General features: G+C 53.6%; 113 protein-coding genes, 3 tRNA genes and 5 pseudogenes (1 of these 121 only partly in view). 49 read left to right on the top strand and 72 right to left on the bottom strand.

Annotated elements, in window-relative coordinates; all coding sequences use genetic code 11:
• Positions 1 to 3: 3 nt before the first annotated feature.
• Together mepM and znuA are read right to left on the bottom strand one after the other, a co-directional pair.
• Positions 4 to 1323, bottom strand: a complete 1320-nt coding sequence (gene mepM, locus ACMVME_RS09125) for a murein DD-endopeptidase MepM (protein ID WP_014170636.1) — start codon at positions 1321 to 1323, stop codon at positions 4 to 6.
• A 15-nt stretch (positions 1324 to 1338) separates the two neighbouring features.
• Positions 1339 to 2283, bottom strand: coding sequence for a zinc ABC transporter substrate-binding protein ZnuA (gene znuA / locus ACMVME_RS09120; RefSeq protein ID WP_025203849.1), 945 nt, complete (start codon positions 2281 to 2283; stop codon positions 1339 to 1341).
• A gap of 77 nt (positions 2284 to 2360) precedes the next feature.
• Here znuA and znuC point away from each other — a divergent pair, with 77 nt between their 5' ends.
• Positions 2361 to 3116: a zinc ABC transporter ATP-binding protein ZnuC gene (gene znuC, locus ACMVME_RS09115; RefSeq protein ID WP_014170638.1), complete on the top strand. Its 756-nt coding sequence runs from the start codon at positions 2361 to 2363 to the stop codon at positions 3114 to 3116.
• The gene (gene znuB / locus ACMVME_RS09110; RefSeq protein ID WP_014170639.1) at positions 3113 to 3898 is read left to right on the top strand and encodes a zinc ABC transporter permease subunit ZnuB; all 786 of its coding nucleotides are present in this window, start codon (positions 3113 to 3115) and stop codon (positions 3896 to 3898) included. Before znuC ends, znuB begins: the two co-directional genes overlap by 4 nt.
• Before the next feature lie 46 nt (positions 3899 to 3944).
• Here znuB and ruvB read toward each other — a convergent pair whose 3' ends face one another.
• The 6 genes from ruvB to aspS all read right to left on the bottom strand — a co-directional run bounded on the left by ruvB (position 3945) and on the right by aspS (position 9212).
• Complete coding sequence (gene ruvB, locus ACMVME_RS09105) at positions 3945 to 4955, bottom strand: Holliday junction branch migration DNA helicase RuvB (protein WP_014170640.1); 1011 nt, start codon at positions 4953 to 4955, stop codon at positions 3945 to 3947.
• 8 nt (positions 4956 to 4963) lie between these two features.
• Positions 4964 to 5575: a Holliday junction branch migration protein RuvA gene (gene ruvA / locus ACMVME_RS09100; protein ID WP_068794740.1), complete on the bottom strand. Its 612-nt coding sequence runs from the start codon at positions 5573 to 5575 to the stop codon at positions 4964 to 4966.
• 80 nt (positions 5576 to 5655) lie between these two features.
• Entirely contained in the window at positions 5656 to 6177 is a 522-nt protein-coding gene (gene ruvC, locus ACMVME_RS09095) for a crossover junction endodeoxyribonuclease RuvC (protein ID WP_025203848.1), read from the bottom strand.
• Between the two features lie 34 nt (positions 6178 to 6211).
• Positions 6212 to 6952, bottom strand: a complete 741-nt coding sequence (locus tag ACMVME_RS09090; RefSeq protein ID WP_014170643.1) for a YebC/PmpR family DNA-binding transcriptional regulator — start codon at positions 6950 to 6952, stop codon at positions 6212 to 6214.
• A 27-nt stretch (positions 6953 to 6979) separates the two neighbouring features.
• Complete coding sequence (gene nudB / locus ACMVME_RS09085; RefSeq protein ID WP_068794741.1) at positions 6980 to 7423, bottom strand: dihydroneopterin triphosphate diphosphatase; 444 nt, start codon at positions 7421 to 7423, stop codon at positions 6980 to 6982.
• Between the two features lies 1 nt (position 7424).
• Positions 7425 to 9212, bottom strand: coding sequence for an aspartate--tRNA ligase (aspS, locus tag ACMVME_RS09080; RefSeq protein ID WP_032678430.1), 1788 nt, complete (start codon positions 9210 to 9212; stop codon positions 7425 to 7427).
• 263 nt (positions 9213 to 9475) lie between these two features.
• On the opposite strand from aspS, the gene ACMVME_RS09075 reads away from it, so the two are divergent.
• From ACMVME_RS09075 to cmoB, 5 genes are read left to right on the top strand one after another with little or no spacing between them, the layout of a single operon-like run.
• Positions 9476 to 10042, top strand: coding sequence for a hydrolase (locus ACMVME_RS09075; RefSeq protein WP_032678431.1), 567 nt, complete (start codon positions 9476 to 9478; stop codon positions 10040 to 10042).
• Positions 10039 to 10857, top strand: a complete 819-nt coding sequence (locus tag ACMVME_RS09070; RefSeq protein ID WP_068794742.1) for a DUF72 domain-containing protein — start codon at positions 10039 to 10041, stop codon at positions 10855 to 10857. Before ACMVME_RS09075 ends, ACMVME_RS09070 begins: the two co-directional genes overlap by 4 nt.
• A 51-nt stretch (positions 10858 to 10908) precedes the next feature.
• Positions 10909 to 11304 (top strand): MAPEG family protein, encoded by a 396-nt coding sequence (locus tag ACMVME_RS09065; protein ID WP_020883391.1) that lies wholly within the window; start codon positions 10909 to 10911, stop codon positions 11302 to 11304.
• A gap of 40 nt (positions 11305 to 11344) precedes the next feature.
• Complete coding sequence (gene cmoA, locus ACMVME_RS09060) at positions 11345 to 12088, top strand: carboxy-S-adenosyl-L-methionine synthase CmoA (protein WP_068794743.1); 744 nt, start codon at positions 11345 to 11347, stop codon at positions 12086 to 12088.
• Positions 12085 to 13056 (top strand): tRNA 5-methoxyuridine(34)/uridine 5-oxyacetic acid(34) synthase CmoB, encoded by a 972-nt coding sequence (cmoB, locus tag ACMVME_RS09055; protein ID WP_020883389.1) that lies wholly within the window; start codon positions 12085 to 12087, stop codon positions 13054 to 13056. The genes cmoA and cmoB overlap by 4 nt, the downstream gene beginning before the upstream one ends.
• Before the next feature lie 183 nt (positions 13057 to 13239).
• On the opposite strand, the gene cutC is transcribed toward cmoB, so the two are convergent.
• Positions 13240 to 13983 (bottom strand): copper homeostasis protein CutC, encoded by a 744-nt coding sequence (gene cutC, locus ACMVME_RS09050; protein WP_068794744.1) that lies wholly within the window; start codon positions 13981 to 13983, stop codon positions 13240 to 13242.
• Between the two features lie 76 nt (positions 13984 to 14059).
• Positions 14060 to 14620 (bottom strand): VOC family protein, encoded by a 561-nt coding sequence (locus tag ACMVME_RS09045; RefSeq protein WP_068794745.1) that lies wholly within the window; start codon positions 14618 to 14620, stop codon positions 14060 to 14062.
• 239 nt (positions 14621 to 14859) lie between these two features.
• Here ACMVME_RS09045 and argS point away from each other — a divergent pair, with 239 nt between their 5' ends.
• Positions 14860 to 16593, top strand: a complete 1734-nt coding sequence (argS, locus tag ACMVME_RS09040; protein ID WP_014170653.1) for an arginine--tRNA ligase — start codon at positions 14860 to 14862, stop codon at positions 16591 to 16593.
• A 33-nt stretch (positions 16594 to 16626) separates the two neighbouring features.
• Here the strand turns inward: argS and ACMVME_RS09035 are convergent, their stop codons facing one another.
• The 16 genes from ACMVME_RS09035 to ACMVME_RS08960 form a co-directional block, all read right to left on the bottom strand.
• Positions 16627 to 17766 (bottom strand): glycoside hydrolase family 105 protein, encoded by a 1140-nt coding sequence (locus ACMVME_RS09035; protein ID WP_068794746.1) that lies wholly within the window; start codon positions 17764 to 17766, stop codon positions 16627 to 16629.
• 4 nt (positions 17767 to 17770) lie between these two features.
• Positions 17771 to 19354, bottom strand: a complete 1584-nt coding sequence (locus tag ACMVME_RS09030; RefSeq protein WP_025203842.1) for an MFS transporter — start codon at positions 19352 to 19354, stop codon at positions 17771 to 17773.
• A gap of 264 nt (positions 19355 to 19618) precedes the next feature.
• Positions 19619 to 20014, bottom strand: a complete 396-nt coding sequence (flhE, locus tag ACMVME_RS09025) for a flagellar protein FlhE (RefSeq protein WP_123266835.1) — start codon at positions 20012 to 20014, stop codon at positions 19619 to 19621.
• Complete coding sequence (gene flhA, locus ACMVME_RS09020) at positions 20011 to 22089, bottom strand: flagellar biosynthesis protein FlhA (protein ID WP_014170658.1); 2079 nt, start codon at positions 22087 to 22089, stop codon at positions 20011 to 20013. Before flhA ends, flhE begins: the two co-directional genes overlap by 4 nt.
• Complete coding sequence (flhB, locus tag ACMVME_RS09015) at positions 22082 to 23230, bottom strand: flagellar biosynthesis protein FlhB (protein WP_014170659.1); 1149 nt, start codon at positions 23228 to 23230, stop codon at positions 22082 to 22084. The genes flhA and flhB overlap by 8 nt, the downstream gene beginning before the upstream one ends.
• Positions 23231 to 23507: 277 nt before the next feature.
• Positions 23508 to 24152, bottom strand: coding sequence for a protein phosphatase CheZ (gene cheZ, locus ACMVME_RS09010; RefSeq protein WP_013096065.1), 645 nt, complete (start codon positions 24150 to 24152; stop codon positions 23508 to 23510).
• A 13-nt stretch (positions 24153 to 24165) separates the two neighbouring features.
• Complete coding sequence (gene cheY / locus ACMVME_RS09005; RefSeq protein WP_000763862.1) at positions 24166 to 24555, bottom strand: chemotaxis response regulator CheY; 390 nt, start codon at positions 24553 to 24555, stop codon at positions 24166 to 24168.
• A 17-nt stretch (positions 24556 to 24572) separates the two neighbouring features.
• A complete protein-coding gene (locus tag ACMVME_RS09000) occupies positions 24573 to 25622 on the bottom strand; it encodes a protein-glutamate methylesterase/protein-glutamine glutaminase (RefSeq protein WP_014170663.1) in 1050 nt (349 codons plus the stop codon).
• Positions 25619 to 26485, bottom strand: coding sequence for a protein-glutamate O-methyltransferase CheR (gene cheR / locus ACMVME_RS08995; protein WP_014170664.1), 867 nt, complete (start codon positions 26483 to 26485; stop codon positions 25619 to 25621). Before cheR ends, ACMVME_RS09000 begins: the two co-directional genes overlap by 4 nt.
• A gap of 19 nt (positions 26486 to 26504) precedes the next feature.
• On the bottom strand, positions 26505 to 28106 hold the full coding sequence (gene tap / locus ACMVME_RS08990) for a methyl-accepting chemotaxis protein IV (protein WP_032680769.1): 1602 nt from the start codon (positions 28104 to 28106) through the stop codon (positions 26505 to 26507).
• A 44-nt stretch (positions 28107 to 28150) separates the two neighbouring features.
• Entirely contained in the window at positions 28151 to 29815 is a 1665-nt protein-coding gene (gene tar, locus ACMVME_RS08985; protein WP_020883382.1) for a methyl-accepting chemotaxis protein II, read from the bottom strand.
• An 84-nt stretch (positions 29816 to 29899) separates the two neighbouring features.
• Positions 29900 to 30862, bottom strand: a complete 963-nt coding sequence (locus tag ACMVME_RS08980) for a spore coat protein U domain-containing protein (RefSeq protein WP_032680768.1) — start codon at positions 30860 to 30862, stop codon at positions 29900 to 29902.
• Positions 30859 to 33243: a fimbria/pilus outer membrane usher protein gene (locus ACMVME_RS08975; RefSeq protein ID WP_032680767.1), complete on the bottom strand. Its 2385-nt coding sequence runs from the start codon at positions 33241 to 33243 to the stop codon at positions 30859 to 30861. The genes ACMVME_RS08980 and ACMVME_RS08975 overlap by 4 nt, the downstream gene beginning before the upstream one ends.
• The gene (locus ACMVME_RS08970) at positions 33219 to 33980 is read right to left on the bottom strand and encodes a molecular chaperone (RefSeq protein WP_032680765.1); all 762 of its coding nucleotides are present in this window, start codon (positions 33978 to 33980) and stop codon (positions 33219 to 33221) included. Before ACMVME_RS08970 ends, ACMVME_RS08975 begins: the two co-directional genes overlap by 25 nt.
• Before the next feature lie 16 nt (positions 33981 to 33996).
• Positions 33997 to 34545 (bottom strand): spore coat U domain-containing protein, encoded by a 549-nt coding sequence (locus tag ACMVME_RS08965; protein ID WP_032680764.1) that lies wholly within the window; start codon positions 34543 to 34545, stop codon positions 33997 to 33999.
• A 12-nt stretch (positions 34546 to 34557) separates the two neighbouring features.
• Positions 34558 to 35130: a spore coat protein U domain-containing protein gene (locus tag ACMVME_RS08960; protein ID WP_020883378.1), complete on the bottom strand. Its 573-nt coding sequence runs from the start codon at positions 35128 to 35130 to the stop codon at positions 34558 to 34560.
• Positions 35131 to 35560: 430 nt separating this feature from the next.
• Between ACMVME_RS08960 and ACMVME_RS08955 the strand changes: the two genes are divergently transcribed.
• Positions 35561 to 36820 carry a dicarboxylate/amino acid:cation symporter gene (locus ACMVME_RS08955; RefSeq protein ID WP_025203835.1) on the top strand — a complete coding sequence of 420 codons (1260 nt, stop codon included), beginning with the start codon at positions 35561 to 35563 and terminating at the stop codon, positions 36818 to 36820.
• Positions 36821 to 37009: 189 nt separating this feature from the next.
• On the opposite strand, the gene cheW is transcribed toward ACMVME_RS08955, so the two are convergent.
• The 6 genes from cheW to flhD all read right to left on the bottom strand — a co-directional run bounded on the left by cheW (position 37010) and on the right by flhD (position 42439).
• Positions 37010 to 37513: a chemotaxis protein CheW gene (gene cheW / locus ACMVME_RS08950; protein WP_014170674.1), complete on the bottom strand. Its 504-nt coding sequence runs from the start codon at positions 37511 to 37513 to the stop codon at positions 37010 to 37012.
• A 19-nt stretch (positions 37514 to 37532) separates the two neighbouring features.
• Positions 37533 to 39566, bottom strand: coding sequence for a chemotaxis protein CheA (cheA, locus tag ACMVME_RS08945; protein ID WP_068794747.1), 2034 nt, complete (start codon positions 39564 to 39566; stop codon positions 37533 to 37535).
• A 4-nt stretch (positions 39567 to 39570) separates the two neighbouring features.
• A complete protein-coding gene (gene motB, locus ACMVME_RS08940) occupies positions 39571 to 40500 on the bottom strand; it encodes a flagellar motor protein MotB (protein ID WP_014170676.1) in 930 nt (309 codons plus the stop codon).
• Positions 40497 to 41384, bottom strand: coding sequence for a flagellar motor stator protein MotA (motA, locus tag ACMVME_RS08935; RefSeq protein WP_008500417.1), 888 nt, complete (start codon positions 41382 to 41384; stop codon positions 40497 to 40499). Before motA ends, motB begins: the two co-directional genes overlap by 4 nt.
• Before the next feature lie 123 nt (positions 41385 to 41507).
• The gene (flhC, locus tag ACMVME_RS08930; RefSeq protein WP_014170677.1) at positions 41508 to 42086 is read right to left on the bottom strand and encodes a flagellar transcriptional regulator FlhC; all 579 of its coding nucleotides are present in this window, start codon (positions 42084 to 42086) and stop codon (positions 41508 to 41510) included.
• 2 nt (positions 42087 to 42088) lie between these two features.
• Positions 42089 to 42439 carry a flagellar transcriptional regulator FlhD gene (gene flhD, locus ACMVME_RS08925; RefSeq protein WP_020883374.1) on the bottom strand — a complete coding sequence of 117 codons (351 nt, stop codon included), beginning with the start codon at positions 42437 to 42439 and terminating at the stop codon, positions 42089 to 42091.
• Between the two features lie 796 nt (positions 42440 to 43235).
• Here flhD and uspC point away from each other — a divergent pair.
• Positions 43236 to 43664 (top strand): universal stress protein UspC, encoded by a 429-nt coding sequence (gene uspC, locus ACMVME_RS08920; protein WP_014170679.1) that lies wholly within the window; start codon positions 43236 to 43238, stop codon positions 43662 to 43664.
• 15 nt (positions 43665 to 43679) lie between these two features.
• Here the strand turns inward: uspC and otsA are convergent, their stop codons facing one another.
• The 6 genes from otsA to ACMVME_RS08890 all read right to left on the bottom strand — a co-directional run bounded on the left by otsA (position 43680) and on the right by ACMVME_RS08890 (position 50503).
• Positions 43680 to 45104, bottom strand: a complete 1425-nt coding sequence (otsA, locus tag ACMVME_RS08915; RefSeq protein ID WP_068794748.1) for an alpha,alpha-trehalose-phosphate synthase — start codon at positions 45102 to 45104, stop codon at positions 43680 to 43682.
• Positions 45079 to 45882 carry a trehalose-phosphatase gene (otsB, locus tag ACMVME_RS08910; RefSeq protein WP_068794749.1) on the bottom strand — a complete coding sequence of 268 codons (804 nt, stop codon included), beginning with the start codon at positions 45880 to 45882 and terminating at the stop codon, positions 45079 to 45081. The genes otsA and otsB overlap by 26 nt, the downstream gene beginning before the upstream one ends.
• A gap of 176 nt (positions 45883 to 46058) precedes the next feature.
• Positions 46059 to 47039, bottom strand: a complete 981-nt coding sequence (gene araH, locus ACMVME_RS08905) for an arabinose ABC transporter permease AraH (RefSeq protein WP_014884358.1) — start codon at positions 47037 to 47039, stop codon at positions 46059 to 46061.
• A 14-nt stretch (positions 47040 to 47053) separates the two neighbouring features.
• Positions 47054 to 48568: an L-arabinose ABC transporter ATP-binding protein AraG gene (gene araG, locus ACMVME_RS08900; RefSeq protein WP_068794750.1), complete on the bottom strand. Its 1515-nt coding sequence runs from the start codon at positions 48566 to 48568 to the stop codon at positions 47054 to 47056.
• Positions 48569 to 48639: 71 nt separating this feature from the next.
• The gene (gene araF, locus ACMVME_RS08895; RefSeq protein WP_020883371.1) at positions 48640 to 49629 is read right to left on the bottom strand and encodes an arabinose ABC transporter substrate-binding protein AraF; all 990 of its coding nucleotides are present in this window, start codon (positions 49627 to 49629) and stop codon (positions 48640 to 48642) included.
• A gap of 316 nt (positions 49630 to 49945) precedes the next feature.
• Complete coding sequence (locus ACMVME_RS08890) at positions 49946 to 50503, bottom strand: DJ-1 family glyoxalase III (protein WP_032679709.1); 558 nt, start codon at positions 50501 to 50503, stop codon at positions 49946 to 49948.
• 507 nt (positions 50504 to 51010) lie between these two features.
• On the opposite strand from ACMVME_RS08890, the gene ACMVME_RS08885 reads away from it, so the two are divergent.
• A complete protein-coding gene (locus ACMVME_RS08885; protein ID WP_020883369.1) occupies positions 51011 to 51514 on the top strand; it encodes a non-heme ferritin-like protein in 504 nt (167 codons plus the stop codon).
• 176 nt (positions 51515 to 51690) lie between these two features.
• The gene (locus ACMVME_RS08880; protein ID WP_020883368.1) at positions 51691 to 53034 is read left to right on the top strand and encodes an anaerobic C4-dicarboxylate transporter; all 1344 of its coding nucleotides are present in this window, start codon (positions 51691 to 51693) and stop codon (positions 53032 to 53034) included.
• A 49-nt stretch (positions 53035 to 53083) separates the two neighbouring features.
• On the opposite strand, the gene ACMVME_RS08875 is transcribed toward ACMVME_RS08880, so the two are convergent.
• From ACMVME_RS08875 to ACMVME_RS08865, 3 genes are all read right to left on the bottom strand, one after another.
• The gene (locus tag ACMVME_RS08875; protein WP_014170688.1) at positions 53084 to 53335 is read right to left on the bottom strand and encodes a DUF2766 family protein; all 252 of its coding nucleotides are present in this window, start codon (positions 53333 to 53335) and stop codon (positions 53084 to 53086) included.
• 109 nt (positions 53336 to 53444) lie between these two features.
• On the bottom strand, positions 53445 to 53528 hold the full coding sequence (azuC, locus tag ACMVME_RS08870; RefSeq protein ID WP_014832437.1) for a stress response protein AzuC: 84 nt from the start codon (positions 53526 to 53528) through the stop codon (positions 53445 to 53447).
• A gap of 150 nt (positions 53529 to 53678) precedes the next feature.
• The gene (locus ACMVME_RS08865) at positions 53679 to 54317 is read right to left on the bottom strand and encodes an RpiB/LacA/LacB family sugar-phosphate isomerase (protein ID WP_020883367.1); all 639 of its coding nucleotides are present in this window, start codon (positions 54315 to 54317) and stop codon (positions 53679 to 53681) included.
• A gap of 247 nt (positions 54318 to 54564) precedes the next feature.
• Here ACMVME_RS08865 and ACMVME_RS08860 point away from each other — a divergent pair, with 247 nt between their 5' ends.
• From ACMVME_RS08860 to ftnA, 3 genes are all read left to right on the top strand, one after another.
• Positions 54565 to 56718, top strand: coding sequence for an HD domain-containing phosphohydrolase (locus tag ACMVME_RS08860; RefSeq protein ID WP_251858752.1), 2154 nt, complete (start codon positions 54565 to 54567; stop codon positions 56716 to 56718).
• Positions 56719 to 56821: 103 nt separating this feature from the next.
• Positions 56822 to 57160, top strand: a complete 339-nt coding sequence (gene yecR, locus ACMVME_RS08855; protein WP_068794752.1) for a YecR family lipoprotein — start codon at positions 56822 to 56824, stop codon at positions 57158 to 57160.
• A 201-nt stretch (positions 57161 to 57361) separates the two neighbouring features.
• Positions 57362 to 57859, top strand: a complete 498-nt coding sequence (ftnA, locus tag ACMVME_RS08850; protein WP_014170693.1) for a non-heme ferritin — start codon at positions 57362 to 57364, stop codon at positions 57857 to 57859.
• Between the two features lie 53 nt (positions 57860 to 57912).
• On the opposite strand, the gene ACMVME_RS08845 is transcribed toward ftnA, so the two are convergent.
• The gene (locus ACMVME_RS08845; RefSeq protein ID WP_068794753.1) at positions 57913 to 58254 is read right to left on the bottom strand and encodes a hypothetical protein; all 342 of its coding nucleotides are present in this window, start codon (positions 58252 to 58254) and stop codon (positions 57913 to 57915) included.
• Between the two features lie 247 nt (positions 58255 to 58501).
• Between ACMVME_RS08845 and tyrP the strand changes: the two genes are divergently transcribed.
• Positions 58502 to 59713: a tyrosine transporter TyrP gene (tyrP, locus tag ACMVME_RS08840; RefSeq protein ID WP_032678446.1), complete on the top strand. Its 1212-nt coding sequence runs from the start codon at positions 58502 to 58504 to the stop codon at positions 59711 to 59713.
• Positions 59714 to 59745: 32 nt separating this feature from the next.
• On the opposite strand, the gene ACMVME_RS08835 is transcribed toward tyrP, so the two are convergent.
• The gene (locus ACMVME_RS08835) at positions 59746 to 60414 is read right to left on the bottom strand and encodes a YecA family protein (protein ID WP_032678447.1); all 669 of its coding nucleotides are present in this window, start codon (positions 60412 to 60414) and stop codon (positions 59746 to 59748) included.
• Between the two features lie 425 nt (positions 60415 to 60839).
• Between ACMVME_RS08835 and ACMVME_RS08830 the strand changes: the two genes are divergently transcribed.
• From ACMVME_RS08830 to ACMVME_RS08810, 5 genes are all read left to right on the top strand, one after another.
• Complete coding sequence (locus tag ACMVME_RS08830) at positions 60840 to 61961, top strand: branched-chain amino acid ABC transporter substrate-binding protein (RefSeq protein WP_020883361.1); 1122 nt, start codon at positions 60840 to 60842, stop codon at positions 61959 to 61961.
• Between the two features lie 100 nt (positions 61962 to 62061).
• Entirely contained in the window at positions 62062 to 62976 is a 915-nt protein-coding gene (locus ACMVME_RS08825) for an ABC transporter permease subunit (RefSeq protein WP_025203827.1), read from the top strand.
• Positions 62977 to 62987: 11 nt separating this feature from the next.
• Positions 62988 to 64262, top strand: a complete 1275-nt coding sequence (gene livM, locus ACMVME_RS08820) for a high-affinity branched-chain amino acid ABC transporter permease LivM (RefSeq protein ID WP_020883360.1) — start codon at positions 62988 to 62990, stop codon at positions 64260 to 64262.
• On the top strand, positions 64259 to 65134 hold the full coding sequence (locus ACMVME_RS08815; RefSeq protein WP_014170700.1) for an ABC transporter ATP-binding protein: 876 nt from the start codon (positions 64259 to 64261) through the stop codon (positions 65132 to 65134). The genes livM and ACMVME_RS08815 overlap by 4 nt, the downstream gene beginning before the upstream one ends.
• Positions 65131 to 65847 carry an ABC transporter ATP-binding protein gene (locus tag ACMVME_RS08810; protein WP_014170701.1) on the top strand — a complete coding sequence of 239 codons (717 nt, stop codon included), beginning with the start codon at positions 65131 to 65133 and terminating at the stop codon, positions 65845 to 65847. Before ACMVME_RS08815 ends, ACMVME_RS08810 begins: the two co-directional genes overlap by 4 nt.
• A 103-nt stretch (positions 65848 to 65950) precedes the next feature.
• On the opposite strand, the gene cspF is transcribed toward ACMVME_RS08810, so the two are convergent.
• A complete protein-coding gene (cspF, locus tag ACMVME_RS08805; protein WP_068794754.1) occupies positions 65951 to 66163 on the bottom strand; it encodes a cold shock-like protein CspF in 213 nt (70 codons plus the stop codon).
• 285 nt (positions 66164 to 66448) lie between these two features.
• On the opposite strand from cspF, the gene ACMVME_RS08800 reads away from it, so the two are divergent.
• Complete coding sequence (locus ACMVME_RS08800) at positions 66449 to 66667, top strand: cold shock domain-containing protein (protein ID WP_014170702.1); 219 nt, start codon at positions 66449 to 66451, stop codon at positions 66665 to 66667.
• Between the two features lie 296 nt (positions 66668 to 66963).
• Here ACMVME_RS08800 and ACMVME_RS08795 read toward each other — a convergent pair whose 3' ends face one another.
• Positions 66964 to 67128 (bottom strand): YnfU family zinc-binding protein, encoded by a 165-nt coding sequence (locus tag ACMVME_RS08795; protein ID WP_214579409.1) that lies wholly within the window; start codon positions 67126 to 67128, stop codon positions 66964 to 66966.
• Between the two features lie 131 nt (positions 67129 to 67259).
• Here ACMVME_RS08795 and ACMVME_RS08790 point away from each other — a divergent pair, with 131 nt between their 5' ends.
• Positions 67260 to 67454, top strand: coding sequence for a hypothetical protein (locus ACMVME_RS08790; RefSeq protein WP_032669962.1), 195 nt, complete (start codon positions 67260 to 67262; stop codon positions 67452 to 67454).
• Between the two features lie 57 nt (positions 67455 to 67511).
• Complete coding sequence (locus tag ACMVME_RS08785; protein ID WP_014170703.1) at positions 67512 to 67739, top strand: hypothetical protein; 228 nt, start codon at positions 67512 to 67514, stop codon at positions 67737 to 67739.
• Positions 67740 to 67931: 192 nt separating this feature from the next.
• Here ACMVME_RS08785 and fucR read toward each other — a convergent pair whose 3' ends face one another.
• From fucR to fucP, 5 genes are all read right to left on the bottom strand, one after another.
• Complete coding sequence (gene fucR, locus ACMVME_RS08780; protein WP_068794755.1) at positions 67932 to 68660, bottom strand: L-fucose operon activator; 729 nt, start codon at positions 68658 to 68660, stop codon at positions 67932 to 67934.
• A gap of 55 nt (positions 68661 to 68715) precedes the next feature.
• A complete protein-coding gene (gene fucU, locus ACMVME_RS08775; protein ID WP_068794756.1) occupies positions 68716 to 69138 on the bottom strand; it encodes an L-fucose mutarotase in 423 nt (140 codons plus the stop codon).
• Position 69139: 1 nt separating this feature from the next.
• Positions 69140 to 70558 carry an L-fuculokinase gene (gene fucK / locus ACMVME_RS08770; protein ID WP_047955783.1) on the bottom strand — a complete coding sequence of 473 codons (1419 nt, stop codon included), beginning with the start codon at positions 70556 to 70558 and terminating at the stop codon, positions 69140 to 69142.
• A 101-nt stretch (positions 70559 to 70659) separates the two neighbouring features.
• On the bottom strand, positions 70660 to 72435 hold the full coding sequence (gene fucI, locus ACMVME_RS08765; RefSeq protein WP_068794757.1) for an L-fucose isomerase: 1776 nt from the start codon (positions 72433 to 72435) through the stop codon (positions 70660 to 70662).
• A gap of 30 nt (positions 72436 to 72465) precedes the next feature.
• Positions 72466 to 73776 carry an L-fucose:H+ symporter permease gene (gene fucP / locus ACMVME_RS08760; protein ID WP_047356879.1) on the bottom strand — a complete coding sequence of 437 codons (1311 nt, stop codon included), beginning with the start codon at positions 73774 to 73776 and terminating at the stop codon, positions 72466 to 72468.
• Positions 73777 to 74319: 543 nt separating this feature from the next.
• On the opposite strand from fucP, the gene fucA reads away from it, so the two are divergent.
• The gene (fucA, locus tag ACMVME_RS08755; RefSeq protein WP_020883353.1) at positions 74320 to 74967 is read left to right on the top strand and encodes an L-fuculose-phosphate aldolase; all 648 of its coding nucleotides are present in this window, start codon (positions 74320 to 74322) and stop codon (positions 74965 to 74967) included.
• 27 nt (positions 74968 to 74994) lie between these two features.
• Positions 74995 to 76143 carry a lactaldehyde reductase gene (gene fucO / locus ACMVME_RS08750; protein ID WP_068794758.1) on the top strand — a complete coding sequence of 383 codons (1149 nt, stop codon included), beginning with the start codon at positions 74995 to 74997 and terminating at the stop codon, positions 76141 to 76143.
• Positions 76144 to 77065: 922 nt separating this feature from the next.
• Here the strand turns inward: fucO and ACMVME_RS08745 are convergent.
• Positions 77066 to 77605: pseudogene (locus tag ACMVME_RS08745) on the bottom strand (lysozyme).
• Positions 77598 to 77747 (bottom strand): annotated as a pseudogene (locus tag ACMVME_RS08740) (class II holin family protein); the annotation flags it as partial. The pseudogenes ACMVME_RS08740 and ACMVME_RS08745, both read right to left, overlap by 8 nt.
• A gap of 235 nt (positions 77748 to 77982) precedes the next feature.
• Between ACMVME_RS08740 and ACMVME_RS08735 the strand changes: the two are divergent.
• The gene (locus tag ACMVME_RS08735; RefSeq protein ID WP_068794759.1) at positions 77983 to 78990 is read left to right on the top strand and encodes an acyltransferase family protein; all 1008 of its coding nucleotides are present in this window, start codon (positions 77983 to 77985) and stop codon (positions 78988 to 78990) included.
• Positions 78991 to 79680: 690 nt separating this feature from the next.
• Here the strand turns inward: ACMVME_RS08735 and ACMVME_RS08730 are convergent.
• Positions 79681 to 80788 (bottom strand): annotated as a pseudogene (locus tag ACMVME_RS08730) (IS3 family transposase).
• A gap of 201 nt (positions 80789 to 80989) precedes the next feature.
• Here ACMVME_RS08730 and ACMVME_RS08725 point away from each other — a divergent pair.
• A pseudogene (locus tag ACMVME_RS08725) lies at positions 80990 to 82001 on the top strand (integrase).
• A 97-nt stretch (positions 82002 to 82098) separates the two neighbouring features.
• On the opposite strand, the gene ACMVME_RS08720 reads toward ACMVME_RS08725, so the two are convergent.
• From ACMVME_RS08720 to uvrY, 6 genes are all read right to left on the bottom strand, one after another.
• Positions 82099 to 82185, bottom strand: a tRNA-Leu gene (locus tag ACMVME_RS08720).
• A gap of 11 nt (positions 82186 to 82196) precedes the next feature.
• A tRNA-Cys gene (locus tag ACMVME_RS08715) sits at positions 82197 to 82270 on the bottom strand.
• Positions 82271 to 82316: 46 nt separating this feature from the next.
• A tRNA-Gly gene (locus ACMVME_RS08710) sits at positions 82317 to 82392 on the bottom strand.
• Positions 82393 to 82544: 152 nt separating this feature from the next.
• The gene (gene pgsA / locus ACMVME_RS08705) at positions 82545 to 83093 is read right to left on the bottom strand and encodes a CDP-diacylglycerol--glycerol-3-phosphate 3-phosphatidyltransferase (RefSeq protein WP_014170706.1); all 549 of its coding nucleotides are present in this window, start codon (positions 83091 to 83093) and stop codon (positions 82545 to 82547) included.
• A gap of 56 nt (positions 83094 to 83149) precedes the next feature.
• Positions 83150 to 84982 (bottom strand): excinuclease ABC subunit UvrC, encoded by a 1833-nt coding sequence (uvrC, locus tag ACMVME_RS08700; RefSeq protein WP_047355474.1) that lies wholly within the window; start codon positions 84980 to 84982, stop codon positions 83150 to 83152.
• A complete protein-coding gene (gene uvrY, locus ACMVME_RS08695; RefSeq protein ID WP_013096026.1) occupies positions 84979 to 85635 on the bottom strand; it encodes a UvrY/SirA/GacA family response regulator transcription factor in 657 nt (218 codons plus the stop codon). Before uvrY ends, uvrC begins: the two co-directional genes overlap by 4 nt.
• Before the next feature lie 466 nt (positions 85636 to 86101).
• On the opposite strand from uvrY, the gene ACMVME_RS08690 reads away from it, so the two are divergent.
• Positions 86102 to 86326, top strand: a complete 225-nt coding sequence (locus tag ACMVME_RS08690) for a DUF2594 family protein (RefSeq protein ID WP_003859644.1) — start codon at positions 86102 to 86104, stop codon at positions 86324 to 86326.
• A gap of 66 nt (positions 86327 to 86392) precedes the next feature.
• Here ACMVME_RS08690 and sdiA read toward each other — a convergent pair whose 3' ends face one another.
• The 9 genes from sdiA to ACMVME_RS08645 form a co-directional block, all read right to left on the bottom strand.
• Positions 86393 to 87115 (bottom strand): transcriptional regulator SdiA, encoded by a 723-nt coding sequence (gene sdiA / locus ACMVME_RS08685; protein WP_050737002.1) that lies wholly within the window; start codon positions 87113 to 87115, stop codon positions 86393 to 86395.
• A 221-nt stretch (positions 87116 to 87336) separates the two neighbouring features.
• Positions 87337 to 88089 carry an L-cystine ABC transporter ATP-binding protein TcyN gene (tcyN, locus tag ACMVME_RS08680; protein ID WP_014170709.1) on the bottom strand — a complete coding sequence of 251 codons (753 nt, stop codon included), beginning with the start codon at positions 88087 to 88089 and terminating at the stop codon, positions 87337 to 87339.
• Entirely contained in the window at positions 88086 to 88754 is a 669-nt protein-coding gene (gene tcyL / locus ACMVME_RS08675; RefSeq protein WP_014170710.1) for a cystine ABC transporter permease, read from the bottom strand. The genes tcyN and tcyL overlap by 4 nt, the downstream gene beginning before the upstream one ends.
• Before the next feature lie 20 nt (positions 88755 to 88774).
• Positions 88775 to 89761 (bottom strand): D-cysteine desulfhydrase, encoded by a 987-nt coding sequence (gene dcyD / locus ACMVME_RS08670; RefSeq protein ID WP_068794761.1) that lies wholly within the window; start codon positions 89759 to 89761, stop codon positions 88775 to 88777.
• Positions 89762 to 89868: 107 nt separating this feature from the next.
• Positions 89869 to 90669: a cystine ABC transporter substrate-binding protein gene (tcyJ, locus tag ACMVME_RS08665; RefSeq protein WP_020883350.1), complete on the bottom strand. Its 801-nt coding sequence runs from the start codon at positions 90667 to 90669 to the stop codon at positions 89869 to 89871.
• 86 nt (positions 90670 to 90755) lie between these two features.
• Positions 90756 to 91307, bottom strand: coding sequence for a flagella biosynthesis regulatory protein FliZ (fliZ, locus tag ACMVME_RS08660; RefSeq protein WP_014170713.1), 552 nt, complete (start codon positions 91305 to 91307; stop codon positions 90756 to 90758).
• A 54-nt stretch (positions 91308 to 91361) separates the two neighbouring features.
• Positions 91362 to 92081 carry an RNA polymerase sigma factor FliA gene (locus ACMVME_RS08655; RefSeq protein WP_014170714.1) on the bottom strand — a complete coding sequence of 240 codons (720 nt, stop codon included), beginning with the start codon at positions 92079 to 92081 and terminating at the stop codon, positions 91362 to 91364.
• A 129-nt stretch (positions 92082 to 92210) separates the two neighbouring features.
• Entirely contained in the window at positions 92211 to 93416 is a 1206-nt protein-coding gene (gene fliB, locus ACMVME_RS08650; RefSeq protein WP_068794762.1) for a flagellin lysine-N-methylase, read from the bottom strand.
• A gap of 62 nt (positions 93417 to 93478) precedes the next feature.
• On the bottom strand, positions 93479 to 94303 hold the full coding sequence (locus tag ACMVME_RS08645; protein WP_068794763.1) for a flagellin: 825 nt from the start codon (positions 94301 to 94303) through the stop codon (positions 93479 to 93481).
• 401 nt (positions 94304 to 94704) lie between these two features.
• Here ACMVME_RS08645 and fliD point away from each other — a divergent pair, with 401 nt between their 5' ends.
• From fliD to amyA, 4 genes are read left to right on the top strand one after another with little or no spacing between them, the layout of a single operon-like run.
• The gene (gene fliD, locus ACMVME_RS08640; RefSeq protein ID WP_068794764.1) at positions 94705 to 96129 is read left to right on the top strand and encodes a flagellar filament capping protein FliD; all 1425 of its coding nucleotides are present in this window, start codon (positions 94705 to 94707) and stop codon (positions 96127 to 96129) included.
• A 21-nt stretch (positions 96130 to 96150) separates the two neighbouring features.
• Positions 96151 to 96555 carry a flagellar export chaperone FliS gene (gene fliS, locus ACMVME_RS08635; RefSeq protein WP_033145898.1) on the top strand — a complete coding sequence of 135 codons (405 nt, stop codon included), beginning with the start codon at positions 96151 to 96153 and terminating at the stop codon, positions 96553 to 96555.
• A 5-nt stretch (positions 96556 to 96560) separates the two neighbouring features.
• Positions 96561 to 96935 (top strand): flagella biosynthesis regulatory protein FliT, encoded by a 375-nt coding sequence (gene fliT / locus ACMVME_RS08630; protein WP_068794765.1) that lies wholly within the window; start codon positions 96561 to 96563, stop codon positions 96933 to 96935.
• Between the two features lie 52 nt (positions 96936 to 96987).
• Positions 96988 to 98475: an alpha-amylase gene (gene amyA / locus ACMVME_RS08625; protein WP_020883341.1), complete on the top strand. Its 1488-nt coding sequence runs from the start codon at positions 96988 to 96990 to the stop codon at positions 98473 to 98475.
• A 64-nt stretch (positions 98476 to 98539) separates the two neighbouring features.
• On the opposite strand, the gene yedD is transcribed toward amyA, so the two are convergent.
• Positions 98540 to 98953 carry a lipoprotein YedD gene (gene yedD / locus ACMVME_RS08620; protein ID WP_020883340.1) on the bottom strand — a complete coding sequence of 138 codons (414 nt, stop codon included), beginning with the start codon at positions 98951 to 98953 and terminating at the stop codon, positions 98540 to 98542.
• 74 nt (positions 98954 to 99027) lie between these two features.
• On the bottom strand, positions 99028 to 99339 hold the full coding sequence (gene fliE / locus ACMVME_RS08615; RefSeq protein WP_014170728.1) for a flagellar hook-basal body complex protein FliE: 312 nt from the start codon (positions 99337 to 99339) through the stop codon (positions 99028 to 99030).
• A gap of 228 nt (positions 99340 to 99567) precedes the next feature.
• Here fliE and fliF point away from each other — a divergent pair, with 228 nt between their 5' ends.
• The 14 genes and pseudogenes from fliF (at position 99568) to rcsA (ending at position 111108) form a co-directional block, all read left to right on the top strand.
• Complete coding sequence (gene fliF / locus ACMVME_RS08610; protein ID WP_014170729.1) at positions 99568 to 101247, top strand: flagellar basal-body MS-ring/collar protein FliF; 1680 nt, start codon at positions 99568 to 99570, stop codon at positions 101245 to 101247.
• On the top strand, positions 101240 to 102238 hold the full coding sequence (fliG, locus tag ACMVME_RS08605; protein ID WP_014170730.1) for a flagellar motor switch protein FliG: 999 nt from the start codon (positions 101240 to 101242) through the stop codon (positions 102236 to 102238). Before fliF ends, fliG begins: the two co-directional genes overlap by 8 nt.
• A complete protein-coding gene (gene fliH, locus ACMVME_RS08600) occupies positions 102231 to 102938 on the top strand; it encodes a flagellar assembly protein FliH (protein WP_032678466.1) in 708 nt (235 codons plus the stop codon). The genes fliG and fliH overlap by 8 nt, the downstream gene beginning before the upstream one ends.
• The gene (gene fliI, locus ACMVME_RS08595) at positions 102938 to 104308 is read left to right on the top strand and encodes a flagellar protein export ATPase FliI (protein ID WP_032680683.1); all 1371 of its coding nucleotides are present in this window, start codon (positions 102938 to 102940) and stop codon (positions 104306 to 104308) included. Before fliH ends, fliI begins: the two co-directional genes overlap by 1 nt.
• Before the next feature lie 21 nt (positions 104309 to 104329).
• Positions 104330 to 104773 (top strand): flagellar export protein FliJ, encoded by a 444-nt coding sequence (fliJ, locus tag ACMVME_RS08590; protein WP_014170734.1) that lies wholly within the window; start codon positions 104330 to 104332, stop codon positions 104771 to 104773.
• Positions 104770 to 106008: a flagellar hook length control protein FliK gene (gene fliK / locus ACMVME_RS08585; RefSeq protein WP_414743410.1), complete on the top strand. Its 1239-nt coding sequence runs from the start codon at positions 104770 to 104772 to the stop codon at positions 106006 to 106008. The genes fliJ and fliK overlap by 4 nt, the downstream gene beginning before the upstream one ends.
• A 106-nt stretch (positions 106009 to 106114) precedes the next feature.
• Entirely contained in the window at positions 106115 to 106585 is a 471-nt protein-coding gene (gene fliL, locus ACMVME_RS08580) for a flagellar basal body-associated protein FliL (protein ID WP_020883336.1), read from the top strand.
• Between the two features lie 4 nt (positions 106586 to 106589).
• Entirely contained in the window at positions 106590 to 107594 is a 1005-nt protein-coding gene (fliM, locus tag ACMVME_RS08575) for a flagellar motor switch protein FliM (RefSeq protein WP_014170737.1), read from the top strand.
• Complete coding sequence (gene fliN, locus ACMVME_RS08570; protein WP_014170738.1) at positions 107591 to 108004, top strand: flagellar motor switch protein FliN; 414 nt, start codon at positions 107591 to 107593, stop codon at positions 108002 to 108004. The genes fliM and fliN overlap by 4 nt, the downstream gene beginning before the upstream one ends.
• Before the next feature lie 2 nt (positions 108005 to 108006).
• A complete protein-coding gene (gene fliO / locus ACMVME_RS08565) occupies positions 108007 to 108381 on the top strand; it encodes a flagellar biosynthetic protein FliO (protein ID WP_025203802.1) in 375 nt (124 codons plus the stop codon).
• Positions 108381 to 109118: a flagellar type III secretion system pore protein FliP gene (fliP, locus tag ACMVME_RS08560; protein ID WP_008500316.1), complete on the top strand. Its 738-nt coding sequence runs from the start codon at positions 108381 to 108383 to the stop codon at positions 109116 to 109118. Before fliO ends, fliP begins: the two co-directional genes overlap by 1 nt.
• A 9-nt stretch (positions 109119 to 109127) precedes the next feature.
• Positions 109128 to 109397 (top strand): flagellar biosynthesis protein FliQ, encoded by a 270-nt coding sequence (gene fliQ / locus ACMVME_RS08555; RefSeq protein WP_008500315.1) that lies wholly within the window; start codon positions 109128 to 109130, stop codon positions 109395 to 109397.
• A gap of 7 nt (positions 109398 to 109404) precedes the next feature.
• Positions 109405 to 110206: pseudogene (gene fliR, locus ACMVME_RS08550) on the top strand (flagellar biosynthetic protein FliR).
• Between the two features lie 278 nt (positions 110207 to 110484).
• Positions 110485 to 111108, top strand: a complete 624-nt coding sequence (gene rcsA / locus ACMVME_RS08545; RefSeq protein ID WP_008500313.1) for a transcriptional regulator RcsA — start codon at positions 110485 to 110487, stop codon at positions 111106 to 111108.
• A 104-nt stretch (positions 111109 to 111212) separates the two neighbouring features.
• Here the strand turns inward: rcsA and dsrB are convergent, their stop codons facing one another.
• Complete coding sequence (dsrB, locus tag ACMVME_RS08540; protein ID WP_020883333.1) at positions 111213 to 111401, bottom strand: protein DsrB; 189 nt, start codon at positions 111399 to 111401, stop codon at positions 111213 to 111215.
• 129 nt (positions 111402 to 111530) lie between these two features.
• Between dsrB and yodD the strand changes: the two genes are divergently transcribed.
• Both yodD and ACMVME_RS08530 read left to right on the top strand, forming a co-directional pair.
• On the top strand, positions 111531 to 111758 hold the full coding sequence (yodD, locus tag ACMVME_RS08535) for a YodD family peroxide/acid resistance protein (protein WP_008500310.1): 228 nt from the start codon (positions 111531 to 111533) through the stop codon (positions 111756 to 111758).
• Between the two features lie 302 nt (positions 111759 to 112060).
• The gene (locus ACMVME_RS08530; protein WP_068794767.1) at positions 112061 to 112861 is read left to right on the top strand and encodes a mannosyl-3-phosphoglycerate phosphatase-related protein; all 801 of its coding nucleotides are present in this window, start codon (positions 112061 to 112063) and stop codon (positions 112859 to 112861) included.
• Here the strand turns inward: ACMVME_RS08530 and dgcQ are convergent.
• On the bottom strand, positions 112846 to 113625 hold the end of the coding sequence (dgcQ, locus tag ACMVME_RS08525; RefSeq protein WP_044867762.1) for a cellulose biosynthesis regulator diguanylate cyclase DgcQ. 921 nt of this gene lie beyond the right edge of the window; the window shows 780 of its 1701 coding nt (coding positions 922-1701); the start codon falls outside the window, past its right edge; it ends in the stop codon at positions 112846 to 112848. The genes ACMVME_RS08530 and dgcQ overlap by 16 nt on opposite strands.

Raw genomic sequence — 113625 nt, 5'->3', positions numbered from 1 at the left:
GGCTTAATCAAAGCGCAGCTGTGGAATCACCTCTTTCACCTGCGCCAGGTAATCGGAACGATCTTTACCTGTCAGGCCTTCGGTACGCGGCAGTTTCGCCGTAAGCGGGTTCACTGCCTGTTGGTTAATCCACACCTCATAGTGCAAATGCGGCCCGGTAGAGCGCCCGGTATTCCCGGAGAGCGCGATACGGTCGCCACGTTTCACTTTCTGTCCCGGCTTAACCAGCAGCTTACGCAGGTGCATATAGCGGGTGGTGTAGGTACGACCATGACGCACCGCGACATAATACCCGGCTGCACCGCTGCGTTTTGCAATCACCACTTCGCCATCACCTACAGCCAGCACAGGTGTCCCCTGCGGCATGGCAAAGTCAACGCCACGGTGCGGCGCAACACGCCCGGTGACCGGGTTAAGACGGCGCGGGTTAAAGTTGGATGAAACACGGAATTGTTTAGCCGTCGGGAAGCGCAGGAAACCCTTCGCAAGCCCGGTACCGCTGCGGTCGTAGAACTTACCGTCTTCAGCACGAATGGCGTAATAATCTTTGCCATCAGAGCGCAAACGCACGCCCACCAGTTGGCTCTGCTCACGCTTGCCGTCAAGCATTTCACGGGACATGAGAACGGAGAATTCATCGCCTTTCTTCAGTTTGCGGAAGTCCATTTGCCACTGCATAGCTTTGATTACCGAGCTGATCTCGGCGCTGGTCAGCCCCGCATCGCGCGCGCTGGAGACGAAGCTTGCGCCTACGGTCCCTTTCATCACGCTGTTCACCCAGTCGCCTTTCTGCATTTCACTGGTCATTTTGAAACCGTTTGCAGTGCGATCGTAGGTGCGCGTTTCGCGACGGGACATTTCCCAGGTCAGGCGTTGCAGATCGCCATCAGCGGTTAACGTCCAGGAGAGCTGTTGACCAATTTTCAGGTTACGAAGATCTTTATCAGCCGCCGCCAGTTGGCTGATGTTTCCCATGTCGATACCGTACTGGTTCAGAACGCTGCTTAACGTATCACCCGTCGAAACGACATATTCATGGATCCCCGCTTCATTCTCGGTTTTATCGTCCAGCTCATCCTGCGGGATGGCTTCATCTTCCTGAGCCGCCTGGTCGATAGGTTCACTGGCCTCAGGGAGGAGAGAGCGGATCTCGCTCTTCTCAAGCTCAATGGTTTTGATGATTGGGGCAGAACTCGGATGGTAAACATAGGGCCGCCAGACGGCGACCGCTAACGTGAGAACTGTAAGAGACCCCAGCATAACGCGATGGGGTCGAGGCAGATTGTTAAATGCCAGGGCGACAGAGCGGGCTATCTGTTGCACGTATTCACTTCCTCGTTAATCTCCTTTCAGGCAGCTCGCATACTGGTTCGCCAGTTGGCTGAGAAACTGCGAATAGCTCGCTTTGCTCAACTGGATATTCGTTCCTAGCGGGTCAAGGGTTCCCATGCGCACGGATGTTCCCCTGGCCACGGCTTCTACGACCGCTGGCCTGAACTGTGGCTCAGCAAAAACGCATGTCGCTTTCTGCTCAACCAACTGTGTTCTGATTTCATGTAAACGCTGCGCACCAGGTTGAATTTCAGGGTTGACGGTAAAGTGCCCCAGCGGGGTCAGGCCGTAGTGTTTCTCGTAATAGCCATAGGCGTCATGAAAAACGAAATACCCTTTTCCTTTCAACGGTGCGAGCTCATTACCCACCTGCTTATCAGTTGCGGCTAATTGTGCCTCAAAATCCTTCAGGTTGGCGTCTAGTTTGGCTCGACTTTGCGGCATAAGTTCCACTAATTTGTCATGGATTGCAACCGCCGAAAGCCGCGCTATCTCTGGGGATAGCCAAAGGTGCATGTTGTACTCGCCGTGATGGTGATCCCCATCACCTTTTTCGCCGTCGGCGTGTCCGGCATCATGTTCATCACCGTCGTCGTCAGCCCCTTTCATGAGCAACGGTTTCACGCCCGGGAGTTCGGCAATGGCGACCTGTTTTTCGCCCGGCACCTGTTTTGCCGACTTCTGCATAAACGCTTCCATCTCTGGACCAATCCATACAACTAAGTCCGCGTTTTGTAAGCGTTTTACATCAGATGGACGCAGGGAATAATCATGCTCGGAAGCCCCATCAGGGAGCAGAACCTGGGTGTCAGTAACCCCATCTGCAATCGCGGAAGCAATGAAACCGAGCGGTTTAAGCGAAGCGACAACAGCAGCGTTAACATCTTGTGCTGTTGAACCCCAAAGGGCAGCGGATAATGCTGCGAAAAGAAGCGTATTTTTATGTAACATAATGCGACTAATCATCGTAATGAATGCGTGGGATGTGATATTATAACATTCGTTGACTTCTGCAAGCTTAAATTGACATGACGACTTTGGTTTCTCTCGACAATATTTCGGTCTCATTTGGCCAACGCCGCGTCCTCTCTGACGTGTCGCTGGATCTGAAACCCGGCAAAATTCTGACGCTGCTCGGCCCCAATGGCGCAGGGAAATCCACCCTGGTGCGCGTGGTGCTGGGTCTGGTAACACCTGACGAAGGGGTTATCCGCCGTGAGGAAAAATTACGCATCGGCTATGTGCCGCAAAAACTCCACCTCGACGCTACACTGCCGCTGACGGTTAGCCGTTTCCTGCGTCTGCGCCCCGGGACACATAAAGCCGATATTCTTCCGGCGCTGAAACGCGTGCAGGCAGGCCATCTGATCGATGCCCCGCTGCAGAAACTGTCCGGGGGTGAAACCCAGCGCGTATTGCTCGCCCGCGCCCTATTGAGCAGCCCACAGCTTCTGGTGCTGGATGAGCCGACGCAGGGTGTGGACGTCAATGGTCAGGTCGCACTTTACGATTTAATTGACCAGCTACGCCGCGAACTCAACTGTGCGGTGCTGATGGTATCCCACGATCTCCATCTGGTGATGGCCAAGACCGACGAAGTGCTGTGCCTTAACCATCACATCTGCTGTTCCGGCACGCCGGAAGTGGTGTCAATGCACCCTGAATTCATCTCCATGTTCGGCCCTCGCGGCGCTGAGCAGCTGGGAATTTATCGCCATCATCACAATCACCGCCATGATTTACAGGGACGAATTGTCCTGCGCCGGGGAAATGGACACTCATGATTGAACTGTTACTGCCCGGCTGGCTGGCCGGGATTATGCTTGCCTGCGCCGCGGGCCCGCTGGGCTCGTTTGTGGTGTGGCGCAGAATGTCCTATTTTGGCGATACGCTGGCACACGCGTCTCTGCTGGGCGTTGCCTTTGGCCTGTTACTGGACGTGAATCCCTTCTACGCGGTGATTGTGGTCACGCTGCTGCTGGCCGCAGGGCTGGTATGGCTGGAAAAGCGCCCTCACCTCGCCATCGATACGCTGCTTGGTATTATGGCCCACAGCGCCCTGTCGCTGGGTCTGGTGGTCGTGAGCCTGATGTCGAACATTCGTGTTGATCTGATGGCCTACCTGTTCGGTGACCTGCTGGCCGTGACGCCTGAAGATCTGATCTCCATCGCCGCTGGTGTGGTGGTCGTGCTGGGTATTCTGCTCTGGCAGTGGCGTAATTTGCTGGCAATGACCGTCAGCCCGGATCTGGCGTTTGTCGACGGCGTGAAGCTGCAGCGCGTGAAGCTGTTGCTGATGCTGGTGACGGCGTTAACGATTGGTGTGGCGATGAAATTCGTCGGCGCGCTGATCATCACTTCCCTGCTGATTATCCCCGCGGCCACTGCGCGTCGTTTTGCCCGTACGCCGGAGCAAATGGCCGGTGTCGCGGTTATCATCGGGATGATTGCGGTAACGGGAGGGTTAACCTTCTCGGCGTTCTACGATACCCCTGCCGGCCCGTCTGTGGTGCTGTGTGCGGCGCTGCTGTTTATCTTCAGTATGATGAAGAAGCCCGCAAGCTGATCGCCTCTCGCCTCTCCCCTCTCCCACCCGGGAGAGGGAACCTCTGCTACGGCATCGCTGGCGGGGTAATACCAAAATGGTTCCACGCCCGCACCGTTGCCATACGACCGCGCGGGGTACGTTGCAAGAAACCCTGCTGGATCAGATACGGCTCAAGCACATCTTCAATTGTCTCGCGCTCTTCACCAATCGCTGCCGCCAGGTTATCCAGTCCGACCGGACCGCCAAAGAACTTATCCAGTACCGCCAGCAACAGCTTACGGTCCATGTAGTCAAAGCCTTCGGCATCCACATTCAGCATATCCAGCGCCTGCGCTGCAATCTCAGCCGAGATCGTGCCATCGTGCTTTACTTCGGAAAAGTCACGTACGCGACGCAACAGGCGGTTCGCAATACGCGGCGTCCCCCGGGAGCGCTTCGCTACCTCAAACGCCCCTTCCTCGCTCATCTCCAGCCCCATATAGCGGGCACTGCGGCCAACGATATGCTGAAGATCCGCAACCTGATAGAACTCCAGACGCTGAACGATACCAAAACGATCGCGAAGCGGAGAGGTCAATGACCCGGCGCGCGTCGTCGCGCCAATCAGGGTAAACGGAGGCAGATCGATTTTGATGGAACGTGCTGCCGGACCTTCACCGATCATGATGTCCAGCTGGTAATCTTCCATCGCCGGATAGAGCACCTCTTCCACAACCGGCGACAGACGGTGGATCTCATCGATAAACAGCACGTCATGCGGTTCAAGGTTGGTCAACATTGCCGCCAGATCGCCCGCTTTTTCCAGCACCGGGCCAGAGGTTGTGCGCAGGTTAACGCCCATTTCATTGGCGACAATGTTCGCCAGCGTGGTTTTCCCCAGACCGGGAGGGCCAAAAATCAGCAGGTGATCGAGTGCATCGCCGCGCAGTTTTGCCGCCTGGATGAAGATCTCCATCTGAGAACGAACCTGCGGCTGGCCAATATACTCATCAAGCAGTTTCGGGCGGATAGCGCGATCCACCACGTCTTCTGCCTGAAGGGTGCCTGCCGATACCAGGCGATCTGCTTCAATCATCCTTTACCTCACAATGCCGCGCGTAGCGCTTCACGAATCAGGGTTTCACTGCTGGCATCCGGTTTGGTAATTTTGCTCACCATCCGGCTGGCCTCCTGAGGTTTATATCCCAGTGCCACCAGCGCAGCAACCGCTTCCTGTTCAGCATCGTCAGAGGCTTGTGCGCCCGGCGAGGTAAGCACCAGATCAGCGGCTGGCGTAAACAGATCGCCATGCAGACCTTTAAAGCGGTCTTTCATCTCAACAATCAAACGCTCCGCGGTTTTCTTGCCGATACCCGGGAGTTTAATCAGTGCAGCAGGATCTTCGCGTTCAACGGCATTGACGAACTGTGGAGCGGACATGCCGGACAAAATAGCCAGCGCCAGCTTCGGCCCTACGCCGTTGGTTTTGATCAGCTCGCGAAACAGCATCCGTTCCTGTTTGTTGTTGAAGCCATACAGCAACTGGGCATCTTCACGCACCACAAACTGGGTAAAGACAATTGCCTCTTTGCCCGCGTCCGGCAACTCATAGAAGCAGGTCATCGGCATATGGACTTCATAGCCCACGCCACCGACTTCCAGCAGCACTAACGGGGGTTGTTTTTCAATGATGATGCCTCTGAGTCTGCCTATCACGTGACGCTCCTGCGTTCTGGAAGAAATTAACTGCCGACATAATAAAAAAAGGCTGGATAAACATCCAGCCTGATTTGTCATTATCGTAACCTGCCTCGCGCCAGATTAAGCCGCGATTCGCTCATCTGAACCGCGTTCTGGCTTATATGACAGTGGGTAATGGCTATCGCCAGCGCATCGGCGGCGTCTGCCTGCGGGTTCGCGGGAAGCTTCAGGAGCGTGCGCACCATATGCTGCACCTGACTTTTCTCCGCGCTACCAATCCCCACGACGGTCTGTTTGACCTGTCTGGCTGCGTATTCGAACACCGGAAGATCCTGATTCACCGCCGCAACAATGGCGACGCCCCGTGCCTGACCCAGTTTTAACGCTGAATCAGCGTTTTTCGCCATAAAGACCTGCTCGATGGCAAAAAAGTCGGGCTGAAACTGGGTGATGATCTCCGACACGCCAGCATAGATTAGCTTCAGGCGCGACGGCAGATCGTCCACTTTGGTCCGAATACAGCCGCTGCCAAGGTAGGTTAACTGGCGCCCTACCTGCCGGATGACGCCATAACCGGTGACGCGCGAGCCGGGGTCAATCCCGAGGATAATCGACATCACGCGTCTCCCGTAAACGGTTTATACGCTCTCATCAGAGAGTCGCTGCAACCTCATCAGAGATTTCACCGTTATGATACACTTCCTGCACGTCGTCGCAGTCTTCGAGCATGTCGATCAGACGCAGCAGTTTAGGTGCCGTTTCTGCATCCATGTCCGCTTTGGTTGACGGGATCATGGAAACTTCAGCGTTGTCTGCTTTCAGACCCGCCGCTTCCAGCGCGTCACGTACCGCGCCCATCTCTTCCCACGCGGTGTAGACGTCGATTGCGCCATCATCATAGGTCACAACGTCTTCTGCACCGGCTTCCAGCGCCGCTTCCATGATTACGTCTTCGTCGCCTTTCTCGAAGGAGATGACGCCTTTTTTGCTGAACAGATAGGCCACGGAGCCGTCAGTGCCCAGGTTACCACCGCATTTGCTGAAGGCATGACGCACTTCCGCTACGGTACGGTTACGGTTGTCGGACAGACATTCAACCATCACCGCCGTACCGCCAGGACCGTAACCTTCATAAATGATGGTTTCCATGTTCGCGTCTTCATCACCGCCTACGCCACGTGCGATAGCACGGTTCAGGGTGTCACGCGTCATGTTGTTGGACAGGGCTTTATCCACTGCCGCGCGCAGACGCGGGTTAGACGCCGCATCGCCGCCGCCCAGACGTGCCGCTGTAACCAGCTCACGAATAATTTTGGTGAAGATCTTACCGCGCTTGGCATCCTGTGCCGCTTTGCGGTGTTTGGTGTTGGCCCACTTACTATGACCTGCCATAAAAATTTCCTCAAAGAGCGCGCCTTTTCAGGCTACGTTAATTACAAATTCTTCAATCGCCTGCCGGTTGCTCCACGATTTGGTCAGTGCAGCGGCATCCACCGCATCCACCCAGCGGTAGGTCAGGTGTTCGGTAAACACGATCTCCCGTTCATGGGGGAGCGCGAGACAGAACCACGATTCCGTATTGCGCTCAATACCCGGCGCATAGCGATGACGTAAATGGCTAAAAATTTCAAACTCCACCGTGCGCTGACAGTCCTTCAGGGTCAGTTGCTCGCAAGCAACGTCAATGGTGACCTCTTCCTTTACTTCGCGCGCGGCGGCCTGCGACGCGGTCTCCCCCTCTTCCAGGCTGCCGGTAACCGACTGCCAGAAATCAGGGTCATCGCGCCGCTGCAACATCAGCACCCGTTTCGTATCTTCTGCATAAATGACAACCAGAACCGAAACGGGACGCTTATACTGCATATTATTCGTTCTCCGAAATCTCTTTTGAAGCTTTCGGAAGCACCTGAATGCCCAGCTCAGCCAGCGCGGCCGGGTTGGCAAAGCTTGGGGCTTCCGTCATCAGACAGGCCGCAGCCGTGGTTTTCGGGAAGGCGATAACATCACGAATGTTGTCGGTGCCGGTCAGCAGCATGGTCAAACGGTCAAGACCGAATGCCAGACCCGCGTGTGGCGGCGTACCGTATTTCAGGGCGTCCAGCAGGAAGCCGAATTTCTCGCGCTGTTCGTGCTCGTTGATTCCCAGAATACCAAACACGGTTTGCTGCATTTCGCCGCTGTGAATACGCACGGAACCGCCACCCACTTCGTAGCCGTTGATAACCATGTCATACGCGTTTGCTACCGCATCTTCCGGTGCCGCTTTCAGCTCTGCCGCCGTCATGTCTTTTGGCGAGGTGAACGGGTGGTGCATTGCGGTCAGGCCGCCTTCACCGTCGTCTTCGAACATTGGGAAGTCGATTACCCACAGCGGAGCCCATTTGCTCTCGTCCGTCAGGCTCAGGTCTTTACCCAGCTTCAGACGCAGCGCGCCCATCGCGTCAGCAACGATTTTCTTGTTGTCTGCGCCAAAGAAGATCATGTCGCCATCCTGTGCGCCGGTGCGCTCGAGGATCGCTTCCACGATTTCCGCGTTCAGGAATTTCGCCACCGGGCTGGTAATGCCTTCCAGACCTTTCGCACGTTCGGTCACTTTAATATAGGCCAGACCTTTCGCGCCGTAGATCTTGATGAAGTTGCCGTAATCGTCAATCTGCTTACGGCTCAGCGCCGCACCGCCCGGTACACGCAGGGCAGCCACGCGACCTTTTGGATCGTTAGCCGGGCCGGCAAATACCGCGAACTCAACGGATTTCACCAGGTCTGCAACGTCCACCAGCTCCATCGGATTACGCAGGTCTGGTTTGTCAGAACCGTAGCGACGTTCAGCTTCAGCGAAGGTCATGATGGGGAAATCACCCAGTTCCACGCCTTTCACGTCATTCCACAGACTGCGCACCAGGGCTTCCATCACCTCACGCACCTGCTCGGCCGTCATGAAGGAGGTTTCCACATCGATCTGGGTAAATTCTGGCTGACGGTCAGCACGCAGGTCTTCGTCGCGGAAGCATTTTACAATCTGATAGTAGCGATCGAAGCCGGACATCATCAGCAGCTGTTTGAACAGCTGAGGAGACTGTGGCAGCGCGTAGAATTTGCCTTTGTGTACACGGGATGGAACCAGGTAATCGCGCGCGCCTTCCGGCGTGGCTTTGGTCAGCATCGGGGTTTCGATGTCGAGGAAACCGTGGTCATCCATAAAGCGACGCACCAGGCTGGTGATTTTCGCACGGGTTTTCAGGCGCTGAGCCATTTCCGGACGACGCAGGTCCAGATAGCGGTATTTCAGACGCGCTTCTTCAGTGTTGACGTGGTTGGAGTCCAGCGGCAGCGCTTCAGCACGGTTGATGATAACCAGATCCGACGCCAGCACTTCAATTGCGCCGGTCGCCATGTCTGCGTTAACGTTTTTCTCGTCACGCGCACGTACGGTGCCGGTGACCTGAATGCAGAACTCATTACGCAGCTCAGAAGCCAGCTTCAACGCATCTGCGCGATCTGGGTCGAAGAACACCTGAACGATACCTTCGCGGTCGCGCATATCGATGAAGATAAGGCTCCCAAGATCACGACGACGATTGACCCAACCACACAGGGTTACCTGCTGTCCAACGTGGGACTGACGCAGCTGCCCGCAATATTCTGTACGCATGAGATATCCCTTAATTAGCCGCAGGCTAAATGTCGCCTGGAATGCAGGCTACTATGTCGCAGCTTTCTGTATGTCACAACTGGATGAAAAAAGGCGGCTATTATACTGGAAATTCCGCCAGACGATAAGAGCGAACCACGGCCAGACGGTCGTTTGCTGCGCGCTTATTGCGTATTCTCACAAAAATTAACAAAATTATCCGACCGATAACAGGTCATTACGTCGTAAGGTGTAGCGAAGCGACTCATTTCACTGGAGTTACCATGTTAACACTTAATGCCCGCAAAACCGCGCTTGTGGTGATTGATTTACAGGAAGGGATCCTGCCGTTTGCCGGAGGCCCGCACAGCGCCGAAGATGTTGTCAGCCGCGCCGCGCGTCTGGCAGAAAAATGCCGTGCCAGCGGCGCCCCTGTGATCATGGTGCGCGTTGGCTGGTCAGCGGATTTCGCTGAGGCCTTAAAACAGCCTGTCGATGCTCAGGTTGCAGCACATTCACTACCTGAAAACTGGTGGACCTATCCGGTTTCGCTCGGCAAACGGGACAGCGATATCGAAGTGACCAAACGCCAGTGGGGCGCATTCTACGGCACCGATCTTGAGCTGCAGCTGCGTCGGCGCGGTATCGACACCCTGATTCTCTGTGGGATCTCCACCAACATTGGCGTGGAATCCACCGCCCGAAACGCCTGGGAACTGGGCTTTAACCTGGTGATTGCTGAAGATGCATGCAGCGCAGCGTCTGCGGAGCAGCACCAGGGCAGTATGACCCACATCTTCCCGCGCATTGGCCGCGTGCGTAGCACGGACGACATTATAAGCGCCCTATGATCTACCTTGGCCTGCCCCAGTGGTCGCACCCGAAATGGGTGCGCCTGTGTATTACCAGCCTTGAAGAATATGCCCGTCATTTCAACTGTGTCGAGGGCAATACCACCCTCTACGCGTTGCCCAGAGCAGAGATTGTTGAGCGCTGGCGCGACCAGACGACCGATGATTTCCGCTTCTGCTTCAAGTTTCCGGCGACGATCTCCCACACCGCTGCGCTGCGAAACTGCGGTGATTTGACCGACGAGTTCTTTGGCCGGATGTCGCCGCTGGCGAACCGCATCGGTCAGTACTGGTTGCAGCTTCCGGCCACCTTTAGCCCACGCGACCTGCCTGCGCTATGGCAGTTTCTTGATACCCTGCCCAAGGACTTTACCTACGGCGTTGAGGTGAGACATGCGGCGTTTTTTGCCAAGGGAGAGGCTGAAACGGCCCTTAACCGTGGCTTACATGCCCGCGGGGTGAACCGGGTGATTCTCGACAGCCGTCCCGTGCACAGCGCCATCCCGCATAACGAGGCCATCATTGATGCCCAGCGTAAAAAGCCCAAAGTGCCTGTTCACGCCGTGGTCACCGCGCAAAACCCGATGGTCAGGTTTATCGGCAGCGATAACATGCAGCAAAACCAGGAGATGTTCGCCGTCTGGCTGCAAAAATTAGCGAAATGGGAGCAAACCACCACGCCCTATCTCTTTCTCCATACGCCGGATATCGCTCATGCCCCCGAACTGGTCGATGTTCTCTGGCAGGCCTTGCAGGCTGCGGTTCCGTCCGTTGGCAGCGCCCCTTCTATCCCACAACAATCTTCTCTTTTCTGATATCAGCCCCTATCATAGGAAGGTGCCATCTGCCAAAAACAGGGAGTTAGTATGGTCAGCGCGCTGTATGCGGTGTTAGGTGCATTACTGCTGATTAAGTTTTCATTTGATGTTGTGCGCCTGCGAATGCAGTACCGTGTTTCTTACGGTGACGGCGGTTTTTCGGAGTTACAGAGCGCTATCCGCATTCACGGTAACGCGGTTGAGTACATCCCCGTTGCGTTAATTTTGCTGCTGTTTATGGAAATGAACGGCGCGGAAACCTGGATGGTGCACGTCTGCGGCCTGCTTCTGATTGCCGGCCGGTTAATGCATTATTACGGCTTTCACCACCGCTTATTCCGCTGGCGTCGTTCCGGCATGAGCGCGACCTGGTGTTCGCTTTTGCTGATGGTGCTGGCTAACCTTTGGTATATGCCGTGGGAGTTGGTTTTCTCCTTCCATTAGCGCACAATACGCCACTTTATTTTTCCCGGATTTTTACGTTATGTCAGATCGCGACACGCTTTTTTCCGCGCCTATCGCCAGCCTGGGCGACTGGACCTTTGATGAACGGGTAGCCGAAGTCTTCCCGGATATGATCCAGCGCTCTGTTCCCGGTTATTCCAATATCATCTCTATGATCGGCATGCTGGCTGAGCGTTTCGTTCAACCCGGCACGCAGGTATATGATCTGGGCTGCTCGCTCGGCGCGGCAACGCTGTCTGTTCGTCGTAACGTTCACCATGAAGGCTGCAAAATCATTGCCGTCGATAACTCCCCGGCCATGGTGGAACGCTGCCGTCGCCACATCAACGCGTATAAAGCCCCGACGCCAGTCGAGGTTGTGGAAGGTGATATCCGTGATATCGACATCAATAACGCGTCGCTGGTGGTTCTGAATTTTACTCTGCAGTTCCTGGTGCCTGAAGACCGTCAGCTGTTGCTGGACAAAATTTATAAAGGCCTGAAACCCGGTGGCGCGCTGGTGCTGTCCGAGAAATTCAGCTTTGAAGATGCCGAAGTGGGTGAGCTGCTGTTCAATATGCATCACGACTTCAAACGGGCCAACGGCTATAGCGAGCTGGAAATTAGCCAGAAACGTAGCATGCTCGAAAACGTGATGCTGACGGACTCCGTCGAAACCCATAAAGCACGCCTGCGTCAGGCAGGCTTCGAGCACAGCGAACTGTGGTTCCAGTGCTTCAACTTCGGCTCGCTGGTGGCGCTGAAAGGTGGGGACATCGCATGATCGAGTTCAGTAATTTCTATCAGCTGATTGCCAAAAACCACCTCTCCCACTGGCTGGAGACGCTGCCTGCACAAATTGCTGCCTGGCAGCGGGATCAGCAGCATGGTCTGTTAAAGCAGTGGTCCAACGCGGTGGAGTTTCTGCCGGAACTGACTCCGCACCGTCTGGATCTGCTCCACAGCGTTACCGCGCAAAGCGAAACGCCGCTTCCGCCCGGGCAGATAAACCGCATTGAAACGCTGATGCGTAACCTGATGCCGTGGCGCAAAGGTCCGTTCTCACTCTACGGCGTTAACATTAATACTGAATGGCGTTCTGACTGGAAATGGGATCGCGTGCTGCCTCACCTTTCCGACCTCACCGGGCGAACCATTCTGGATGTTGGCTGCGGCAGCGGGTACCACATGTGGCGCATGATTGGCGCAGGGGCACATCTGGCGGTGGGGATTGACCCTATGCAGCTGTTCCTGTGCCAGTTTGAAGCGGTGCGTAAATTGCTGGGTAACGACCAGCGCGCGCACCTGCTGCCGTTGGGTATTGAACAGCTCCCTGCCCTGAAGGCGTTTGACACCGTGTTTTCGATGGGGGTCCTGTACCACCGCCGCTCCCCACTCGAACATCTGTGGCAGCTGAAAGATCAGCTGGTCAGCGGCGGCGAACTGGTGCTGGAAACGCTGGTGGTAGAGGGTGATGAAAATACCGTTCTGGTGCCGGGCGATCGCTATGCGCAGATGCGGAACGTTTACTTTATTCCTTCCGCGCCGGCGCTGAAAAACTGGCTGGAGAAGTGCGGTTTTGTGGATGTCCGTATTGCCGATGTTTGCGTAACGTCAACTGAAGAACAGCGTCGCACCGACTGGATGATCACCGAATCGCTGGCGGAATTCCTCGACCCGGCAGACCACAGCAAGACTGTCGAAGGGTATCCTGCGCCAATGCGCGCGGTGTTGATCGCGACGAAACCGTAGATTCCCCCGGTCCTCTTCCCAAAGGGGCGAGGGAGAAAAGACCGCACCGTACTGTCCCTCTCCTCTTTGGGGAGAGGGTTAGGGTGAGGGGCATAAAAAAAGGCCCCTGTTGAAATTGCAGGGGCCTGGTACAAGCAAGCATCATATTGGGCGACATGATGCGCGGTAAAAATCGGTACGTTGCTACACGTGATGACGTTCAATCATCGATTTCATTACCGCAACCGACTCTCCCTCTACACCGTAGCGTGAATACTCATCCGCTTCAGCATCCGTCGACATTGACAACCCTGTGTTGCGATAACGCATGGGCGATGGCATCCATTTGCCTGCAGAGCTGTGAAGCTCCTCTACCCCGGCGTTTAAAAACAGTTCCATATTGCTGGCACGTACTCCCGCACCCGCCATTATTATTGGAACACCGGAATGTGCTTTTAGTTCCGTAATTAATTGCAGTCCTTTTTCAGCAGAGGACTGCTGACCCGATGTCAGGACCCGCGCCACGCCAAGTTCAGCAAGAATATCAAAGGATTGCAGGGGATCTTTACACATATCAAACGCGCGATGAAAAGTGACCGCCATCCCTTTTGCCGCGTTCATGACCTGACGCATGCGCGGCAGATCGACATTGCCGTCTTCATCAAGCAACCCAATAACCAGGCCGGGGAATCCCAGATCGCGAACGAGAGTAATATCTTCAAGCATGGCACTGAACTCGCCCGGCGTGTAACAGAAATCGCCGCCGCGAGGACGAATAATCGGGTGTACCGGAAGGGTGACAGCCTGACGGGCAGACTTCAGCATCCCGTATGAAGGCGTTAACCCACCCTCTTTGGGTGCGGCACACAGTTCAATGCGGTCAGCCCCGTGCTGTTGCGCGGTGACGGCACACTCCACGCTGTAACAACAAATCTCCAGCAGCGCCATTACATCCTCCTTAATATCCACTTAACGCACCATCATGACACGCAGGCTACGCCCGGTCTCAGCGTACGGTCACATCTTATGCTTCGCTGGCAACAATCTGTTCAATCGTCCAGGGATGGAACTTCACGGTAACCTGTCCGTCAGTGACGGCCAGAGTAGGATTAGGCAGACGCTCACCTTCGCCTTTCGGGGAACTTGTTTTCACAAAAATGCCAGGCTTGCTCAGACCCTCGTCAGACAGCAGCGCCAGTGCACGAGCATTCAGCGTTTCGGGCTCACCCGGCAGGACAATTTCGATATGCTCCCAGCCTTCATGCGGGTAGCGTTTCTCGCCCGGCCAGGGCAATTCGACCACACTGAACCGCCAGTGAGCCACGCACACCGGTTCATGCAGTTTGAACAGGCAGATGGGGCGACCGTTGATGATGTTCTCTGAGAGTAACTCGCCACACTGTTCAAACCCGCGACGCCAGCGCTCGGCGGTTGCGTTCTGATGGCAGCGCAAGGAGATGTGATCGGCCTCAAGCGGCGCAATATCCAGACCAAGGCGGGTGGCAAGTTCTGTGAACGCCTGGGTGAAGCGCGGTAAATCTGCGGAAATATCATGCAGTTCGTCAATGGAGTGCCAGTTCGCCATACGTCAGTCTCTTATCGTGTCGCAAAGCCGCTAATTTACTCTGTTGCCCTCTTTCGACCAACCTCTGAATAGCGGTTTTTACGACTGCATGTTTATGCATGCTTTCTTAGCCTGGATTCTGCGCAATCTTCGGCCCCCGCAATGCTGACGCCAGAAGGCATTTGCAGTATACTCCCGCCCTAAATTCTTTAACTGGCGCGGGCGGTTATTTGCCCGCATCAAAAATGTAAGGTATCCAGGTGAATATTCAGGCTCTTCTCTCCGAAAAAGTCAGTCAGGCACTGATTGCCGCAGGTGCGCCTGCGGATTGCGAACCGCAGGTTCGTCAGTCAGCAAAAGTACAGTTTGGCGACTATCAGGCTAATGGCGTGATGGCAGTGGCTAAAAAACTGGGTATGCCGCCGCGACAACTCGCTGAGCAGGTGCTGACTCATCTGGATCTCACCGGTATTGCCAGCAAAACTGAAATCGCCGGCCCTGGATTTATCAACATCTTCCTTGAGCCTGCTTTCCTGGCACGCCACGTTGACGCGGCGCTGAAATCTGACCGTCTGGGTGTCTCCCAGCCAGAAGCGCAGACCGTGGTGATTGACTACTCAGCGCCAAACGTGGCGAAAGAGATGCACGTCGGGCACCTGCGTTCCACCATTATCGGTGACGCGGCCGTGCGTACCCTGGAGTTCCTCGGTCACAAAGTGATCCGCGCGAACCACGTGGGCGACTGGGGTACCCAGTTCGGGATGCTGATTGCTTACCTGGAAAAACAGCAGCAGGAAAATGCAGGTGAGATGGCCCTGGCAGACCTGGAAGGGTTCTACCGCGAAGCTAAAAAACACTACGACGAAGACGACGCTTTTGCCGAGCGCGCGCGCAGTTACGTGGTAAAACTGCAGGGCGGCGACCCGTACTTCCTCGAGATGTGGCGTAAACTGGTTGACATCACCATGTCCCAGAACCAGCTCACCTATAACCGTCTGAACGTTACCCTGACCCGTGACGATGTGATGGGTGAAAGCCTCTATAACCCGATGCTGCCTGGCATTGTGGCTGACCTGAAGGCCAAAAACCTGGCGGTTGAGAGCGAAGGCGCGACGGTCGTGTTCCTTGATGAGTATAAAAACAAGGAAGGTGAACCGATGGGCGTGATCATCCAGAAAAAGGATGGCGGCTATCTCTACACCACCACCGATATCGCCTGTGCGAAATACCGTTACGAAACGCTGCATGCGGACCGCGTGCTGTACTACATCGACTCCCGTCAGCACCAGCACCTGATGCAAGCATGGACTATTGTGCGCAAAGCAGGCTACGTGCCGGATTCCGTGCCGCTTGAACACCATATGTTCGGCATGATGCTGGGTAAAGACGGTAAGCCGTTCAAAACCCGTGCGGGCGGTACCGTGAAGCTGTCCGACCTGCTGGACGAAGCGCTGGAACGCGCCCGCCGTCTGGTGGCCGAGAAGAATCCGGATATGCCTGCCGATGAGCTGGAAAAACTCGCCAACGCCGTGGGAATCGGTGCAGTGAAGTATGCGGATCTCTCCAAGAACCGTACCACCGACTATATCTTCGACTGGGATAACATGCTGGCCTTTGAAGGTAATACTGCGCCGTATATGCAGTACGCCTACACCCGCGTGCTCTCCGTGTTCCGTAAAGCCAGTATCGATGAAAGCGCGCTGGCCAATGCTGAGGTGATCATTTCCGAAGATCGCGAAGCCCAGCTGGCGGCGCGTCTGTTGCAGTTTGAAGAGACGCTGGCCGTTGTCGCACGTGACGGTACCCCGCACGTGATGTGCTCTTACCTGTACGATCTGGCGGGTCTGTTCTCCGGTTTCTACGAACACTGCCCTATCCTGTCTGCGGAAAGCGAAGCGGTCCGCAACAGCCGCCTGAAGCTGGCTCAGCTGACGGCGAAGACCCTGAAGCTGGGTCTGGATACCCTGGGTATCGAAACCGTAGAGCGCATGTAATAAAAAACCCGGCCATCGCCGGGTTTTTTATGTTCAAAAATATTTGCGCAGGTATTCCGTTAAACACAGGATTGCCATGGCCTGTCCATAGGGCATCGACGTGAGTGGGATCTGGCGATAGAACGCCAGATCGCTGCCCATCCCCGTACCGAACGACGTCTGCAGTAACTCCCCTTCCGGCGAGATATTTTCCACAATGCCGCGAATTGCTTTCTCCGCCACCGCAGCATATTCCGCGCCGACATAGCGTTTACGCACCGCTTTCAGAATACCGTAGGCAAAGCCTGCCGTGGCTGACGCCTCAAGGTAGGCGTGCGGATCGTCGAGCAGCGTATGCCACAGGCCGCTATCGTCCTGACATTTGGCGAGGGCCGCAATCTGCGCGTTCAGCACCTGCACAAGGTAGCGGCGAACGGCGTTATGTTCAGGCAAATCCACCAGTTCAAGGAAATCCGGGATCACGATGGTCAACCAGCTGTTGCCTCGTGCCCAGCGTGCCTTCGCAAAGTTATGGTGGCCTTCGTAATTCCAGCCGTGGAACCACAGGCCGGTTTCGCGATCCATCAGGTTCTGCACGTGCAGCAGAAACTGATACACCGCCTCTTCAACGTACTCCGGTTTATTAAGGAGCTTGCCGATTTTCGCCAGCGGCAGAACCGTCATCATCAGCGTGTCATCCCACATCTGCTGAGAATTCTCTTCCGCCAGGGTGATGTGCTGCATGCCGCCATGGTCGGTGCGCGGCATCTCATTCATGGCCCACTCCGCCCAGCTTTCCAGCCACGGCAGCCAGGCCGGGTTTCTGGTCTCTTCATAACGATATGCCAGCGTCAGGAACGGTGACATGGTATTCACGTTTTTGGTGGTCGCCCCTTCCCTGAAACGATCGGCAAACCAGCGGTCAATGATGTCACGCATCGCTTCGTCGCCCGTCTGGCAGTAATACTGCCAGATACCGTATAACCCCACGCCGTGGGTCCACTCCCAGCCTGCCCATCCTTTGGTGTCAATGACCCGCCCGTCGTCCAGGCGCAGTAAAAACTCACCTGTTGTGTCGTGGATATTAACGAGGTTATGCGTCACCTTTTCAATCAGCGATTTCAGCTCGTCCCGGGCGATGAAATGCGCAGGCTGACGCAGGAGTGGACTGTGTTTGACCGGCCAAACTTTCATTATCTTAACCTCTGTTGTATGTCGAATTCAGTACCGCGCGCCCCTTCAGCGAAGGTGCCGCAGGCTTATTACGATTCAGATAGCCGATGTTGTTATTGCCCCACAGCGACGCATAAGGCATACCGGCCAGCATCTCCACGGTGGCGCGGGCTTCTGGTGTCGCACTCTCAGGAATGGCGCGACCAGACGCGCGCATTTTGGCGGTCTCTTCACGCAGCGTGGTGTGGGTGTGCAAATTGAGTTTGAAACGCAGCGAGACCAGGAAGCCGCAGAACAGAACCAGAAGCGTTCCCACGCTCAGGATCAGCAGAATGGTGTGGCTCACTTCCGCGGGCTGGGTCTTCTGTCCGCTAACAAAGCCGGACATCTGCATCACAATGCCCACCAGCATTACCGCCCCTGCCTGCGAGGCTTTACGGGTCAGCGTCATGATGCCGGCGAAAATCCCTTCGCGGCGCTGGCCGGTGATCACTTCATCGACATCAGCAATGTAGGTGTAGGTATTCCACGGCACATAGTTGATCCCACCGCGTCCCAGACCGGCAACTGCAGAGACCAGCAATAACAGAGAGTAGATATCACTCAGGCCCGCGTAATACAGCACGGCGTAGGAAAGCGATGCCAGGCCAAACAGCACCACGACCATCCGATAGGACGGCGCGGGTCCGAAGCGAATGCACAGCGGGATCATGGCGATAACCGCAATAAACTGGAAGATGGCCATCGTGCCCAGCAGGCTGGAGGCCATGGATGCTTCCTGCATCAGCACGAAAACCACGTAGTAGGTAAACACGGCATTAAAGACGTCCTGGGCGATATACCCGCCAAGGTACATCCCCAGATGCTGACGGAAAATTCTCACGCGCAGCGTAGAGCTCAACTCCACAAACAGGCGGTTGAGGCTCTGCCCGAGCGACAGTTTCTTCTTCTCTTCTTCAGCACGCAGGGCGGCTTCGCTCCACTCTTCCCGCGGTCGCTCCCAGGTGAAGAACCAGACGAGCATCAGCATCAGCGCGCACAGCACGGAGAAGACCAGGCTTGCATAGAAAAAGGAGACCGCGTTATCTTTGCCGAAATGCGTGAGCAGGATCCCCGGCAGGAATGAGGCCAGGATGGCAGACATTTGCGCCATCGAGATACGGGCACCTGAGAAGCGGGTTTTCTGTTTAAAGTCATCGGTCATTTCCGGCACCAGCGTTTCGTACGGCACCAGAATCATGGTGTAGACGATATCGAACACCAGATAGGTCAGCAGGTAATACCAGAAACTCATCTCCCCCACCCACATCAGGGAGTAGCTGAACACGCACGGGATCCCCAGCAGAATAAAGAACTTACGCCGACCGAAGCGCTTGCCGAGCCATGTCGTGCCAAAGTTATCGGTCAAAAAGCCCATCAAAGGGCTGACGACGGCATCCAGTACCCTTGCGGCGGCAAAGATGAAGGTTGCTTCAATCGGGGAGAGTCCACAGAACGTTGTATAAAAATACAAAAGCCAGGCCGCCGTCAGGGCGGTGGTTCCCGCCCCGAGGAAATCGCCTGACCCGTAAGCAAGATAATTTGCGAGTCCAATTTTTCGTGTTTTCATTGCCGTCAACCCTACTCAGTTTTGGGAGACTCCCTGTAAGCAAAATCTGATCCGGGAGTTATTACACGGCTACAGTAAGAGTATCGACCTGGTGATACCTTTCTGTTTTTGCCATCACCGGCAAGCGGCTGGCAAAAATGCAAAGAGTGTCGTTACGCGTGTCACTGATTTATAAAACAGCGTTTCTTTTACATCAAAAGAGGAGGTCATTTTTTGCGAGCCAGCCATCAGAAATGGCTGATGGCTGTCGTAGAAAGCGGGGTATTAGCGGTAGTTGACGATGACGGAATTACGCTGAACTTTCAGCGCAGGGATCAGGCGTCCGCCGCCCGGCACTTCCCAGATAAAGCGCAAAGGTTCGACAGCAGGCACGCCGTTGAAGGCCTGAGTGGTGCCATTCTCTCCGTCAATTTCCGTACAGCGTGTCTGGGAGCACAGCCGTACCCGAAGCCCGGCAGGCGTTGGGCCAATAAGCGTGTAGTTCCAGACCACCAGGGTCATCAGACCGGACACCGGCTCAGTCGGTGATAGCGGTCGCGAAGACATGGCGACACCGCGGTTGCTGAGGGTCACGCCAATGCTGCTGGCCTGCCAGGTCCCTTCCCCGGCGGCCTGGGCCACCAGCGGAAAAAGTAAAATCCATAACCACTTACGCATTATTTTCCTCCGATCGTCGCCGTCATACGGATATGACGGTTATCCGACAACTCCATATTCGACAGCACGACCAGCTGGTTCAGGCTACGGCGCAGGAAGCGCGACAGCAGCGGACGCAGCGCATGGTTCACCAGCAGAACCGGTGGCGCACCCAGCATCTCCTGACGCGCCAGCGCCTCTTGTGTTTGCTCCAGCAGACGGTCGGCCAGGCCAGGTTCCAGCCCTCCACCGCCCTGCAGAGCCTGCAGCAGCAGACGTTCAAGCGGCGTATCGAGGCCGATAACCTGCACTTCCCCGGTGCCCGGGAACCACTGCTGCGTGATCGCCCGTCCCAGTGCCACACGCACCACCGCCGTCAGTTCGTGCGGATCGCTTTGCAACGGTGCATGCTCGGCGAGGGTTTCCAGAATGGTACGCATATCGCGGATCGGCACTTTTTCCTCGAGCAGGTTTTGCAGCACCTTGTGCAGCGTGGTCAGCGTCACGACGCCTGGCACGAGATCTTCTGTCAGCTTCGGCATCTCCTGCGTGACGCGATCGAGCAGTTGCTGGGCTTCCTGACGACCAAACAGCTCTGCCGAGAATTGTCCAATCAGATGGTTCAGGTGGGTCGCCACCACGGTACTCGCCTCCACCACGGTGTAGCCCTGAATTTGCGCCTGCTCTTTCAGCGCACTTTCAATCCAGATGGCAGCCAGGCCAAAGGCCGGGTCGATGGTTTGCTCGCCCGGCAGCGTACCCGCCGCGGTGCCTGGATTAATGGCCAGCCAGCGGCCTGGATAAGCATCACCGCTGCCAATCTCTACGCCTTTCATCAGAATACGATAGCGCGCTGGCGGCAGATCCATATTGTCGCGGATGTGAACCACCGGCGGCAGGAAGCCCATGTCCTGGGCGAATTTTTTACGGATGCTGCGGATTCGGCCCAACAGTTCGCCATCCTGCTGGAAATCGACCATCGGGATGAGGCGATACCCTACTTCCATTCCCAGCGAGTCTTCCAGTTGAACGTCGTTCCAGGTCGCTTCCACGGCCTGCGTGTTCTCCGGCATTTTTACCGGAGCAGGTTCCGCTGCCGGGGTCATCTCACGGCCACGCATCCACCAGGCAAGGCCCAGCAATGCCGCAGTGAACAGCAGGAACACCAGGTTTGGCATTCCCGGCACCAGACCGAGCAGGCCCAGCACCGCGGCGGCCAGCAGCATCACGCGCGGGTTGCTGAAGAGTTGCCCGACCATCTGCTCGCCAACATCCTGATCGGTACTGACGCGGGTCACGATAACCCCCGCCGCCGTTGAGATGACCAGCGCCGGGATCTGAGCCACCAGACCGTCACCAATGGTCAGCAGCGTATAGCTTTCCGCCGCGTGGCCCATGTCCATACCGTGCTGCAGCACGCCCACCAGCAGGCCGCCGACCACGTTAATCACCATGATCAGGATGCCCGCAATGGCATCACCGCGAACAAACTTACTCGCACCGTCCATTGAGCCGTAGAAGTCAGCCTCCTGCGTCACTTCCGAGCGGCGCTTTTTGGCTTCATCTTCGGCAATAAGCCCGGCGTTCAGATCCGCGTCGATGGCCATCTGCTTGCCCGGCATCCCGTCAAGCACAAAACGCGCGCCCACTTCCGCGATACGTCCGGCCCCTTTGGTGATAACCATAAAGTTGATGATGACAAGAATGACGAACACCACGATACCGATGGCAAAGTTACCGCCGACCAGGAAGTGGCCGAATGCCTCAACCACTTTACCCGCCGCGGCTGCACCGGTGTGGCCTTCCATCAGAATGATACGGGTTGACGCCACATTCAGCGCCAGCCTTAACAAGGTGGTAAACAGCAGAATGGTCGGGAATGCGGCGAACTCAAGGGTGCGCTGGGTGAACATCGCCACCAGCAAAACCATAATGGACAACGCAATGTTGAATGTGAAAAGCAGGTCGAGGATGAACGCCGGAAGCGGCAAGACCATCATCGACAGAATTAGCAGGATGAGAATCGGTCCGGCAAGGATCTGCCATTGCGTCGATTTCAGGTTGCCGGGCAGGCGCAACATTGCCACCAGATTAGCCATCAGTGTCCTTCTCGTTCATAAAATCCAGCGCGTCAGGCACCGGAAGGTTCTCAGGTTTCACAGGCCGTTGACCGCCAGCCAGACGCCAGCGTTTCAACTGCCATACCCAGGCCAGCACTTCCGCCACCGCGGCGTAGAGTTGTCCTGGGATCTGTTGTCCAATTTCCGCATGGCGATACAGCGCGCGCGCCAGCGGAGGCGCTTCGAGTATGGGCACCCGGTTTTCGGTACCAATTTCACGAATACGCAGGGCGATGAGCCCCGCCCCTTTCGCCACCACTTTCGGCGCGCTCATTTTGTTTTCGTCGTACTGCAGCGCAACGGAATAGTGTGTCGGGTTAGTCACAATGACGTCGGCTTTTGGCACATCTTCCATCATCCGCCGACGGGCGGCAGCACGCTGCATCTGGCGGATACGCCCTTTCACGTGCGGGTCACCTTCCATCTGCTTATATTCATCCCGAATATCCTGACGAGACATGCGCAGTTTCTTGAAGTGGCTGTAAAGCTGGAAGATAACGTCAAAACCCACCATGGGAATAATGCTGAGCACCACCAGCAGGGCACAGAGCCCGGCCAGGTTCAGCGCATTGCTCATCGCGGTTAACGGCGATTCGCTAATAAGGCGCATCATTTCCGGCCAGTGGTGCCACAGAAAAAAACCGCCGGTACTGCCCATCAGGACCGATTTCAGAATCGCTTTAAGCAACTCCGCACCGGTTTGCGCCGAGAACATTTTCGCAATCCCCGGCAGCGGGTTCAGTTTCGAAAACTTGGGTTGCAGCGATTTCCCGCTAAACACCAGACCGCCCAGCATCACGGGCGAGACCAGCGCCACCAGCACGACGCCGGTAATCAGGGGCAACAGCGCAAGCATGGCATCTTTAACGAGCAGGATTATCTGGCTGAGGATCAGGTTAGGGTCGTTGACCATACTGTGGTCAAAACGCAGGCCAGCCGAGAGCATTCCCGCCAGTTTGCGGGCGAGCGCCTCCCCACCCCACCAGATAATGCACACGCCTACGATGAGGATCAGCAGGGATGTCAGTTCTCGGGATCGGGGGACCTGCCCTTCCTCACGCGCTTTTTCTAGTCGGTGGGGTGTGGGGGCTTCCGTTTTGTCGTCGTTCTCTTCTGCCACAGTGCCTGCTCGCAGCCCATTTAGTCACGGGTATCATGCCAGCCTGACCTTTCATCAATGGGTTGAAAAAACCCAATAACCGGGTTCTTTTAGCCAGTTCAGCGTCGGAGCAATCGGGTGATGAGTAAAAAACGGCAAAAAAAAAATTTGAGATAGCGTTTGGCAACACTGTCAGCAAGCAGTGCGTGAGCAAGGGCCAGCCACCCCAGCGTTATGCACTCAAAATTAAGCGGCATACCCTCAGGTTGCGCGCGCAACCTGAGGGTCATCACCTCAATCAGAAACCAAGGCTGTCCAGCAGGTCGTCTACCTGATCCTGGCTTGCCACAACGCCCGCTTTGGTGGCGTCGAGCTGTGGACCGTTGAGCAGGCTTTCGTTCTCGCGTTTTGGACGAGCGGCCGGTTCCGGAATGTTCTCCAGCAGCACCATCAGCAGCTGACGTTCAATTTCCTGAATCACATCCATCATGCGTTTGATAACCTGGCCCGTGAGGTCCTGGAAATCCTGCGCCATCATGATGTCCAGCAGCTGCGCGTTGGTAAAGCTGGTGTGGCCCGGCACATCGCCCAGGAACTGACGGGTATCCGTGACCAGCTCGCGGGCATCCGCCAGCTCGATTGGATTCTCAAACCACTCATCCCAGCGTTTGGTCAGCGCTTTCGCGCCTTTCTCCATCGCATCCTGATGCGGTTGTGACGCTTCAACGCTGTTCAGCGCACGTTCAGCCGCCTGAGCGGTCATCTGCACAACGTAGTCCAGACGATCGCGGGCATCCGGAATGGCTTCCGCCGCTTCAGCAATTGCCTGGTCCAGCCCCAGTTCACGCAGGCTGTCACGCAGCATGCGTGTCAGGCTGCCGATGCGGGCAATGATATCGCTGGGCGAGTGTTCTTCAACGGGTTTCATAGCAGGTTGCATCATCATAACCAACACCTCACATGCCGAGTTTCTCGAAGATCTTACCGAGCTTCTCTTCCAGGGTGGCCGCAGTGAACGGCTTCACAACATAGCCACTAGCGCCCGCCTGTGCTGCGGCAATAATGTTCTCTTTTTTCGCTTCTGCGGTCACCATCAGAACCGGCAATGACGCCATTCCCGCGTCCGCACGGATGGTTTTCAGCAGTTCCAGACCGTCCATGTTTGGCATGTTCCAGTCGGAGATAACAAAACCAAACCCGCCCGCCTGCAGTTTGTTCAGCGCATCAACGCCGTCTTCTGCTTCTTCAACGTTGTTGAAGCCCAGCTCTTTCAGCAGGTTGCGTACGATACGACGCATGGTGGAAAAGTCATCCACAACCAAAAACTTAAGCTCTTTATCCGCCATAAAATAATACTCCTGAGTCAAATACGTATTGCCTGTCCGGCACTGATTTTCGCCAGCATCTGCTGGCTTACCTGGCTAAGATCGACCACTTCGCTCACGCCACCCATATTGATGGCCTCGCGCGGCATGCCGAACACCACACAACTTGCTTCATTCTGCGCAATCGTCCAGGCGCCAGCCTGGTGCATTGCAAGCATTCCGGCGGCACCGTCGTTACCCATCCCCGTCAGGATCACCCCAACGGCGTTGCGCCCCGCATGTTTCGCCACCGAATGAAACAGCACATCCACCGACGGACGGTGCCGGTTTACCGGCGGCCCGTCATGAATTTTGATTTGATAGTTAGCGCCACTGCGCGCCAGCTCCATATGCTTGTCACCCGGTGCGATATACGCATGGCCGGGGAGTACGCGCTCACCGTCTTCCGCCTCTTTCACGCTGATCTGACACAGCTTGTTCAGACGCTCGGCGAACGAGCGGGTAAAGCCTGGCGGCATATGCTGCGTGATCAGAATACCCGGACTTGAAAGCGGCAATGGCTGGAGTACATGACGAATTGCCTCTGTTCCCCCGGTTGACGCCCCAATCACCAGCAGTTTTTCCGAACTGAGTAAAGGACCGGCCTTCAGCGTTACCGGTGCATCCATCGGTTTGTGCGCGGCAAGCTTCGCACGTGACGCGGTGCGGATCTTCTCGGCGATCATTTCGCTGTACGCCAGCATCCCTTCACGAATGCCAAGCTGAGGTTTGGTGACAAAATCCACCGCCCCTAACTCCAGCGCACGCAGGGTAATTTCAGATCCTTTTCCGGTCAGGGATGAGACCATCACCACCGGCATGGGCCGCAGGCGCATCAATTTTTCCAGGAAATCAATGCCATCCATGCGCGGCATTTCGACATCCAGCGTTAACACATCGGGGTTATATTTTTTAATTAAATCCCGCGCTACCAGCGGATCAGGCGCTGTCGCCACCATCTCCATGTCGCTGTGGCTATTGATAATTTCAGTCATGATCTGGCGCATCAGCGCAGAATCGTCGACAGACAACACCCTGATTTTACTCATGCTTTTTCCTTACTCAGCGCATATACCGTTTGCCCACGCAGGCTAAACTCACGCACGAGGTTGCTGAAGTTTTCCGAGTGCCCGGCAAACAGTAAACCGTCAGGCTTGAGCAACGGAACAAACCGACGCAGAATGTCCTGTTGCGTCGTTTTATCAAAATAGATCATGACGTTACGGCAAAAAATAGCGTCGAATGGCCCCGGCACGTTGTACTGCTTATCCAGCAGGTTAACGGGCGCGAATTCGACACAGTTCGCCAGCTCCTGGCGCACGCGCACCAGGCCTTCATGCGGGCCGGTTCCGCGCATGAAGTAACGCTGCAACTGCTGAGGTGACAGCGTTTTCAGTTCATCCTGGCGATACACGCCGTTGCGTGCCTTTTCCAGCACTTCGGTATCAATATCACTGGCGTAGACTTTCCAGCGTCCAGGCGCCATGCCCAGCGTGTCGGCAAGGGTGATCGCCAGCGAGTACGGCTCTTCCCCGGTTGAGGCGGCCGCACTCCAGACGCGATACTCCCCGCTGCGGCGACGCGCGTGCTCCGCCAGGACCGGGAAGTGGTGAGCTTCACGGAAAAATGCGGTCAGGTTGGTGGTTAACGAGTTAATAAAAGCCTGCCACTCTGCGCTATTCTGGTTCGCTTCGAGCATGCTCAGATAGCGACCAAAATCGTCCAGCCCCAGCGTACGCAAGCGCCGCACCAGACGGTTGTAGACCATGTCTCGCTTATGATCGGCAAGCACAATCCCCGCACGCTGGTAGATTAACTGACATATCCGACGAAAATGCGCGTCGGACAGCGCGAGGCGCTGTGTCATCTGCAACAGTAATGACGTTTGCCCTGGGGGCATTGGTGATGTCATAGCGCCTTCTTAATTACATTCAGGATACAACTGGCACGGCCTGCGACCGCCCGACTTCTGTTACTGCTTCAACGTGCTCTTTCACATTAAATACCGCGACCAGCCCGGTCAGATGATCCGCCTGGCTGGCCAGCTGATCGGTTGCCGCTGCCGCTTCCTCCACTAACGAGGCGTTTTGTTGCGTGACCTGATCCATCTGGCTTACCGCCTGGGCCACCTGCTCAATTCCGCGACGCTGTTCATCGGACGCAGAAGCAATCTCGCCCATGATGTCGTTAACCCGCGTAACGGAGGTGACGATTTCGTGCATGGTTTTCGCCGCCGTGTCCACCAGGGCAGAGCCTTGCTGGACGCGTGAGACGGACTCTTCAATCAGTCCTTTAATTTCTTTCGCGGCGTTGGCGCTGCGGCTCGCCAGATTACGGACTTCACCGGCCACAACCGCAAAACCACGCCCCTGCTCACCGGCTCGTGCCGCTTCAACGGCCGCGTTCAGCGCCAGAATGTTGGTCTGGAACGCAATACCGTCAATCACGCTGATGATGTCGCCAATTTTCTGTGAACTGGCGGCAATGTCCTGCATGGTACTGGCCACGTGAGAGGCCTGATCGCCCCCTTTCTTCGCCGTCATCGCCGCCTGTCTGGACAGGTCAGACGCCTGACGCGCGTTATCCGCGTTCTGGCTTACCGTCGCGGTGAGCTGCTCCATGCTGGCAGCCGTTTGCGCCAGCGAAGCTGCCTGCTGCTCGGTGCGCGATGAGAGATCGTTATTGCCTGCCGCAATCTCCGAGATCCCGGTGTGCATGGCATAACTGCCCTGTCGCACATCGGAGACCGTTTCCCGCAGGGCGCCCTGCATCGCCTTCAGGCTGGCAAAAATCGCCGAAATTTCGTTCTTGCCGTACACCGCCACCGGACGCGCCAGGTTACCCTTCGCAATACTGTCGAAGTGGCTGCTGACGATCGCCAGCGGTTGCACAATCATTCTGCGCGACCAGTACAGGGCACCGCCGGTCAGCAGCACCGCCAGAATCACCACCACGGCAAAAATCACGCCTGACATATGGTAGTTTTTACGGCTGTCATTCCCGGCGCGTTGGACAAACTGGTTAATGTTCTGCTGCCAGGCATTAAAGCTCGCATCAAACGCCGCCTGGGACGCCTGGACCGGCGCGGTCATAAAGTCCGAGAGCTGGTTGTTCTCAAGCCAGGTCGCCTGGTGATCCAGGTCGCTGTGCCACTGATCAAAACGCTTCTTCATCGCGACTTTCAGCGCTTTCACTTCCGCGCTGCCGGCGTCCTGTGCCGCGAAGGCGTTAAACTGCGCGTCAGCCAGCTTCAGGCTGTCGCGCGCGGTCACCATCAACGCCTTGATGTCATCCGGCGGATAACTCAGGGCGGTTAAGGTTCCCGCTTTGTTCAGCGCCGTGCTTGCCTGCAACAGTACGGCGCGCGTCTGTGCCACGGCGGCGCGCTGCTGGTTACTCGCCTCAACTTCCTGCAAATTCTGATAGCCATCGCGAAACGCCCAAAAAGACAACCCGTTACTGCCAACCTGCAACACACCGCAAAGGATCAGAATCAAAAACAGTGTGGTCGAGATACGAATACGATTTAACATCCACGCTCCCATCATGCGGCAAGCAGCCGCGGTTTAAATGTCAGTCAAAATGTTTCCCAGTTTTCATGTCCGGTCGTCGCTGCAGGTTTACGGGTCGCTGCCGCTGCTGCGGCAGGCGCGAGATACGTTGCTTGCGGGGTGACCGTGTTTCCAGCGAGTGAAGCGAGACGAAACGCCGAGACGGCCATCTTCAGACGGCTTGCCTGGTCTTCCAGCGCAGCGGCCGCCGCAGCGGACTCCTGCACCAGCGCGGCGTTTTGTTGTGTCACGCGATCCATTTCCGATACCGCCAGAGCGACCTGATCGATACCACGACTCTGCTCATCAGACGCAGAGGCGATTTCACCCATGATGTCCGTTACGCGGGTAACGGCATTCACGATGTCATTCATGGTTTCCCCTGCGCTTTCTACCAGCACGGAGCCGGTATCGACGCGGGAAACGGAGTCTTCAATCAGGGCCTTGATCTCTTTCGCCGCGTTGGCACTGCGGCTGGCAAGGTTGCGCACTTCCCCGGCCACCACGGCAAACCCGCGCCCCTGCTCGCCCGCACGTGCGGCTTCAACGGCGGCGTTGAGGGCGAGGATATTGGTCTGGAAAGCGATGCCGTCGATAACGCTAATGATGTCGGCGATTTTCTTCGAACTGTCGGCGATTTCGTGCATGGTTTTCACCACGCCGTCCACCACACGACCGCCTCGCTGCGCCGTTTCGGACGCGCTTTCCGCCAGCTGTGAGGCCTGACGGGCGTTGTCCGCGTTCTGCTTCACGGTCGCGGTAAGCTGCTCCATGCTGGCGGCGGTCTCTTCGAGCGCCGACGCCTGCTGTTCGGTGCGCGACGACAGATCGTTGTTGCCCATCGCAATTTCGCTGGTACCGGTATAAATGGCTTCCGATCCGTTACGCACGTTGGCGACGGTCTCAATTAGCGAGCGCTGCATATGATCAACGCTGTTTGCCAGCTCGGTAATTTCATTGCGCCCGGAGACGGTCAGCGTTTTGGTCAGGTCACCACCGGCAATCTCGCGAATGTGGGCAATGACGCGACCGAGAGGATTAAGCAGGATGTGGCGAATGCCGTACCACACGCCCACCAGCACGATGACCAGCGCCAGCGCCATGACGGCCATCTGCCATTTGGCAAAGCGGTAATCATTCTGGCTTTGCGTAAAGGCCGAGTGATACAGGTCGCCACTGGCTTTGGCATATTCCCCGAGTGCCGCACCGAGGGCGTTTTGCATCCCCTGGGTAGGCTGCGCGAAATACGCGTCCATGTTGCCGCTTTCCAGGAACTGAATAAGCTCTGTCAGACCGGCATAGTAGGCGTTGTACTTTTCATCGATATTCTGGCTCACCTGCGCCATGGCAGGCTGTGGTGTGATTTTCTTAAAGGCGTCGTAGTGTTTCGCGGCGTCAGCAAGGGTCGCCCGCGCATTTTTCAGCAGTTCCGTTTTCGCACTGCTCTGCTGATTATTTGGATCCATCATCATGCGGGCGGAAGAGCGGCTCAGGTTGATACGCGTTTGCAGCATCAGATCCCACGTCGACGTCAGTTCACTCTGCTGTACGCGGAGATCGTTCGAGGCGGCGAAACTGTCCTGGTTTTGTTTAAGTGACGAGAAAAAAAGCCCGCCGGAGGTAAGCTGAAGAAGTGCGAAAATGACCAGCACCATCATAAGCATTGTGACAACGCGGATACGGTTCAACATACAACACCTTCTCATAGATTTATTAACGGTGTTATCGGCACTGACTACAGGAACTTTACATTTGAGAAAGGGAAAAGCGCGGGGTTAAAACGCAACGTCAACGATCAGCGTATCGGTGTAGGTGCCGGCAGGCGGCGTAGACTGGCTGGTAAGGACTTTGGCAGTGTAGTTGTAGGTTCGCAATAAACCGTCGGTACTGACCTGCGAGGAGGTTGCGCTGGTCCAGCGCTCGGTACCGCTGCCACCCCAGCGGTTGGTCGTGGCTTCTTTATAAATGTCGTAACTCATGTAGTTACTGCCGCTCACCATGCGGCGAACGTTATTCAGCGCGTTGGCTCCATTATTAATTCCGATAGTGTAAGTGCTTCCTTTAGTACAGGTGACGGCAATCGCCTGCGAGACAGTGGGGAAACTTTGCACCAGCGGCGCACTGTTGAAGTTGACGTCCGGCGTGGTCATGGCGCTGCAGTCGTTGGTAACGGTCATGTTGAGAAGAATACTGGTGGTCGCCGTGCCTGTCTGGGGAACGGTGCAAAGGCCCAGCACGCCCACGGAACAGACGCTGTAGTTGATGCTGAAGGTGAGCAGCACCTGATAAGGCCCGGCCGTGACGTTTTGTCCGGCAACGGTGCGGAAATAAAGCGGAATGCTGTACTGTTTTGACCCCAGTAATCCCAGCAGGGTGTTGCCGCTCCAGGTATAAGCTTTGCTGATTTGCACTTCGCTGTTCCCCGAACACCCCGTTAACCCGCACAACCGGGTGGGGATCACATCCGTGATGGCCGCATTATCGGTGCGTTTCATCGTGGCACGGCTGTTGCCTGAAACCGACGCAGCGGTGTAGTTCAGCGTCACCGAGTCGTTGGTCAGAAGATTGAGCACGGCGTCGCATGCCACGATCAGCCTGCCGGTGGTTTCGACCTCCCCGGTTCCGCTGAGCGCGAACGAGGTGACGCTACCAAATGACGCATTTACCGTACTGACGGTACACGCCGCCCAGCCGCCGCCGGAAAACAGCAGCAGCATCAACAGCAGTAAGCGCTTCACCGTTCCTCCCGGCAAATCAGCGGTCCGTATGTCTGCAGTTTATGTTCCGGATTGGCCCCCACGGTCAGCGTGGCCGAGCAGTGTTTTCCGTCTGGCGTAATCACCTCAAGCGGGTTCACATCGTTGAGATTTTCCAGCCAGGCGATGCCGTCATACCCCACCACCGCATTGTTGCGCGAGGCGCGTCGAACCTGGCTTCCCACCGGGATAGCCTGCCCCTGCTTGTCATGCAGAATGACGCTTGCCACCCGCTCCTGCTCCATCGGGAAATCGACCAGATAACCGCTGTGGCGGCGAATAGCGAGCCGCCGCTCTGTCTCTTTCAGCCGGGTATCCGCGGGCAGATTCAGGGTGTCAATGCGATAACTGGCCGGGTAATAAGCCGATACACCGCTGACCAGCAGGTAGCCGTTATTGTTCGTTTTGCCGACCGGCTGGTTCTCATAGCTGACGGGAACGTCCGGGTGACCGTCGGTGCTGATCACCACAAACGCATCGTTGATTTTGTTTGCCGCAAACAGCTCGCCGTCCATCAGCACAATCGCGCCCATCGCCTCTCCCCACCAGGTCATCATGCCCCTTTCGCCATAACCACCGCCCTGAAGTTCGATGTTGTTATTGCGCCAGCCCAGCGTTCCCTGCTGATAATCATTGGCTTTCGACTGGTTGGCCCATGCCATGTTCCAGCTAAAGCCACCGTCGGAAGGCATGGAGTGGTTGTAGTTGATACGCTGCGTGCTGCCGGCATCTGGCGTGTTTTCATAGGTTACGGCGGCACTGTCACGCTCTCCCAGCGGCACCTGAAGCGACATGGCCACCGTCCAGTCTCCCCGCTGCTGATCGCGGCTTGCAGCCAGATAAATACTGCTCGCCCCCCACAAATTGCGGCTCCAGGAGAGATTCAGCAGTTCGGTTTTTTGGTTGTCAAAGCTCTCCACGCCGATCCACGCAGCACCGAGACTGCCATACTCGCCCAGGTTAAAGGTGAGAGAGTACTGGTCGGTGTTGCGACTAAAACTGGCGATGGGCCGGTCATTTTCGTCATAGACCGTCGGTTGGTCGTAGAGGGCGAGGTTGCCAAAGTCGCGATCGCGCCGCGTATGCTGTGTCGCTACACTAAATTCACTGGTACTGTACTGATAGCCCCAGTTGATTTGCCCGCCATTATCTCCGCGCATGCGGCTTTGAGAATACGCGGTATTCACGACGCCAAACCGACCCAATTTAACCACCGTCCCCATCCCACCCAGGGCCAGCGTTTCTGCCCCTTCGGCATGGCCCTCCAGCGTCAGCCAGTCCGTAACGCCATAGCGATACGACCCACTACCCGCCGCCGGGCCGTAGTCAAAATTCTTGATGCCGTAATTACGCCGCAGGCTGCCGAGCGTCACCGCCCCGTCGCTCAGGCCTTGTTTCAGCAATTCGCTGGTGACGTAAAACGGCAGCGTGGTACTCACCTGGCGCCCCAGCGCATCGGTGGTGACCAGTACCGCGTCCCCTGCTCCGTTGATATAGGGCAGATTGGTCAGGGTGAACGGTCCCGGCTGAAGCTGGGTCGAGCCGGAACGATAGCCATTGATAAAGAGATCCACCGAGGTGGGAACCGCCGCTTCGCCCGAGAACTCTGGGAGTGGCCAGGTCACGAGGTCAGGACGCAGGGAGAAATCCCGCCCGTAGCTGATCCCGCCCATGCGCACGCTGGTGCTCCAGCTCAGGGCATCGCTGATCACATCCCCGGCGGTCCAGGTCGTTGCCTCGTCCTCGTTCGTCATCAGAAGCGTCGTGTCATAGCGCACATACCCTTCCTGCTGACCGTCGTTTCCGGTGAAATTTTCCCGGGCATAGCCGGTTGAAGAAAAGGAGCCGTTCTCATTGAAGTAGCGGAATTCATGCCAGAGCGAGGCCTGTCCGCCGACATGTTCCGTATGGTTGGTGTAGAGATCGTAATTGAGCAGCGCTCCACGCCCGAAGTGTGGTTTGCTTTGCGACATTTGTCCGCTGAAAGGGGTCACGCGTGAGGCGACCCAGTCGGCCGGAACGCCCAGCAGCAGACGCTGCGCGGCGCTGTCGTACTCTACGCGCACCTGCGGCAGGGTAGAAAGGTTCACGTCTCCGGCAGGCACATGCTCCGGCGGAAGCCCTGCCCGCAGCAGGTCGGCGCTGGAAATAAAGAATGCCCCCTCGCGTTGCGTCACGGGCACCACCATACCGGTGTCGTAGTGATTCAACACAATCGAGAGCTGAAAGACCGCTTCGCCGTTCAACGCCTGAGCCTGCGGCGGCGGCGGTAAACTGTCATCGCCGGGCTCAGCCCAGGTGCTGGTACTGACGCAGAGCAGGATCATCATCGCCGGTTTCAGTTGACGGGCGTCGACTGCCATTGCGTATCCCTGGCATTAATCTGCGCGCTCAGCCGGTCTGGCTGACCTATTCCGGCCGGGATTGACCAGGTGCGGGTGCTGCCCGCAAGAACATACCCGAGTAATCCGTCTGCAACCGTCCGCTTCTGCCCGCCCTGCTCCAGCGCCACCTGGCTGAGTTTGACGTGCACATCCCCCTGATTACGGACCTCCAGGGCAGGATGTCCCTTCTCCTGCGTCACCCGCCAGCTCAGATTTTTGGTCTCCACCAGCGCATGATGCGCCCCCTCTTTGAGGGTCGGGATCCCCTGCCCATAAACGAACAAAGGAATGGAGTAGCGCATTTGCAATTTCAGGCCAATGGCCGGCTCGGCTTTGGCATCCGGCTGGGGGATTTCATCCACAATAATGCGGTAGGCCTGTTCAACGCCGAGCGGCACCGAACCCTGCTTAATCAGACGAATAAGCTGCTTACTGCCTTTGCCAATGGTGACGATGGGCGGGCTGGCCACCACATCCTGCTGTGCGGAGTAGCGTTCATAACCGCCCTCCTGCTTCCAGCGCACAATGCGGACCTGCATTGTCGTTGCGCTGTTCCCCTGATTCTGGATCCATAATTCAGTGGCTTTGGCATCCGCTGACAGCCACGGATCGATGGGCCACAACAGAATGGTTGCCGCCGCCTGCGCCTGGCCTGTCGCCGCAGCCATTCCCCCCAACAAACTCACCAGACAAAGGTGTCTGAAAAATGGCTTCATCGACTGTCTCCCTTTATCACCATGACAAGGTCACGGTGAGCTGATCAGAATACGTTCCTGCCGGGCTAAACCCGGTCAGCAGCGCCACGCCAAAAAGCGGCAGCGCAATGTTATTACTGTTGGTATAGGTCACCGGTATTGCCTGATTGACGCCAATTTCACTGTTCGCCGCCAGCGAACTGCTGCTGTAAAGGCGATATCCCACCACTTCCGTTCCCCCTGAGCGCTTCATACGCCGAACGGAGGAGTAATTCTGTCCGCCGTTAATGCTCATACTCAGCGCTACGCCGGGCGTGCAGGAGATGGACAAGGCCCCGTTAGGCACAAAACTGGTGCTCACCGGGGCACTCTCCACCCCGTTATGGGTACCGAAATCGAGCGTTCCGAAAACTCCTCCGCTGCCCGTGGATACCGCGCACCCGGGCACAATGGTCGCGCTGACCTTAAATGACTGTGACGTCACAGCACCCGCCGCAGGCACCAGCATCAGGCAGACGATCAGCGCGTACAAAGGGTGCACGATCCCCTCCGCGCTGTTGCGCAGACGCAAAATGGATGCCTTCATGGCTGCGTGAAACTAGTAGGTGACGCTGACGTTAATCGTGTCGGTGTAGGTGCCCGGAACGACCGTAACGCTGTTACCGCCCCCGGTAATGCGCCCGTAAAGTGTGTAACTGTCGATGCCCCCGGCGGTTGACGCTATTGGCAGTGCCGCGTTGTTGGCAACGACGTTGTTAAATCCACTGTCGCTATACAGGCTGTAAGCCACACCCTGTGCAGCATTGGTGGTGTTGACCAGATAGCGCGCAGGCGTGCCTGGCGTTCCCACGACGGTACCCGGCGCGGTGGAGTTGGTATTCCCGGTGATCGCCACCGTATAGCTGGCGGTCGTACATTGAATGGTGAACGTGTTACCGCCGCTGGCACCGGTCAACTGCGTCGTCAGGGTGGAAAACGTTGCGGGATGGGTGCCGAAATCCAGGGTCCCGAAATTAATGCCATTTTGCGTGGGCGAGCCGTTTATCAGACAACCGTTCGTCAGGGTTAACGTCGCGCCAATAGTACCGCTGCTGGTCACCGCCAGCGCCTGTTGGGCTGTTGTCGCCGTCAGCAACGTGCCTGCACAGATCAAAAGGAGTTTTCTTTTCATTTACCACCCTCCAGAAGACATTTCCGTTCGCTTGCCACATTTTATTTTTGCTGTTCAAGATGTTAGCCCCACTTAACGTTCCTCTTCCGGGGGTTATTGAGAATTTAGTTTATGGATACCGCTTCGACCACCCGCGCCGTGGAGGGCAAGACTAATGGCTTATTGACTGAATATTTATTTATAAAACAGGATGTTAATACTTTGTAAATGCCTTATTTCTCGTATACGCAGAGGATATATCCATTGAAATGTGATCTGCATCACAATATATCGTCGAGGCGTTAACAACAAAATTAATAAAAATTAAAAACTAGTTGTATCTCCCTCCGCTTTACTTCAATTTATGTGCCGAATAATTTCCTGCGTCGTAATAAAAAATCTATATACATCGGCGCAGACGGCAACCAAAGCGCATAGAGGGTCTTTTTTCGTGGCAAGTGCAAACAAACTCACACTCTTCATCGTGATATTCATGCTGGCGGGTATTCTTTCAGGGGCGGCGATTCATGAGTATGCCTCTGCGGATGCCATCAAAGCATGGTCGGATAACATCACGCTGCTGACCGATATTTTCCTGCGTCTGATTAAAATGGTTATTGCACCACTGGTCTTCAGCACGCTGACCGTGGGCATTATGAAACTGGGTGAAACCTCCACCATTGGTCGCGTGGGCGGCAAAGCGATGGTGTGGTTTATTAGCTCATCCGTGCTTTCCATTCTGGTGGGACTGTTTATCGTCACGCTGGAGCGTCCGGGCAGCGGCCTGAACCTGGCTATCCCGAAAGAGGCGGTAGACACCGGCCTTGCGGTGGGAGGGATGACGCTGAAAGCGTTCTTGTCCCATACCATTCCGACCAGTATCGCCGGTGCGATGGCGAACAATGAAATCCTGCAGATTGTGGTCTTCTCTATGTTCTTCGGCATCGCCGGCGCGTCGCTGGGGCAAAAATTCAATGCCCCGCTGGTGGCCGCGCTGGATGTGGTCTCCCATATCATGCTGAAGGTGACGGGTTACGTGATGTACGTCGCCCCGCTGGCCATTTTCGCCGCCATCTCATCTGTGATTGCCACTCAGGGTCTGGGCATTCTGCTGAACTATGCCTCCTTTATTGGCGGCTACTACGTGGCAATCCTTCTCACCTGCATGGTGCTGCTGGCCGTCGGCTATATGGTGCTGAAGAAAGAGGTGTTCCGCCTGGTCAGCATGCTGAAGGACCCGGTGCTGGTGGCGTTTACCACCAGCAGTTCAGAAGCGGCGTATCCAAAAACGCTGGAGCAGCTTGAGCGTTTTGGTTGCTCGCGCAATATCGCCTCTTTCGTTCTGCCGATCGGTTACTCCTTTAACCTGGTGGGCTCTATGGTGTATTGCTCTTTCGCCTCGATGTTTATCGCCCAGGCGTACAATATTCACCTGAGCTTCACCGAAGTGACCGTGCTGATGCTGACGCTGATGCTGGCTTCAAAAGGGATTGCGGGGGTGCCTCGTTCGTCGCTGGTGGTGCTGGCGGCAACCATCCCGAGTTTCAATATTCCGGTGGCGGGTATTTTGCTGCTGATGGGGATCGATCATTTCCTGGATATGGGACGTTCAGCGATTAACGTGCTGGGTAACGGTATTGCGACTGCGATGCTGTCGCAAAATGAAGGGGCGCGTGAAGCGGAGACTGAGCTGGTAGAGCAGGAAGCGTAACGGGTTGGCGGAATGGTTTCGTTCACCTTAAGACCAGCAGAAAATACCATGTCTGCAGTAGTCGAATAAGATAAGGGGGCTGCAATAGCCCCCTTAATACGTTCACCGCAGCGGGCGAATCAGATAACCGAAATGCCCGACTGAACGAAACGGTTCCACGAAAGCCTCACAGAACCGTTTAGAGAAACATTACGCCACGTGATTCGCCGCGATATCCAGCAGCGCCATCTCATCACTGTTCAGCAGCTTCTCAATATTCACCAGAATCAGCATACGCTCACCCAGCGCTCCCAGCCCCGTCAGATACTCGGTAGACAGCGTGACCGCAAACTCCGGCGCCGGACGGATTTGATCGGACGTCAGAGACAGCACATCAGATACGCCATCCACCACGATCCCAACCACGCGCTGCCCCAGATTCAGGACAATCACCACGGTGTTCTCGTTATAGTCTACGTCGCCCTGGCTGAACTTCACGCGCAGGTCAACGATAGGCACAATCACGCCGCGCAGGTTGGTGACACCTTTAATAAAGGCAGGCGTATTCGCGATGCGGGTAACCTGGTCGTAACCACGAATTTCCTGCACTTTCAGGATATCGATGCCGTACTCCTCATCGCCTAAAGTGAATACCAGGAATTCCTGCCCTGATGGCTCGCCCGCCAGTTTCGTTACATTACTCATACCGGTCATGTTATTACCTTCTACTTAATCAGGCGGCTGTGTACGCCACACGTTGTTCACGATTTAATCCCTGAAGCGCCGACACATCAACGATCAGCGCCACGCTACCGTCACCCAGAATAGTGGCGGCAGAAATACCTGGCACTTTGCGGTAGTTGCTTTCGAGGTTCTTCACGACCACCTGGTGCTGGCCAATCAGCTGATCAACCAGCAGCGCGTAGCGGCGACCCGCACTTTGCAGGATCACCACGATCCCCTGCGTGGCCTCGGTTTTCGCGCCATCCACTTCGAACACTTTCCACAATTCGACCAGCGGCAGGTACTCACCGCGCACTTCAAGAACGCGCTCGCCACCCGCCAGCGGATGCAGATCTTCTTCACGCGGCTGCAGCGATTCCATCACTGCGTTCAGCGGCAGAATAAAGACTTCGTCCGCCACTTTCACCGACATGCCGTCGAGGATTGCCAGCGTCAGCGGCAGCAGGATACGAATGGTGGTGCCGGAACCTTGCTTAGACTTGATCTCAACGTGGCCGCCCATCTCCTGAATGTTACGCTTCACCACGTCCATTCCCACGCCGCGTCCGGAAACGTCCGTCACCTGCTCTGCGGTCGAGAAGCCTGGCGCGAAGATCAGCATGCCCACTTCTTCGTCAGTCATGTTTTCGTTGACCGCCATTCCCTGCGAAATGGCTTTCGCCAGAATGCGCTCACGGTTCAGGCCCGCACCGTCATCGGTCACTTCGATGCAGATGTTCCCGCCCTGGTGTTCGGCGGAGAGGATCAGATTCCCGACCGGGGATTTTCCGGCGGCAATGCGGTTTTCCGGCAGTTCGATACCGTGGTCGAGGCTGTTACGCACCAGGTGCGTTAACGGGTCGATAATGCGTTCGATCAGGCTTTTATCCAGTTCGGTGGAGCTGCCCATCAGCGTCAGTTCAATCTGTTTATTCAGTTTGCTGGCCAGGTCACGCACCAGACGCGGGAAGCGGCTGAAGACATATTCCATCGGCATCATACGAATGGACATCACCGATTCCTGCAGGTCGCGGGCATTACGTTGCAACTGCCCCATGCTGGTAATCAGATCGCCGTGGGTCACCGGATCCAGTTCGTTAGACCGCTGTGCCAGCATCGACTGGGTAATCACCAGTTCACCCACCAGGTTAATCAGCTGGTCAACTTTCTCGACGGCGACGCGGATGCTGGTGGATTCACTGGAGCGCGCGGCCGGTTTTTCACCACGGCCTGGCGCGGCAACATCTTTTGGCACCGCTTTCAATACCGGCGCCGCAGGCGCAACGGCAGGCGCGGCCGCCTGAGGAACAACCGCCACCTCTTCCACTGCCGCTGGCACGTCAACCGCCGCCGTTTCGGTTTCAAACGCGATCTGGTCGGCTTCGATAACAAAGCACAGGACCGCCACGATATCGTCCTGGCTGATCCCCTCTTCCAGCGTCGCACTCAGGCTGTCTTTGCCTTTCACCACGTTGCTTAATTTCGCCAGGTTACTCAGCTCTTCTTCAAGAAGGTCAACTTCGTTCTCTTTGAGGCGAGACAGCACCACGCGCACTTTACTCGCAGCGGCGGCCGGGGCCGCCTCTTGTGCGGTAACGGCATCGACAACGCTCAGTTTGGCTGCCGGAACAACAGCTGCGGCTGCGTCACCTTTGGCTTCCAGCGCGAGCTGGCGCAGCGCATTGCAGATGTATTCAAAGCTGGCGGCATCAGGCTCTGCCGAGCTTTTATAGGCGTCGAGCTGTTCCTGCATAATATCTTTGGTTTCCAAAAACAGGTTGATAATGTCGGTATTGAGCTGCATCTCACCGCGTCGTGCTTCATCCAGCAGGTTTTCCATTAAATGGGTCGTTTCCTGCAGGATGGTAAATCCAAACGTTCCGGCTCCGCCTTTAATCGAGTGCGCTGCACGGAAGATGGCATTGAGCTGCTCGGAGTCCGGTGCTTCAGGCACCAAATCCAGCAAGTGTTGCTCCATATCGGCCAACAATTCGTCGGCTTCATCAAAGAATGTCTGGTAAAAATCGCTAATATCCATGCTCACGCTATCACCTCGGATTGGCTGGTGGCGATGTTGGAACGGCAGCCGAAGGAACGGCCCCAGGCTGTTTTAAATCGTCCAGTGACTCATTCTGACTTTCGGCGTTTTCGTGCAGGATGGCCTGCTCCGCCTGCTGGTTCAGCACTAAAAGACTGATACGACGGTTGATGGCGTCATCCGGCCCGCGGTCAGTGACACGCATGGTTGATGCCATGCCGACCACGCGCAGTACCTTGCCATCATCAAGCCCACCTGCCACCAGCTCGCGACGCGAGGCGTTGGCACGATCGGCAGAAAGCTCCCAGTTGCTGTATCCCTTCTCACCCGTGGCGTATGGGAAGTCATCCGTGTGTCCAGACAGGCTGATACGGTTAGGAATACCGTTCAGCACTGGCGCAATGCCGCGCAAAATGTCGCGCATGTATGGCTCAACTTCCGCGCTGCCCGTTTTGAACATCGGGCGATTCTGGCTATCAATAATCTGTATACGTAAACCTTCCTGCACCAGATCGATCTTCAGGTGTGGTCGCAGGGCACGCAGTTTAGGATCCGCCTCAATCAGCTGATCGAGATCGCCGCGCAGTTTCTTCAGGCGCGCTTGCTCCATACGTTTTTTCAGCTCGTCGATGTTCGGCTCTTTCTTCACCTCACCCTTCTGCTGGGTGTAATCATCGCCGCCGCCAGGGATCGGGCTGTCGCTGTTAGAGATTCGCTGCCCACCGGTCACGGCGGTCGCCAGCGGCGTTCGGAAATACTCGGCAATCTGGATCAACTCTTTCGGGCTGGAGATGGAGATGAGCCACATCACCAGAAAGAATGCCATCATTGCGGTCATAAAATCGGCGTACGCGATTTTCCAGGAACCATGCGCGCCGTGCCCATGCCCCTTGTGCTTGCGTTTTTTTACGATGACGATCGGATGGGACTGATTTTTCATGCGTCCTCAGTTGTCGTCTGTTGGTTTGGGTTTTTCACCGCACGCACGTGTTCTTCAAGCTCGATAAACGACGGGCGCTCGCTGGAATAAAGCGTTTTACGGCCGAATTCAACTGCGATAGGTGGCGCATAACCGTTAAGGTTAGAGAGCAGCGTGATCTTCACGCACTGCATCATTTTGGTCGTTTCCGCGCTTTTCTGACGCAGAACGCTGGCCAGCGGAGAGATAAAACCATACGCCAGCAAAATACCGAGGAAGGTGCCCACCATCGCATGCGCAATCAGCGCGCCCAGCTCTGCCGCAGGACGATCCGCCGAGGCCAGCGCGTGTACCACGCCCATCACCGCCGCGACGATACCGAACGCAGGGAGGGAATCGCCCACCAGCGCCAGGCTGTTTGCCGGCACTTCGGATTCGCTTTCATGCGTTTCAATCTCTTCGTCCATCAGCGCTTCGATTTCGAAGGTGTTCATGTTGCCGCTGATGATCAGTCGCAGGTAATCGACGATGAAATCCAGCATCATTGCGTCCGCGAGAATACGCGGGTAGCTGGCAAAAATTTCGCTCTCTTTCGGGTTTTCAATATCCCGCTCAAGCGAGAACATGCCCTGCTGACGCGACTTCGCCATCAGACGATAGAGCAGCGCAAGCAGATCCATATACATGCTTTTGGTGTATTTAGAGCGACGGAACAGCAGTGGAATAGCTTTCAGCGTGCCCTTGATCGATTTACCGTTATTACCAACGATAAAAGCCCCTACCCCTGCGCCGCCGATGATAATAAGTTCAGCCGGTTGATAGAGTGCTCCAAGGTGCCCGCCGGTCATCATGTAACCGCCGAAAACTGTACCGAGAACTACCAGGTAACCTAATAAGATAAGCACGACATCATCCTTCCGCTAGTGACTATGGCAAGGATGTTCAGCTCGCAGCGTTTACCGTTTGCGGGGTAAAAAAAAGCAGCGGTAATTGCTTACCGCTGCTGGAATCTTGCCCACACGTTCGGGTTAAACAGCTTGTTCGATCTGTTCATCCAGCAGTTGTGGAATAATATCGGCAGCTTCCCGGGAAAGTTTACGTCTTTTTACTGCTCGGGATGGAGGCTGGCATAAACTACAGGCGAAGCTGCCTGCAGGCTGATGCGCATGGGTAATAAAATTGCCATCGCAGCAGTTACAGCGCGACAGCTCAAGCATTCCGCTTTCAACAAAACGCACCAGCGTCCATGCGCGGGTGAGCGCCAGCAAAGGACCCTCGTCCTGCTGCGGGCATTGTTCAAGGTAAAGTTTATACGCTTTGATCACGGCATCAACGCCGCTACACAAACCGGTTTTGAGAAGATACTGCCAGGCATTACAGAACATGGAGGCATGAATGTTCTGTTCCCAGGTCATAAACCAGTCCGTTGAAAACGGCAGCATTCCTTTCGGCGGGGGACTACCACGTAACTCTTTATACAATTTGATGAGGCGACCACGACTCAGCTGAGTCTCGCTTTCCAGCATTTGTAAACGAGCACCGAGCGTAATCAGCTCCATTGCTAACTGTATGTCACGCGCTTCCTGAACAATGCTTTTCTCGCTCATTGCTAGGCCCTTTTCTTACGGGCTGCGTCATCAGGCTGGCTGATTTCGGTAAGCAAGCGAGTGGAAAGAAGAATACCGGTATGGATCTGTTGAAGATCGTCAACACGGGAATCCTGCGTCAGACGCGTGATAGTCTGAGGATTGTCAAAACGGAACTGGCAAACCAGTTGGTTTGTTTCCGCCAGTTTAACCATTTGAGGAAGGGTTAACCCACCCAGCATGGTTGCCATTTCTTCATTAATACCCAGACGAAACATCGCGGACGCCTTGTCCTGACTAATCAAACGCTGCGCGAGCAGTAAATACGACAAATTGATGTCATAGATATGTTTTAGCAACTCGGATGTATGCATTGTTCCCATCCCGAATAACCAACTATTATTTTTATGCGGAAAGACCGCACCCCGTGATGTCGCCGGGAAATCACCCGGTATAAAAAAGAAAAGGCTAAATGCATAGTCGAATTTAGGTTTGTATTCATTGAAACGCGCAACAGCTGAAACGCGGTTACGTCTCTTACACGTTTTATCATTTCTTACAAATAACTAAGATTTTTCCTAATTCGACGCAAACTCTACTCGTCAGTTTTGACACATACAATGCAGCCACCCCCAAATTTAAAAAAAATGTGATCTACGTCACACAATTTAAGTGAATATCTCCCATAAATCCATCAGTATGACTTGTAAATTGGTTATTTTTTGAACGATCGACACTGTTTTCTATTCTTTATGGGCGAATACTCATGCAGGAGTATGAGCAGAAGTGGCATGACATGTGCTGTTCGAAACGTGTCAGCGACCGGATGCGCGTCACAGCGAATCCATCGTAAGGTCACATTTTCATTACCTATAAAAAACATGTAGTTATGCAAAACGCCCATAACAATTGTTTCACATGGTAATCATTAGAAATGTGTTTATAACGCGTTAAAACGATTTAACACCGGAAACGTAAAAAAGTGTGATTCAGGTTAAGTTGTTAATTTTTTTCATTTAGGCACGTTTTCCCGTTATTCTTCTTATAAGAATAATTAATGAATAATTATGATTAGCTTCACACTTATGTCGTATTCACCTCTTGCAGATCCGGTGAAATCGCGGTAATGGTGACTAAGACGCTGTCTTTCAGACACCTAAGGAGTGCGTTATGAGTTACTCCCATCTTCTTGTTTCTGTTGCGGTTTCGCCCGAAAGCCATGAACTCATCGCCCGGGCGGTTTCCATTGCCAGACCGCATAATGCCCGTATCAGCCTGATCACCCTCGCGGCCGAGCCTGAGATGTATAATCAACTGGCTGCCCCCATGCTGGAAGATATTCGTGAGGTTTTACAGGAAGAAACGCAGCAATTTATGCGCGAGCTGGTAGAAAAGGCGCAATATCCTATATATGACACCATTATTGCGACCGGGGAGCTTAATGCGCATATTCTCAGCATATGCAGTAAGCAGAATATTGATTTAGTAATATGCGGGAATCATAACCACAGCTTTTTTTCTCGCGCAGCCTGTGCGGCGAAATCGATTGTGGCGTCAAGCCAGGTGGATGTGTTGTTAGTGCCTCTTGGGGGTCGTTAAACCCCCAGAGGAAAATCAGGCGAGTTTAGGGAATGTCGCGATCTTTTTTTGCAGGTGGCCTTCATTACTCTGCGGCGCAATATCACGAAGATCGCGAATAAAACGCGCCTGCCAGTGGTTAATATCGTTCTTACGGATCGTTTCCATCATCTCGGCATGGCGGGAAATACGCTCCGTGAGCGGCATCGTCAGCGCACGGTTGAGGGCATTCGCCACGTCGTCACGATCGTAAGGGTTAACGATAAGCGCAGACGTCAATTCATTGGCGGCCCCGGCAAACTGGGAAAGCACCAGCACACCCGGATCGGCGGGGTCCTGGGCGGCGACGTACTCTTTCGCGACCAGGTTCATCCCGTCCCGCAATGGCGTAACCAGCCCGACATCCGCATAGCGGAACACTTTCATCAGGATCTTACGGTCAAAGTGTTGATTGAGATAAAACAGTGGCGTCCAGCCCAACTGACCGTAGCGGCCATTAATGCGCCCTGCTTCCGTCTCCAGCTGGTGACGAATATCCTGATAAGCCTGCACTTCACCGCGCGAGGTGGGCGCTATCTGCGTATAGCGGATTTTACCGTGATGCTGCGGGTACTTCTCCAGCAGCGTTTCATACGCCAGGAAACGTTCCGGCAGCCCTTTGGAATAATCAAGACGCTCCACCGAGAAAATATTCTTCACGTGCTTGAGTTCATTCTTAAGCTGCGCCAGTTTGGGCGGCAGCGGACCGGAAGCCTGCTCGGCAATCTCTTCAGGTTCAATACCGATGGGATACACTTCAGTGTGGAATGTCTTGCCCCAGGCCGTATGGGTTTTCCCCCCTTTGGTCACCACTCGCGTTTTGCCGGACACAGAATCAAGGAACGCAAGTCGGTCATTCTCGGTCTGGAAGCCCAGCAGATCGAAGTCACACAGCGCATCCAGCAACTCTTCATGCGGCGGCAGCGCGGTAAAGATTTCCGGCGTCGGGAACGGAATATGCAGGAAAAAACCAATCCGGTTATTCACTCCCCTTTTACGCAACTCTCTGGCGAAGGGCAGCAGGTGATAATCGTGGATCCATAAAATATCGTCTTCCTCGATTAAAGGCAGCAGTTTATCCGCCAGCAGCGAATTCACCCGCGTGTAGCCTTCAAAGGACTCGCGCTGGAATTTAACCAGATCCAGACGATAGTGAAACGCTGGCCACAGCACAGCATTGGAGAATTGCGAGTAATACTCGTCATAATCTTTTTCGTTTAACGCAAACGACGCCCACGTAATATTTCCGCGCGTCACTTTCTTGAGCGGTTTCTGTTCTTCACTGATTTCACCATTCCAGCCAAACCACAGCCCACCGGCGGCTTTTAAGGCACCTAATACCCCAACCGCCAGGCCACCTGCACTGGATTTTTTATCATCAGGCGGTGCAATTCGGTTAGAGACGACGACTAAGCGACCCATAATGGTTTCCCCCTTTGTTTTGCGCTATTTGTTGTTGTTGCTGGTTAGCGATGTCAGATATCCACTGCCAGACGCTGGCGACATCCGCCAGACGCCATTCGGCGACAGTCTCACCAGGCCCGACCTTGATGGCGATCCCTCCGGCCTGATTCACCACACGAAACCCTGCCTCATCGGTCAGGTCATCCCCAATAAAAACGGGCGTCCTGCCGTTAAAAGGCGGTGTCGCCATAAACGCCGCAATCGCCGCGCCTTTATTGATCCCTTTAGGTTTAAGCTCCACCACGCATTTACCCGGCTGCAGCGCCAGCTCCGGATGTGCATTTGCTATAGCGGTCGCAAGCGCAAGCACAGCCGCTTCGTGCTGCGACGCCTGGCGATAATGCAGGGCAAAGGCCATCCCTTTGGCTTCAAGCTCCGTACCGGGCAGTTCTGCCAGCGCAGACGAGAGTTGTACCTGTAGCGCCTGGATTAGTGCGTCGGGGAGTGAAACGATATGCGTTTGATCATGGATGTCGCGGCGCTCCGCTCCGTGTACACCGGCCAGCGGAAAGCGATAAGGCCTGGCAAGCTGGTCCAGTTCGGCCATCGAGCGCCCTGATATCAATGCCACTGCTCCCTCAGTCATCTGCGAGAGCTGATGCAACTTCTGAAGAACCGTGGCGGGGATCGCCACCAGGTCAGGATGCGGCTTTATCTCGGCGAGCGTACCGTCGAGATCAAAAAAGAAAGCATAGTGTCCGGGCAGTACAGGCGGTGCAGTTAACAAGTCAGCCACCCTATTCCTCCTTACGGTTTACGAGAGGTAAACGCCTTTACCTCTTTCATAGCCATGTAAGTATAGACAGTGTGACGTCGCTCGCCATTTGACAACCGCCTCGCCAGCAAAACTGGCGAGGCGGTTCGGGGGTCAGCTAAGGTTATTAGTTGAGCAATATAAAGATAGGAAAAACCTCAGACGGTGCGCTTCGCTTTTTGCTTGTAACGGTCGAATATCACCGCTGCCAGCAAGATCAGGCCACGAACGACGTACTGAGAGAACGGCGAAATATTGAGCAGGTTCATGGCGTTCTCTACCGTCCCCAGGATCAGGATACCGGCCACCACATATGAGATTTTTCCGATGCCGCCTTTCAGGGAAACGCCCCCCAAAACACAGGCTGAAATGACGATCAGCTCATAACCGATAGAGGTCATTGGCTGGCCACTGGTCATTCGCGACGCCAGAATAATCCCTGCGGCTGCAGAGACCAGCCCGGAAAGAACAAAGATAATAATCTTGGTACGCACCACCGGCACACCGGCCAGACGTGCGGCTTCTTCATTGCCCCCGATAGCCAGAGTATTACGGCCAAACGTGGTCCGGTTGAGCAGGAACCCGAACAGGATAAGACAGGCCACGGTCAGCCAGATTGGCGCTGGCAGCCCCAGCCAGTTAGCGTAACCAAGGGTAAAGAAGCGCTCGTCTTCAATCCCCACCGCTTTACCGTCAGAGATGATATAGGCAAGACCTCGCACAATTTGCATGGTCGCAAGCGTTGTGATCAGGGCGTTAATCTTCAGACGAGCAATGACAAAGCCGTTCACCAGACCGCTGAGCACGCCCAGTAACAGACCCGCCAGCACGCCAATCCACAGGCTCTCCGTCATGTTGATTACCACAGCCGTGGTGACACCGGCACAGGCAATAACCGAGGCCACCGACAGGTCAAAATCGCCCGAGGCCAGACAGAACAGCATACCGCAGGCCACCATGCCGGACATGGAAATGGCCAGCCCCAGCCCTTTCATATTAATAAAGGTGGCAAAATTAGGAACGAAGATCGCGCAGGCGACAAACAGGGCGGCAAAGACCACCAGCATGCCGTACTGATCCCAGATTCGGCCAAAACTGAACGCCGATTTTGGCGCTCCGGATGTAGTAACAGAGGACATCATTAACTCCTTACTCAGGCGACAGCCTGGCTGACTTTAGGCATGGCGAGATTCAACGCCTGTTGTTCATTCGCCTGTTCATGAAGCAATTCACCGGCAATTTCACCTTCACGCATGACGACAATGCGATCGGCGACGCCAAGCACTTCAGGCAGATCGCTGGAGGCGAAGAGCACCGCCACGCCGCGTTTTGCCAGTTCATAGATCACTTTATAAATCTCGTGTTTTGCCCCCACATCGATACCGCGCGTCGGTTCGTCCAGTAAAATGACCTTCATATCCTCCGACAGCCAGCGGCCCAGAATGGCCTTCTGCTGGTTGCCCCCGGAAAGATTCATGATCAGCTGTTCCGGTCCCGGCGTTTTGATATTGAGTGAACGAATGTGGTGATCGGCATTGCTCGATTCCCAGCTATCGTTGATCAGGCATCCTGCGCGGATAAATTTGCGACGGGCGGAGATATTGATGTTGTCACGCACCGAATGCACCGGAATAATCCCCTCCGCTTTGCGATCTTCCGGGCAGAGCATCATGCCTGCCTTAATCGCGTGGGCGGGCTTCTGAATATCCACCGCTGCGCCGTCAATAGACACCACGCCTTCGGTAATGCGCGTGCCACCGAACAGCCCTTTCATTAATTCGCTACGCCCAGCGCCCACCAGGCCGAACAGCCCGACGATTTCACCGTTGCGTACCGATAACGAAACCGGCATGCGTACTCCCGGCGCTTTTACATTATCCAGTCGCAGGCGTTCAGGGCCGTACTCACGCGGTTTCCAGTGATAAATGTCCCCCAGATCGCGTCCGACCATCGCCTGTACAAGCTGGTCATGGTTCACCTGCGCCATATCGCTAAAGGTGCGCACATAGCGGCCATCTTTAAACACGGTGATGGCGTCGCTCAGGGCAAATATCTCTTCCATACGGTGCGAAACATACAAAATCGTGCGGCCTTCCTGGCGCAACTCCCGGATCACACGGAACAGGTTTTCGATTTCACGTGCGGAAAGCGAACTGGTGGGTTCATCAAAGGCAATAATTCTGGCGTTACGCGCCAGAGCCTTGGCAATTTCAACCATCTGCCACTGGCCGATGGAGAGGTATTTCAGCGGCGTCTGAGGATCGACGTCCAGCCCAAGATGTTTAAGCTGCAGCCCTGCTTCATAATTAAGTAGCGAACGATTAACCACGCCGCTTTTGTGCGGGAGCTGTCCTAAATAGATGTTCTCGGCCACGGTCATCTCTGGGATCAGGTGCAGTTCCTGATAGATAATGGCCACCCCGGCATTAAGCGCCGCCGTGGTATCAGCAAAAGCCACCTCTTCGCCACGAATGGCCAGTGTGCCGGTCGTAGGGGAATAGTTGCCGCTGAGGATTTTCAACAGCGTGGATTTCCCCGCGCCGTTTTCACCCATCAGGGCATGAACCTGGCCGGCATAGCAGTCGAAACTGATATCGGTCAGCGCGTTAACACCGGGGAACGTTTTCCCGATGCCGCGAAATGAGAGATACGGATCAGACTGTCGCATAACGTCTCCGTGATTCCTGTAGTGTGTACGTCTGGCCCCTCATGGTGAATGAGGGGCGCAATCACAGCGTATTACTTACCGCCCAGTCCTTTTTTCGCCAGTTCCTCTTTGAAGTTGTCGCGGGTAATCAGCACCACATCGGTCACTTCAGTAAATTTCGGCGGTTCAGCCCCTTTGGTCACCCAGTTGTAGAGCATTTCACTGGATTTGTAGCCGTGTACGTCCGGGCTTGGCAGCAGAGAGCCGTAGAAGCCGGTCGCCTGCGCTTTGGACAGTTCGCTGACGGCGTCAACGCCGTTGATGCCGATACCGATAACATCCGGAGCTTTGAAGCCCTGACCTTCTGTAGCACGCACGCCACCCAGCACGGTGTTGTCGTTCATACCGACCACCAGCCAGTGTTTAACTTCCGGGTGTTGAACCAGCATTGAGTTCGCGGCGTCGAACGCGCCGGGGATATCGTTGGATTTGGTAGGCACTTTATAGATCTGTTTTTCCGGGAAGCCGGCGGCTTTCAGAGCGTCCATGGAACCGGTAGTACGACGACGTGCAGTATCCAGCTCATCAGCCGTGATGGCCATGACGCCCGTCTCTTTTACATCCCAGCCGCGCTTTTGCATCTCTTTATAGAGTTCCTGACCCTGGCGCTCACCAATTTTGGTCGCGGCCATCATTACCAGCGGCACGGTGTCCATTGGCTTGCCTTTGGCATTGACGAACTGATCGTCAACGGCAATAACCTTCATGTCGTAACCGCGCGCTTTAGCCGCAATTGCCGACCCCAGTTTTGGATCGGGTGTACAGATAACGAAACCTTTCGCACCGCTGGCCGCCAGGCTGTCGATGGCGTTCAGGGTTTTTTCACCGTCAGGCACGGCGATTTTAATGACGTCAAAACCTAAATCTTTTCCGGCTTTATCGGCGAATTTCCACTCAGTCTGGAACCACGGCTCTTCTGGCTGTTTTACCAAAAAACCGAGTTTTAAATTCTCTGCGATAGCGGATTGTGACATAACAGCAGCCAGACCAACGGCCGCCAGCGCTTTAGTAAATTTGTGCATGGTAAACTCCAGCTTTAGCATTCTTTTCTGTAGGGAATATTTGCGTGCTTCTTATTTAATCGGACTTAAAACAAGGCATTAGCGCTTACCTCGTCATAAGCGTTATTGCTGGTGATAGTTTTAGCGGGAAATTAATCATCCATAAGAGAGCGCCATCACACCGCAGAATTACAGTAATTGCGTACATAAATTCAGCGGAAAATGACATAAAAACGGCAGGAATTGTCGGACAAATGAAACGGGGTTAAGCAGAATTATCCATAAGATCAGCTAAGAAGTCCCTGAGCGCCGGACGCTCTAGCATCCGGCGGGAAATTTACCAGGCGTAATAGATGTGGTCAGCGTGATCGCGAACGGGCGTTTCGTCACCCAACAGTCGAGCAGCCAGGGCCAGCGCAAAGTCAAAAGCATGACCAAGACCTTTGCCACTGAGCAGGTTTTTATCCTGGACGACCGGTGCATCCACATATTCACCGTCTTTTACCGTCTCCCATAAATCCCCGGAGCAGACGTAGCGACGCCCCCGAAGCAGCCCATTTCCCCCCAGCACGCGCGCCGCTGCTGAACAAATAGGGCAAATCAGCTTTCCGCGCGCGTCATGTGCAGAAATAAAACGGATAACCTGCGGATCCGCGGCCAGATTTGCGCTGCCCTGGGGTCCCCCGGGTAGAACAATCGCATCGTAAAGCGAATCGCTGCGTTCTGATAAGGTGCTGTCTGCCACCATGGGAATGTTATGGTAACTGACCACTGCACGCGACTGCGCGCAGGCCAGAGTTTCCACGTCGATGTTCAGCCGGCGCAAAATATCAATGGTGATAATCGCCTCTGCTTCCTCAAAACCGGGTGCCAACAGCACCGCAACCTTTGCCATCATAGACCTCAATGATTGAAACAAGATAAAACAGTGTTTCATTTTTACATAATCATTAAGAACAATCTTGCACAGCGATCACACACTCGCCTTTTAGCGATAAATTGATTTAGCGCAATTTTATTCCTCAAAATATATCCTGATTGATTGATCTGTTTTTCACATCGTCACAGAAGATTCTGTTGCCTTAATATTTTCACTCTTGAAAAAACGAGATAAAAAAATACACAAACACTTAAAAATCAATCAGTTAGTAATGTGTTAATTTATATCCACCTGTTTTCATTTCTGTACTATATTAAATTTTGTAATGTATGGTAAACACAGCCTAATTGAGAGTTTTCTTAGACAGAATACAAGGGTATGCTTATTTATATCGAACACAGGAAGTGAATATTCGATCGACTTTTGTCGCCGCAGAAATGCCATTTCTGCATTCCATTATATGTGCCTGCCGGGTCAGGTTAGCCGCGGACATCACGTCCCACAGTCAATAAGGATATGAGTATGACTACCCAAACGATGATGCAAAAACTCAATGCCCAGTTGAACCTCGAGTTCTATGCCTCGAATCTGCACCTGCATATCAGCTCGTGGTGTTCCGAAAACAGTCTCAATGGCTCCGCCACTTTTTTTCGCAGCCAGGCGCAAAGCAACGTCACCCATATGATGCGTGTTTTTAACTTCATGAAAGCCGCAGGGGCAAACCCAACCGTAAAAGCGCTTGATACGATCGACGATAACTACTCTTCTCTGGAAGAATTGTTTGAGAAAACGCTGGAACAGTACGAACAGCGTTGCAGCACGCTTAACAAGCTGGCCGATGAAGCCAGAGCACAACACGACACCAAAACCCTTAAATTCTTACGCGATATGGATAAAGCGCAACAGCAGGACGGCATGCTGCTTAAAACGCTGGCGGACGAAATCCATAACGCGCAGCAGGCGGGTCTATGTCCGGAACAAACCGACCGTCATCTGCTTGACCTTGTGACGGTACAGCACCACTGATCATTTTTCCTGCTCCCGGCCAGGCGCGCTTTTCGGCCCACCGGGAGCAGGTTCCCCTTCTCGTCGCCAACCTTCTGCTTTTGCTAAGATTTAACAAATCAGATCTCGCTCTCAATGATTAACCACACAACATGTAATGATTTATTTAATTACATTATCATTGACGAGGGAGCATCATGATCACCATTGAGTTTATTGTCATCCTCCTCTGCCTGCTGACAGGTACGCGTTTCGGCGGCATGGGGCTTGGGTTGATAAGCGGTATTGGGCTTTTTATTTTATGTTTTGTCTTTGGTCTGCAACCCGGCAAACCGCCGGTTGACGTGATGCTGACCATTCTCGCCGTCATTGGATGTGCCGCAACGCTTCAGACCGCAGGCGGCCTGAACGTCATGATGCAATTTGCTGAGCGCCTGCTGCGCAAACATCCTCAACACATCACGCTTCTCGCCCCTTTTACCACCTGGATGCTGACCTTTCTCTGCGGGACCGGACACGTGGTGTACACCATGTTTCCCATCATTGCGGATATCGCCCTGAAAAAAGGGATCCGCCCGGAACGCCCAATGGCCGTGGCATCAGTGGCATCGCAGATGGCAATTACGGCCTCGCCGGTCTCCGTGGCCGTTGTGTCACTGGTCTCCATTCTGGGCGCGCAGCATGGGCTCGGCCACGCGTGGGGAATACTGGAAATTCTCGCCGTCTCGGTTCCTGCCTCACTGTTCGGTGTGGCGATTGCTGCGCTGTGGAGTTTGCGTCGCGGGAAAGCGCTAGCGGACGATAAGGAGTTTCAGGAAAAGCTCAAAGATCCGAAGCAGCGTGAATTCATCTACGGCGGGACGGAAACGTTAATGAATCAACGTTTTCCAAAACAGGCCTACTGGTCCACGTGGATTTTCTTCGCCGGCATTGCCGTGGTTGTCCTGCTGGGGGCATTCCCCGACCTGCGCCCTGCATTTGAGATAAAAGGAAAAATGACGGCGTTGTCGATGAACCTTGTCATCCAGATGATGATGTTAATTGCCGGTGCCGTAATGCTGATGGCCTGCAAGGTCAATGCGTCTGCCATTTCTAACGGCGCGGTGTTTAAGGCGGGTATGGTCGCGATCTTCTCGGTGTTCGGGGTGGCGTGGATGAGCGATACCTTTTTCCAGGCGCATCTTGATGAGTTAAAGCTGGCGCTGGAAGGCGTGGTGAAAAGCCATCCGTGGACCTACGCGATTGTGCTGTTCCTGGTATCAAAGCTGGTGAACAGCCAGGCGGCAGCCCTGACGGCCGTTGCGCCTATGGGGCTGATGCTGGGAATCGACCCGAAAATGCTGATCGCCTTTTTCCCGGCCTCTTACGGCTATTTTGTCCTGCCGACCTACCCAAGCGATTTAGCCTGCATCGGCTTTGACCGTTCGGGCACAACCCGCATCGGCAAATTTATCATTAACCACAGCTTTATTCTGCCGGGATTAATTGGCGTTAGCTGCGCGTGTGCGGCGAGCTATCTGCTGGTACAGACGTTCTTTTAAGGTGAGCGAAGGGCGACAAACGGTCGCCCTTTTTAGCGTCAGGCGGGCTTTAGTGAGACTCGCCCTGCGGCGTGAATCGCAGTTCAATCAGCGCGATGGCTTTCTGAATAGCGCGAAGCGTGACCGGGTCAGCCGCAGCGGGATGGCTGTTGAAATCGATATTTTTCAGCTGCGTGGACATCTTCTCGCGCACTTCAACCGGCGCAATAACGTCCAGGACATCAAGGATTTGTTTGATAACTAACTGACAGGCGACAACGTCAGACACCAGCTCCTGATCGGCGCTCAGGTTTTGTGACATGGGGCTTTCTCCTTATTTAAAGGCCGCCATAGTAACAAAACGCAGGCCCATTCATCTCCCTCTCGTCGCTTACGGGCACAAAAAAACCCGCCGAAGCAGGTTTTTTTCATCAGAACATTGCGCCCGGTGGCACATCTTTAAAAGTGTTGCAGTAGTTAGCCCACATACTTTTCAGGATTTTGCGAAGTTTCATCAGGTAGCTCCATTAACTTGTTATACAACTTTATCGTCAATGTGCTTATAATATGACCATCGTCACAAAAATCAATATTTTTGTGACGCGCATCACAATTTTATTCTTCGTGCCAAACCTGAAAAGTGGGGCTCACGGCACCTGAAAGCGTCAGCCTACGATCCCGCGAACAAAAGCTTCAATCTCTTTGTCCTGGCAATTCTCAAAGAAGCACTGCTGGAAACGCTGACCCGAAACGGCCGTCTTCACCAGCTCGGGATCGATTGCGCGCAGCGTATCCAGATAGTTCTCTTTCACGACCGCCGCTTTAACCTGGTTCAGAATACCAGCGTTACGCACCTGCGGCTCCTTGCGCTCGGGCGGATAACCTTCACCATTTCGACCAGTGAACGCTTTTTCAAAGATAAACCGAACGTTCAGTTCTGCCCCCCAACCGAAGCCTTTGGCAAACGGCAGGGAGAGCGCGTTACCGTTGTTAATCTGAGCAAACAGGAACGCATCCGCAGGATCAATGCAATAGCCGCAGATAACGCCCGGGTGGATGTTCAGCGACATCAATGCTCCCTGCCCCGTACCGCAGCCGGTCACAACAAAATCAACGGCTTTCGCATTCAGTAAAATGCTCGCCATAATCCCCAGATGGATATAGGTCAGGTGATGGTCATTCTCGTCGCTCATGCCCACGTTATAAACCGGGAACCCTTTTTCATCGGCTACCGTTTTCAACTCTTTCAGTATCACTGGGTTTTTCGCGGCCTGGCTGTTTTCCATCATCAGTGCAATTTTCATTTCATCTCTCCTGAATGCGTGGCGGGAGATCCCGCTATGGATACCTTTACCTGTTCACCCTACTATCAAACAAACAACCTTTCAAATTAAATGAAAGGTTGTTTTAAAAAACAAAGGCGGGTTCACAATTTAGCGAGAATGAGACCGTACGCCAAACGTGCATTAAAAAGTTAAAGCAAACCTGTTGCCGCTTCAGCCCGTTAGCTAGACTGCAAAAGTACACGCTAAAACCGTATGGGGTTGACCTGTGAATCAGCGCTGCCGGATGCTTCGCTCCCTCTTTCTACTCGCGTTGACGGGTCTGTTGCTTGTTTGCCCCCCTGCCCGGGCAGAAGAGCCTGTACCGGTCTGGATCTTTGATGCTAACAACTTCGAATTCTGGCGCACACCGCAAGGAGAGTGGCAGGGTTTTTATCCTGAACTGATTAAGGCCATCAATAAACAGGCGGGTACGCAGCTGCAGCTGCGGCCGCTCTCCGGAGCCGATATTAGCCAGCGTTTTGCACAAAATGAGTATGGCGTGTATGCCGGGGTATTGCGCACGGAGAAGCGAGCCAGAACCAAAATTCTCTCAGCACGTTTGTTTGATAACGACGTGGTGGCCGCCAGTCCATCGATGACGGTGACAACCGCCGGACAGCTCAGCCATGCCCGGGTGCTGTTCCGTAAAGACGACGCGACGCTCGACAGCGTGCAACAACGTTATCCCGACCTTAAATTTCGTTCTCTGCGCCTCGTCGCCACCAGCGACGAGGCTTTTCGCTTACTGAGCGACAACCAGGCTGATTTCTATATTAATGACGCTCCGGAGATGGAGAATACCCAGCGCTATTATCTGGTCTCCCGGCCCTTTCCTGAGCTACGCATTCCTGTCGTCCTCGCCTTCAGCCCTGACCTGCTTCCCCTGCGGGATAAAATCAATGCGCTGATTGGCACCTGGTATCGCAACGGCGAAATCAACACGATGCTGGAGGAAAGCAAGCGCAATTACCTGCTAAGCCGTATCACCCTGTCAGAGGAGGAGCGAACCTGGATCGCGCATAACCGCCTGCAGATCAACCTGCCCAAAAACGAGAATTTTGCCCCGCTTATCTGGCGGGACAGCAAGGGCTACCACGGCACAGCCATTGATATGATTAACGACATGCGCGATTTACTGGGCATGAAGGTTGATGTCAATTTTATCGATCACTATTCGAGTCTTCCGCGACAGCAGTGGGCGGTTCGATTGATTGATATCGTTGATCGAAGCGACAGTGCGCATGCACAGGGTCGTATCGGCCCCGACATCGCCTGGCACAACGCCTATTACAATCGCAGCAGTCAGCCCTTCTTGTGGAACGAAGAGAGTATTCGCAGCCAGCGCGTCGGCGTACTCGACGGTTCGTTTGCCGCAGCCTATTTACGCCAGCGTTTTGGCAGCGATGTGATCATCGTGACCCGGCCAACCATTGACGGTCTTATCGACGCGATTGAGAACGATGAGATTGACTATATTCTGGGCGACCTCAGTTCGCTGGAGTCCACGCTTCGCGGCAACGAACTGTTTCGCGGGGTGCTGAAAGTCGCGGGGGTCACCCGCTCTGAATTTATTATTGGCCCGTGGGTGGACCCGCAGCATCCGCTCTTTCATCTGCTGACTCAGGTTCATCGCCTGTCAGAATACCGCACACAAATAGAACGTCAGGATGAGCAGAGTTACTTACCCGATTTTTCTAAAAACACGCTGAAGATTATCAGCGTGATTTTGCTGATCGTGGCCCTGTTCAGCATCGGTATGCTGATCATGATGCGTCGCCATTTACGCCAGAACCGGATGGTTAACCGCAATATGGTGCAGGCGCTGGAGAAGGTAAACCGCGCGCACGATGACGAGACCGGCAGCCATATTCAGCGCGTCGCCCGATATTGCGGCTTAATGGCGCGTGAGCTTGGGCTTTCGCGCAAAATGACCCGTGAGATAGAACATTTTGCCTCACTTCACGATGTCGGAAAAATTGCCGTGCCGGAGCGTATTCTGCGTAAGCAAGGCCCGCTGACCCAGGACGAGTTTGCCGAGATGAAACTTCATACCGTGAAAGGGTGGCGGATTATTCAGGGCTTAGAGCTGGGCGCAGTTGCGGAGAATATTATCCATTTCCATCATGAAAAATGGGATGGCAGCGGATATCCGCAGGGGCTACGGGGAGAACAGATCCCGCTGGAAGCCCGCATTCTGGCGCTGGCCGATGTGTATGATGCCCTGAGGCAAAAGCGGGTCTATAAGCCGGGATTCACTCACGAGCAAGCCTGCAAAATCATTCTGGAGGGTGACGGCTGCCATTTTGACCCGCAGCTTATTGCGCTGTTTCGCCTGCATCATCTTAAGTTTAAAACCATTTTTGACAGCCTGGCCGACTAAACGGCCCGTCGCAAAGAGAAAGCGCAGATTGCCCGGCTATTCCTCGCATTGCGACTCACATCTGCAGGTACGATAACGTATTTCCACTCACTCAGAGCGAACCATGAAAAGAGTCTTCGTCGCCGGTACGATCCTGCTGCTGGCGGGCTGTAACATTAATCGCCAGGCTGAGGTCAGCACCCTGGACGCGCCAAATGGCATCGTCCGCCTCGACTACGGGCAAGCAATGCTGCAAAACGCCTATTCCGATGAGTATGTTAATAACGGCACCGCAGCTAAAGCGTGTCAGAGCATGGGGTATGCCACCGCCTCTGCCTATGGCCAGCCCATTAAAACCTGCACCCTGACCAGCGGCTCTCTGTGTCTCAATGAGAGCGTGACGATCCAGTATAAATGCATGGGCTTTGCCGTAAACCCTAAAGCAACTAATCCGTGGTATTAATCTGTGCTGCCAGTATTGACTGGCAGTGTATTTCATTACGAACAAAAACAATTCTCATTAATAAAATATAAATCGGCAATGCGTTTTATTCCCATTCGTATTTTAAAAAAAGAAATAATTATTTTACGTTTTGCAAATAATTAAATAACAAATTATAGTGTCGCTCATTGTGAACCAAAATTAATAACCCGGAGCGTCACCGTGCTGAAAACTGAAATGATCGACAAGCTCAATGCGCAAATGAACCTTGAGCTTTTTTCATCCCTTCTCTACCAGCAGATGAGCGCCTGGTGCAGCTACCACAGTTTTGAAGGCGCTGCCGCCTTCCTGCGCCGCCACGCGCAGGAAGAGATGACCCACATGCAGCGTCTGTTTGATTATCTGACTGACACGGGCAGCCTGCCGCGCATCGATAACGTTGCGTCCCCGTTTGCCGAGTATAATTCGCTTGATGAGCTGTTCCGTGCGACCTATGAGCACGAGCAGCTGATTACGCAAAAAATTAACGAACTGGTTCATGCGGCAATGATCGGCCAGGATTATCCGACCTTTAATTTCCTGCAGTGGTACGTAGCAGAGCAACACGAAGAAGAGAAACTGTTTAAATCCGTGCTGGATAAATTGTCTCTGGTGGGGAAAACAGGCGAAGGTCTTTACTTTATCGATAAAGAACTTTCTACCCTCGATACACAGAAATAATATTGCTGCGGTGCTGTTTTCAGCGCCGCACTTTTTATTCTCCGTGCACAGATTTACATACACCCCGCACAGCTTGTACACCGCCAGTCCTGCGTATTGACCGCCAGGTAAAAATACCGGTAGTTAGCCGTCTCCAGCGGAATACCGGCGTCAAAAAAAACATCTGTCAGCCAGTCTACGTTTTCGATGATCCACTCATCTTCTTTTAGCCCCTGCGCAAAGGTGTCGTCCTCAGGATCGATGATCGAATAAATGGCCCAGGTGCCCATATCCTTTTCACGACGCGATTCAGGAAGCTGCAGGGCCTGGTTCTGCCAGCTGATTATCCAGTGACCATGGCACAGTAAATTACCGCCCCGGCTCCACGCCGCGGTAAAGGGATTATTTCCCGCCATCTGCCCTCACTTTATTTGAAAACTTATAGTTATTGTTTAAATTACGCCTGATTTTTCGGCAAAAATAGTGCCCTTACGAAGTAGGTATCCCCCCCCAAAGGGGCAGGTGCGGGTAAATTACTTAAAGTCGAAAAATATCGTAAATAATTCATTACACCTACTGTAACGGTCATTTGACGAAGCGGGGCTTTTCCCTTACTCTGCGCCGCAGAATTTGTCGCGATTACGAATCGTTGTAGAGGAATGCGTGAAAAACAGAACCCTGGGAAGTATTTTTATCGTCGCCGGAACGACGATTGGCGCAGGAATGCTGGCGATGCCTCTGGCTGCCGCAGGCGTTGGATTTGGAATGACACTGCTGCTCCTTGGCACGCTCTGGGCGTTGATGTGCTACACCGCCCTGCTGTTGCTTGAGGTTTATCAGCATGTGCCCGCGGATACCGGCCTGGGTTCTCTTGCGGCACGCTACCTGGGACGCTATGGCCAATGGATAACCGGCTTTAGCATGATGTTCCTGATGTACGCCCTGACCGCGGCCTATATCAGCGGCGCCGGCGAGTTAATCGCCTCCAGCGTTAACGACTGGTTCGACGCTGATATCACCCCTTCAACGGGCGTTATCTTCTTTGCGCTTATTGGCGGGGGGGTGGTCTGTGTGGGGACTTCGCTGGTCGATCTGTTTAACCGTTTTCTGTTCAGCGCCAAAATACTGTTCCTGATTGTGATGCTGGTTCTGCTGGCACCGCATGTTCACAAGGTTAATCTGCTGACGCTGCCGCTGGAAAAAGGGCTGGCGCTGTCCGCGATCCCGGTTATTTTCACTTCGTTTGGCTTCCACGGCAGCGTGCCCAGCATCGTGAGCTATATGAACGGCGATATCCGTAAGCTACGCCGCGTCTTTATGGTGGGGAGCGCCATCCCGCTGATTGCCTATATTTTCTGGCAACTGGTGACGCTGGGGAGCATTGACGCGTCGACCTTTACCGGGCTGATGGCGGAACACGCTGGCCTGAACGGTTTTCTGCTGGCACTGCGCGAGGTTGTCACCTCCCCGCACGTTGAGCTGGCGGTCCATCTGTTCGCCGACCTGGCGCTGGCCACCTCATTCCTGGGCGTGGCGCTCGGCCTGTTTGATTACCTGGCCGATCTGTTCCAGCGTCGTAATACTGCCGCAGGACGCTTACAGACAGGGGCAGTCACCTTCCTGCCTCCTCTGGCGTTCGCACTGTTTTACCCGCGTGGGTTCGTGATGGCGCTGGGGTATGCAGGTGTGGCGTTATCCGTGCTGGCCCTGCTGCTCCCTTCCCTGCTGGCCTGGAAGAGCCGCCAGCAGCATCCTCAGCAAGGGTACCGCGTCATGGGCGGCAAACCGCTGCTGTGCATGGTGTTTGCCTGCGGAGTGATGATTATTCTGGTGCAGTGCTTGATAGCCGCGGGGATGCTGCCGGAAGTGGGATAACAAAAAAAGGGGCTGAAATCAGCCCCTTTTTATTAGTGCAAACAGCAGCTCTTAAACTTCTTCCCGCTGCCGCACGGACACGGATCGTTACGCCCGACCTTTGTGCCGTTAACAATCGGTTTTTTTGCTTCCGGCTGCTGTGGGTTGTCCACCCAGTAATTGTACAAACGCAGAGCCGCAGGCTGAATGCTCTCAATACTGGCTTTATATTCGTCTTCGCTCAGCTCATCCAGCTTCTCGCTGTTCTCGTCTGTACCGTGCAGCGCAATCGCATCAAGATCGGCCTTCAGTGCTTCCGGTAAGGTTGACCAGTCCGTCAGCGCCACACCGCGCATATAGCCATAACACCACTCTTCAACAACGGTATAGCTCTCGCCGTCGACATCGTTGTAACCAAACATCGGCTCAAACTGATCCGGATACTCGCTCAGGCGCTCAGCAATGTCGTTCATATGCTTAAAGCAGAGATCGATAAAACGGTGCATTTCACGATCGTTTTTCCAGCGCGGAATGTATTTCTCGCCACCCCACACCGCCACCAGCCAGGTATCTGGCTCAACGACAACAGGGCCGGAAAGGACTGCGGTAAGCATGCCGTCCAGTTCGGACACGTCAATCACGGACGCATCGTCATGACCGTAAGACATTAATGTCTCTTCCAGCCACGCCATTTCGCTTTCATTCAATGGGCCTTCAGTCATCGCTGACACTCCTGATAAAAAAGGAAAAGATCCTGACACATATCTCACGGCTTTCCTATCTGAAGTTTAGGTCTTTATTGCTGCAAAAACGTGCAAATCGTGACCATTGCACAACTTATGGGCTTTGTTGTTAACGATATGTGATCTCCGCTGTAATTTCATCGCGTCCCACAAGGTGCCATATCACCGCACTCTATACTCAAACATGTCACAACCCGCTCAATGGGTTAACCATTCTGGCAACGATTTTGCTTAATGTTCTTCGCGCGAACCTGCGCAGGGAAACCTCGCCGTATTATGCAGGCGTTGTCTGGATCTTGTTCGTTTAGTGCATTTTGTTCTTGCTCGTGTTTTTGGATTGGCTGCGCCGTCGGCGTCCGGGTTTACGCCGTGGTGCAAAAACCTCTTTGCTAAGGAACATAATAATGTCGCTGAAATTTATCAGAACTCCCCTTTCTCTCGTGCTGGCCGGTTGTCTGGTGACGGCATTTTCTGCGCATGCAGATATTGTCATTGGTGTGGCCGGGCCGTTTACCGGTCCAAACGCCACCTATGGCGATCAGTACTGGCACGGTGCAACGCAGGCCGCTGAAGACATTAACGCCGCAGGCGGCATTAACGGCGAGAAGATTAAGCTGGTTCAGGGGGATGATGCCTGCGAGCCGAAACAAGCCGTGGCCGTCGCCAACCGCCTGGTCGACCAGGATAAAGTCAACGCGGTGGTCGGCCATTTCTGCTCCTCTTCCACAATGCCCGCCTCCGAGGTGTACAGCGACGCGGGGATCCTTGCCATTACCCCCGGCTCCACTAACCCGCTCATTACCGAACGAGGCATGACCGATATGTTCCGCATGTGTGGTCGCGATGACCAGCAGGGCCAGGTCGCCAGCGATTTCATTATCGATAAGCTGAAAGCCAAACGTGTGGTCATCATCCATGACAAAGACACCTACGGTCAGGGGCTGGCAGACGCCACCAAAGCTGCGCTGGCGAAGCGCGGGGTTCAGGATGTGATGTATGAGGGCTTATCCCGTGGTGAGAAAGACTTTAACGCGCTGGTGACAAAAATCGGCGCGCAAAAGCCGGATGTGGTGTTCTTCGGGGGTTGTCACCCTGAAGCCGGCCCGCTGGTTCGCCAGATGCGTGAACAGGGCGTGCAGGCGAAATTCTTCTCCGGCGACTGTATCGTCAACGAAGAGATGGTGACCGCGGCGGGTGGGCCACAATATACCAAGGGTATTTATATGACCTTTGGTAAAGACCCGCGTCTGATCCCGGATGGGAAAGCGGTCATTGAGAAATTCCGCGCCGGAAAATTCGAGCCTGAAGGTTATACCCTCTACTCTTATGCCTCCGTTCAGGCCATTGCCGCGGCCTTCAAGGCCACGGGCGGTAAAGACTCGGCCAAAGCCAGCGAATGGCTGAAAGCCAATGCCGTCGACACGGTTATGGGCAAAAAAGCCTGGGACAGCAAAGGCGATCTGAAAGTGTCTGACTACGTGGTGTATCAGTGGGACGATAACGGAAAATATAAGGAAGTTCAGTAACGGGACGGAGTCACGCTCAACGCCGGCAGGTTCGCCTGTCGGCGCGTAATAAACATCAGGCTGCGCGTGCCGCGCAGCTTAAAATAACGAGCGCGCTATGATGAGTACATTCTTCCTGCAACAGTTAATAAATGGCTTAACGCTGGGCTCCGTCTATGGATTAATCGCCATCGGCTACACCATGGTGTATGGCATCATTGGTATGATTAATTTCGCCCACGGCGAAGTGTATATGATCTCCGCCTACCTCTGCGCCATTGGCCTGGCGCTGCTCTCCTTCTTCGGCCTGCAGTCGTTCCCGTTGCTTATCCTCGGTACGCTGATCTTCACGATTGTGGTGACCGGTGTTTACGGCTGGACTATCGAGCGCATTGCCTATAAGCCGCTACGCAACTCTACCCGTCTGGCACCGCTTATCTCCGCCATCGGGATGTCTCTGATTTTGCAAAACTACGCACAGCTGAGCCAGGGGCCACGTCAGCAAGGGGTGCCCACGATGCTGGATGGCGTACTTCGCCTGCATATCGGTGAGGGGTTCGTTCAGATAACCTACACCAAAGTGTTTATTCTGGTTGCCTCGTTCGCCGGCATGCTGTTGCTGACATGGATAATCAACAATACCCGGCTTGGGCGGATGTGCCGTGCGGTGCAGCAGGACCGCAAAATGGCCTCCATTCTGGGCATTAACACCGACAGAATCATTTCGCTGGTCTTTGTGATTGGCGCGGCGATGGCCGGTCTGGCGGGTGTGCTCATCACCATGAATTACGGCACTTTCGATTTCTACGTCGGATTTGTCATTGGCATCAAGGCGTTTACCGCAGCGGTGCTCGGCGGGATTGGCTCCCTGCCCGGTGCGATGCTCGGCGGGTTGATTCTGGGCGTCGCCGAGGCGCAATTTTCCGGCATGGTGAACTCAGATTATAAAGATGTGTTCTCGTTTGGCTTGCTGGTCTTGATCCTGATTTTTCGTCCTCAGGGTCTGCTTGGCCGCCCGATTGTCGCCAAAGTGTGAAGGAGAATACGATGACCTCTCACGGCTTTTCGCTTAAGCGCTGCATTCTGGACGCCATTTTTTCCGGGCTGATTGCGTTAATAATTTTTGGCCCGATTGCCGGCGTGGTGCTGGACGGATACAGCTTTAATTTCGCCGGACAGCGGCTCGCATGGATAGTCGGCATCGTGATGCTGGGCCGTTTTCTGCTGAGCGCTTTTTTAGGTACCGCTCCGGGTGCACGTTTCCAGGCACGTTTTGAAGCCGACAGCGCGGGGGTTTATGTCCGGCCGCCGGAATACAAAAGCCGCATGCGCTGGATAATCCCGCTGATTATCGCCCTTGCGATCTGCTTTCCCTTCGTTGCTACCAAGTACGTGCTCACCGTCGCCATTCTTGGGCTTATCTACGTGCTTCTCGGTCTCGGGCTGAATATTGTGGTCGGGCTGGCCGGGCTTCTGGATCTCGGTTATGTCGCTTTTTATGCCATCGGCGCTTACGGGCTGGCGCTGGGGTATCAGTATCTGGGATTAGGATTCTGGAGCATGCTGCCGCTGGCGGCAATTATGGCTGCCGCGGCCGGCGCCCTGCTCGGCTTTCCGGTGCTGCGCATGCACGGTGATTACCTGGCGATCGTCACTCTTGGCTTTGGGGAGATTATTCGCCTGATCCTCAACAACTGGCTGACCTTCACCGGTGGCCCGAACGGCGTTTCTGCCCCGCCTCCCACCTTTTTCGGACTGGAGTTTGGCCGCCGTGCCAAAGAAGGAGGCGTACCCTTTCACGAATTTTTCCATCTGACCTACAACCCGAACATGAAGTTTATCTTTATCTACACGGTGCTGTTCCTGGTGGTGATGCTGGTGCTGTATATCAAGCATCGTCTGACGCGGATGCCGATTGGTCGGGCATGGGAAGCCCTGCGGGAAGATGAAATCGCCTGTCGCTCAATGGGTTTAAATCATGTGCTGGTCAAGCTCTCGGCCTTTACGCTGGGTGCGTCGACTGCCGGTATCGCCGGGGTGTTTTTTGCCACTTATCAGGGCTTTGTCAACCCGACATCGTTTACCTTTTTTGAATCGGCGCTGATCCTGGCGATTGTGGTGCTCGGCGGTATGGGCTCAACGCTTGGCGTGGTGCTGGCGGCGTTTGTGCTCACGGTGACGCCGGAGCTGCTGCGCAGTTTTGCCGAGTACCGGGTTTTGCTGTTTGGCATGCTGATGGTGGTGATGATGATCTGGCGTCCACGCGGGTTGATCCGCATTAACCGCAGCGGGTTTGCCGTGCGTAAGGGCGTAGCGCCATGAACGGAACGATATTAAGCGTTGAACATCTGATGATGCATTTCGGCGGGATCAAGGCGTTAAACGACGTCAACCTGGACGTGCAGCGCGGTTCAATTACTGCGCTTATTGGCCCAAACGGCGCGGGAAAAACCACCGTCTTCAACTGCCTGACCGGTTTCTATAAGGCTTCCGGCGGCAATATTTTCTTCAATACGCGCAATAAGACGACCAACGTCATTCAGATCCTCGGGCAAAAATTCCAGCCAGGAGACTGGATCCACCCTGCGCAGTTTGGGCAACGCCTGTTCTACAAAATGTTCGGCGGCACTCACCTGGTGAACCGCGCCGGACTTGCGCGCACCTTTCAAAATATTCGTCTTTTTCGCGAGATGTCGGTCGTGGAAAACCTGCTCGTGGCCCAGCACATGCGCGTCAATCGCAACCTGCTGGCTGGCGTATTCAATACGCCAGCGTACCGACGGGCGGAAAACGACGCGCTGGACAGGGCCTTTTACTGGCTGGAGGTGGTCGATCTTGTGGAGTGCGCCAACCGCCTGGCGGGCGAGATGTCGTACGGTCAACAACGGCGCCTGGAGATCGCGCGGGCCATGTGCACCGGCCCGGAAATGATCTGTCTGGATGAACCCGCCGCCGGGCTGAACCCGGTAGAGACACATAAGCTGAGTAACATTATTCGTTTTCTGCGCGACAACCACGGCATAACGGTATTACTGATTGAGCACGACATGGGGATGGTGATGGAAATATCGGACGACATTATTGTGCTCGACCATGGCGATGTGATTGCCCGGGGGAAACCTGAGCAGATCCAGCATGACGAAAAGGTGATTGCCGCCTATCTGGGCACCGATGAAAGCGAGGTCACCCTATGAATGAGCCGCTGCTGGCATTTCGCGAGGTGGATGTGTTCTATGGCGTGATCCAGGCGCTGAAGCAGGTATCCCTCGAAGTGCATAAAGGGGAAACGGTGGCGCTTATCGGCGCGAATGGCGCGGGTAAATCGACATTGCTGATGTCTATTTTTGGCCAACCGCGTATTCGTAACGGGCAAATCCTGTTTTGCGGCGAAGACATCAGCCATAAATCTACCCACTATGTGGCCTCCGGCGGCATAGCGCAGGCACCCGAGGGGCGGCGTATTTTTCCGGATATGACGGTTGAAGAGAACCTGCTGATGGGGACCATTCCTGTCGGCAATCAATTTGCCGCCGACGATATGCAGAGCATGTTTGAGCTGTTCCCTCGCCTCAAAGAACGCCGTAAACAGCGAGCCATGACCATGTCCGGCGGAGAACAGCAAATGCTTGCCATCGCCCGCGCGCTAATGAGCCGCCCTAAACTGCTACTGCTGGATGAACCCAGCCTGGGTCTGGCGCCCATAGTGGTTAAGCAGATCTTCCAGACGCTGCGCGAGCTGGCTCGCAACGGCATGACCATTTTTCTGGTAGAGCAAAATGCGCATCATGCTCTGAAGCTTTCTGACCGTGGCTACGTCATGGTCAACGGGCAAATTCGCCTCAGCGGCAGCGGCGAGGAGTTGCTGGGAAACCAGGAGGTAAGAAAAGCCTATTTAGGCGGAGTGTAATTCATACGCGTGTCATACGCATGTCGCGCATAAATGTAACTATATGTCAGGCGATACGACGCGGGTGATTCAATTTACCGCTATTAACATCTTCGCTGATTATTTATGAAAGATAGACATTTGCGGCCATCGGTCCGCTGAGTCCGTTGATACGACAGAACTCAACGCGAATCCCGGGAAAGAGCGTTTCTTTTTCGTTGTTATTAAAGGCTGAAATGTGGAGAAAAACGTCCTTTCGACCATCTGAAGGGATGATTAGGCCTTTGCCACTGTGCATATCAAAACTTTTGACAATTCCTGTCATTTTACGAGACAAATAAGATCCTCTTAGAAAACATGCATTAACTATACACACAAATTAATTTTAAGCTAATGCAGCGTGACACTTTTTATGTGAGCCTTCCGGAAGGCTAAAATAAAAATTGCTAATTCTCCCTCCTCATGCATTAATGAAGTCGTTGGTTTAATCCACACACGAGCGTAAAAAATTTTACCCGGCAGTCCTCATAACCAGGCGCTATCGCTGATATCCCCTCCTTTTGAGTCCATACGTTTAATATTATACGTTTCTTAGCATTTCAAATACTCACAAGGAGTCTGCATGTCTTCAAGAATTATAGGTTTGGTTAAGTGGTTTAACGAAGATAAAGGTTTCGGTTTTATCTCTCCTGTCGATGGTAGCAAAGATGTGTTTGTGCACTTTTCTGCTCTGCAGGGTGATGATTTTAAAACTCTCTTTGAAGGCCAGAAGGTCGAATTTGCTATCCAGAGTGGCGAAAAAGGCCCTGCTGCTGCAAGCGTAATACTTTGCGATAGATAAAGTTATCACGGACCCGCGATCACGATGATGGATTTTTCCTGAGTAGACGGGTCCTGGATTAGAAGGCTTTTTCTGAGCAACAGGTCAGCATATTTTTCTCGTAGAAAGAGTGTGCTGACCGATGTGATGAAGTGCAGGTCTGCTGCACGAAGAGTCTTAAAGCAGAAGCGAGCTGCTTGTAAAATATCAAAGTGCGTAAGAGGTCAGGCAACCTCCAAAAGCATCACTTCTTCAATGTTGCTTTGCCAAATGAGATCGTCTTTAAAGACGCAAATTCATCATCTGGCAAATGCATTTTAGAATTTTTGAGCGGTTTTGAAAAGAGTGCTGCAGTGTGGGCAGACAAGTTGAGCCCCTTTTTGTACACGGCTGAAACTATGCTCAGAGTCTTTTGAACAGTTTGGACATGGACATTTAACTAAGTAATTGCGACGGAATTGTGTATTTTTACGTCCTGACATAGGCATCTCCTGATTTAAACGACTGTCACCATACACGTTCACGAAGATGATTGCTTGCTTTTATTTCCGAATGATTGCAAAAACCAAAGAAAGTACAAATGCAACGTTTTTTCGAAAATTAAATACCGCTAATGTTAAAAAAGGTAAATGATATCAACTTAAATATTCACTTCAGATGCCCATGTTGTCATGGCTCCCAATACAGAACGTCGATTTTTGATGTGTCTGAAAAAAATCCGTATGGCGCTAAATGCATTTTCTGCAAATCGACGATGACATTCGCAGACAGACCTGACAGCCAGACAAAAATTTTCGCGCCGTCCTGATTCCCCTCGCCTTCATAGAGAAGGTGCTTAAGCAGATAACGACCAACAAGGTGAGATATGAAGAAAGTCATCGTCTTTTTCAATGGTAAACCGAGCAATGTTGTCACCGTGCTTAAGGGTATTACATCCATACGGCAGGAATATCCGAATGGTGAAGCGATAAACCTGCAGATAATGTCCGCAGGTTTTCCTTCTCTGACCGGCGATCATGAAGTGGTTTATGTGGCGTCGGACAGGGAGCTGACTTCTCAGGAAATTCTGGATGCGGCTAAGAAATATTTATAATTATTCTGAATGTATGGCTGTTCTTGTAGATGCCCTTATTTAAGGGTAATCCCCTTCTTATTTGTGCTGCTAACATCTTTTGTTTACCCTCCCCCGCGTTAAAAACCTTATACGGAATGAATAATACGTTAACGCTATCGCGAACAAACACATCCCTAATAGACTTAATTGCGTCATAATGTGTCAGGTGGCTTATTGTCTCAGCCCTGATTCATTCAGTTGTGTGTCAGACACAATATGCGTTACCTCATCCAGGTGCCCAATTCTGGCCTCCCCTGAACGATTAAACTTACTCTTATCTATCAATAATAAAGACTGAGAAGCGCGCTTGAGTAGCAGCGATTTGAAGCCAGCGTTGACCCTGTTGGAATCCCACAACCCTCCATGACTGTCTATCCCTTCGCAGGAGAAGATAAACAGGTCGATGTCCAGCAGTTTGAGTTGTGAAATCAACGAGGGGTTAACGTAGCAGCCATACTTACGCTCGAGTTTACCGCCGGAGCTAATAAGTTGAATCTGTTCACGTTTGCCCAGTTCCAGGCAGATGGGGTGACTGTTAGTAAAGACCTGAATATCGATGTCAGGCAGTTGACGCGCAAGGTACCAGCAGGTTGAGCTGGCATCCAGGGCAATGACCATCCCGGCTTCAATCCACTCCAGCGCTTCTCTGGCGATATCCGCTTTATGCGTGAAGTGGCTCTTAAGGCGAATATGAAAAGGATCGCCGCTGTCCTGGTTTTCCCGGTGAATATATTTCGCCCGACCGTGGTTGCGCAGCACTTTTCCCTGCGCCTGCAGTTCGCTGAGATCGCGGCGAATGGTCTCTTTACTGACATTAAGCTGGACGGATAAAACGTCCGTCGTCAGACTATGATGCTGAATCAACAGGTCGATTATCGTTTGCTGGCGTGCCTCTTTCATTTTTCTCACCCATCATTCGATACACGCCCGCGCAGGCGGGCGCACCGGCATGAGATTACGGCGTTACCCCCTTTTTTAAAAGAATATTCCCGTATTTAGCACACTCCCCTGTGACAACGATCGCAAAGGATTTTTTGGCACGTGCGTAAAACGCATAGCGGTCAATGCGGGTAATTGCCGGACAGGGTGCCTGACGTGAAAGCGCATCGCGATAGCGAGCCTCAACACAGGGATCGAGGGAGTCACCCTCAACTGCAGCCATCATCACCAGTGGCGGCGCGTAGCTGTCGAGCTCAAACAGCGGGATAATCGCATGCAGCAATTCGCTGACCTTTAGCCCATCGGCGCGTATAACCTGCGGCCCCATACTGTGGGCGGGGAAATGGGCATCAGAAAAAATAATCTCATCGCCGTGGCCCATTTCGGCCAGGACTTTCAGTAGTTCAGGTGATATTAACGGTGAAATCGTTTTTAACATCTCAAACTCCCTCGATCGGTGCAGATTCGGTTTCCGGAAAGAAGTAGCGGTACTGATAATGCATCTGCGCTCTGGCGTGTTCCGGGCTCGTAAATTCTCCGACCCCGTACCAGCCAAACAGGGCTGCCCCCGCGACAGTGGTTTCAGCATCATCAAGTACCTTGATGGGGATGCCGAGCATATTGGCTTTGATCTGGTTCCACAGCATGTTACGGCTGCCACCGCCGACCAGCAGCAGTTCAGTCGCATTGAAGTGACCGATCTTTTCCAGCGTGCGCAGATTCTGCGCCAGCTGCCCGGTGAGGCCCTCCAGCGCAGCGCGATAAAAATGACCGCGTGTGGTGTTGAGTGTGACGCCCTCCCAGCCTGCATGCTGACAGCCGAGGAGATCACAGTGCATTTTCACCCCTTCGGACCCCATGGGTATGCGGCGGGCTGTCTCAATCAGCGTTTGCCAGGGCGTCTCTTCGGTCCAAAGCAGTTTACGTACCCATTCAAGTACGCCCGATGCCAGCCACTGCATGCCAGGGTTATACAGCCCTGTCTGGCTGTCCAGTTCGCAGGTAGAACCGACGTAGCGACTGAGCAGCGGCGTGTTGACCTGCGCACTGCGCACCATCAGGATCTCCCATGTTCCCGAGGAGAGGACGGGTTCATCCGCCGCGGCACCTGCACCAAACAGCGCAAACTGGGTATCGTGTCCGGCGGAAATCACCGGGATACCGGCGGGTAGGTCAAGCCATTGGGCAGCATCAGACTGTAAATTACCGACGAGCTCACCGGCTTCCACCAGACGTGGGAAGAGCCGACGCGGCAAACCCGCCGCCTGCAAAATTTCATGGCTGAAATCGCGCTGTTGAATATCCAGCATCTGGCTGGTCCCTGCCATAGTAACGTCGGTGGTGAATTCGCCGGTCAGACGGTGGTTAATCAGCGACGAGATAAACAGCCAGGCGTGTGCCTGTTCCAACAGATGCGGGTGATTTTCTTTTAGCCACACCAGCTTATACAGCGTATTGAAGCCAAATGCCCCCACGCCGGAAATGTCCTGAAGCCGCTGAGGTGACAGCAAGCGGTCAATATTTTTCATGACTTTGATGGTGCGTGGGCATTTCCAGCTGATGATTGGGTAGAGCAGCCTGCCGTGCTCATCGACCAGCGCGCCATCAACGCCGAAGGTGGTCACCGTGACGCCGCGAACGTGGCAGTTTGCCAGACTCGTCTTCAGCGAGCGGCAACAGTCCGCGAAGCGTTGCATAATGGCCTCGAGAGACCACTGGTGCCAGGCGCTATTTTCTATGGCGATGTCGCTGGCATTTGCCGTAGCGGCACGGGCGATAATTTTGCCCTGCCGGTCAACGGCAATGGCCCGGATATTGGTCGCTCCGCAGTCGAGAACCAGAATAACCTCTTGTTTCATAGCAACTCCTGAAACGTCGCCGGCTAACGTGTCGCTTATCCGGCCTGCAATTCGGTGTTTTACAGGCCCGGTAAACATACGCTACCGGGCAAAGACGTTACTCAACGTTTGTACAGCGGGCCATAGTTTTGACAGGCGCGGTAATCCTGGCCTTCGCTATCCATGCCGTGCGCAGCCCAGGCGGAAGGACGATAGACCTTCGACTCTTCCACGTTATGCATGCAGACCGGAATTCGCAGCATTGATGCCAGGGTGATGAAGTCTGCGCCAACGTGGCCGATGGTCAGCACGCCATGGTTTGCCCCCCAGTTCGCCATCACGGAATAAACGTCGGTAAAGGGACCTTTACCCGTCAGACGTGGCGCAAACCAGGTGGTCGGCCAGGTTGAGTTGGTACGGGCGTCAAGCTGATCGTGCATCTCTTTCGGCAGTTCCACGCTCCAGCCTTCTGCAATCTGCAGAACCGGGCCAAGACCTTTGATGATATTCACGCGGGTCATGGTGAACGGCACGCCGCCTTCGGTCAGGAAGCGAGAAGAGAAACCGCCGCCGCGGAAATATTCATGTATCGCCGGACACCATTCGGTGGCCGCCAGGCAGGCATCAACCTCCTGCTGGCTAATGTCCCAGAATGGCTTCATCGTCGGCTTGCCATCGCTGCCGCGCTGTTTGCATGAGCCATCGAGAGCCGCAGAGCCGGAGTTGATCAGGTGGATAATACCCTTCTCAGCCAGACCGCTGAGCGGTTGACCGGTCACGCGCGCTACCGCTTCTGGAGACCAGTAGGTGCGCACGTCGGCGAACACCTGTGCTGTGCCGGTCAACTGATGGCCCATTAGCATCGCCACGCCGTTGAGGCTGTCATTTTCGGTCGCGACGACAAAGGGTTCACGCACGCCATTCCAGTCAAAGGAACTGTTAAGCAACGCTTCGGCGGTATCGCCGTTCGGGTATTGATCGGTCCAGTGACGCTGGCCCTGGAAGCCTGCCGCAATGGCGTTGTAGCCCAGCGATTCTTCCACCCGCCCTTTTTCCGCCAGTGCTGGGTTGCCCTGCATCATGTCGCGGATACACATCGCCATCAGCAGGCTCTCTTTCAGCACCTCGCGGTTCTGCGCTTCGTTACGCTTATACTGCTGCGCGTTCTGGTCTTCGCCGTAGCGGAAGTTTTTGTCCGCCCAGGCCAGCGCCATTTCCAGTTCGGTTTCATCGAAGATTTTCTGATCAATGCGGCGGCGCAGTTCAGTCATATCAACTGCCTGTACCTTCATCCCCAGCCAGGATTCGAAGAAGTTAGGGTCGACGATGGAACCGGCAATCCCCATCGACACCCCCCCAATGGAGAGATAGCTTTTCCCTTTCATACTGGCGACGGCTAAACCGGCACGCGCAAAGCGCAGCAGTTTTTCCTCAACATCTTCGGGAATAGAGGTGTCGTCGGCGTCCTGGACATCATGACCATAAATAGAGAATGCCGGAATCCCTTTCTGGCTGTGTGCAGCCAGCGCGGCGGCCAGATAAACGGCACCCGGACGTTCAGTCCCGTTAAAACCCCAGATGGCTTTCGGACGCATGGGGTCCATATCGATCGTTTCGCTCCCGTAGCACCAGCACGGCGTCACGGTGATGGTCACGCCGACGTTCTGGCTGCTGAATTTTTCTTCACAGGCGGCAGATTCGGCCATCCCCGCAATGCAACCGTCAGCAATGACGCATTCAATTTGCTCGCCGTTGGGGTGACGAAGCTTTTCAGTGAGCAGCGCGGCGGTGGCGTTGGCCATATTCAGGGTTTGCTCCTCCAGAGACTCACGAACCCCCATACGACGACCATCAATCACCGGACGGATACCTATTTTCGGTAAGCTGATTTTTTTCATGACAGATCCCTCACGTTTTCGGATACAGGTTTAATTCGTTGCCGCTTGCGAACGGAAACGGGCAAAGATGAAGATGACGGCAAAACACACTGCCGGAACCAGTTCTGCTGTTGGGATATTGCCTGCAGCATCGCTGACAAAGCCCATGACCGGCGTCACAATCCCGCCGCCGATAATGGTCATGACGATGAATGACGAGCCGTATTTGGTATCCTGACCCAGGTTCTTAATCCCAAGGGAGAAAATGGTTGGGTACTGAATAGACATAAATGCACTGCACAGCGTTAGGGCCAGTAGACCGAAATGGCCGCCGAATACGGCGGAGACCAGGCATAGCACCATGGCAAGCAGGGCATAAGCGGCCAGTACTTTATGCGGTGCGAAGCGGCTGATTAGCCATGTACCGGTAAAGCGCCCGATGAAGAAGCACACCATGGTGCCGGTCAGGTAGTTGGCGGCGAAACCTGGCGTCATGCCGGGGATCTCTTCAATAGCGTACCGGATCAGGTAGCTCCAGCAGGCAGTTTGCGCGCCGACATAGCAGAACTGCGCCAGCACCGCCCAGCGCCAGTGGCGAATACGGACCAGACGGGAAAGAGAGGCAGAAAATGTGCTTTGTGTGCCGTCGACGTGATTATCGCTCTGAAGTACCGGAAATTTGGTCAACATAATCAGCAGGGCGACCAACAATACAATTGCCACGATAATCATATAAGGCGTTTGTACGGATAACACCAGGCTATGCTTATAAATGCTTAGCTGTTCTGGCGTCATTTTATCGAGTACCGCCTGAGAGTGATGCGGCACGTTAGACAAAATTAGGCTTTGTCCAAACACAACGGCAATAATAGCGCCAAAAGAATTAAAAGTTTGCGCCAGATTAAGACGGAAATGACCACCACTCTCTGGCCCCAGCACTGTCACAAAGGGGTTAGCAGCAGTTTCAAGGCAACCTAACCCCGCCGCTATAATAAAAAGACCGACAAGAAACAATGTATAATTCATTAACTCAGCCGCAGGCCAGAATAATGCAGCACCAATGGCATATAAAAACAACCCGGTAATAATACCTGCCTTATAGCTGAGTTTTTTCATCAGTATCCCGGCAGGAACTGGAATGACAAAGTAGCCGAAATAGAACGCAGATTGTATCAGGCCAGCCTGGAAGTTTGTCAGGGTAAAGGCTTGCTGAAACTGGGGGAGTAAAATGTCATTCAGGTTATTAGCGACTGCCCAAAGAAAAAACAGTGAGCAGAGTAACGCGAAAGGAATAATGTAACGCTGGGCTTGCCCGGCATTGACCGCACGAAAACTCTGCGTTGGTATTGTTGTATTTCCCATAACACCCTCGTTAGTCAGAAGCGTCAGAATGTGACTTTCCTTTCTTGCCAGACGGTAAAAATAAAAAGGTGCTTTACTCTTACTGGCGCGAATCTGGCGATCGGAATGATCTCGTGAATGCATTTTCATGTAAAAAAGGGGGGCGAATATGATGACAATCACATTTAACGGCAACGCGATATCTTTATGTGATCGTTATCACTTTAAATTTAATAAAAACACCCCCCACCGGGGAAAATAAACATGAAAAACCACAACCCCAGTGACCGATTTAATGTATTACTCCGAAAACGGGCATTTTCACGGTAAAAATCATCAAAACGACTGTTTGAATAAAAATCTTCTGAATCGGTCATTTTTACCGAAATGAATTAATTGAATAAGGATCAATTCCAGACTATTAATTGACGGTGATCACAAAGTGAAACCACCGGATTTTTTTTAGCGTTATTCCCTATAAAGATGGTGCGCAAATATACGGTTAATTCATCAGGACAACAGGCTTGTTCTGCTGGTGCTTTAGATCATCAAGAGAGGTAACAAATGGAACGAAATAGACTGGCGCGGCAGATTATTGATACCTGCCTGGAAATGACCCGCCTGGGGCTAAATCAGGGCACGGCTGGCAACGTCAGCGTGCGCTATCAGGACGGGATATTGATAACGCCAACGGGGATCCCCTATGAAAAACTGACGGAGTCACACATCGTTTATATTGATGCCGACGGTCAGCATGAACAGGGCAAACTGCCTTCCAGCGAGTGGCGTTTCCATATGGCCGCCTACCAGACGCGTCCGGATGCGCAGGCGGTGGTGCATAACCATGCGGTGCACTGTACCGCCGTGTCTATTCTTAACCGCCCTATCCCGGCCATTCATTACATGATTGCCGCCGCAGGCGGTAATTCCATACCCTGCGCGCCATATGCCACATTTGGGACACGCGAGCTGTCCGATTATGTCGCCTTTGCCCTCAGGAACCGCAAAGCAACGCTGTTACAACACCACGGCTTAATTGCCTGTGAAGCAAATCTGGAAAAAGCCCTGTGGCTGGCGCATGAAGTTGAAGTACTGGCACAACTGTACCTTTGCACGCTGGCAATAACGGATCCGGTCCCGGTACTGGATGACGATGCTATCGCCATTGTGCTGGAAAAATTCAAAACCTACGGACTGCGCATTGAAGAATGACATCGCATAGCAAACAGGAGAAATGCCATGGCGAAAAGAATGATTTTGAACGAAACGGCCTGGTTTGGCCGGGGCGCGACAGGGATGCTTTGCGATGAGGTAAAGCGTCGCGGCTATCATAAAGCGCTGATTGTCACCGACAGGACACTGATACAGTGTGGCGTGGTGGCGAAGGTCACGGATAAGCTGGACGAGGCGGGGTTGGCCTGGGAAATATACTCCGGCGTGCTTCCTAACCCGACAATCGGAATAGTACAGGAAGGGTTGGGTGTTTTTCAGAACAGCGGCGCAGATTACCTTATCGCTATCGGGGGCGGCTCGCCTCAGGATACCTGTAAGGCAATCGGTATTATCAGCAATAACCCGGCGTTTAAGGATGTTCGTAGCCTTGAAGGCCTCTCCCCAACCCGTAACCCCAGCGTACCCGTTCTGGCCATTCCCACTACAGCCGGAACAGCGGCTGAAGTGACCATTAACTACGTGATCACTGATGAAGAGAAGCGGCGTAAATTTGTTTGCGTCGATCCGCACGACATTCCGCAGGTGGCTTTTATCGATGCAGATATGATGGACGGTATGCCGCCAGTGCTGAAAGCAGCAACCGGCGTTGATGCGCTGACCCATGCGATTGAAGGGTATATTACCCGGGGCGCATGGGCCTTGACCGATGCGCTACACATCAAGGCGATTGAGATTATTGCCGGCGCGCTGCGCGATTCAGTCAAGGGCGATCGAGATGCCGTCGAGGCGATGGCGCTGGGCCAGTATGTTGCCGGCATGGGCTTTTCCAACGTTGGCCTGGGGCTGGTTCACGGTATGGCGCACCCGCTGGGTGCTTTTTATGACACACCGCACGGCGTGGCGAATGCCATTTTGCTGCCTCATATCATGCGTTACAACGCTGACTTTACCGGCGATAAATTCCGCGATATTGCACGGGCGATGGGCGTGAAGGTTGAAGGGCTGAGCCTTGCAGACGCGCGCAATGCTGCCGTGGATGCCGTCTTCAGGCTTAATCACGATGTGGGCATCCCGCTCCATCTGCGTGAGTCTGGAGTACAAAAAGAAGATATCCCGATGCTGGCCCAGGCGGCATATGATGATGTCTGTACTGCCGGCAACCCACGGGAAGCGAGCCTGGCAGATATTAGCGAGCTGTACCATACCGCCTGGTAGTGCGACTGCGTTACCCGGTTTAGAGGACCCTTCTGGGCCGGGTGACGCAGAGAGACAGTGCCATCAGTATTTAAAACCGTGATTTCGCAGCTGACAACCGACGCCGACAGATCCTATCGCTAATGGCCATTGTTGGGCATGATTGCCCTCTTATTGTGGCGAAGTTGAAGGGTGAAACTATGGTATACGGCGAAAAACAGGCACAAAAAAACCACCTTTCGGTGGTTTCACGACACTGCTTATTGCTTTGATTATTCTGCTTTTTCCCATGGTAGCCGGAGTGGGACTTGAACCCACACAGCGCGAACGCCGAGGGATTTTAAATTGGTAGTTAAAACCTGCAAAATCAATGCATTATAAAATTCTTCCGAACATAGACAAAAATATCACCACTTTGAATACATGCACTTACAGCCTCTTTGGTACCAATCTTCGGAATGATTGATGAATGAAAATGCTTTATTACGTAGCCCTGTACCGCGCTTGTCAAGGATACTTATCCAGCCGCAACTGACGCAGACATCCCGCTGTTTCGATGTCCGCTTGCAGCTCTTCGACGCCGTCTGTTCTGGCTTTACTCGCTCCCTTGCACGACTCCTGCATCAAATCCGCTGAGGGAGTTGGCCGCATCGAGGGCTTGCTGCCGCAACTGCACAGCATGATCGTCAAAATCGCACTTAATATGATTCGAGTCGTTAACATATTTCACCACGTCTCGGTAAATGGCACGGTAAATTACCTTTCCCTCTGCGCTGGCCGCTGCCGCTTTCTGCTCACCAGTGGCGATGGCTTTCTCCGCCTTTTTATTCTTTGCTGTATGCTAGCTGTTTACCTTGTCGCTGTGCGCATACCAGCCTATCAGGTAACCGGCCAGCAAAGAGCTCCAGCAGGACGACCAGCGATAACAGCTTCGCTTTAATTGTCACCAGCCTATCCCCCAGCACGCTAACGCGCTTTCCTGATCTCGGCGCTCAACCTGACCATAGCAGCCATTCTTCTGTCCTTTTGTCAGTCAACAGTCCTGGTCACCATCTTTAATCCACCAGCGAATTGCCTCGCCCGCTCCTTTCCGGTCAGCCGTATTGATGCGCTTATAGAACGTGGACGGGAAGCGTTTGCCAGGGCCGAAGTTGTACGGGCAGAAAAAAGCTATACCTGCTTTCTGCGGTTCTGTCAGAGGAAACTTGATGTCGCGCTCTACCCAGGCAAGAGTCTTATCTCGTTGGATGGCGTTTACCCGGTCACATTTTGCTTGCGTCAGTCTTCATGCCCTATACCACCGGTTTACCATCAACCATCGTGGCACCGCGGCAAATCGTCCGGATGCCGGAGCCGTCTCTGTACGCAGTCAGGCTGTTACCCTCTTTCTCATTCAGAAACTGATCGAGGATGACGGATGCAGGTGAGCCGCAAGCACTAACCCCAGAACTGCGGCGCTGAGTTTAGTCTTGCTGTTAGCCATTATCGCGGGACTCTTTTCGACGATCGTCTTTGATTTTGAAATACAGGTTGGTCAGATATGTCATTAAACCAGAAAGAATACTGGCAAGGACGCCGATTGCGGCCCACTGGCTGGGTCTCACTTTATCGAGTAGTTGCAATAGTCAGTACCCAAAGTTGCGCCGTAGGATAGTCCTGCCGCTACGTCTGATAGGTTGTTCATCCTCATGCCTCCCCCCTTATGGGGAAAATCTTTATGTGAGCCGAGGGTAAACTCGAGGGCTGGTCGGAACCCTGACCATATAGATGAGGTCGATTAGAACCATGACAAATGCTAAACTACCCTCCTAAAGGGATTAGCTCTTTCTAATAAAATTAATTCTATTGTAACAGGTGCTTATGGAGCTCAGAAACTTACAGGTGATTAGAGCAATCGCCGCAATGATGGTAGTGCTAAATCACTTCTGGGGGCCTGTATTCGGATGGCTTTTCCTTGGAATCGGGGGGATGGGTGTTGATATATTTTTTGTCCTTTCAGGATTCCTCATGGTTTACACCCAGAACGACAGTAAAGGTCCAATCCGTTTTTTCTGCGACAGGGTAAGAAGGATTTATCCTATATATATTATTGTTTCTCTACCTTTGATACTTTCTACCGTTCCTGTAATTCAGCATTACAACTTCGTTGCTAATTTTTTACTTCTTCCAGAGATAAATAACTACAGGGCGCGCATGGCTAATTCACCAACTTGGACTCTGGTTTATGAGATGATTTTCTATGTTATGTTCTCATTCACTTTGATTTTCAGCAGGAAGAAAAATTTCGCTGCTATTTTTGTATCCACGATAATAGTCACTTGCATTATTGCAGGTGATAGTTTAGAACTTAATACTGAAAGAAGGGGATGGGTTAACTTAGGGTTTATTTTGCAAGATCCGTTGATGGTTAACTTCGCCGCCGGATGTATTTATGCTCTCATCCACCCAAAACTGAAAGAGTTTATTTCAATTAAAACTCCAGTTTTTTACATCACAACTTTTACTCTTCTTTATATCGGTTTATTCTCGCTTTCTGGAAACCCACGAATTATATCCTTTGGGATACCAGCCTTTTTTATAATTGTTATTGCAACCTTGTCACAAAACGGGAAAGGGACAATAAGCAACTTCATGCATTTGATTGGAGACGCGTCGTATAGCATTTACATTTCTCATATTTACTTCGCTCATTTGTTAAATAATGCAATTGACAGGAACAGCAATGATAAAAATGTTGCGATTGTTATGTCCTTCATTCTTATCGCCACATCTGTAATTGTTGGCATATTCATTCACAAAAACATTGAGAAGCCATCGATAGCGTGGCTCAAACAGAAAGCAAGAATCAAACAAGAACTGGTTGCATGAAAAAAGGAGGGCGCCAACCCTCCTGTAATTATCACTGTATAGATAATATATACGGGAGATGGCTTTCCGTTGAACTTATAGTCCCGTTATACCATCCTGTGTCACTCGTATTAGTCGTCCAGTTTATTGTCATTAGTTGAGCTAAGAAATTTGTCGCGCCACCATTATAAGTAATGGCCTCCAGCGTTCCAACTCGATAAATATTTAATGTGGGGCCTGTTGTTACTAGATTCTTAGTCCATGTAGAGTATCTCCAGGGTGCTTTGAAATTTTCAGAAACAAGCTCCATCGCACCACTAAGCTCAATTTGTATGTTGGAATTCACCTGTCATATTTATATTTTACCAGTCGCCCCCGCAGTCTTGCTCTGTGCCGGCAACGTAAATCTCTGGAATGAACCATTAGCACCACGGCCATTTAGAGGAGAAAGATTTACGCAATCACCAAATCCAACTTTACAGTTATTTATGCCGTATGCCCCTACGCCGCTCTTAAATCCATATTGTCCATTAATCTAGTTGAAGCCATTCGACTCTGTACGACTGTGCGTCCGAAGTTGGATATTTCTGAATTTAAAAATGGTATCTGTAACCTTCCTTGTGCTGGTGCCAGGAAAAACATCCCCTCCACTAGTCGCTCCACATAGTACAAAGTTTGTCAGTGACCTGCTCCCAGTATTAGATACAACCGTCAGTTAGTAATGTTGGTTTGTCTACCTTCACATTTTTCATTTCGCCATCGTGCTGCAAACTCTGATGGCATCTGATAATTCAGTGCTGAATGTGGCCGACACTCGTTATAATCCTGCCGCCAGTCGTTAATGATTTTCCTAGCGTGAACGATATCGATGAACCAGTGCTCATTCAGACATTCATCGCGAAATCGGCCCTTATAGCTCTCAATAAATCCGTTCTGCGTTGGTTTACCCGGCTGGATTAACCGTAACTCAACACCATGCTCAAAGGCCCATTGATCCAGTGCGCGGCAAGTGAACTCCAGTCCCTGGTCCGTTCTTATCGTCGCCGGATAGCCCCGAAACAGTGCAATACTGTCCAGAATACGCGTTACCTGAACGCCTGAAATCCCGAATGCGGTGATAATTGTCAGATACTCCTTCGTGAAGTCGTCCATACAGGTCAGGCACTTGATCCTGCGACCGGTGGCCAGCGCGTCCATGACGAAATCCATTGACCAGGTCAGGTTAGATGCCGCCGGGCGGAACAGCGGCAGACGCTCCGTTGCCAGGCCTTTACGACGCCGTCTGCGTTTTACGTCCAGACCACTGAGATGATAAAGGCGGTAAACGCGCTTGGGCCTTCACGGCGCAATAACTGCCAGATGCGGCGGTAACCAAAACGCCTGCGCTCCAGTGCCAGTTCAGTGATGCGCCCTGATAAATGCGTATCAGCCGCCGGATGCTGAGCCTCGTAGTGGCAGGTCGACAGAGACAAACCTGTAAGCCTGCAGGCACGACGTTGCGACAGATCGGTCGCATCACACATAAACTTAATGGCTTCCCGCTTGTGGTCTGTCGTCAGTACTTTCGCCCCAGAGCCACCTGAAGTGCCTCCTTATCAGGCATGGCTTCGGCAGGCAGCTTCTTGAGCCTGGCGTTCTCTTCCTCAGGCGACTTCAGGCGTTTAACCCCGGGTACCTCCATACCGCCATACTTCTTGCGCCAGGTGTAAAAGGTGGCGTCGGAAATGGCGTGCTTACGGCAGAGCTCACGGGCTGAAACCCCGGCTTCGGCCTCGCGGAGGATACTGATGATCTGTTCGTCGGAAAAACGCTTCTCCATGGGGATGTCCTCATATGATTTATGAAGATATTACTGACATCGGTGTGTATTAAGCAGATCAGCATAGCCTATGATGCAACTGATCATCGAGAGTAAGAGTTATCCACGAACGACCTGGAATCACGTAAGTAATCCTATCTTCTTACGAATTGGGAATAACCTTGATCCTGAGTTAACGCCCCCTAATTTTGATGCAATGTAATGGCTGACAAACGTAAAAATCCTGTAGACGCAATACTTCCACCGCGGGTCTACAGGGGGAAGTCAAAATATGAATTTCACCCGGCTAGCGGTGGTTCTGTATCCCTATGCCCTCTCGACTCATCTGTTTCATTAGTTTGGGCCAAGTACGAGGCTGCGCTAAAAGATATAGAGGAAAAGACCAATCTTTCTGGGTTATTCAATGAATTTTATGCCAGCGCGGATTATCACAAGCATAGTGCGGAAACTCGTAAGGATTATAAAAAATATGTCCGTAAGCTCGTCCCGGTATTCGGGAAGATGGATCCGTACAGCTTTGAACCACAGCACATACGACAATACATGGACAAACGGGGTGTAGTTGCCCCTGTTCAGGCAAAAAGGGAAAAGGCTTTCATAAGTAGAGTTTATGGATGGGCTTATGAAAGGGGGATAGTGAAAGGGAACCCATGTAAGGGAGTTCGTCAATTTAAAGAGGAAGAACGCGAACGCTACGTTACAGATCAGGAATATAACGCGCTTTATGAGATCTCGCCGGTTGTCGTGAAAGTAGCGATGGAGATTACTTATCTCTGCCTGCCGCCATGGTGATGTCCTTGCCGTTCAAAAAGCGCATTTACTGCCAGAAGAGATCTTTATACGATAAGGTAAAACGGCCGCGAAGCAAATTAAAGCATGCTCTTTCCGCCTGGCAGCCACCATAAAACTGGCAAATTCACTACCGCTGAAAAACGGTGTGTCGAGTATTTACGTTCTCCACCAACAAAATGGACAGAGATATTCGCATGATGGCTTCAACAGCCGCTGGCAGCAGGCAAAAGAAGAGACGCAGAAGAAATACCCTCACCTGCTTTTTGATTTTACTTTTGACGATTCGAAGGCGAAAGGTGTGTCTGATTTGGAAGGAAGCCTGCAGGAAAAGCAGCAAATTTCTGGGCACAAAACTATTACCCAGACGGCCCGTTACGATCGAAAAGTGAAGATCGTTCCGGTGGTTGGTGGGCAAAAATGACAAGTCATGTTAGGAAAATGGATTTCAGGCACAAAAAAACCACCTTTCGGTGGTTTCACGACACTGCTTATTGCTTTGATTATTCTGCTTTTTCCCATGGTAGCCGGAGTGGGACTTGAACCCACACAGCGCGAACGCCGAGGGATTTTAAATCCCTTGTGTCTACCGATTCCACCATCCGGCCAGGGAAGAAAGTGGAGGCGCGTTCCGGAGTCGAACCGGACTAGACGGATTTGCAATCCGCTACATAACCGCTTTGCTAACGCGCCGTAAAACTTTTTTACGCGACACCCGCTATTGCGCATGTCTTTAATCTGGAGCGGGAAACGAGACTCGAACTCGCGACCCCGACCTTGGCAAGGTCGTGCTCTACCAACTGAGCTATTCCCGCATGTCATCAAGTTAACTTCTAACCACTTGATTTCATTATCGTCCGGCTAGCTGTGCCGCCGTTCGATGCGTTGCATTCTACTGATATGACGGTATGAGTCAACGTTATTTTTTGCATCCCCGGATCGTTTGCTGAAAATTACGTCGAAACGATCACTGATCAAGCAAATCGCCGCGGGCAGCGTTTAAATATTGCAGCATAGACCAGAGCGTCAGTACCGCAGCAACCCACAGCAGCCCAATCCCCGCCCACTCAACCCAGGCGTTTGGACGCCAGAGCATCCAGACCAGCGAGGCCATTTGCGCGGTGGTTTTCACTTTACCAATCCACGATACCGCGACACTGCTGCGCTTACCCAGCTCCGCCATCCACTCACGCAGCGCAGAGATGATGATCTCACGACCAATCATGGTTGCTGCAGGCAGCGTTACCCACCACGTGTGGTAGTGCTCAGCCACCAGCACCATCGCGATAGCGACCATGACCTTATCGGCGACCGGGTCGAGGAAGGCACCGAAGCGGGTGCTTTGGTTCCAGCGGCGTGCCAGATAACCATCAAACCAGTCCGTAACCGCAGCCACCAGGAAAATCAGTGCACAGGCAAAAGGGGCCCAGACGACTGGCAGGTAAAACGCCAGTACAAAGAACGGGATAAGCACAACGCGAAAAAGAGTGAGCAACGTAGGGATATTAAATTGCATAATGACGGTAACTGTTTGTTGTCAGTAAAATTTAGCTCTATGTTGCTACAGAGCCCTCAATGTTTCAACGAGTAGTAGATCTTTTCTGCCAGCGCTTGCGAAATACCCGGCACTTTTGCAATTTCCTCCATGCTGGCATTGAGTAATCCTTGCAATCCGCCCATATATTTAAGCAACATCTGCCTGCGTTTTGGCCCGACGCCTTCGATGGTCTCAAGCGTACTGGTGTTTTTTACCTTCGCCCGTTTTTTCCGGTGCCCGCTGATGGCGTGATCGTGTGACTCATCGCGGATATGCTGGATAACATGCAGTGCCGGAGAATCCGGCGGCAGACTGAAGCCCTCCCCTTCCGGTTCGAAGAAGAGCGTCTCCAGACCGGCTTTACGATCGGCCCCTTTTGCCACGCCCAGCAGCAACGGATGGTTTTTATCCCAGCTCACATCAAGTGAGTCAAAGACCGCTTTCGCCTGCCCGAGCTGCCCTTTCCCGCCGTCAATCAGTATCACATCCGGGATTTTGCTCTCTTCGATGGCTTTACCGTAGCGACGGCGCAGCACCTGGTTCATGGCGGCATAGTCATCACCCGGCGTGATCCCGGTGATGTTATAGCGACGATATTCCGCGCGCAGCGGGCCGTTAGCATCAAACACCACGCAGGAGGCCACGGTCTGCTCGCCCATCGTGTGGCTGATGTCGAAGCACTCCATCCGTTTAACCTCCGGCAGCTTCAGGAGCGTAGCCAGCGCCGTTAAACGCTGGTGGACCGTCGATTGCTGGGACAGTTTTGTGGTAAGCGCCGTCGCCGCGTTGGTCCGGGCAAGCTTCAGGTAACGCGCGCGGTCACCGCGCGGTTTGGTCTGCACGTTAACCCGACGACCAGCCAGTTCTGACAGCGAATCCGCCAAAAGCGTTTTATCGTCGAGATTGAAATCAAGCAGGATCTCCGATGGCAGCGTGCGCATCTGACTCCCCTGCAGATAGAACTGGCCGACGAAGGTTTCAACCACCTCACCCAGCTCCGTCCCCCCCGGCACTTTCGGGAAATAGCTGCGGCTCCCGAGCACTTTACCCTGACGAATAAACAGCACATGCACGCAGGCCATGCCGGCGTCAAAGGCAACACCGATCACGTCGAGATCGTCACCGGTGTTCGAGACGAACTGTTTCTCAGTGACTCTGCGCACCGCCTGGATTTGGTCGCGGATCCGCGCGGCCTCTTCGAACTCCAGCGCTGCACTGGCTTTCTCCATCCGGGCGATCAGCTGCGTTAATACCTGATCGTCTTTCCCGGCTAAAAACAGGCGCACATACTCGACCTGCTGCGCATACTCGTCTTCACTCACCAGCCCGGCAACGCATGGCCCCAGACAGCGGCCAATCTGGTACTGCAGACACGGGCGTGAGCGATTGCGATAGACACTGTTTTCACACTGGCGAACAGGGAAGATTTTTTGCAGCAGCGCCAGCGTCTCACGTACGGCATAGCCGTTGGGAAACGGGCCGAAATATTCACCCTTGGCATGTTTTGCACCGCGGTGCATAGCAAGCCGGGGGTGCGTATCGCCACTCAGGAAGATAAACGGATAGGATTTATCATCGCGTAACAGCACGTTGTAGCGCGGCTGATAGAGCTTAATATAGTTATGCTCAAGCAGCAGCGCCTCCGTCTCGGTATGCGTGACGGTAACATCAATATTCTGTATGAGTGAGACCAGTGCTTCGGTCTTGCGGGAGGCAAGGTTACTGCGAAAATAGCTGGAGAGGCGCTTTTTGAGATCTTTCGCTTTCCCCACGTAGATAACCGTACCGCCAGCGTCATACATACGATAGACGCCAGGCTGGCTGGTTACGGTTTTCAGAAATGCTTTTGAATCGAACACATCACTCACTGACTTAACAACGTCTCCGCATTACATAAACCATGCCGGATGGCCAGATGAGTCAGTTCAACATCACCATGAATGTTCAGTTTGCTGAACATGCGATAACGATAGCTGTTCACCGTTTTCGGGCTAAGATTCAGCTGTTCCGAGATCTCATTTACCTTCTGACCTTTGGTGATCATCAGCATAATCTGCAATTCACGCTCGGACAAACTGGCAAACGGCGATTCCGTTTTCTCGGGTTCGATCTGACTCAGGGCCATCTGCTGAGCAATGTCGGAAGCAATGTAACGCTGTCCGGCAAACACGGAACGGATAGCATTGACAACTTCCTGCGGCGCGGCACCTTTACTCAGGTAACCGGCAGCGCCCGCCTGCATCACTTTCGCGGGCAGCGGGTTTTCAGTATGCACGGTCAGCATGATGACTTTTGTATCAACAAAGGTACGCGCGATTTTGCGGGTTGCTTCAAGACCACCGATACCGGGCATGTTCATATCCATCAACACCACATCGGCCGAATTAGTGCGGCACCATTTTACGGCATCTTCGCCGCAACAAGCCTCACCAGCAACTTTAATACCTTTTATATCTTCAAGAATGCGTCGTATCCCTGCGCGCACCAGTTCGTGGTCATCAACAAGAAGGACGTTGATCAAAGGAAATGTCTCCAGAATAGGGATAACGCTACTGAGTGATAATTTGGTTTATATTAACGGTTTTCCTCACAAGATTAAAACGTTAAAAAATCGGCTATTCGATTTCGCTCTCGTTTTTGGAAATTAGGCTGTACAGAACGTGGAAAGAGAGCCCGCGCCACCAGGGCTTGTGCAGCTTTTTTTAAGCATCTGTATTCAAAAAGTTACAAAAAACCTGTCACCTGAGTCCGTAAAAAAACAGTTCTTAAATTTTTGTAACAATAATTAACGACAAGCGAACCGGGTATAAACAATTCGTCGCTATTAACGCCGCACAGTTTAGCGGCACGCGTTGTTTACGCAAATAAACATCCAGTGTAAAAGTACGAAAAACAACCGCTGCATTTTTTGCTGCGCCTTGTGGTATACTCCGCCGCCTTGACTTTCATCGTCGCGCACGAGCGCCGTTTTATAATGAGGAAAATAAATGAGCACACCTGAATTTGCCACTGCGGAGAATAACCAGGAACTGGCACAGGAAGTAAACTGCCTGAAATCGCTGCTAACGCTGATGCTACAGGCGATGGGCCAGGCTGACGCCGGTCGTGTGATCATTAAAATGGAAAAACAAATCGCGCAGATGGAAGACCAGGCTGAATCCGCGGTATTTGCCAACACCGTTAAGCAAATTAAACAAGCCTACCGCCAGTAATAAAAAACGGCTGGATGCGGTGCATTCAGCCGTTGCCTCGTCTGACACGCAGAACGTACTCTCTACTCAAATAAGCCCGGTCGCCGCCGCGTAACACGCGATCTGCGTCTTGTTAGGCGCATTGAATTTCTTCTGCATATTCTTCTGATGAAAGTTAACCGTATTCTCTGATATAGAGAGAATGATCGCAATTTCCGCCGACGTCTTCCCTTCCGCGGTCCATTTAAGAATTTCCCGTTCACGTTTGCTGAATTTCATCTCAGGCGGCATCACCATCTCATCTTCAAATCGAATCAACGATGTTAAGGCCACTTGCACCAGCAGTTGTAACCGCAGCTCTATTTCCTCATGGTCTAACGGACTCTCCAGCATGCTAGTACGAGAAACCGACAGAAAACCGAGAGCATGATTCGGCAGCATCAGACACTGCGTTATTCCTGTACGTAAGCCGTGCTCCCGTGCGCTATGCCATAATTCCTCAGCATCCGCGAATAATTCGTCAGTCCAGGGTAAATGCCCCTGGATGAAATTCTCCGGTTTTAACACCGGGTCAATGGCGAAATAATTCTTCGACTGATATTGCGCCTGCCACTGTGGCGGATAAGTGGTATGCACAGAAATCTTAGGCCGCGTAAAAGGCACGGGATGGCGTACGCAGAGTGCGTAATAATCGAATTCTAGCGCCTGAGTTTGTCGCTGAAGTTCCTGATATACCTCGTCGGTACAGGTCAATTTCTGAAACCGGAGGGAGCATTCCCGTCGCCAGGTGAAAAAGTCTGAATCCTTCATACTTACTAAATGAAGCCTCTGAAATGATATTCATTATTATGGTGAATATAACCTAACACATAAAACTTATTTCTAACCACAAAATATCGGCAACAGCACAATTAACTTTACGTTTGATAAGGTTTATTGGGCCTGAGCGGAATAAAAAAACACGGTGTCGTGCGAAGGGGGAGAATAATTTGCCCCAGATGAATTTTCTGGAGCAAATTAGTGCAAAAATTCTACTGCATAAGGAATTTTTCAAGGAACTGACGGGTTCGCGGCTGCTGTGGGTTGGCAAATAAGTGTTTTGCCGGCCCCTGCTCCACGATCCTTCCCTGATCCATGAAAATGGCGCGGTCCGCCACATCACGAGCGAAGCTCATCTCGTGGGTAACGATAACCATTGTGCGTTTCTCCTGTGCCAGCTGGCGTATGGTGTTCAGCACCTCGCCCACCAGCTCAGGGTCGAGCGCAGAGGTCGGTTCATCAAAGAGGATCACATCCGGGCGCATCGCCAGCGCGCGGGCAATCGCCACACGCTGCTGCTGACCACCTGACAGGCGGCGCGGGTAGCTGGTTTCTTTACCGGCCAGCCCGACTTTTGCGAGCAACTCGCGCGCGCGAACCGTCGCATCCTCTTTGGCTTCCCCTTTTACAATAACCGGGCCTTCAATGATGTTCTCCAGCACCGTCCGGTGTGGGAAGAGATTGAAGTTCTGGAAAACAAAGCCCACATGCTGGCGCAACTGGCGAATCAGACCTTTTTGCTGGCTGATGGATTTGCCGGTATCAATCGTAATGTTCCCCACCCGAATCGTGCCTTCTTCAGGCTGTTCAAGCAGGTTGATGCTGCGCAGCAGCGTTGTTTTCCCGGAACCACTCGGGCCAATAATGGCGACCACTTCGCCCTGCTCTACCTCCAGATCAATCCCGTGGAGCACCGTTTGACCGTGGAATTTTTTCACCAGGTTTTTAACGTCGATAGCACTCATTTTGGATCACGCTCCTGGCGGTTAAGCTGGTTTTCGAAATAGTTTTGCAAGGCGGATAACACCGTCGCCATTACCCAGTAAATCAGCGAGGCCGCCAGATACATGGTGAACACTTCCAGGGTGCGCGAGGTAATAAGCTGCGCCTGACGGAACAGTTCCGGTACCTGAATGGTGGCCGCCAGCGACGTGTCTTTCACCAGGCTGATAAAGCTGTTGCTGAGCGGCGGAAGCGCCACACGCGCCGCCTGAGGCAGAATGGCTCTGCGCAGCGTTTGCCAGGGCGTCATACCGATACTGGCCGCCGCTTCCCACTGCCCTTTATCAATGGACGAGATTGCCGCACGCAGCGTTTCAGAGGTGTATGCCGCCGTATTGAGCGACAAACCAATCATCGCCGCCGGGATCGGATCCAGCTCAATACCAAACTGCGGTAAACCGTAGTAGATCATAAAGAGCTGCGCGATAAGCGGCGTGCCGCGAAACACAGAGATATAAAAACGCGCCACCCAGCGTACTGGTAAGACGGGTGACATACGCATTAAGGCCAGCACAAACCCGAGTACCAGACCGAAGAACATCCCGCCAATACTGAGCTGTAACGTAAATACCGCACCTTTAAGCAGGTACGGCAGGGAATCAATAACCAGTTGAATACTTTCTTGCATTATTATTTTTCGACCTGATTTTAGACATGAGGATGGTAGGCAAACAGCGCAGGTGCCCCGCCGGTGTGAACAAACAAAATCGGCCCTTCATCCTTAAAGCGCTTCTGTTCAATGCCATCGATAAGACCGGCCATCGCTTTGCCCGTATACACGGGATCAAGCAGTATACCCTCGAGGCGCGCCAGCAATTTCACCGCATCCATCCCCTCTTCATTAGGCGTGCCGTAGCCTGGTGCAAAATAGTCGTCCCAGAGCTGGATATCAGCCGTTGCCTTCAACGCCAGTTGCTCTGCCACCGCCTGCTGTAAGGTGACCACTTTCGGCTTCTGGTCCGCGACGCTACGCGATACCGTCACGCCAATAAGCTCGACATCGGGTAATAATTGCTCCAGACCAACGGCCAGCCCTGCGTGGGTACCTGCACTACCGGAAGCAACAACGACAGAAGAGAGGCTGACCGCTCCCTCGCATTGCTGGGCAATCTCCAGCGCACTTTCCACATACCCCAGCGCGCCCAGCGCATTCGAGCCGCCGACAGGAATAACGTAGGGACGAAAACCCTGCGCTTCCAGACGCGTCGCCAGTTCATCAAGTTGTGCGGTCGGGTCGATTAATGCCTCGACCATTTCGACTTGTACGTTAAACAGATCCAGCAGCAGACGGTTGCCGTTAGTCAGATAGTTTTCTGCGTGCGTTCCAATTGGGTTTTCCAGCAATGCCACACAGTGGAGACCCAGCTTTGCGGCCACCGCGGCAGTCTGGCGGACATGGTTAGACTGAATGGCACCTGCGGTAATGAGCGTATCCGCGCCTTCACGCAGGGCGTCAGCGGCCAGAAACTCCAGCTTACGCAGCTTATTGCCCCCCATCGCCATCGGCGTTACGTCATCGCGCTTGATAAAAATATCGCGTCCTAAATAGTCAGAAAATCGCGGCAGATACTCCAGCGGAGTCGGCGCGCCGATAAACTCCAGGCGGGGAAAGCGCGTTAAATTCTGTAGTGACATGGGTTCTCCGGTAACACTGACTCAATGTGATATTTTTCATTATGCACGCAGACGCGTAAGAAATAAAAAAGGCGCTTTTAAAAGCGCCTTTTTTTAACGTCAAAGACTTATTTCGTGACGTCTGCCCCGAACCACTTCTCAGAAAGGGCTTTCAGGCTGCCGTCTTTTTGCATGTCAGCAATCGCGGAGTCAATCGCTTTAACCAGGTCGTCGTTGCCTTTACGAACGGCTACACCGGATTCCTGACGAGAGAACGCATCACCGGCTACCGCCAGGGTATTGTTGGTTTTCTTCACCAGATCCAGCGCGGCCAGACGGTCAACCAGAATCGCATCAATACGACCTACGCGGAGATCCTGGTATTTTGTCGGGTCATCATCGTAAGTGCGGATATCCACACCCTGAACGTTCTGGCGCAGCCACTCTTCATAGTTGGTTCCCAGACCGACACCGACTTTTTTGCCTTTCAGGTCAGCGGCCGTTTTGATGGTGCCTTCGTTACCTTTCTTCACCAGCGCCTGGATACCGGACACGGTGTACGGCGTGGAGAAGTCATACTTCTTCTTACGCTCGTCAGAAATGGTCACCTGGTTAATCACCACATCAATACGTTTGGAATCCAGCGACGCCAGCATACCGTCCCATTTGGTCGGTTTGATGGAGGCTTTCACGCCAAGGTGTTTCGCCAGTTCCTGTGCAAATTCCACTTCAAAACCGGTGAGTTTACCGTCATCGCCCTGGAAGCTGAACGGAGGATAGGTTCCTTCCAGCCCGACCAGCAGCGTACCGCGCTCTTTCACTTTATTCAGCAGATTTTCTGCGGCGAACGTTTTCACGCTCATACCCGCGACCAGCGCGACTGCCATTACACCCATCAGCGCCTGACGACCCAGAAGTGCTAATTTCATAAATACTCCGATATAGTGGAATTTTTGAGTAGTGTAGAGAAATCACCTGCAAGGTCAAAGGCGACTGCGCTACATCTTATTCTTTTTTAATATATATCAGAAGTTGTTCCAGCGTGGGCTTTCTGCTTTATGACACCCGGCATTTGTACCTTATATTGTGCATACTTGCGCAGCGCAATGCGGTAGTTGTTGGTGCTGGTCGCAGGCAGCCACGGCTCAAGATTCTCATCCAGATAGCCGGTCTTCAGCAGATCGCGGGAGATGTTGTTCACGGTGAGATGTTGTCCGAGACGGCGCAGGCGGACGACATATTCGCGTACGGTTCCGTGGCTCATCTCCGTTTGTTCAAACAGGAATTGTTTGAAGCCGATAATGTCGAAGAAGTCGCTTTGCTCTTTGCAGTGGAGATCACCGCAGAAACGGCAAAGCGCCACCCACTCTTTTTGTTCTTCGAGCCATGCTGCTTCATCCATCAACGTGTCGAGGCGTGAAATCGCGATCTTATTAACGATTTCGCCTCGACGAACCAGCGTGATACGATCGAGTAACTTGTTACAGTGGGCGCAATGCGTCTGGCTGTGTTTAAAGTCTTTCAGGTAGCGGCTTAAAGGCCGTCTTTTAGATTGCTGCACCGTCATGATAACTCCTGGTTGTCAATACGTTGTGCGGCATTTTTCAGGTGAATCAATCACCTATAACTTACCCAGCTTTGTGCGTAAACGTTTAATGGCCTGGCTGTGCAACTGGCTCACCCGGGACTCCCCCACTTCCAGAACAGCGCCAATCTCTTTGAGATTAAGCTCTTCCTGATAATAGAGGGTCAACACCAGCTGTTCGCGCTCAGGTAAAGCCTCAATCGCTTCCATTACGCGCTGGCGTAAATTACCTTCCATTAAATGGTGTAACGGGTTTTCTTGCTGATGCTCATCCGTCACCAGCTCGATGCTATCGCCATGCTCTTCTCGCCACTCGTCATAAGAGAAGAGTTGGCTATTATTGGTATCGAGCAACATCTGACGATACTCTTCAACAGCAATGCCAAGACGTTCCGCCACTTCTGTTTCCGTAGCGTTACGTCCCAGTTCCTGTTCCAGCTGCCCCATCGCATGCGCCACTTCGCGCGCGTTGCGGCGAACACTGCGCGGCACCCAGTCGCGGCTGCGCAGCTCATCCAGCATCGCACCACGAATACGCTGAACTGCGTAAGTCGTAAATGCCGTTCCTTGCAGAGCGTCGTATCGGTCAACTGCATTCAATAACCCGATACCGCCCGCCTGTAGCAGATCGTCAAGTTCCACGCTCGCCGGCAAACGCACCTGGAGGCGCAATGCTTCGTGACGCACCAGTGGGACATAACGCTGCCACAGCGAGTGTTTATCCATTACACCTTCAGCGGTATAGAGTGAATTCACGATAAACAGCCCTGCGTTAGTTGAGTTATCGGCATGATTATCCGATTCTGCAGGGCGTTCAATTGGATGAAAAAGGGGGATAAAGTGAGGTTATTCTGAGGTTGCCCACAACCGGGGCAACTTTTCTGGTTAAATTAACAGTTGCAACAATGAAAGATCGTCGCCCAGTTTGACGCTATCTATGTGTTGATGAAAGAGCTTTCCCGCTTCCTGATTATGCTGGCTAAGGGAGTGGAAGCTGTAAATAACATCAACGATATTATCTTGTTCAATTTTTCCCGCCACGAGAGCCTGACCGGCAAGTAATGTTTTAAGGAAATAGAACTCCGCAACGATTAAATAAAGGTTATTCAACATGCTGCGGCCATTGTTCTGTGGGAAGCCCTGCTCCCATAGTTTGTATTTAAAAAAATTCTTAAATAAATGGTCATTGGTCGCCAGGTAACTGCCCGCCACATCGCGCCAGACGGACTCGATGTTCTCCATGACCTTCTCTGCCGGAACGGTGTCACCCGCAGGCTCAAATTGTTGGTATAGCTGGGTAAAATAACGATTTAATACTGCGCCGCCGCGGGCTGTCGCTTTCTTCGTAAAGTAGCTCTGGATGAGCGAAATTAACGCGAATTTCAGGCTGTAGTTCTGATTAAATCCGCCTAACTCCGTTTTTATTTTACCGCTCACCAGTTCGTTAACCAGCGAGAAATAGACCGTTTCGAGCATGCCGATATTCTCCTCGAGATTATCGAGCTTTTCAGCCACCATGAGGAACTTCACCACGGCGTAAACCTGTTCTTCAACGCTGGCACCTTCAACGCTGAATATATTCTGGCAGAAGAGATTGATGACCTTGGCCTTCAAATCGATCATCGGCGCAATATTGACGTCCTGCTGAACAATGACAGATTCCATCATCGACATCGACTCCCGATCGTTTAACAGAAGTCGGGTAACTTCCGGACACGAGAGATTCAGCGATTTTTCGATTTCATTTTTATAGACCCGATTTGTCCGCGGGAACGACGAACAGGTTGGGCTTAAGGCCTGGGCGCCCATGGCGCTATGAATTGAACAGAGTTTTTCCGTATCCATAAACGGGCAGTTTTTACTTTCCGTATGGAAAATCACTTCGCCCCAGTTGCCATACTGCTTTTTGGTGACTTTTATCGCCGTTCTCGCCGTCTGACGAATGGCGGCATTTTTACTGTTCAGATAGCGATTAACGGAGGATTTATCAAACGCGATGGTCCAGCCCTGACAACAATGTTCACGGCATTCCCCACCAACACATGAAAAATCTGCGACCAGCTTTGGTTGAGTGACACTGATTTGTTTCACGGTTGGATTCTCAAATAGTAGAGATAAAAAAACCCCGCCGAAGCGGGGTTTCGTACGTAAAATTAACGCAGCAGAGACAGAACGGTCTGTGGAACCTGGTTTGCTTGAGACAGAACAGAAGTACCAGCCTGCTGCAGGATCTGCGCGCGGGACATGTTGGAAACTTCAGTTGCGTAGTCAGCGTCCTGGATACGGGACTGAGCAGCAGACAGGTTGTTAGAAGTGTTGTTCAGGTTGTTGATTGCAGAAGTGAAGCGGTTCTGCACAGCACCCAGGCCTGAACGTGCTTTATCAACAATTGCAATTGCATCATCGATAGTTTTCAATTCGGTTCCAGCTTGAGCAGTCAGGTCTACCGCTGCAACACCCAGGGTAGCGGTGTCAGCTTTAGCGCCGCTCAGGTCCAGGTTGATGGTGTCGCCATCATTTACGCCAACCTGAATTTTGACAACACCAGCGGTACCAGCAGAACCGTTCAGCAGTTTGATACCGTTGAAGTCAGTTTTGCTTGCAACACGATCGATCTCAGCCAGACGCGCTTTAACTTCATCCTGCAGGGATGACAGGTCAGAAGTGCTGTTAGTACCAGTGCTTGCCTGAACAGCCAGTTCACGAACGCGCTGCAGGTTGTTGTTGATTTCGTTCAGGGAGCCTTCAGCAGTCTGCGCCATGGAGATACCGTCGTTGGCGTTACGTGCAGCCTGGTTCATGCCTTTGATCTGAGCGGTCATGCGGTTTGCAATTGCCTGGCCAGCAGCATCGTCTTTCGCGCTGTTAATACGCAGACCGGAAGACAGACGCTCGATAGCAGTGCCCAGAGAAGACTGAGATTTGTTCAGGTTGTTCTGAGTGGTCAGGGACAACAGGTTAGTATTGATAACTGCCATAGTTTTGTTTCCTTCAAAAATTGGGTTTTAGGTCCGGTGCCTAACACTCACAGCGTCTCTCACCGTCAACAAGGTTATCGACGGGTCCTCAAAAGACTTTAGAATCAATTTTGAAAAAAATGTAACACACTGATTATTAATGATTTTATTTTCAAAAAAACAATTAAGGTCCGCCAGAGGTTTATTATTTACGCTTTTTTAACGCGCAAAGAAATGACGAAAAAACGCACACATTTAATCGTATTTTCAATGCGCTGATAATGACACTAAAGTGCAATCCTTTCATTTACCTAGCCAGGACGTGTCTATTCTTTGGATTATTTTTTTCTCACCATCGTAAACTTTTACGTTAAGAGGCCGATAAGAGTTCTGAACTACTTTCGTATTTAAGGAAAATATGCATGGCTACTATCAGTAACCTCGGGATAGGTTCTGCAGGACTCGGGGATTTATATAATCAGTTGGAAGCGGCAGAGAAAACCAAGCTGACGACGATTACTTCCCAGCAATCAACGTATAACGCTCAGTTAAGCGCGTACGGCAAACTGCAGAGCGCCATGACATCGCTGCAGACTGCGACCGCTGCACTGGGTAAAGCAACCACCTGGAACTCAACGTCCGTTAGCAGTACCAACACGGCTTTTACCGCCACGACAACGGCTGACGCCTCCGTGGGTTCCTTTGTTGTCAACGTTAACCAAGTTGCAAAGGCACAGGCACTCACTACCGGCTCATATGCAAATAACACGGATCTGCTGGGCGATACGACAGGTACAACGCGTAAAATCACCATCACCCAACCGGGCACGAAAACGCCTTTAGAGGTCACCCTGGCAGATGGCGATACGTCTCTAGCCGGGATCGCGAGCGCCATTAATAAAGCGAACGGCAACGTCACCGCCAGCGTCATTAAAGCGAAAGAGGGTGATTACCGCCTGATGCTGTCATCAAAAACCACCGGTACGGATGGTGCGATGACGATTAGCGTCACCGGCGACGCCAAGCTGCAAAGCGCCATTGGCTACGATTCCACCACCAAAACGGGCGCGCTGACGGTGAACACCGACGCGCAGAACGCGATTGTGGTGGTGAACAACATCTCCATCGAGCGCCAGTCGAATACCATTACCGATGCGCTGCCTGGGGTTACCTTCTCGGTGAAAGCCGAAAGCAAAGCCGATGAAACCCTTGAGGTTTCACGCGCGACGGATGCGAACCAGAAGGCGATCACCGACTGGGTCACGGCGTACAACTCGCTGCAGTCCACCATTAACAGCCTGACGAAGTATGTTCCGGTTGATGCGGGCTCCGGCAGCCAGTCTACAAGCAACGGCGCGCTGGTCGGTGATGCGAACGTGCGCGGGGTTCAATCTCAGCTGCGCGGCCTGCTGACTGAAGCACAAACCGGCCCCGTTCAGATCATGGCCCAGCTTGGGATCACCCAGGACCCGGTGAAAGGCTCGGACGGTACCGTCGGTAACCTGAAAGTCGACACCGATAAGCTGAAAAAAGCGCTGACCGACAACCCGAACGCCGTACAGCAGTATTTTGTCGGTGACGGAAAGAAAACCGGTCTGGCCACCCAGATGAATAACACGCTGACCAATATGCTCAGCACCAGTACCGGCAGCGCCGGGGTGATCCAGAACGCGAAAGACGGGATCAACAAAACGCTGAAAACCCTGGGCGAACGTTACGATGCCATGGATGCCCAAATTGAAGCCACCATGGCACGTTACAAAACCCAGTTCACCAGTCTGGACGTATTAGTCACCAAAATGACCAGTACTGCCAACTACCTGACCCAACAGTTCTCACAAAAGTAGTCGTAGCCTTCAGGAGTGGATATGTATAAAACCTCTGGTGTTCAATCCTATCAGCAGATAGGAGTAGAAAGCGCAGTCATGAATGCCAGTCCACACCAGCTGATTGTCATGTTGTTCGACGGGGCGCATAGCGCCCTTGTTCGCGCGCGTTTGTTCATGGAAGCCGGACAAATTCGTGAGAAAGGCGAAGCGTTAACGAAAGCCATCAACATCATCGACAACGGTTTAAAAGCAGGACTGAACATGGAGGTTGAGAGCGAATTGTCCGGTAATCTTGCCTCCTTGTACGAATATATGGTTCGACGTTTGTTACTGGCGAATGTCAGTAACGACGTAGACGCAATTGTTGAAGTCGAGGGTTTATTAAACAACATTGCGGATGCGTGGAAGCAAATCGGCCCCAATGCGTCCTCTATTTCAGGATAATTTTGATGAATAATCCCAGCGCAGCGCTTAGCCACTGGCAGGCGCTACATGCTCAGAGCATTGCTATGCTAAATCTCGCACATTCTGGTCAATGGGATGCGCTTATCGAGCAGGAAATGCATTACGTTCAACTGGTGGAAAAGATTTCTCTAACGCCCATCATGTCATGCCCTCCGGCTCAGGTTGAGCAAGCGCGTGCGCTGCTGGAAATGATCCTTGAAAATGAGAATGCGCTAAAGGCACTGCTGAAAGTCCGCATGGACGAACTGCGCAATCTTATTGGTCAAACCGGTAAACAGCAATCCATTACCTCTACCTATGGAAAGCTGTCAGGAAATATTCTTTACCCAGAAAATTTAACCCGCGACTCACAATTATGATTTCTTCATCCATACTCCAGAAGTCTGCCAAACGGCTTCTGGAGCACGGACGATGAAAAACCCCACCCTGTTACAATGTTTTCACTGGTATTACCCTGCGGGCGGTGAATTGTGGCGAGAGGTCACGGCGTTAGCCCCCAATCTTAACGAAATCGGCATCAATATGATCTGGTTGCCGCCAGCCTGTAAAGGCGCATCCGGCGGGTACTCGGTCGGATACGACACTTACGATCTCTTCGACCTCGGTGAGTTTGACCAGAAAGGCAGCGTCGCCACCAAGTACGGTGATAAAGCTCAGCTGCTGGAGGCCATCGACGCACTCAAAAGTAATGAGATCGCCGTCCTCCTTGACGTGGTGGTTAACCACAAAATGGGCGCAGACGAGAAAGAACCCGTCCGCGTTCAGCGCGTCAACGAACAGGATCGCACGCAGATCGACGATGAGATCATTGAGTGTGAAGCCTGGACACGCTACACCTTCCCTGCCCGTGCCGGGCAATATTCGCAGTTTATCTGGGATTACAAATGCTTCAGCGGCGTCGACCATATTGAAAACCCCGATGAAGACGGCATTTTTAAAATCGTCAACGACTACACCGGTGAAGGCTGGAACGACCAGGTTGATGATGAGATGGGTAATTTTGATTACCTGATGGGCGAAAACATTGATTTTCGCAACCATGCCGTCACAGAGGAGATCAAATACTGGGCCCGCTGGGTCATGGAACAAACTGGCTGTGACGGTTTTCGTCTGGACGCCGTCAAACACATTCCCGCCTGGTTTTATAAGGAGTGGATTGAACACGTTCAGGAAGTCGCAACGCAACCGTTGTTTATCGTGGCGGAATACTGGTCCCACGAAGTGGATAAACTGCAGGCCTATATTGACCAGGTCGATGGCAAGACGATGCTGTTCGATGCCCCCCTGCAGATGAAATTCCACGAAGCATCGCGCCAGGGTCGGGAATACGACATGAGCCAAATCTTTACCGGCACCCTGGTCGAAGCCGATCCGTTCCATGCGGTAACTCTGGTTGCCAACCATGACACTCAACCTTTGCAGGCGCTGGAAGCGCCGGTTGAAGCGTGGTTTAAACCGCTGGCCTATGCCCTGATCCTGCTGCGTGAAAACGGAGTGCCCAGCGTCTTTTATCCGGATTTATTCGGTGCCAGCTATGACGATACGGGCGGTGACGGCGAAACCTACCATATTGATATGCCGGTCATCGAGCAGCTTCACGAGCTAATCCTCGCCCGCCAGCGTTTTGCCCACGGCGTGCAGACGCTGTTCTTCGATCACCCAAACTGTATCGCCTTCAGCCGCAGCGGCACCGAAGACGATCCTGGCTGTGTGGTGGTGATGTCGAATGGCGATGACGGCGAGAAAGTGATTTGTTTGGGTGAAAACTACGGCAACAAAACGTGGCGTGATTTTCTCGGCAATCGCGAAGAAACGGTCACTACCGCAGCGGATGGCGAAGGCACCTTTACCTGCAAAGGTGGAAGCGTCAGCGTGTGGGTGATTGAGGATGCGTTGTAGTTGTAAAAGCATCTGACGTGAATTGAATGCCGGGTCAGGCGAAGCTGCCACCCGGCAACATGCACTACGGAAGTTTACTCTCCAGCGGATTTTTGCTCAGATAATCTGCGCACTCTACCGTCGGGCGATCGACCTTCTGTAGCTCCATACCATCATACTCAAGAACAGAGCCATCGCGCTCCAGCGGATAAATATCCAGCTTGCGGGTGACGTTATAATAACTGTCTGAACGCAGCATGATTTTACCCGGTACAGCGATCACGCGCTGCCACTGACGGCAGTCCAGCGTATCGCCCTCCTCCGTCACCACCAGCGTGGCAATCGCCTCTGGGCTCACCATTTTGCTCTGCGGCCCTTTTGACTGCCAGTACCCTGCCAGATGCGCCGGGACGGGGTGTTTGATCACTTCCTGATAGTTATCCACCTGAACGCACCCGGTCAGTGCCAGCAGCGCGCCAGCAATTGCTATTTTTTTCATCATCTTTCCTGCATTCGAAGAAAAAAATATTGTGGCATTAAAGCGCTTGGGCTGCCAGCGAAGATCGACGGGGCTTAAACCTGCATCCCCATCACTTCCTGATAAGCAGACACAAGCTTGTTACGCACCTGAATCCCCATCTGCAGGGAAACCGAGGCTTTTTGCAAATCGGTCATCACATCATTCAGTGCCACGCCCGGCTCGCCGAGGGTGAACTTCTCCGCCTGAGTACGTGCGGCGGTCTGGGTATCGCTGATACGGTCAAGCGCGGCGTGCAGTTGTCCTGCAAAACTGATGCTCGGTTGTTCTGCCACATTCTGATTACGGGCCGTCATCGCCGTTGCCTGCAACTGACTGATCACCCCTTCAATACCCTGTATAGCCATGACTCTCCCCTGAATGGTTTTTTACGGGGTCAAGACTAACAGCTTGTCAATAAGATAATGGCGGTAAATAGCGTGAAAAAACCAGGTTATTTGACGCATAGAAAATCCTGAATCATCAAATAATGGCAGGGCCATCAATATGGAACTTTTGTCGTGTTTGCCGACCCGGGAGTCAGTTTTGTTTCTCTACACGAATAACGTAAACCACCAGGATTTAAGAGGTGCGCAATGAGTGCAACAGCATCGACAGCGCCACAAAATAAATCACTCGAGTGGATGAACCGCCTTCGCGCGAATCCTAAAATCCCGTTGATCGTGGCAGGCGCTGCCGCAATTGCGATCCTTGTAGCGATGGTCTTGTGGGCGAAAAGCCCTGATTACCGCACGCTTTACAGTAACCTTTCCGATCAGGATGGCGGTGCCATCGTCACCCAGCTTACCCAGATGAACATCCCTTATCGCTTTGCGGATAACGGCGGTGCGCTGGAGGTACCGGCTGATAAGGTGCACGAACTTCGTCTGCGCCTGGCGCAACAGGGACTGCCAAAGGGCGGTGCGGTTGGTTTTGAACTGCTGGATCAGGAAAAATTCGGTATCAGCCAGTTCAGCGAGCAGGTGAACTACCAGCGTGCGCTGGAAGGTGAGCTGGCCCGTACGATTGAAACATTGGGTCCGGTGAAGAGTGCCCGTGTGCACCTGGCCATGCCTAAACCCTCCCTGTTTGTCCGCGAGCAGAAATCCCCGTCGGCCTCCGTCACCGTTAACCTCCAACCTGGCCGTGCAATGGATGAAGGACAAATCAGCGCGGTGACCCATCTGGTCTCCAGCGCCGTTGCCGGTCTCCCGCCGGGTAACGTGACGCTGGTTGATCAAAGTGGTCATCTGCTGACCCAGTCCAATACCGCAGGCCGCGATCTGAATGACGCGCAGCTGAAATATGCCGCGGATGTGGAAGGTCGCGTGCAACGTCGCATCGAAGCCATCCTTGGCCCGGTCGTGGGTAACAGCAACGTGCATGCGCAGGTTACCGCGCAGATTGACTTCTCTAATAAAGAACAGACCGAAGAGCAATACAGCCCGAATGGCAACCCGGCTCAGGCGGTAATGCGCTCTCGTCAGGTCAATGAAAACGAACAGGTTGGCGGCGCATACCCCGGCGGTGTGCCGGGTGCATTGTCTAACCAGCCAGCACCGGCTAACGCGGCGCCAATCTCAACGCCACCGGCTAATCAGCAGAACGGTCAGCAAACGAATCAGCAGACTACATCAACAGCCAGCACCGCCGGTCCGCGTACCAGCAGTCGTAACGAAACCACCAACTACGAAGTGGACCGTACTATCCGCCACACCAAACTGAACGTGGGCGATGTACAGCGTCTGTCGGTTGCGGTGGTGGTGAACTACAAAACGCTGGCGGATGGCAAACCGTTGCCGTTGACCGCCGAGCAGATGAAACAGATTGAAGACCTGACCCGTGAAGCGATGGGTTACTCCGAGAAACGCGGCGACACGCTCAACGTGGTGAACTCACCGTTCAACTCGGTTGAAGAGTCAGGTGGCGAACTGCCGTTCTGGCAACAGCAGGCGTTTATCGATCAGCTGCTGTCCGCAGGTCGCTGGCTGCTGGTTCTGATTGTCGCGTGGCTGCTGTGGCGTAAGGGCATTCGTCCTCAGCTCCAGCGTCGTGCTGAAGCTGAAAAAGCGGCGCGCGAACAGGTCAGTACCCGTCAGGAAGTGGAAGATGCGGTTGAAGTTCGCCTCAGCAAAGACGAACAGATGCAGCAACGCCGTGCTAACCAGCGTATGGGCGCCGAGGTCATGAGCCAGCGCATTCGCGAAATGTCAGATAACGATCCGCGCGTCGTGGCGCTGGTCATCCGCCAGTGGATGGGTAACGAACATGAGTAACACGCTTTCAGGCACCGATAAAAGCGTCATCCTGCTGATGACCATTGGCGAAGACCGTGCGGCCGAGGTGTTCAAACACCTCTCGCAACGCGAAGTACAGATTCTCAGTGCGGCAATGGCAAACGTACGCCAGATCTCTAACAAACAGCTGACGGAAGTGCTGTCTGAATTTGAGCAGGAAGCCGAACAGTTTGCCGCGCTCAACGTCAACGCCAACGACTATCTGCGCTCCGTGCTGGTCAAGGCGCTGGGCGAAGAGCGTGCCGCCAGTCTGCTGGAAGACATTCTGGAAACGCGCGATACCGCCAGCGGTATCGAGACACTCAACTTTATGGAGCCGCAGAGTGCCGCCGACCTTATCCGCGACGAGCACCCGCAGATTATCGCCACCATTCTTGTCCACCTCAAACGTGGCCAGGCGGCCGATATTCTGGCGTTGTTCGAAGAGCGCCTGCGTCACGATGTGATGCTGCGTATCGCGACCTTCGGTGGTGTCCAGCCAGCCGCGCTGGCGGAGCTGACCGAAGTGCTGAACAACCTGCTCGATGGCCAGAACCTCAAGCGCAGCAAAATGGGCGGCGTGAGAACGGCGGCAGAGATCATCAACCTGATGAAAACGCAGCAGGAAGAGGCGGTCATTACCGCCGTTCGCGAATTCGACGGCGAGCTGGCACAGAAAATTATCGACGAGATGTTCCTGTTCGAAAACCTGGTCGAAGTGGACGATCGCAGCATCCAGCGCCTGCTCCAGGAAGTGGATTCCGAGTCGCTGCTTATCGCCCTCAAAGGTGCCGAGCAGCCGCTGCGCGAGAAGTTCCTGCGCAACATGTCTCAGCGTGCGGCAGATATCCTGCGCGACGACCTTGCCAACCGTGGCCCGGTCCGTCTGTCTCAGGTGGAAAACGAACAGAAAGCCATCCTGCTTATCGTTCGTCGTCTGGCGGAAACCGGCGAGATGGTGATTGGCAGCGGAGACGACACCTATGTCTAATGAACTGCCGTGGAAGCGCTGGACGCCCGACGATCTGGCGCCTCCCCTGTCAGAGTTCACACCCGCCGTGCTGTCGCCCGAAGAGGGCGACCCGGACGTCGAGCAGCCTGAGCTGAGCGAAGAAGAGCAGCGCGCGCAGATGCTGGCCCAGTTGCAGATGCAGGCCCACGAGCAGGGCTACACGGCTGGCCTGAACGAAGGACGCCAGAAAGGCCACGATCAGGGGTATCAGGAAGGTCTGGCCAAAGGGTTAGAACACGGCATTGAACAGGCGCGCCAGCAACAGGCTCCGCTTCACGCCCGTATGCAGCAGCTGGTCAGCGAGTTTCAGCACACGCTGGATGCGCTGGACAGCGTCATTGCCTCAAGGCTGATGCAGATGGCGCTGGAAGCCGCCCGTCAGGTGATCGGCCACGCGCCGGCGGTGGACAACACCGCGCTGATTAAACAAATTCAGGGTCTGCTTCAGCAGGAGCCGCTGTTCAGTGGGAAACCGCAGCTGCGCGTTCATCCGGACGACCTCCAGCGCGTGGAAGAGAGTCTGGGCGCGACGCTGAGCCTGCACGGCTGGCGTCTGCGCGGCGACCCGTCGCTGCATCACGGAGGCTGCAAGGTCTCTGCCGATGAAGGCGACCTGGATGCCAGCGTTGCGACCCGCTGGCAGGAACTGTGCCGCCTGGCAGCACCGGGAGTCGTCTGATGACTGCACGCCTCACCCGCTGGCTCAACACGCTCGATAATTTTGAAGCGAAGATGACGCAGCTGCCGTCCGTTCGCCGTTACGGACGACTCACGCGGGCCACCGGCCTGGTGCTGGAAGCCACTGGCCTGCAGCTTCCGCTGGGAGCCACCTGCGTGATTGAGCGTCAGGATGGACTAGAGACGCGTGAAGTTGAGAGCGAAGTCGTCGGCTTTAATGGCCAACGCCTGTTCCTGATGCCCCTTGAAGAAGTTGAAGGCATTCTGCCCGGTGCGCGCGTGTATGCGAAAAACATCAGCGGCGATGGACTGCAAAGCGGGAAACAGCTCCCACTTGGCCCTGCCCTGCTTGGCCGCGTTCTGGACGGAAGCGGTAAACCGCTGGACGGCCTGCCCTCGCCGGATACCACCGAAACCGGCGCGCTGATCACCCAGCCGTTTAACCCCCTTCAGCGTACCGCCATCGAACATGTCCTCGACACCGGCGTACGCCCGATTAACGCCCTGCTGACCGTAGGCCGCGGGCAGCGTATGGGCCTGTTTGCCGGCTCAGGAGTGGGCAAATCCGTCCTGCTTGGCATGATGGCACGCTACACCCAGGCCGATGTCATCGTCGTGGGTCTGATCGGTGAACGTGGTCGCGAAGTAAAAGACTTTATTGAAAACATTCTCGGTGCAGAAGGCCGTGCCCGCTCGGTGGTCATCGCTGCACCGGCGGATGTCTCACCGTTACTGCGTATGCAGGGTGCTGCGTATGCCACCCGTATCGCGGAAGATTTCCGTGACCGCGGCCAGCACGTGCTGCTGATTATGGACTCCCTGACCCGCTATGCGATGGCGCAGCGTGAAATCGCTCTCGCCATCGGAGAACCTCCGGCGACCAAAGGTTATCCGCCTTCGGTCTTTGCCAAGCTCCCGGCGCTGGTCGAACGTGCAGGAAACGGCATCAGCGGCGGCGGCTCAATCACCGCTTTTTATACGGTTCTGACCGAAGGCGATGACCAGCAGGACCCGATTGCCGACTCCGCGCGTGCGATCCTCGACGGTCATATTGTGTTATCGCGCCGTCTGGCCGAAGCCGGCCACTACCCGGCAATTGATATCGAAGCATCAATCAGCCGTGCAATGACGGCATTGATCACAGAGAAGCACTACGCTCGCGTGCGTAACTTCAAACAACTCCTCTCCAGCTTCCAGCGCAACCGCGATCTGGTGAGCGTGGGGGCGTATGCCAAAGGCAGCGACCCGATGCTCGACAAAGCGATTAGCCTGTGGCCGCAGCTGGAGGCGTTTTTGCAACAAGGTATTTTTGAACGCGCCGACTGGGAAGACTCACTCCAGGCACTGGAGTTGATTTTCCCGCAGGTGTAACACAGGTGGAGGGCGAAGGTCATGGCGCAAAACAGCGCGTTATCAACGCTGAAAGATCTGGCTGAGAAAGAAGTTGATGATGCCGCATTGCAGCTCGGCGCAATGCGACGCGGGTGCCAGCAGGCTGAAGAGCAGTTGAAGATGTTAATCGACTATCAGCATGAATATCGCACCAACCTCAATACCGATATGACACAGGGCATTGGAAGCCAGCGCTGGATTAACTATCAGCAGTTTATTCAGACGCTGGAAAAGGCGATTGAACAGCATCGCCAGCAGCTTAACCAGTGGACCCAGAAAGTCGACACCGCGCTGAATTTCTGGCGCGAGAAAAAGCAGCGACTGCAGGCCTGGCAGACCTTACAGGACCGACAGATCGCGGCAACGACCCTGGCGGAAAACCGCCTGGATCAGAAGAAAATGGATGAGTTTGCCCAGCGCGCATCAATGAGGAAACCGGAATGATCACATTGCAACAACTGCTGATGACCGACAGCGACCTGTCGGGCGGCATGCAAACAGGGAAAGGCACCGACGGTGCACAAGACTTTCTTTCTCTGCTGGCAGGCGCCCTGACGGACGCAACAGGCCAGGGCAACGATGCGCCGCTGACGCTGGCTGACCTGAAAGCAGCCGGCAGTAAGCTGTCAAAAGTTGCTCAGGAAGCCGGGGGAGAGAACACCCTGCAGGCCAAAATAGCCAACCTGCTCTCGCGTCAGCCAGCCCTGACAGGCGATGAACCGACAGCAGCCCCCCCGCTGGACACCCTCGTTTCCGGGCTGGTGCCGGTTTCAAAAGGTGATGCCCTGAAGACCCTGAGCGCGGTGAAAACGCAGGATGACAGCAAAAGCGAGCTGAGCGAAGAAGAGCTGGCAGGGTTGAGCGCGCTGATGGCGATGCTGCCCCACCAGCAGACGGCAACGCCGGTGGCCTCTGGCGCGACAGGTATTGGCGTGACGGCGAAATCAACGCTGAACGCTGCCGCGCTTTCGCAAAATGGTGCAGGTCAACAGTCCATGAGCACCCTGCTGGCGGGCCATGAAAAAGCGCAACAAGCGTCGACTTATCAGGCGCAGGCGCAAAACGCCGATCCGTCTCAACCGGTCAACGCACCGGCGACCCCGATCGTGGCCGCCGCCGCTGAGAAGCAGGATCTCGCCAGTTCACCCTCTTCAACAGCCCCGACCGCAACGCTTACGCCCGTCATTTCCAGCAACGTCACCAGCCACGCTGCCGCAACCGTTGCCACGGCACCGGTATTGAGCCAGCCGCTGGGAACCCAGGAGTGGCAGCAATCCCTGAGTCAGCACATTACGTTGTTCACGAAACAGGGCCAGCAGACCGCAGAGTTGCGTCTGCACCCGGAAGATCTGGGCCAGGTCCAGATTACCCTGAAACTGGATGATAACCAGGCACAGCTGCAAATGGTGTCGGCGCACAGCCACGTGCGTGCGGCCCTGGAAGCTGCACTGCCGGTCCTGCGCACGTCGCTTGCTGAGAGTGGCATTCAGCTCGCGCAAAGCAGTATCAGCAGCGAGAGCTTTGCCGGACAGCAGCAGTCCTCCTCTCAACAGCAGCAACAGGCTTCACGTTCCGGTAATACCGGCGGTTTTAATGAGGAGAGCGATGAGTTACTGCCTGCCCCTGCCGCCCTGCAATCCTCGGCGCGTGGCAACAGTGCCGTAGACATCTTTGCCTAAACGCCAGAGGTAGCGTGATTATCCCCGTCTTTTCCACGCTTTGACGACAGCAGGACACGGGATAATCACCTTATTAAGCTGTACCGAAACAGGAAGCTCGTATCAGATGACTGACTCCGCGATCACCAAAAAAAGCAAGCGTTCCATCTGGATCCCGCTGCTGGTGTTAATCACGCTCGCCGCCTGCGCTACCGCGGGCTATAGTTACTGGCGTATGCAGCAGGAACCTTCTACCGCTGCGGCCAAAGCCGAACCGCCTCCTCCGCCGGCACCGGTATTCTTCCCACTGGATACCTTCACCGTGAATCTGGGTGATGCGGATCGTGTGCTGTATGTGGGTATTACGTTACGCCTGAAAGATGAAGCCACACGTGCGCGCCTGAATGATTATCTTCCTGAAGTGCGTAGCCGTCTGCTGCTGCTGTTCTCTCGTCAGGACGCCTCTACACTTGCTACCGATGACGGTAAGCAAAAGCTGGTCGACGCCATTAAACAGACGCTGGCGACCCCGCTGGTAAACGGTCAACCCAAGCAGGAAGTCACTGACGTTCTGTATACAGCCTTCATACTGCGGTAACGACATGGGCGACAGTATTCTTTCTCAGGCAGAAATCGACGCGCTTCTTAACGGCGACAGCGATAAGAACGATGATCCGCAACCGGGTATTGGCGGCGATAGCGATATTCGTCCTTATGATCCCAATACCCAGCGCCGCGTAGTACGTGAACGTCTGCAGGCGCTGGAGATCATTAACGAACGCTTTGCACGTCAGTTCCGTATGGGGCTGTTTAACCTGCTGCGTCGTAGCCCGGATATCACGGTCGGTGCGATCCGTATTCAGCCGTATCATGAGTTTGCCCGCAACCTGCCGGTGCCAACGAACCTTAACCTGATCCACCTGAAACCGCTGCGCGGCACAGGTCTGGTGGTGTTTTCGCCAAGCCTGGTGTTCATTGCGGTGGATAACCTGTTTGGTGGCGACGGGCGTTTCCCAACCAAAGTGGAAGGGCGTGAATTTACCCACACCGAGCAGCGCGTCATCAACCGCATGCTGAAGCTGGCGCTGGAATCTTACAGCGACGCGTGGAAAGCGATTAACCCACTGGAAGTGGAGTACGTACGTTCTGAGATGCAGGTGAAATTTACCAATATCACCACCTCCCCGAACGATATCGTCGTGAATACCCCGTTCCATGTGGAGATCGGTAACCTGACCGGTGAGTTCAACATCTGCCTGCCGTTCAGCATGATCGAACCGCTGCGTGAACTGCTGGTCAACCCGCCGCTGGAGAACTCACGCAACGAAGATCAGAACTGGCGTGAAAACCTGGTGCGTCAGGTTCAGCATTCTCAGCTTGAGCTGGTGGCGAGCTTCGCGGATATCCCGCTGCGCTTATCCCAGATCCTGAAATTACAACCCGGCGATGTTTTGCCGATAGAAAAACCCGACCGCATTATTGCCCATGTGGATGGTGTCCCCGTGCTGACAAGTCAGTACGGCACAATTAACGGTCAGTATGCGTTACGCGTTGAGCACTTGATCAACCCGATATTGAATTCGCTGAATGAGGAACAGCCCAAATGAGTGACATGAACAATCCGTCCGATGAAAACAGCGGAGCACTGGACGATCTGTGGGCTGACGCGTTAAACGAGCAAAAAACGACTCCGGCCAAAAGTGCAGCGGATGCTGTGTTCCAGCAGCTCGGCGGCGGCGATGTCAGCGGTACGCTGCAGGATATTGATCTGATTATGGATATCCCGGTTAAGCTGACCGTGGAACTGGGCCGCACCCGCATGACCATTAAAGAGCTGCTGCGTCTGACGCAGGGTTCCGTGGTGGCCCTTGACGGTCTCGCCGGCGAACCGCTGGATATTCTGATCAACGGTTATCTCATTGCCCAGGGTGAAGTCGTGGTGGTTGCCGATAAATACGGCGTGCGCATCACCGACATTATTACGCCATCTGAACGTATGCGTCGTCTGAGCCGTTAAGCATGAAAACCCAGGCAACAATATCACAGCCCTCTGCCGTTCCCGGCTCTCCGCTGCTCCAGGTGAGTGGCGCGTTGCTCGGTATTATTGCCTTTATTCTTATCGCCGCATGGCTGGCGAAGCGCTTCGGCCTGGCGGGTAAAACCGCCGGCACCCGCGGTCTGAAGGTCAGCGCCAGCACGACACTGGGGCCACGCGAGCGCGTGGTCGTTGTCGATGTGGAAGATGCACGGCTGGTGCTGGGCGTGACTGCCTCCAGCATCAACGTCTTGCATAAACTGCCGCCAGCCCCGGCAACGGGTGACGAGCGCGCAGAAGTCCCTGCGGATTTTCAGTCCGTCATGAAGAGTTTGCTTAAGCGTTCCGGGAGATCCTGATGCGCCGTTTGTTATCCCTTACGCTTGCGGGCGTCGGCCTGTTTGCCCCTGCGGTTTACGCGCAACTGCCCGGTCTGGTCTCAACCCCTCTTGCAGGCGGCGGGCAAAGCTGGTCGCTGCCAGTGCAGACGCTGGTTTTCATCACCTCGCTGACGTTTATTCCGGCGATCCTGCTGATGATGACCAGTTTCACCCGAATCATCATCGTCTTTGGCCTGCTGCGCAATGCGCTGGGCACCCCGTCCGCGCCGCCTAACCAGGTACTGCTGGGTCTGGCGCTGTTTTTAACCTTTTTCATTATGTCGCCGGTTATCGACAAGATTTATACCGACGCATACCAGCCGTTTAGCGAAGATAAAATCTCCATGCAGGAGGCGCTCGATAAAGGGGCTCAGCCGCTGCGGGAGTTTATGCTCCGCCAGACCCGGGAAGCGGACCTGGCACTCTTCGCCCGCCTGTCCAATACCGGCGAGCTTCAGGGACCGGAAGCCGTTCCGATGCGTATTCTGCTGCCTGCGTATGTCACCAGTGAGCTGAAAACGGCCTTTCAGATTGGCTTTACCATCTTTATTCCGTTCCTGATTATCGATCTGGTGATCGCCAGCGTTCTGATGGCGCTCGGGATGATGATGGTCCCCCCGGCCACCATTGCCCTGCCCTTTAAGATCATGCTCTTTGTCCTGGTCGATGGCTGGCAACTGCTGGTCAGTTCGCTGGCGCAGAGTTTCTACAGTTAAGGAGCCGTAATGACGCCAGAATCGGTCATGATGATGGGCACGGAAGCGATGAAAATCGCGATAGCCGTTGCCGCGCCGTTACTGCTTGTCGCGCTGGTGACCGGTCTGATTATCAGTATCCTGCAGGCCGCCACGCAGATTAACGAAATGACGCTGTCATTTATCCCAAAAATCATCGCCGTGTTCGTGGCGATTATCGTTGCCGGGCCGTGGATGCTGAACCTGTTGCTGGACTATATGCGCAACCTGTTTACCAATCTGCCGTACATCATCGGCTGACCCGACGATGCTGCACTTCACCAGTGACCAGTGGGTTCAATGGCTTGGCGTCTATTTCTGGCCGATGCTGCGTATCCTGGCGCTGATTACAACGGCCCCCATTCTCAGTGAGAAAACGATACCCAAGCGCGTCAAAGTGGGGCTGGGCATCATCATCACCATTATCGTCGCCCCTTCTCTCCCGCCCGTGGATATTCCGATCTTCTCGGCGAAAGCGGTGTGGGTTGCACTGCAACAGGTGATGATTGGCGTGGCCGTAGGCTTTACCATGCAGCTTGCCTTCGCGGCCGTGCGGACCGCCGGCGAACTGATTGGCCTGCAAATGGGTTTATCATTCGCCACGTTTGTGGATCCCGGTAGCCACCTCAACATGCCGGTGCTGGCGCGCATTATCGATCTGCTCGCCATGCTGCTGTTCCTGTCGTTCAACGGCCATCTGTGGCTCATCTCCATGCTGGTGGATACTTTCCATACGCTGCCGATTGGGGAAAACCCGGTGAACAGCAACGCGTTTCTGGCGCTTACGCGTGCGGCCGGGCTTGTTTTCCTGAACGGCCTGATGCTGGCGCTGCCGATCATCACCCTGCTGCTGACCGTGAACCTCGCCTTAGGCTTACTCAACCGAATGGCACCGCAGCTCTCGGTGTTCGTCATTGGTTTTCCGCTGACGCTGACGGTCGGTATTTTATTAATGTCATTACTGATGCCCCTTATCGCCCCCTTCTGTGAGCACTTATTCGGCGAGATATTCAATCTGTTAGCAGATATTGTCAGTGAGCTACCGCGTAAATAATAGCCCTCACAGTTGATATTGTCTTTCTGAGGATATTCCTAAAATAAAACATGAAAAACATCTTCCAGGATATATCTGACGCGGTTTAATTGTTTCTAACCACCTCACAATACTTAATATTTACTTTACTTTAAGAAGATTCCTGGCAAATTATACGTAACTTTACGGGATAGTGAGTCCGCCTGAAAGTCTTTGTCATGCTCACAGGTTTATTAATTTTTTCCATCCCGTATGGCTGTTATGAGCTCTCAGGCAGATGGTGAATTATCGTTACGCATTGAGTGAGGGTATGCCATGTCAACGATCATTATGGATTTATGCAGCTACACCCGGCTAGGGTTAACCGGGTACCTGGCAAGCAGAGGGGTAAGAAAGAGAGACATCAACGATGCACACACCGTTGACGAACTCGCAGCCGCTTGTGACGAACTTAAACCAGGCGTGGTGTTTATTAATGAGGACTGTTTCATTCACGATCCAGCCAACAGTCAGCACATTAAGCAAATCATTAATCAGCATCCAAAAACCCTGTTTATTGTTTTTATGGCGATCGCGAATATCCATTTCGATGAGTATTTGTTGGTTCGTAAAAATTTATTGATCAGTTCTAAATCGATTAAACCAGAGTCGCTGGATGACATTCTGGGTGATTATTTGAATAAAGAAGTTAAAAATGTAGGAGCGGTTAACTTACCCACCCTGTCATTAAGCAGGACTGAATCAAGCATGCTGCGAATGTGGATGGCAGGGCAAGGGACTATTCAGATCTCAGACCAGATGAATATTAAAGCCAAAACCGTTTCGTCACATAAAGGAAATATTAAAAGGAAAATTAAAACGCATAATAAGCAAGTGATCTATCACGTGGTACGCCTCACCGATAATGTGACGAACGGGATTTTCGTCAACATGCGTTAGTCGCTAAAAAAACCCTTTGCACCCTACCTTTGATCTCTGGCCTGGCCAGAGATTTTTGCTTCTGTGGACAGTGTCGGGCGCGCCAGTCGCCACCCGACGCCATGCTATTGCGCTTTCTCTACAAAGATGCCATCCGGGTGTCCCAGTTCGTTAAAAAACCAGATGCCGAGCGGGTAGTCTTCAAGTGATACCAGGTACATCGTGCCTTCACTAAACTCTTCAATTGCCAGGACCACACCCGGGCGGCGCGGCCCACCGTCCGTTTTAACGGTTACCCGATCGTTGACCTTCATACGTTCCTCCTCTGGTTTTGAGCCAGTGTAGAACAAAACGCCTTAACTGGCATCGCTGCCCGGTGTGAATGGCGTTTTTGTGCGCAGTCTATACTTAGGGTTGGAGACGGCAAAATGAGGTACCCCGTAATGAAGACCGACAAAGAGTACAGCGACACCATCAAACGCGAGGTTGAGGTGGATGTCGATGCCCTGCTGGCCGCCATCAATGAGATCAGTGAGTCAGAAGTCCGTCGTTCGGACGACAATTCAGACAGGGTCATTGTGAACGGAAGGGATTATCACACCTACCGTGAACTGGCGGAGGCCTTCGAGCTTGATATACACGATTTTAGCGTGTCTGAAGCAAATCGTTAGGACGAAAAAAATCCCGGTCATGGGGATGGCCGGGATCAAAACTTGCTTATGCAAGAAGCACTTGAAAATTCGTTACACCAGGAAATCTGATGTACACAAAACACTATCCTCAACCATTTTGTATGACAAGCATATATTCTCATGGCGAATATAATATTTGGTACATAATAAATTTAGTTATGAGGGACAACATGCGCTGCATGCGGGTTTGGCAGGAGAGAGACCCTTTTGCCTGACTTAAGCATTAGGAATTTTTTTAGGAATATTCTTAGGTGGCAGTTTGTCAGTTATCAGGAGTCGTTATGCCTTCACTGCAGGATAGCCTGCTGATCTTTTCCGATCTCGACGGCTCGTTGCTCGATATTCATACGTACGAGTGGCAACCGGCCATGCCCTGGCTGGACACCCTCCAGGATAACCAGGTGCCGGTTATTCTCTGCAGCAGCAAGACCGCGGCAGAAATGCTGGATATCCAGCAGGATCTGGGCCTGGAGGGGTTGCCCTTCATAGCTGAGAATGGCGCGGTGATTCAGCCCGACGTGCGCTGGGAGACAGGTCAACACCACATCAGGGGGATGACGCACCGTGACATTCGCCCGCTGATCGACCAGATTCGCCAGCAGCGGGGCTTTAAATTCACCACCTTTGATGACGTCGACGAACGGGTTATCAGCGAGTGGACGGGGCTGACGCGCTATCGTTCGACCCTCGCGCGCCGACACGAAGCCTCCGTCACGCTCATCTGGCGCGACAGCGATGAAAAAATGGCGCAATTTGACGAGGCGCTGGCGCAGTGCGGCCTGAAATGCCTGCAGGGAGCCCGCTTCTGGCATGTTCTGGATGCTCGCTGCGGTAAAGACGTTGCGGTTGACTGGCTGATTGAGCAGTACCGTGCGCGGGAAGGCATTGTGCCGGTTACCCTGGGGCTCGGCGATGGTCCAAATGATGCCCCGCTGCTGGACAGCGTGGACTACGCCGTGGTGATTAAGGGCATTAACCGGCAGGGCATCACGTTACGCGACGATAACCCCGCCCGGGTGTACCACACGCAACAGCCCGGCCCCGCGGGCTGGCAGGAGGGGCTGGATCACTTCTTATCCTGATCGTGCCAGAACACCCGGTTGCGCCCGCACTGCTTGGCCTGATACAACCGGGCATCCGCCACTGACTGCAACTGTTCGAAATCGTAATTGTCCTTTTCCTGGGCGCTACTTACCCCCAGTGAGGCACTGATACGCACGGTGGTACTCTTTTTCACCAGGATCTCTTTACTGTTGATGCGTGAGCGAATGCGTTCCGCAATCCCCCTCGCCTCTTCAAGCCCGCTGCCGGGCAGTACCACGCAGAACTCTTCCCCGCCCACGCGTCCGGCAACATCATTCTTGCGCAGTGCGCTGCCAATCAGGCCCGCGGCATGGGAAAGCACTTTGTCCCCGGCCTGATGGCCAAAGCGATCGTTAATGCTTTTAAAATGGTCGAGATCGATTTGAATCACCGAGAACGGCAGCGACTGCTGCCGACATTTTTCCGACAGCATTTTGGCACGCTCAAACAGGGCACCACGGTTATTCAGGCGGGTGAGCGGATCGTGCCAGGCCTGCCACTGCAAAGAGTGCTGAAGCGTGTACATATTGCTGACCATCCGACGGATAACCAGCCACGAGATAAGAAGCATGGCGGTGAAGAGTGCCCAGAGCAGCGCCAGCACGATACTGATACTGCCGAAGTCCCCCTTCACGCCTTCATGCAGGGTATGAACGCGTAAAATCACACCATCGAAGTGATCGAGCCTCTCCCAGCTGATAAAGCGGCTTCCGAGGCGGATCCCCCCGCCGGTATCGTTCTCGATTGCGTGTGCTATCTGCGC

This window comes from Enterobacter cloacae complex sp. 2024EL-00711, assembly GCF_047529885.1.
GTDB classification, from domain to species: domain Bacteria; phylum Pseudomonadota; class Gammaproteobacteria; order Enterobacterales; family Enterobacteriaceae; genus Enterobacter; species Enterobacter ludwigii.
Note: the sequence above shows the minus strand (reverse complement) of the source record. Positions and strands in the feature narration are given on the sequence as shown.

Excerpts from the sequence above, each read along its gene's own strand:
- znuA (WP_025203849.1), bottom strand. The coding sequence starts at position 2,283 with ATGTTACATAAAAATACGCTTCTTTTCGCAGCATTATCCGCTGCCCTT.
- znuC (WP_014170638.1), top strand. The coding sequence starts at position 2,361 with ATGACGACTTTGGTTTCTCTCGACAATATTTCGGTCTCATTTGGCCAA.
- znuB (WP_014170639.1), top strand. The coding sequence starts at position 3,113 with ATGATTGAACTGTTACTGCCCGGCTGGCTGGCCGGGATTATGCTTGCC.
- ruvB (WP_014170640.1), bottom strand. The coding sequence starts at position 4,955 with ATGATTGAAGCAGATCGCCTGGTATCGGCAGGCACCCTTCAGGCAGAA.
- ruvC (WP_025203848.1), bottom strand. The coding sequence starts at position 6,177 with ATGTCGATTATCCTCGGGATTGACCCCGGCTCGCGCGTCACCGGTTAT.
- ACMVME_RS09090 (WP_014170643.1), bottom strand. The coding sequence starts at position 6,952 with ATGGCAGGTCATAGTAAGTGGGCCAACACCAAACACCGCAAAGCGGCA.
- nudB (WP_068794741.1), bottom strand. The coding sequence starts at position 7,423 with ATGCAGTATAAGCGTCCCGTTTCGGTTCTGGTTGTCATTTATGCAGAA.
- aspS (WP_032678430.1), bottom strand. The coding sequence starts at position 9,212 with ATGCGTACAGAATATTGCGGGCAGCTGCGTCAGTCCCACGTTGGACAG.
- ACMVME_RS09075 (WP_032678431.1), top strand. The coding sequence starts at position 9,476 with ATGTTAACACTTAATGCCCGCAAAACCGCGCTTGTGGTGATTGATTTA.
- ACMVME_RS09070 (WP_068794742.1), top strand. The coding sequence starts at position 10,039 with ATGATCTACCTTGGCCTGCCCCAGTGGTCGCACCCGAAATGGGTGCGC.
- ACMVME_RS09065 (WP_020883391.1), top strand. The coding sequence starts at position 10,909 with ATGGTCAGCGCGCTGTATGCGGTGTTAGGTGCATTACTGCTGATTAAG.
- cmoA (WP_068794743.1), top strand. The coding sequence starts at position 11,345 with ATGTCAGATCGCGACACGCTTTTTTCCGCGCCTATCGCCAGCCTGGGC.
- cmoB (WP_020883389.1), top strand. The coding sequence starts at position 12,085 with ATGATCGAGTTCAGTAATTTCTATCAGCTGATTGCCAAAAACCACCTC.
- cutC (WP_068794744.1), bottom strand. The coding sequence starts at position 13,983 with ATGGCGCTGCTGGAGATTTGTTGTTACAGCGTGGAGTGTGCCGTCACC.
- ACMVME_RS09045 (WP_068794745.1), bottom strand. The coding sequence starts at position 14,620 with ATGGCGAACTGGCACTCCATTGACGAACTGCATGATATTTCCGCAGAT.
- ACMVME_RS09035 (WP_068794746.1), bottom strand. The coding sequence starts at position 17,766 with ATGAAAGTTTGGCCGGTCAAACACAGTCCACTCCTGCGTCAGCCTGCG.
- ACMVME_RS09030 (WP_025203842.1), bottom strand. The coding sequence starts at position 19,354 with ATGAAAACACGAAAAATTGGACTCGCAAATTATCTTGCTTACGGGTCA.
- flhA (WP_014170658.1), bottom strand. The coding sequence starts at position 22,089 with ATGGCTAATCTGGTGGCAATGTTGCGCCTGCCCGGCAACCTGAAATCG.
- cheZ (WP_013096065.1), bottom strand. The coding sequence starts at position 24,152 with ATGATGCAACCTGCTATGAAACCCGTTGAAGAACACTCGCCCAGCGAT.
- cheY (WP_000763862.1), bottom strand. The coding sequence starts at position 24,555 with ATGGCGGATAAAGAGCTTAAGTTTTTGGTTGTGGATGACTTTTCCACC.
- ACMVME_RS09000 (WP_014170663.1), bottom strand. The coding sequence starts at position 25,622 with ATGAGTAAAATCAGGGTGTTGTCTGTCGACGATTCTGCGCTGATGCGC.
- cheR (WP_014170664.1), bottom strand. The coding sequence starts at position 26,485 with ATGACATCACCAATGCCCCCAGGGCAAACGTCATTACTGTTGCAGATG.
- tap (WP_032680769.1), bottom strand. The coding sequence starts at position 28,106 with ATGTTAAATCGTATTCGTATCTCGACCACACTGTTTTTGATTCTGATC.
- tar (WP_020883382.1), bottom strand. The coding sequence starts at position 29,815 with ATGTTGAACCGTATCCGCGTTGTCACAATGCTTATGATGGTGCTGGTC.
- ACMVME_RS08975 (WP_032680767.1), bottom strand. The coding sequence starts at position 33,243 with ATGGCAGTCGACGCCCGTCAACTGAAACCGGCGATGATGATCCTGCTC.
- ACMVME_RS08970 (WP_032680765.1), bottom strand. The coding sequence starts at position 33,980 with ATGAAGCCATTTTTCAGACACCTTTGTCTGGTGAGTTTGTTGGGGGGA.
- ACMVME_RS08965 (WP_032680764.1), bottom strand. The coding sequence starts at position 34,545 with ATGAAGGCATCCATTTTGCGTCTGCGCAACAGCGCGGAGGGGATCGTG.
- ACMVME_RS08960 (WP_020883378.1), bottom strand. The coding sequence starts at position 35,130 with ATGAAAAGAAAACTCCTTTTGATCTGTGCAGGCACGTTGCTGACGGCG.
- cheW (WP_014170674.1), bottom strand. The coding sequence starts at position 37,513 with ATGACCGGTATGAGTAATGTAACGAAACTGGCGGGCGAGCCATCAGGG.
- motB (WP_014170676.1), bottom strand. The coding sequence starts at position 40,500 with ATGAAAAATCAGTCCCATCCGATCGTCATCGTAAAAAAACGCAAGCAC.
- flhC (WP_014170677.1), bottom strand. The coding sequence starts at position 42,086 with ATGAGCGAGAAAAGCATTGTTCAGGAAGCGCGTGACATACAGTTAGCA.
- flhD (WP_020883374.1), bottom strand. The coding sequence starts at position 42,439 with ATGCATACATCCGAGTTGCTAAAACATATCTATGACATCAATTTGTCG.
- uspC (WP_014170679.1), top strand. The coding sequence starts at position 43,236 with ATGAGTTACTCCCATCTTCTTGTTTCTGTTGCGGTTTCGCCCGAAAGC.
- otsA (WP_068794748.1), bottom strand. The coding sequence starts at position 45,104 with ATGGGTCGCTTAGTCGTCGTCTCTAACCGAATTGCACCGCCTGATGAT.
- araH (WP_014884358.1), bottom strand. The coding sequence starts at position 47,039 with ATGTCCTCTGTTACTACATCCGGAGCGCCAAAATCGGCGTTCAGTTTT.
- araG (WP_068794750.1), bottom strand. The coding sequence starts at position 48,568 with ATGCGACAGTCTGATCCGTATCTCTCATTTCGCGGCATCGGGAAAACG.
- araF (WP_020883371.1), bottom strand. The coding sequence starts at position 49,629 with ATGCACAAATTTACTAAAGCGCTGGCGGCCGTTGGTCTGGCTGCTGTT.
- ACMVME_RS08890 (WP_032679709.1), bottom strand. The coding sequence starts at position 50,503 with ATGGCAAAGGTTGCGGTGCTGTTGGCACCCGGTTTTGAGGAAGCAGAG.
- ACMVME_RS08885 (WP_020883369.1), top strand. The coding sequence starts at position 51,011 with ATGACTACCCAAACGATGATGCAAAAACTCAATGCCCAGTTGAACCTC.
- ACMVME_RS08880 (WP_020883368.1), top strand. The coding sequence starts at position 51,691 with ATGATCACCATTGAGTTTATTGTCATCCTCCTCTGCCTGCTGACAGGT.
- ACMVME_RS08875 (WP_014170688.1), bottom strand. The coding sequence starts at position 53,335 with ATGTCACAAAACCTGAGCGCCGATCAGGAGCTGGTGTCTGACGTTGTC.
- azuC (WP_014832437.1), bottom strand. The coding sequence starts at position 53,528 with ATGAAACTTCGCAAAATCCTGAAAAGTATGTGGGCTAACTACTGCAAC.
- ACMVME_RS08865 (WP_020883367.1), bottom strand. The coding sequence starts at position 54,317 with ATGAAAATTGCACTGATGATGGAAAACAGCCAGGCCGCGAAAAACCCA.
- yecR (WP_068794752.1), top strand. The coding sequence starts at position 56,822 with ATGAAAAGAGTCTTCGTCGCCGGTACGATCCTGCTGCTGGCGGGCTGT.
- ACMVME_RS08845 (WP_068794753.1), bottom strand. The coding sequence starts at position 58,254 with ATGGCGGGAAATAATCCCTTTACCGCGGCGTGGAGCCGGGGCGGTAAT.
- ACMVME_RS08835 (WP_032678447.1), bottom strand. The coding sequence starts at position 60,414 with ATGACTGAAGGCCCATTGAATGAAAGCGAAATGGCGTGGCTGGAAGAG.
- ACMVME_RS08830 (WP_020883361.1), top strand. The coding sequence starts at position 60,840 with ATGTCGCTGAAATTTATCAGAACTCCCCTTTCTCTCGTGCTGGCCGGT.
- ACMVME_RS08825 (WP_025203827.1), top strand. The coding sequence starts at position 62,062 with ATGAGTACATTCTTCCTGCAACAGTTAATAAATGGCTTAACGCTGGGC.
- livM (WP_020883360.1), top strand. The coding sequence starts at position 62,988 with ATGACCTCTCACGGCTTTTCGCTTAAGCGCTGCATTCTGGACGCCATT.
- ACMVME_RS08815 (WP_014170700.1), top strand. The coding sequence starts at position 64,259 with ATGAACGGAACGATATTAAGCGTTGAACATCTGATGATGCATTTCGGC.
- ACMVME_RS08810 (WP_014170701.1), top strand. The coding sequence starts at position 65,131 with ATGAATGAGCCGCTGCTGGCATTTCGCGAGGTGGATGTGTTCTATGGC.
- ACMVME_RS08800 (WP_014170702.1), top strand. The coding sequence starts at position 66,449 with ATGTCTTCAAGAATTATAGGTTTGGTTAAGTGGTTTAACGAAGATAAA.
- ACMVME_RS08795 (WP_214579409.1), bottom strand. The coding sequence starts at position 67,128 with ATGTCAGGACGTAAAAATACACAATTCCGTCGCAATTACTTAGTTAAA.
- ACMVME_RS08790 (WP_032669962.1), top strand. The coding sequence starts at position 67,260 with ATGTTAAAAAAGGTAAATGATATCAACTTAAATATTCACTTCAGATGC.
- ACMVME_RS08785 (WP_014170703.1), top strand. The coding sequence starts at position 67,512 with ATGAAGAAAGTCATCGTCTTTTTCAATGGTAAACCGAGCAATGTTGTC.
- fucR (WP_068794755.1), bottom strand. The coding sequence starts at position 68,660 with ATGAAAGAGGCACGCCAGCAAACGATAATCGACCTGTTGATTCAGCAT.
- fucU (WP_068794756.1), bottom strand. The coding sequence starts at position 69,138 with ATGTTAAAAACGATTTCACCGTTAATATCACCTGAACTACTGAAAGTC.
- fucK (WP_047955783.1), bottom strand. The coding sequence starts at position 70,558 with ATGAAACAAGAGGTTATTCTGGTTCTCGACTGCGGAGCGACCAATATC.
- fucI (WP_068794757.1), bottom strand. The coding sequence starts at position 72,435 with ATGAAAAAAATCAGCTTACCGAAAATAGGTATCCGTCCGGTGATTGAT.
- fucP (WP_047356879.1), bottom strand. The coding sequence starts at position 73,776 with ATGGGAAATACAACAATACCAACGCAGAGTTTTCGTGCGGTCAATGCC.
- fucA (WP_020883353.1), top strand. The coding sequence starts at position 74,320 with ATGGAACGAAATAGACTGGCGCGGCAGATTATTGATACCTGCCTGGAA.
- fucO (WP_068794758.1), top strand. The coding sequence starts at position 74,995 with ATGGCGAAAAGAATGATTTTGAACGAAACGGCCTGGTTTGGCCGGGGC.
- ACMVME_RS08735 (WP_068794759.1), top strand. The coding sequence starts at position 77,983 with ATGGAGCTCAGAAACTTACAGGTGATTAGAGCAATCGCCGCAATGATG.
- pgsA (WP_014170706.1), bottom strand. The coding sequence starts at position 83,093 with ATGCAATTTAATATCCCTACGTTGCTCACTCTTTTTCGCGTTGTGCTT.
- ACMVME_RS08690 (WP_003859644.1), top strand. The coding sequence starts at position 86,102 with ATGAGCACACCTGAATTTGCCACTGCGGAGAATAACCAGGAACTGGCA.
- sdiA (WP_050737002.1), bottom strand. The coding sequence starts at position 87,115 with ATGAAGGATTCAGACTTTTTCACCTGGCGACGGGAATGCTCCCTCCGG.
- tcyN (WP_014170709.1), bottom strand. The coding sequence starts at position 88,089 with ATGAGTGCTATCGACGTTAAAAACCTGGTGAAAAAATTCCACGGTCAA.
- tcyL (WP_014170710.1), bottom strand. The coding sequence starts at position 88,754 with ATGCAAGAAAGTATTCAACTGGTTATTGATTCCCTGCCGTACCTGCTT.
- dcyD (WP_068794761.1), bottom strand. The coding sequence starts at position 89,761 with ATGTCACTACAGAATTTAACGCGCTTTCCCCGCCTGGAGTTTATCGGC.
- tcyJ (WP_020883350.1), bottom strand. The coding sequence starts at position 90,669 with ATGAAATTAGCACTTCTGGGTCGTCAGGCGCTGATGGGTGTAATGGCA.
- fliZ (WP_014170713.1), bottom strand. The coding sequence starts at position 91,307 with ATGACGGTGCAGCAATCTAAAAGACGGCCTTTAAGCCGCTACCTGAAA.
- ACMVME_RS08645 (WP_068794763.1), bottom strand. The coding sequence starts at position 94,303 with ATGGCAGTTATCAATACTAACCTGTTGTCCCTGACCACTCAGAACAAC.
- fliD (WP_068794764.1), top strand. The coding sequence starts at position 94,705 with ATGGCTACTATCAGTAACCTCGGGATAGGTTCTGCAGGACTCGGGGAT.
- fliS (WP_033145898.1), top strand. The coding sequence starts at position 96,151 with ATGTATAAAACCTCTGGTGTTCAATCCTATCAGCAGATAGGAGTAGAA.
- fliT (WP_068794765.1), top strand. The coding sequence starts at position 96,561 with ATGAATAATCCCAGCGCAGCGCTTAGCCACTGGCAGGCGCTACATGCT.
- amyA (WP_020883341.1), top strand. The coding sequence starts at position 96,988 with ATGAAAAACCCCACCCTGTTACAATGTTTTCACTGGTATTACCCTGCG.
- yedD (WP_020883340.1), bottom strand. The coding sequence starts at position 98,953 with ATGAAAAAAATAGCAATTGCTGGCGCGCTGCTGGCACTGACCGGGTGC.
- fliE (WP_014170728.1), bottom strand. The coding sequence starts at position 99,339 with ATGGCTATACAGGGTATTGAAGGGGTGATCAGTCAGTTGCAGGCAACG.
- fliF (WP_014170729.1), top strand. The coding sequence starts at position 99,568 with ATGAGTGCAACAGCATCGACAGCGCCACAAAATAAATCACTCGAGTGG.
- fliG (WP_014170730.1), top strand. The coding sequence starts at position 101,240 with ATGAGTAACACGCTTTCAGGCACCGATAAAAGCGTCATCCTGCTGATG.
- fliH (WP_032678466.1), top strand. The coding sequence starts at position 102,231 with ATGTCTAATGAACTGCCGTGGAAGCGCTGGACGCCCGACGATCTGGCG.
- fliI (WP_032680683.1), top strand. The coding sequence starts at position 102,938 with ATGACTGCACGCCTCACCCGCTGGCTCAACACGCTCGATAATTTTGAA.
- fliJ (WP_014170734.1), top strand. The coding sequence starts at position 104,330 with ATGGCGCAAAACAGCGCGTTATCAACGCTGAAAGATCTGGCTGAGAAA.
- fliK (WP_414743410.1), top strand. The coding sequence starts at position 104,770 with ATGATCACATTGCAACAACTGCTGATGACCGACAGCGACCTGTCGGGC.
- fliL (WP_020883336.1), top strand. The coding sequence starts at position 106,115 with ATGACTGACTCCGCGATCACCAAAAAAAGCAAGCGTTCCATCTGGATC.
- fliM (WP_014170737.1), top strand. The coding sequence starts at position 106,590 with ATGGGCGACAGTATTCTTTCTCAGGCAGAAATCGACGCGCTTCTTAAC.
- fliN (WP_014170738.1), top strand. The coding sequence starts at position 107,591 with ATGAGTGACATGAACAATCCGTCCGATGAAAACAGCGGAGCACTGGAC.
- fliO (WP_025203802.1), top strand. The coding sequence starts at position 108,007 with ATGAAAACCCAGGCAACAATATCACAGCCCTCTGCCGTTCCCGGCTCT.
- fliP (WP_008500316.1), top strand. The coding sequence starts at position 108,381 with ATGCGCCGTTTGTTATCCCTTACGCTTGCGGGCGTCGGCCTGTTTGCC.
- fliQ (WP_008500315.1), top strand. The coding sequence starts at position 109,128 with ATGACGCCAGAATCGGTCATGATGATGGGCACGGAAGCGATGAAAATC.
- rcsA (WP_008500313.1), top strand. The coding sequence starts at position 110,485 with ATGTCAACGATCATTATGGATTTATGCAGCTACACCCGGCTAGGGTTA.
- dsrB (WP_020883333.1), bottom strand. The coding sequence starts at position 111,401 with ATGAAGGTCAACGATCGGGTAACCGTTAAAACGGACGGTGGGCCGCGC.
- yodD (WP_008500310.1), top strand. The coding sequence starts at position 111,531 with ATGAAGACCGACAAAGAGTACAGCGACACCATCAAACGCGAGGTTGAG.
- ACMVME_RS08530 (WP_068794767.1), top strand. The coding sequence starts at position 112,061 with ATGCCTTCACTGCAGGATAGCCTGCTGATCTTTTCCGATCTCGACGGC.